The sequence below is a fragment of the Aerosakkonema sp. BLCC-F183 genome, assembly GCF_041929145.1.
In the GTDB taxonomy this organism is placed as follows: Bacteria; Cyanobacteriota; Cyanobacteriia; order Cyanobacteriales; family Aerosakkonemataceae; genus Aerosakkonema.
Genome location: NZ_JBHFNU010000005.1, coordinates 1 through 110,476, shown reverse-complemented (window position 1 = coordinate 110,476; position 110,476 = coordinate 1). Strand labels below are relative to the sequence as shown.

Below are 110,476 nucleotides of genomic sequence, written 5' to 3'. Positions count from 1 at the left end.
TTTTTTTTTGTTTTTTTTTTTTTTTTTTTTTTTTTTTTTTTTTTTTTTTTTATTTTTATTTAAATAAATAATTTAAAGGGTGTTGTGTCGGCTCAGATGGGCGCTACCCCACCGCGTTGTACCAAATCCGGGTCTGCTGGCGCTCTAGGCGTGCAAAACCCTAAGCACATTTTCCAGCAAGATATCGGGAACAGACTGGATTTCACCTTCGCACCAGCGTCCGTCGATGATTTCCAAAAAAGGTTGTTTTTGCCAAACTTCTTCTCGTTTTTGTCGGACGCTGTGAATCACCGTTAACGGCTGCAAAGTTGGATGACAAAGCTCGTGCCATTTGGGAATCTCATCTGATTCTTTACTAATAATTATATAGTGCGTACATTGTGCGACCAGAGGCGCTTTCTCTTGCTGCGGTTTACCACCCACATCAACCAAAACCAAATCGACAACTTCCCGCAAATTCTGTACCGCCGAGCTATGATATTTAAAGAATTTCGGTATTAACTTCGCCGTTTCGGGATTTTCGTGCAATCGAAACTCGTTTTCTACAATCAGCTTTTTAGCTAAATCCCGATTCGCTACTTCGTAAACCCAATTTCCCTCACCATCCCAAGAAGCGCGATGTACAAATACTCGTTTGAATGCTCCGGTTTTCATCAAATTAAAACGCAAAGCATTCGATAAAACGCTTTTGCCGCTGTCAGGCGAACCACCTATTAAAATTGCCGGACAAGGAATGTTGTTAAGCAATACAGGTATCGCATCGCCTATACTTATTGTTGATATCCGACTTTGAATTACAACAATTTGATTTTTTGGCGCTGTATAGCATCCTATCCAAGGCGCTTGCCAACAGCGTTCTACTAAATTGGCATACAACCAAGTAGGAGCTATACCGTATAAAATTACTTCTCTGCTCAAGTCTAGTTCGTCAGGAAGTTTCAATTGTGCGAGTACATCAGTTTTTATTAGTTCCTGGAACATCACTAAGCTAATCGCCAAAGTTTGATAACTTCCTTGTGCGGTTTTCAGTTCGGTGACTTGCAGTTCAACTTGTTTTTGTAAGGCGATCGTATTCATTTTTATTCCTTTTGTTGAGTTTTTTGGATTTAGCAGTAGGGTGGGTTAGGCACGGGCGATAATTTCTCTCAAAAAACTAATAATTAACTGTCCGTGCCGTAACCCACCATCACAATTGTCTGTTACAAAAGCGAAGCATAAACTTGAAAGAGCTAGATTTACAGACCTTCGTATGTTGTTGCGTTTTAACGCTTGGTTCTTTTGGGTTGATAGGGTACAATCTTCGGGTCTAGAGGGTTTATGGTGGAAAATGTTTGTCAATGTTACAGGTAGGTGGGATGGTGGGTTACGGCACGGGAACTTAATTATCGATCGAAAGTATTGAAATTATTGCGCGTGCCTAACCCACCCTACTATTAAAAAGTTTTTATTATCACTACGTACCTGTTGTTTTGCGAAATATGGCTGCGGGTAAGTTGAGTTTGAGAATATCTCCGAGTGCGACTTGGCGACTGTGTGTAGCAATTATAACTGCACCTTCTAAGCGGGGGTCGAAGCAAGCTACCCAAGCGGCGGGGTGACAAGCGTGAACTAAATAGGCGTACAACCAAATTGGCGCTTTACCTTCAATGACAACGCCTTGACTCCAGACCATTTCCTCCGGTAGAGATAAATTTTTCAGGTCGGCTGGTGCAATCAGTCCATCCGGTGTGTTGATTTGGATGTGCAGGTGTTGGTAGGCCAGACCTGACTGGATTTGCTCCCGAAACAGTTGTAATTGAATGGCTGACATTAAATAATAGGTTCATTGAGTTATTGCTACTGTATCAAACTGGTGGAAGCACCTGCTTCCAAGATGAGGCATACTTAGAAAGGAAGGCAAATCGCTGAAATCGGGAGAGTAGCTTGGAAACGGTCAACCCCTTTTGGAATGAACCTCCTCGTGTGGAACTGCTGCAATGGCTGGCGCGGGGAGATTTAAAACAAAGATTGCTACAGGCGGTGCGGTTGTGGGTGTGGTTGCACTTTCTGTATGGGGAAGCCGGCATTAAGTTGAATTTGCCGGAAAATTTTACTTATCCTGAATGGCGAGATGCTTTTTTTACTGCGACTCATACTAGAGAAGAAGAAATTCCGGCGTTGCACGACCCGAAATGCCGTTGTGCGAAAACTGTTGCTGCTTGGTTATTTGGTTCTGATTTCAATTTAACTCAGTCAAAGTGGAAAGGGGAATTAGGGAAGCCGGAAGTACAGGAAAAAGAGCGATCGTTTGAACAATCTTTGCGGGAACATCATTTGTTACCGGATAACCTTAAAGAATTGTTGCACGATACTCGTTTGTTTGGCTTGACAAGACGATCGCTTTATGGCGATTTGCAAGTTTTGATAGAAATCGGGTGGCTGAAACGCCAAGGAAATCGGTATTATCGGGTTAAGAAATATCCACGGACGCCGAGTTCGATCCAAAAATCAGATTCTCGTCTGATAGCTTACAATTTGGATTTTCTCACGCAACCGGATTTGGCTGCGATCGCAGATAATCTTTCCACGCGATTGAATGGTCAGCAGCGCTTTTTTATCCATCTGGAATATGTGATTCCGCAAGACTCGATCGATCGTGTCGAAGAATGGCAAGCACAACTGCGGGAACTTTGGCAACAGGAAGTTGTACCGCCGATTTTGTTAAGTTATGAAAGTGCGGTATGGCAAACAACTTTGTCGGTGGTAGTTTATCCCGTTTGCATTTATTATTATCAGAGAGGGCCGTATTTGTGTGCGTTTGGCGAAGTTCCGCAAGACGAATCGGGAAAATTAGATTTTCGCAATTATCGGCTCGATCGCATTCAGGATTCGATCCCTTTGAGTTGGGACGATCCGCAAGTTCCGGTGGCGCTGAAACGGCGATATCAAAAGAAGACTCTGCCTATTCCCGATGATATCCAATTAGCGATCGCAGAAGTTTGGGGTTTTGATTACTATCAACCCCCACAACTGCTACTATTGAGGTTCGATCGCGAGTGGGATAATCGCTACATCCGCAATACTATGCGCCATGCTACCTTTGCGCGAGTGGCATATCAAGAAGTAGAACGATTAATTCGGCAGAACTTAAAGGGAGAACAACAACAAAAGATGTTAAATATTTGGCGCAAATGTTCTCCCCAAGATGCTTATTACCAAGCGCAATATCGCCAAGGCGATCCTAACGTAATGCAGCGCTTGCGTGCGTGGCGACCGAATGTAGAAATTCTCCTCCCTGTGGAATTACGAGAACAGGCGAAGAGAGAAGTCGAAAAAGAATGGAAAATTTATGAAGAATGAACGGTGTTTGACAATTTTAACTTCGCGTTTTCAGGAAGCGTTGGTATATGCGGCGCAACTTCATGGCGACCAACAACGGAAAATTACAGGTACTCCTTATATTGCCCATTTGTTGAGCGTAGCGGCTTTGGTGTTGGAAGATGGAGGAGATGAAGATGAGGCAATTTCCGCTTTATTGCACGATGCGCTGGAAGACCGAGGGGGAGAAGTAACGAAGGCGGAAATTTTGCAGCGATTTGGCGATCGCGTTTTCCATATTATAGAAGGTTGCACCGAGCCAGAACCGAGTTTATATCCGACTTGGAAAGAACACAAACAGCAATATCTCCAACAGCTACGAGATGCTTGTCCGCCAGTGCAAAGGGTGATGCTGGCGGATAAGTTGCACAATGCGCGGACTATGTTGGTTAATTTTAGGCAATTTGGCGAAGAAATTTGGCATTATTTCCGAGGCGGTAAGGAAGGGGTGTTATGGCTTTATCAAGAACAATTGCAGATTTACCGCCAGTTGAGTAGCAGTTGGATGGTGGAGGAATTGGAATGGGTGGTGAGAGAGTTGCAGCAAGGTGCGATGGCGAGTTCGTAATCTTTCCGTCCCCATTTGGGGAATAAGCCGACACACCAGAACAAAGCTTTCATAAGCTACTGTCCTTTTTTCAGCAAGTGGTAGTAGGCGATCGCTGGTTTACCTAGCAATAAGCACTGTGTAGCAGTTTTGAGGTTTTAGTCCCCTTGCGGGGAAGTAGTTGAGAACTTAGTCAACTAATCAAATTTCAGTGAGAAATGCCTGTTTCAATCCCCTTACGGGGAGTTTTTAGGTTTTTGTCTAACCATTGAAAAACGGCATTTTCTATTATTCTGATATTTGACTTATAAAGTATACACAAATTTGATCCAGAAGTCAACCTAACCATCGGGTATCCAGCCATGACTTGCTTGGTATTAATATTTTGGAAAATAAATTACGGTTTTTGAACATATAGGAAAAGACAAGTTTTCCCTGTAGAGCTAGGTTATACTATAATCTATCCTTTCATTGTAGGTATAAGTATGCCTCAAGCAATACCAAAGTTGACAAAAAACGCTTCCTTAAGCGAGATAACTTTCCAAACTCAATTAACTACTCAAAGCCCAGCGAGAACAGCTTGTTTCCTCCAAACCTTACAAAATCAACAATCCAGCAATTTAACCTGTGGGTTGTTAGGTAATTTGAGCCTTTCGTACAATCCTGGCTCAATCTCAAAGGTTTTTTCTCCATCAACGATTTTAGTTTTTGGAGAGGGGAAGCAAGCTGTTCTCGCGGCTACACCCATTATAGGGCAGCCAACATGGGCGACTACAGATTTGGGCATCTTGCTCACTTCACAAGCAAAAGCGCCACTCCATCACCCGCAAAGCCTGGAATTCCATCCTACAAACCACCCTACCAACAAATCGGAGAAGCAGCCTGTTGAAATTATAAGTTCAGCAGTTGAAAATGTGGCTGTAAATGGATTATGTCCGACTCTGCGGGATATGGCAAAGATTCCGCACGCTGGTGTATGTTTGTTGCTTAAGATTCGCAACATCTTCCATTTGGAGTTAAACCTCTTTCTCAAACCTCAATAGAGAGTAAATCAAAAGTTTTGATGCACCTGGAAATTTTCTAATCCAGGTGTAGTCATCGCTTTTTTGGAGTTTCCAGGCTGAAGCGTGGAAACTCTGGAAGGCAAGTACTACTGTTCGATACCTCAAAAACGAGTTAAAACTTGGAAAAGGGGTTTTCCATACGGATGTCAGAATAGAGGCAAGAATTTGGCAATCGAATTGAGAAGATACTTGAGCGATCGCCAAACATCTAATTCGTTGGTTTAACATTTTGTTTCGCCAAAACTGGCGTTACCTGAATTCGTGCAAAAGTTAGAACAAACACCCTATATCAAAGATGAGTAACTTTCAACAAGACATAAAGACAGCATCAGGAAAGCTTTTCGTTGGAATCGCCTGGTGTCTGGCTTGGGGAGAACAGCGCCAACCGCAATTTGATATCAAGGAATTGCACCAGATGCGGGAAGCATTGCACGCTGGGACAGATATTCCAGAAAAAATGCGATCGCTCCTCGAACAAGTCAAGCAATTAGAAACTCTAAAGTTTCCCAAAACGTTAGATGAGTTAAAGTTATTGGCCGAACAGCATTCTATCCTTTGGAACTCTCGAATAGGCTTGGTTTACGGCGGTGCAACCAAGATTAAACAATACGTATTTGAAGCGGCAAAACTCCCAGATATTCGGGGTGCTTCTGCACTACTAGATCGAATCAATCTGAGCGATTTGCCTGCTTTTTTTAACAAAAACCCTGAATCAATTCTCTACAACTACACTATCCAGTGTCAAGAAGTAAGAACATGGCTTAACGACAACTTTCCTAATGAACCAAAATTTTCAGATGCGTTAATTCCTGAACTAATCATCTACTCAACTGGCGGTAATATTCTGGCGTTTTGCCCAGCGGCTTTTGCAGATGACTTAGCTAATGCTATTGAAAAGCGTTACACCGAGGAAACTTTAGCAGCTAATTCCTGTGCAGTCGCCGATACCTTTAGGTTAATGGAAACTCGATTTGGTCTGCTACAAGACCCCATTGAAAATAATTTCTGGTTAGAGCGGTATCGTCAAGAATATAATAAACCATTGGTTCGGGCTTACTTTGGCAACTTGGAGAAAAAGCCAAATGAGCCATGTATTAGCGATCCGGTATCTGTTGAAGAAGCTTTTGCTAACCGGAAAAGTTTTAATGAATTAACAACTAAATTGGCGATTCTGTTTAATCAACGCCGCAGTGGAAATGATTTTCCCGATCGCCCCAGTCGCCGCTACCCACCGATGTTTGAAACTCATCCTTATTTGAGAAGGGATGAAGGCGATCGCAGATCTGCTGTGGCGATCGTTCAGCCACCTTTATTGCCCAGCGAATCTCAATTTTCTGAAGTTTCTGCACGTAAAAGACGAGTAGGCGATCGCGCTAAAACGGGATTAGCTAAAACACCAGAATGGTACAAAAATACCGGGCTAGAATGGCAACCTGGAATAATAGAAGGTTGGGTTGACAAATTCGAGGAATTTTTACAGAAAAATTCCGAGCAATGTCAGCAATATTATCAAACCTGCCAACAGGATGATGTTAAAATTGCTAAATCATTAACGCATTTAGGCAATGTCAGCAATGGTTTTGTTGCCTATATTTATGCTGATGGCAACAACATGGGAGGATTTATTCAGAAAATATGCACTACGCCAGAAAAATACAAAGAGTTTAGCGAAGATGTGGCCAACGCAACTGAGTATGCTGTTTATCAAGCCTTAGCATATAATCTTCATCCCCGCCAGATTAGAGGAATTAAAGATCCAGATTCAAGATGGCAGGATGGTGATTTCATTCATCCCTTTGAAATTATTACGATTGGCGGAGATGATATTATTTTGATTGTGCCAGCTTCTCAGGCATTGGCGATCGCTAAAATGATTGGCGAGCAGTTTGAAAAAATCCTCCTCAAACAAGTATCTCTGGCAGGTGTAGAAATTCAAGGCAACTATCATACTAAGCAATCTGAAAAGCCAATTGACCTCAAAAAATGCCACCGCTACTCAAGCGAAAAAGCAGAACTTTCTCAGTGTCAACTAAGTATATCGAGCGGCGTGTTGATTACAGCTTACAACACTCCTATTTACTACGCAAAAAACCTTTATGAGCAGTTACTTAAATCTGCTAAAAGCAAGGCAAAGAAGTTGAGAAAATATGGCTATTGTGGCGGTACGGTTGATTTTTTAGTGCTGAAAGCTGTAACGATGATTTCATCCGATATCGACGAGTTCAGAAAGCAGGCATTAATTAAAAATCCAGAGGTGAAAATTAAGGACATACACACTCCTACTTTAAAGCTATATGCGGCCCCTTATACTTTGCATGAATTAGGAGGATTGATTGAGACAATCGACGCATTGAACAAGGCAAAATTTCCGCGATCGCAACTGTACCAAATTCGCGATCTACTGGAACGGGGCAAGCATACCGCTATTCTTAACTACCGTTATTTTCGAGTTCGACTCCAGCAAGGACAACAAGAATTAAAAGAAAAGTTTGAAGAAGCTTGGTGTCAACCAAAAGAGCAAAATAATAAGGGTAATCTAGCTCCTTGGATGTCCATTCTAGAACCAGGAGAGACAACCTACGAAACAATTTGGCGAGAACTGGTAGACCTCTATGACTTCATTGAGACATCTGAAGATTCTGGAACATCCCAGGAAAGACTTGTAACTCAGGAGGCTGACTGATGATATTTCTCAGAAATTTATCAAATTTAATTGAAGTAGAAACACACAAAATTACTGCTATAATTGATACGGCTTTGTGTGTAGGTGCTGGTGGTTCTTCTAGTTCCCTAGCAGATAAACCGATTGTTCGAGACTCCCAAACAAATCTGCTAATTCCTGGCTCTCAAGTCAAGGGTCGCCTGCGCCATGAATGCGAAAAATTTGCAAGGGCTTTGGGTTGGGCAATTTGTAAATCTCCTAGCCCTAAAAAAATGGTTTTACGGCGAGAAAGTTCACCGAGCGAATTTTGTCGTAGCGAGTATCAAGTTGCAGGGTATAATGAAACATATCACTGTTTAATTAGCCAAATATTTGGCGATCCGGTTTTACCATCACGAGTAATCTTTGATGATTTAGTTTGCACAGAAGACCCTGAAAATTTACCTGAAGTTATCCGTCCGGGTGTGACGATTAATCGCCGTCGCCGCACTGCGGAGGAGAAAAAACTTTACTTTTTGGAAACCTCTCCCGTAAATCTTAAACTCAGATTTGAGGGTAATATTCACATCCAACCAAGCCTAACACCCGTAACACCCGATCGACCTGATTATGCTAAAGCGCTGATTTGGGCTGGTTTGCGGCATATTCACGCACTGGGCGGCAGTAAATCTGCGGGTTTAGGTTGGTTACATTGGGATTTACCTGAAATTCAAGTGGATGAAACTGTTTGGCAATTCTTGGCAAAAGGAAGGGTGCAATGAAGCGCATTCTATTAGAAATTAAAGCTTTATCTCCTCTGGCAATAGCACGCCAGAAACCAGGCGGTTCAATTAGCGAAGTAGAAAGTTATATTCCCGGAAGCGTAATTCGGGGTGCAATTGCCGCTCAAATTTTGCAAAAATATCGTCAGCTACAACAAAGCGAACAACAGCAGGAATGGAGCCAAGATTTCTCAGAAAATGGCGGTGATTTTCAGGCTTTATTTCTTGATGATACTCCCGCAATTTTTCAAAATGCTTATCCTGCAACTATAGAAATAAAGGATAAAACTATATTACAACCAGAAGTTAGGGTGCTACCTACTACTGCGCTGAGTTCTAAAAATAGCTCTGGGTTTACGTCTAAAAAAGGAAGTAACGGCGTTTTCGATACTCTGATCGATCGCTTCTGTGCTGAAGGTTACGGTTATCCCTACGATCCCAATTGTCCAACAGACGGAGGGCGAGTCGATGCACATAGTTGTTTTTACAGCAAACTCAATGATAAATATCACGCTCATAGTGTTAATAAACGCCTATTAACACGAGTAGGTATTAATCGAAGACTGGCTACGGCTGAAGAGGAAATACTTTACAGCATAGAAGTTCTGAATGAATCTGAATCGAAAGGTAAAAAGCCCAAACCTGTTATTTACTGCGGCTCAATTTTGGTAGAAGATAGTTTGGCAGATTCTCTGACGCAATTTATTCTCGATCGCAGTGAAAATTTCCGCTTAGGTGGTTCTACTTCACGCGGGTTGGGAAAAGTCAAAATTCAAGCTAAAATTGTAGATATTAAACCCAATGTAGTTGCAAAAGTCGAGAATTTTAATGAAAAACTTGGACAACGTTGGAAGGAATGGAGAGTATTTGGTAGTCCTTTAAAAGAATTGGCGATCGATCGCACCTACTTTTCTTTGGATTTACACTCTGAGGCGATTTTGACCGATAACTGGCAGGGTACCACTGTAATTTCGGAAGAAATGCTAAAAAAGTTTACTGGCGTTAAAGATTCCACCTTAAAACTTGAAGCAGCGTATAGTAGCTATGACTATCGTTCTGGCTGGAATTCTGCTTGGGGATTGATGAAAGATGTGGAACTGATAACTAATAAAGGAGCGGTGTATTTATTTAGCACTGCACAACGAGATGCTTGGATGAAAGCATTAGAAAATTTAGAGATTGTAGGTGTCGGCGATCGCACCTGTGAAGGCTTCGGTCAAATTGAAGTTTGCAACGAATTTCATCTTGTATTTCAGGAGGAACCTGTATGAACGAACCATTCGATCCGCAAAAACAACTCAAGATTCAAAAAGGTATTCGCCAAGCTGAGGATAAGCTAGTGACTAAGATCCAAGATGCTTTAGATGATAAAAGCTCTTATGGTGATTTACAAGAATCCCAATTTCGTAATCTTCTAAGAGTTGCTGATACAACTGAAAGCACAGAAGTAATCAAAAACTTTTTGCGTTATCAGGTAGGGCGTGACAAAAAGTGGGGTAAAGGCGAACAATCTTTAGCAGCAAAAATTATTCGTAACATCGATAAAGACATTAAGGAGGCTGCTAAAGAAATAGCAAAAGCGGCTGAAGTTGATGAATATAACCAAATTTGGCTAGAGCTAACCCGTCGCTATCTTGGTTATGGCGCACGCTATCTGGTATACAAAAATAAAGGTGAAATTTAGGTTTTAACTATCGTTTACAAAGGAGTGTATCTCTATGCCTCGACTCGTAATTTCCACTGTCGGTACAAGTTTATTGACCAATCAAATTGACCGCGATATCGATCCAGATAGCTGGTCTAAGTGCCTACAGCAAACTGCAAATTATACTGTTGATGAAATAAAAAAATATCATGAGGATATTTCCCATATTATTGAAAAGTTGAAGAATAGGGCGGAAGAAAAGCTTTACAATGACGATACCGAGCTTGAAGAAATCCGAGAGTTGAGCGCGGAACTGAATGGCATCTATGGTTTGTACAATAATAAACTAGAACAGGGTACAGAAGATACTCATTTATTAGTTGCTACTGACACAGCACAAGCTAGAGTTACTGCAAACATTGTAGAGTCATTTTTGAAAAGTAACGGATTGAATAACACCAGTACTTGTATACAGCCTGGACTGTCCATCGCCAGTAGCGCTACCTTTATAGAGGGAATGGCAAAATTAATTCCCACACTGCAAGAAATAATTATTGCTTCTAAAAGTAGCAAATACCAGATTTATTTCAATTTAGTTGGTGGATTCAAAGCTTTGCAAGGCTACTTCAATACCATTGGAATGTTTTATGCTAATGAAATTGTCTATGTTTTTGAGGGATCGAATGAAGTAATCAAAATTCCACAACTTCCTGTAAAGGTAGATCGCTCCAAGGTTGAGCCATACAAAGTACAACTAGCAATGATGGATGTTGGAGAAATTCCTACATCTTGGGAAGAAGCAAAGAAAGTCCCGGAAGAATGGGTTTTGGTTGATGGCAAAGAAATGACTTTATCGACATGGGGAAAATTGATTTGGAATCAATGCAAAGACGAGTTACTTTCGGAAGATTTAGTCAAATTTCCTAAATTGGATTATGAACAAAGCTTTTGCAAAGATTACCAAAATACTTTAGACATTCAGGAAAGGATTCAGTTGCAAGAAAGGCTAGCTAGAGCAGCTTACCTATTATTCAAACATGGAGATGGGATCAGCGCTTTGAAAGACGATGATATTCTGAGGCTTCGTAGATATCAGAATACAAATATCGACCATATCAACATTACGGCTCAGACTCGACGAGTTAGCTGCAAAGTTGCAGATGGAGGAAGATTATCTCTGCGATACTACGGAACACATGAGTATATTTACAAAAGAGAAGGCATTAAAAAGTAAGTAAAAATAGGTGGATTGATATGTTTGATACTTTCAAAAGTCGTTTGGAAATCACCGGAACTCTCACAACTATCACCGCTTTGCGAATTGGCGCGGGACGTTCCACAGAACCAATTGGTTCGGATTTACCAGTAATTAAAGATGCGGTAGGACGACCTTTAATTCCGGGGTCGAGTTTTAAAGGTGCTTTGCGATCGCGTTTAGAAAGCTTCCTGCGCGGGATTGTGGGAAGCGATCGCAAATTAGTCGCCAATCCCGCCGTAGAGGATGAATGGTCGCTAAAAGCTGATGAAATCAAGCAACTTAAGGACGAAAACAAAGATGATTTTGACCTCACCACTGCAATTTTAAAAGAAACCGATTTAGTTTCTCGCTTATTCGGTTCTCCTTGGATCGCCAGTAAATTTCAAGTACGAGATTTAACGGTATTACTAGATAGTTGGTTTGGACAATATCAAGAACGAGATGGAGTTGCGATCGATCGCGATACCGAAACTGCTGCTGATGCGAAATTATACGATTTTCAAGTTGTACCGGCAGGAACGCAATTTGAGTTTAAAGCAGTAGTTGAAAACGCCGAAGCTTGGGAATTAGGTTTATTAACCATCGGATTGCACCAATTTGAAACTGAACAAATTCCGTTAGGCGGTGGACGTTCTCGCGGATTGGGTGTGGTGAAATTGGATATTAAAGAAATGCAATGGTTTGATGCAGAAGACGATCCAGAGTTATTACTAAATTACCTGCAAAATCTGGTTAACGGAGAAATGGATATTTACTCATGCTATCCAGAAAGAATTGCTTTCCTCAAACAGGAATGGACAAATGCTTTGATTACCCATTTAAGAACTTTTATGTCTGCTAATACCACTGCCGAGGAAAACAGCAATGTTTAAACGATTTGTCAATCAATGTACAATAGAATTAACTATCACACCTGCTGGCCCTATCTTAATTAAATCTGGCAAAGAAGGTGCTGACCCTACGAAACCGGATATGGAATTTGTGGAAACCTATCACGGCGGAGGACGGACAATTTATTTACCCGGAAGTTCTCTCAAAGGTGCTATTCGCGCCCATGCAGAACGAATTGTGCGGACGGTGGGAAGCGATCGCCGTCCTAATAATTCTACCACTGTCTGGGCAAGCGACCCTCTCAGCGACGACAAAGACGAACAAAAAAACATCAATCTTTACCTAGACAACTGGAAAAAGAAAAATAAAAATCATCCCCATCCCGGCGCGGAATTATACAAGCAATCTTGTTTTATTTCCCAAATGTTTGGCAATACTGCGATCGCCAGTCGCGTCAGAATAGAAGATGCTTATCCGGTTAATCCCAAATTGTTGAAAATTGAAGAACGCAATGGCGTAGCTATTGACAGAGTGTTTGGTTCGGTCGCTGTAGGGCCATTTAATTTTCAAGTTTGTACCGCCGGAGAATTTCATACCAAAATTCATCTCAGAAATTTTACCCTTGCACAATTAGGATTAATCGGTTTAGTATTGCGCGATTTAAATCAAGGTTGGTTTGGATTAGGTTTCGCTAAATCTCGCGGTTTGGGATTGGTGGAAGTTAAGTTAAATTCAGCCGTTGTCCAATATCCTGGCTGTATTATAAAAGATGAACAAATTAGCGCGATCGGCACAGAAACAAAATGGCCGCTTACTTCCTTATTGGGTGCGGGAATGTTTCTGGAAGATGAAGAAAGAAACCGCTATGGTTTTCCCCCTAACGATCTGAAAGAAACATCACCAAAAACAACACCAATTGAGTTTAATTTTGGCGTGCAACAGAGTTGGGAAGGGAGCGATAAAGTGCGTGAATTGTTCTCGCAAACTGTAGAAGCTTGGTGTGAAATATTGCAAGGGACAGCAGCATGAATCCTTTTGTAGGTATTAAACAAGTTGACTCATCTGAAGATCTCAGAAAATTGCTAGATAAATTTGCGAAAAAGCCTACTTATTACTTTCTTCGGTGGCAAGATCGCGTCAGTGGAATTGTAGAGGAATTAAAAGAATTTCCCAGTCCAGAAGGACAAATGTTTAATTGCGATCGCGAATTGCGTTGGAAACAACAAGGTCAAGGTTATTCAGTATTATTGCTGTCAATAACTGGTAAAGATTCTGCTTTCACTTCTATTGATGAGGAACGAGATAAAAAAAAGGAACAAGATAAAAAGATAGAGTGGAAAGTAGAACAACGACCTGCTTACATTTATCGTCCCGATGAAACTCGGTTTCCCCAAAAATTCATTGTACCTGACGCTCTCAATCCCATAATTAAGGATGAAAAGAATAATCCAAACAAAGTTAAAATAGCTCAACGTTATTTCATCGATCGCGAAACTTCCACGGTACATTTTATCGCTCTCACTGTTGAGATATCCCCATGACTAACAATCGACCAATTCGACGCCCTCAACCTAATCCTGCACCAGAAACTGCTAATCCAAAACCTTATCAACTCATTTCTCTACCCAGTCAGCCGCCACCGCGAGATAAACCAATTGGACAAGATCGGTTTAAAAGCGATCGCATTAGCGGTACAATCTTTCTGCGCTTAACGGTGAAAACCGCTACTTTTGTCGCTTCTGGCGTTGTCGCAATGGGTAGCGACTTATCGGGAAATGCCAAAAATATCCCCCTAATCAAAACTGCCGTTGGACGCGATCGACAGTCGATCGTTCCGGGAAGTTCCCTTAAAGGCGTTGTGCGTTCTACTTATGAAGCAATTACGCGCAGTTGTTTGTGCAAAACTAAGGCAGAACAGAGTCAAATTCCGAATGGTTATCGGGAATGTAAAGATAATACTAAACTTTGTCCGGCTTGTCAAGTTTTTGGGGCAATGGATTGGCAAGGTTTGATTCGCTTTTCTGATGCGATTCTCAACAATGCACAGTGGAGTGTGGGATTTATGCCCTCACTTTATGCACCCAGAAAACAACGTGCCGGCTACTATATAAATGGAAGAATAGCTGGACGCAAGTTTTATTACCATTTTGTTAAATCGATTGACAAAGGACAACAAGGTATTCCAGTTCAACAAGCGGGAAAAGAATTGATATTTACTACCCAAATTGGATTTAGGAATTTAAGTTTAGCCGAATTGGGAACGCTGTTGATTGTGTTAGGACAAGATAGTAAAAATCCCATTGCTTTAAAAGTGGGAGGCGGTAAACCAATTGGTATGGGAACGATGGTAGTTGAAGTAACAGAAATTCAGCGGATTGAAAAAGAGAAAGAATGGCGCGATCGCTATTGCAATTACAACACCTCACCCCCTTCTCTGACTGGTAATTCCCTCCAGGAATTCATCCAAAAAGCCGTGCGATCGGCATCCACCCAATTAGTACAATCTCAACAATTGAAAGAGTTACAACAAGTTCTGCAATGGCCGACAACTAGAGAACCTATAGACGGAGTTTATTAAATGTTTACTACCACCGATTTAACCGAAATTCAATGGCAAATTGCTCACGGAATTGCTCAAACATTGGTCAAAGAAGAGACTGATGTAAATGAATTGGGTAAAGTGATGGCATATCTTCGCGCTTATAGCGATCGCGAAAATGCCGGCACGAAATTTTTTAGTTATCTGCAAACACTTTCCCGCCAAGGTAATAGAATCGGATATAGCCAAAAAACATCTGGATATTATGATAGCATAGAAAGAACTTGCACCAAATATTTGCAACTTTATCAAAATGATGTAACAGCTATCCTGCAAATTTTAGGGTGGTCAATTCGCTTAATGCGCTACTACAAAGAAGCGGGACCGATCGGCGAAATTACCGCTCCTGTCATAGAATCTACTCGGCAAGCCGAAATTTTACAAGTGACGCAATCTCAAGATTTTGCGATCGATCAAATCTTAGATGCCCAAGTTATTGGCATTGCAGGTAATAAAGTGACATATCAAATATTAGGCGCGATTAAATTGACTGAAAAAGAACCGAAAAAAGCGAGTTCTCTCCAGCAAGGGCAGATCGTAAAAGTAAAAATAACAGCCTTAAAAAATGGCAGTATCAAAAGCGTCAAATGCGTTGATTAGCAATCTTCACAGCACTTTGCCGTGCGCGAACAAAAACGGCTCTTTCCCAGTTCTTATTTTCCCCTGAAGCCCCTCTCTCTTTCACCCCTCCCCCTACACCTGTTTCACCCCTCCCCCTACACCTGTTTCTCCCCTCCCCGTGGACGGGTCGGGGTTGGGGGTGGGGTTTCCGCCATCCCACACTAACCGCAGAAGCGCCGCCAAACATTTACCGTCCCCAGATAGCCAAACCGCCGCCTCTACCTCTAGCTGCGATCGCCTTATCGGTGATGAAAAAATAAGCAAAAAACGCTTGCTTGCTCACACTTTCATGGTAAAATTGTTTTGACTTCACCTCACCTGAACGAATATATCCAGAAAACAGCGTCACTCCCAACAACTGCACCGTCATGCGAGTAAAGTCAAACGCCAAAATGTTTTTCTTGTGCAAAAATTTGGCAGGCCCGCTCACCACTAATTTTAGCGCTCCGATCGTCACCCGATTCTCAATTTGACCGACTTCAAAATTCTGTTCTTCTATCTCTACAGATGCAGTCGAGTAAGACAATTCAATTTTGACAAATTGAGGAATGTAGCGTCCCGCACCCAGCACAATTCCCGCCTTAGCGCGAGTTTTTTTAGTCCCGGTAATAAAACATAAACGCCAATTGCCGATTAATCGATCGAACGAATCAGAAAAATTGTTCTTTCTGGCGTCTTTCTCCGCCTGAAGCAAAGCATCGACTACCTCAGTAGCAGACGGCTTAGAAGCAGAAGCAAGTACCACAGAATTAGCAGCTTGTTCGATCATCGACATATTATAACCAATTCCCTGCAAGAGTAAAAGCAGCCCAGTATCTAAGCGTAGGGTGGGTTAGGCACGGGCGATAATTTCAACACTTTCAACCGATAATTTAGTTCCCGTGCCGTAACCCACCATCACACTCAACTGTAACATTAACAAACATTTTTACCCATAAATCCGAAAGAGCTAAAGTGTTTATGTATGTTATAGATAAGTGTCGGTGGGTTACGGCACGGAGAGTTAATTATTGCTTGAAAGTGTGGAAGTTATTGCCCGTGCCTAACCCACCCTACGATGAGATAAGTGTCGGTGGGTTACTTTTGACTTTTGACTTTTGACTTTTGACTTTTGACTTTTGACTTTACCTCACAACAGCAACTTGTCCGCTGTAATCGGTAAATTGCGAATGCGTTTGCCAGTAGCGTGATAAACTGCATTAGCGATCGCAGCAGATACGCCGGTAATGGCAATTTCGCCGCAACCGCGCACACCCAAAGGATTAAAATTCAGATCCGGTTTACCGACGAAAGACACTTCAATACGCGGAATATCTGCATTAACGGGAATGTGATAAGTTGCCAAATCTTTAATAACAGGTAATCCCAGATTTAGATCGTGAAGGCATTCTTCCATCAAAGCTTCTCCAATTCCCATGATAACACCGCCGCGAATTTGACTGGCAGCTGCTTTGGCATTCATCGCTCGACCCACATCCATCACAGAAATCCAGCGCTTTACCTGCACTCGACCCAGCAATTCGTCTACTTCCACTTCACAAAAATGAGCGCCCCAAGATTGAAATGCCCACTGTTTCCCTTCTTCTCCCGGTTGACTGGATGCAGTCATTTCCAAAAAAGGACGCCCAGATTCACGCAGCGCAATTACAGCTTCTGTCGCATTTTTCGCATTTACTTCTTGCAGTAACAATTGACAAGCATTCACCACCGCAGGCGCGAGGGAAGCTGTCATCATCGAACCTCCCGCAAGTCCACCATTAGGAAAGCGAGAATCGCCAATTTCTACTTTAATTTTATAAACAGGAAGATCGAGAGTTTCTGCGGCTGCGATCGCTACAACAGTATAACTACCCGTCCCCATATCGTTTGCTGCCGTTAAAACCTGCGCCGTTCCATCTAAAAGCAAACGTACTGTGGCAGAAGCTCCCATCCGAATAGCGGGAAATGTTGCGGCTGCCATTCCCCAACCGACTAATTTATCATCGCGGCTAATTGCCTTAGTTTGCATGGGGCGATCGCACCATCGAAATTGTTCTGCACCCAGCTTCAAACATTCCGCAAAGTGTTTCGATGAAAAGGGAAGTTTTTTGCGTTGATGTTCTGTTGTGGCATTTTTTAAACGCAGTTCGATCGGATCGATTTGTAACGCCCAGGCGAGTTCATCCATCGCCGATTCTAACGCATACATTCCTGGGTTTTCTCCCGGTGCCCGCATAAAAGTCGGCATTCCTACATTCACAACCGCAATTTCTTGCTCGACGCACAAATTCGGTGCAGCGTACATGGTAGGGGTAACGCCGATACAATTTTCCACATATTTGGGATTAACGGGGGAAGTGTAGGATTTGGCAGCATGAGCGATCGCAATTAGCTGACCCGACTGACTTGCTCCCAATTCGATCGTTTGTTCTGTTGGCGAACGATGTCCGACAATCGCCGCCATTTGTTGCCGAGAGACAACAACTTTCAGCGGACGATTAATTTCCCGTGCTGCCGCTATACAAAGAATAGCATGAGGCCAAGGCCAAGCTTTAGCTCCAAATCCACCACCAATATAAGGACTAATTACCCGCACTTGCTCAACCGGAATGCCAAACAAAGTTGCATAAGTGCGCTGTTGCAAAAATAGCCACTGCGTTGGTTCGCAAACCGTCAACGAATTGCGATCGTGCCATTGTGCGATAATGGGGTGAGGCTCCATCATCGCGTGCAATTGTCTTGGCGTTGTGTAGGTTGCTGATATTTTGACGGGCGCTGTTACTAAAGCATCGGCGACATTTCCCTGTTCAAAAGAAGCATCCCGTGGCGATTTCTGAAATGATGCTTGTTGCCGATCGATCGTCGGTGTTTCGATTTCGTATTCCACCTTAACTAACGAAGCCGCGTGACAGGCACGTTCTAGAGTATCGGCAACAACTAACCCAATAATTTGCCCCCCATAATGAATGCGATCGTCTGCTAAAGGAAGCCTGGGTTCGCCAATATGGAAACTTGTCCCCTCATTAGCTTTTGGGAACGCTGGCATATTTTCATGGGTAAAAATTGCCAGTACACCGTCAGAATCTTGAGCTTCTTTAAGCTCCATCTTTTTGATGCGACCGTTGGCAATGGTAGCTACGATTAAATAACCGTAAACCAATTCGGAAATTTGATGTTCCGCACCGTAAGTTGCCGTGCCTGTAACTTTAGCGCGTCCCTCGTGGCGATTGACAGATGTGCCGATAACTTTGCTCATACGTTGCTTCCTTTCTGAACCGATGTAACTAGCGCTTTCTCGATCGCTCGTTTTGCCATTTCAACTTTAAAACTGTTATGTTGTAGCGGTTTGGCTTCTTGTAAAGAGATGTTTGCTGCTTGTTGGAATAAAGCAACATCCACAGGTTTTTCCCGCAAAAATTGTTCTGCTTCCAAAGCTCGCCAAGGTTTATGGGCAACTCCACCGAGCGCGATGCGAACATCCCGAATGCGATTATCTGCTACTTCGACAGCAGCCGCTACAGAAACTAAAGCAAAAGTATAGGAAGTACGATCGCGCAATTTCAGATATACACCCGATTTAGCAGCTGGTAAAGCCGGCAGAATGACTGCGGTAATCAGTTCCCCAACTTCTAAATTGGTATCGCGTTCGGGGGTATTTCCCGGCAAACGGTGGAAGTCATCAAAAGGAATTTGTCGCGTCCCCTGCCATCCTTCCACTTCCACAACAGCATCGAGAGCAGCCAGAGCAACGCACATATCGGAAGGATGCACGGCAACGCATCGATCGCTTGCACCCAAGATAGCATGAGTGCGGTTTATTCCCGCGATCGCAGCGCAACCGCTTCCGGGCTGTCGCTTATTGCAAGGGAAAGCCGGATCGTAAAAATAAGCACAGCGCGTGCGTTGGAGGAGATTGCCTCCCACTGTAGCGACGTTGCGGATTTGTTGGGAAGCACCGGAGAGAATGGCGCGAGATAATAGCGGGTAGTGGCGTCGCACGTAGGGATAATCGGCAACAGCGGTATTCGTTGCTAAGGCTCCAATCCGCAAACCCCCTGCCGGTAAGGGTTCGATCGGCTGCATCTGGAGGCGGGAAATATCGATTACTTGGGATGGATTTTCCAGATATCCCTTGATGCGATCGAGCAAGTTTGTACCGCCAGCAATGAATCTTGCTTCATTATCGTCGATCGCTCGCGTTACTGCCTCTTGCACTGAAGTGGCGCGAATGTAAGCAAAGTTTTTCATGATTTGGCTTTGTCTCGGAATAGAAAATAGAGCGTTTTATCTGTGCAATTAGTTTTGAAGAAAAGCAGAAAAATTAGGAAATTATATCGTGTCCGGTTGTATCGGTAGTACATGACTGATGCGAAAGATTATCTGTGGGAATTAAGGGTTAAATTTTTACCGCAGATGAAAGACAGATGAACGCAGATGAACGCAGATAAGAATTCCGATCGAACGCATTTTTTATGATACCGATGCTACCGGATATGATATTACTCCTCAACGAGAACAAGCGCTTCGGGGGGTGGGGGTGTTTGTCCGATCGCTTGTCCAACAGCTGCGACAATACCGTTATAGGCACCGCATCGGCACAAGTTACCGCTGAGACGTTCTTTGATTTCCGATTCTGAGAGTTCGGCGAGTTGGGGAGGATGGGTGAGATCCGGCGTTACTGCACTCGCACATCCCTGTTTTACTTCCTCGATCAGCGCTACAGAAGCGCAAATTTGACCGGGGGTGCAATAGCCGCACTGAAAGCCGTCTTGTTCGATAAACGCAGCTTGTACGGGATGGAGAGTATCGCCGTTGGCTAAACCTTCAATCGTAGTAATTTCTTTTCCGTCTTGCATCGCCGCAAGAGCCAAACACGAGTAAATCCGCTCTCCGTCGCACAAAACTGTACAAGCGCCACATTGTCCGCGATCGCATCCTTTTTTTGTTCCCGTTAGCCCTAAATATTCCCGCAGCGCATCTAATAACGTTACTCGCGCCTCTACACGCAAGGAGTAGGTTTTGCCATTGATGCGGAGGGTCAGCGGAATGCCTAAGTCTTCCACCGCCAATGCAATTTCAGGTTGCTCTTTTAATTTCATCTGGCTTTTCCCTGTATAGGTTGTGACTGCAATTCCTGTGTTCACCTGTTGTAAAATAAGTCGATCGGAGTTGATTCGATCGCTACAGTTGCAGGTGCGGCCATTGCGATCGCACCCTCTAACTGCTGAGTATTTATCCTTTTCTCGGCTTACTTTTTGGTTTTTTTCCTTTGCCCTTAAACTTTTTCCTATCCGATACAAAAATCCCGATCTTTTCGGAACTGACAATTTTCAAATCTTCCCCTTCCCGCTTGACTTTAAAAGACCAAAGTTGCTTGCAAGCTTTACAGCCGAGATTCCCCCATAGTTTCAATTTAAAAAAGAACGGTTTGCCATCTGGTTGTTTCGGAGCTTGGATAATTTTGACCAAAATCCACTGCTCTTCCTGATTTTGAAATATCACTTCTCCATGTACAGAAAAGTAATCCGGTTCGATGGGATAATCCGGCTTAAGTTCCATGCCTTGTTGGAATATTTCCGGCTCCCAAATCCCGCATATTTGTACGTGAAGTTTTGGCGATCGTTGATTTTGGGAATCCTCAGACGCTGGGGCAGAAATTTGATTAGCTTGATTAGCTTCATTAGCTTCATTAGCTTGATTGGCTTCATTAGTTGGTTGCTTTATTTCACCCTCAGTTTGCGGTTTTTCAACTGCTGATTCTGCATCGGATAAATCAGATTTTCCCGGCTCTTTATCGGTTTCTTCCTTTTTTGGCTGTTTGTTAACTTGAGGAGTTCTGGGATAGACAACAAACAGACGCTCTTTTTCTGGGTCGAGTTTGGGTGATTGAATCACTGCTTTTACTTTTCCCAACACTACCGCATCAACGCTCGTATTGTCCTCTGTCAACAGAATGCCTTTAAACCATTCTTTGCTATTTTTATGTGCTGTAGAAGGTATATATTTCGCAGAAATCAAACCAATCGCCCTGTGCTGGAATTGGTCATCTTGAGGAGTCCCGACAGGATGAGAGGGAGGAGCTTGTCTTTTTCCCCTTTCATAATACCGCATCTGGCGCAATCTCGCCCTCTCTATTTTGGGATAAATTATCTTCTCTTTTACCTGATTCGATTCCTTCAGTTTCGGCTTGGTTTTTAGCTTAAGCGAAAGGTCGAGTTTTTGCTCTTTCGGCTTTTCCAAAAGTTCGTTCAGAGGCTGATTTGTTTCTTGTAACTGCGGTAAGGGTGTAGGTGCTTCAGCATTTGGCGGCTGCGCTTTTTTTAATATATACAGGGGTTGCTGTGGTTTCTTTTCCATCGGTAGGTGCTGATAACTTAAATTAGTGTCTGGGCTGAGTGCGCCTGGTCAGGCAACGATTTGGTTGCCAGAGACTCAGTAAACAATTTCTACCATATTACTTGACGATCGCAATCCCGCACCAGACAGAAACAGGGGCATATAGCCCCCGCTCTTTCAATTAGCGACAGCTGCGATATTTGATGTGATAAACTAAACCACGGTGAGCGAGATCGAAAGAGTCAACGGTGGCCATTCCGGAACCGCTGGCGGTCATCGCCGCATTCACCCGCATATTTACACTATCGCCACAGCTCGACCAAACATTAGCCACAGTTGATAAACTATCTCGAACGTTATAGTTAGTTTCGCCCCTGAAAGTCCGAGAAAAAACTGGGCCGCGATTACCCGCAAAAAAGTATTCCGCTCGTAAGTTCGCAGTAGTTCCAGGCGCAACATAGCCGCGATAATCAGCATCGTAGAGGGAAATTTGATAGCCTTGAGGTAACTTGATCGGAATGCTCAAATTACAGCTTTTCCGTCTTTCTGCTGCCACATTCCCCAGAGCTGTAAACTTATCGAATAGAATAGTTAGCTCTTGACCGTCCGGGCTAACGCTCACGCTGGCGGATAGATTCGGACAACCGCTACCACCATAGCTTGCGCCTAAAATTTGAACTTTGGCATTAGCAAAAGCGGCGCTAGGAAAAGAACTAATTAATGTAGCCGCAGCCAGAAATAGGTTTAGAAACTTCATGAATGTTCTCCTTAAGGAATTAAGTTTGGTGTTAAACTAGCCCAGAAATAGATCGGCAAAATTTAGGCAATACGTTTCTAAATAAACGCTTGCACTCAACCCCTTTAAAGCTGAAAGCTCAGGAAAGTTAAGATGAGGAGCTAAATCGCAATACCTAGCTCAGGGCTTTTCGACTATTGGAATTGCTCGCAAAAAATTGATTTTTTGCCGATCCTGTTCTAAGATTCGCAGCCTTTAAATAAAGTTCCGGAAGGTTCGACCATAGTCAGAAACCGGGTTTCTTACAACTATCCTTGAAAGCCCAGATTTGACGTTGAGAAACCCGGTTTATTCAGCCTTGCCAAGCTCATCAAAAAACTCGGATCTGACAATTTCACTATATGGTTTTTGATTTCAGGAAAGACTTCTCTCGATCTGATGTAGTAATAATCACCATGCTGCCTGTATTTGCGCGATCGACTATCCAGTCGAATCTAGACTACCCGCGTTTTAGCCTAAACTCGGTTAGGATAGTTAGGGATTATATTAAATCCGGGTTGATTACCCCCTTTTTTAACGAACCGCCTTAGCGAAGCGATTCGCGATAGCGAATTAGACGCGAAGAGCGCTTATAGAAGAGGAAGAAGATAAAGGGGGTAGTGTTGGGTTTCCTGGCGTCAACCCAACCTACAATTCCTTAACTAAGATCCTACTATCAAACAAATGGACTCCCTTGCACAGTCGGAATTGAAGATAGATTACTCACTCGCTCTCGCTACTCTTAAAGAGTCCGATCCGATTTTGGCAAATCTAATCGATCGCGTGGGTGCTTGCGAACTCGATCGCGTACAGTTTCGTGGCGACCTACTGTTTTCCTTATCGCGATCGATCGTTTATCAGCAACTTTCCATCAAAGCAGCCGCAACCATTTTTCGTAGATTTGAACAGCTTTATCCGGATCGACCTTTCCCTAGTGCATTAGATGTGCTTAACACACCAGACGAAGTGTTGCGACAAATAGGTATTTCTCGTCCCAAAATCTCTTATTTGAAAGATTTAGCTCAAAAAATACAGGATGGATTGCCAACTTTAGCGCAATTGTCCGAATGCGATGACGAAACGATCGTTCAAACTTTAATGCCAATTAAAGGTATCGGACGTTGGACGGTGGAAATGTTGTTAATCTTCCGCCTGCATCGCTGGGATATTTTACCTGTTGATGATTTAGGTATTCGTGCCGGTATTCGCCGCATCTATAACTTAAGCGAACTTCCTGACAAAAAAACTGTCGATCGTGTGGGACAGCGGTGGAAGCCTTATCGCACGATCGCTTCCTGGTATCTATGGCGCAGCGCGGACTTGTTTAGGGGCTAGGGAAGAGCGGGAGAGCGGGCGTCAAACTTACCGCACGCAACATAACTTTGCAAAAGTTCTCGCGCTAGCTGCAAATCGTCGGTATACTGTCCAAAGGGGAAAGGAAAGCGATCGCGATCTGTTGGTTGCTTCGCCTTCAGTTCGCAGTTAACATAATTTTGGCAGACATCCGGCGGATCGCCTTCTACCCGACTGCCTACCGCATCACCCAGACATTGACCGATCGGACAAGCTAAACTGTTCTTTTCGTGGTGTTGTCATCAGATTTTTGAGTTTAATTTTGATAAGATTATTAATCCCTCTACATTTTTTATAAGTTAGGTTTTTAGATCGATGTCCACTACTGCTAAAGACAAGGTTTCTGTTCGTCCGTTTCTCAAATGGGCTGGTGGTAAAAGTAAGTTGATTACTCAATATGAGACATTTTTTCCCAAGGAATTTAAGACCTATTACGAACCTTTTTTGGGAGGCGGTGCAGTATTCTTTTACCTTAAACAAACTCGACCAGCATTCAAAGCTGTTTTAACAGATATTAATCCTGACTTAATTAATACATATATTTGTGTTAGAGATCGTGTTGATAAGTTGATTGCTCTTTTGGAAGAACATCAACAAAAACATAATTCAGATTACTATTACAATTTACGAAATTGCCATGATTTGAAGGGGTTAGAAGCAGCTGCGCGGTTTATTTATCTCAATAAAACTTGCTTCAACGGTCTTTATAGAGTTAACCCGAAAGGTGAATTTAACGTACCTGTAGGTAAATACAAAAATCCTAAAATTTCTAATCCAGATTTACTTTACACAGTATCAAAAACACTTCAAGGCGTTGAGATTGCAGAAAGAAGTTTTGAGGCTGTTTTAGATTATGCGAAAACTAGCGATGATTTTGTTTATTTCGATCCCCCGTACTATCCTCTCAGCAATACCAGCGAATTTACAGCTTATACTCGCAATGCGTTTAGGAAAGAAGACCAAATTAGGCTAAAAGAAGTGTTTGCCAAACTCGCCAGTCAAGACGTAAAAGTAATGCTGTCTAATTCCAATTGCGAATTTATTCGAGAATTGTACAAAGATTTTCATATTGAGGATATATTAGCAGCAAGGTATATTAACTCCAATGCGAAGAAAAGGGGCATGATTTCTGAAGTTTTAGTAAGAGTTAAAAATTTCTGTTTGCCCATACCATAAAACTATCCATCGAATTATAGACTGCCAAAAGGTTTGGATTATCTTTTACCCGGTTTTCAAACCACTTAATTGCTCCTTCCCTAGCCGATGTTCCAGCAATTATTACAATAGTTTTCTCTAGATAATGTTCTAGAATATTTAAATTTAAGTAGGGAAATTTTTCATCAACCGAGCCTTTAGTTTGTTGCCATTTGCATTCGATGATTAAGCGATGAGGAATAGTTGGTAAACCAACAACGTAAAAATCTACCTTAATATCAGTTTCATAAATTCCCTTACCGATGTAAACCTGCTTGCCATATCGTTTTGGTACGATAGCATAATGGAGTGTTTCTAAGCGTTGCTTTTCAGGTACTTGGTTGCATAAATTAATATATCCGTGTGTTTGCAATGTTGTTTCTACAAGACTTTCTAAACGTTTACCAAATTCATTTGCTTTGCCACCCTGATTCATTTTGTTAGCTCCTGAATAAGAGCCTTTTAAGGGAAAAATAGTTGGAAATCATCCAATGTCACCCTCCACAATAACCTTTATATTCCATTTATTTAAGATTGTTCAAAAGCGTTGAAAAGTTCTGTATATCTTCGCTTGTCAAACCTAATTCCAAAAATCATCTACATTCAGGCTATCCGCTTCTGACTGTATTTCTTGGAAATAATCGCTTTGGGTAATAGCAGCAACTTCCTGCTGACGTTTTTGTTGGTCGATTTCAATGCGGAGTTCTTGCAACTGGCGTTTGAGTTCTTCTTCTTGGCGCTTGCGCTGGGTGATGTCCTGGATTAAACCTTCATAATAAAGTACATTACCGCTGCTATCGCGGACAGCGCGGGTATCCTGCTCCACCCAAACGATACTGCCATCTTTGCGATAAGCTCGATATTCAAAGTCTGTAACTTTGCCATTCTCTTCCATCTCTTGAAAGAATTCATTTATCCTCTCTGGGTCAACATAAAGTTGAGTGCCAATGTCGGTAATGGCAGCCATCATTTCTTCGCCAGAGTCATAGCCATAGATGCGTGCCATTGCGGGATTTAAGCTGATGAAGGAGCCTTGAGCTGTAGCTTGGAAGATCCCTTCTAGTGCGTTTTCAAAGATACTGCGATAATTTTCTTCGGCAATTCGTAAAGCTTCTTCGGCTTCCATGCGATCGGTAACATCAATGCCTACCGATACAGTTGCTCCACCTTGCCGATATTTCTGCGCGGCAACTAAATAATAGCGCTTAACTCCATTGACTTCGACGTTAATTATAGAGGAGGCCGATGTTTCGTCTGAAGTGATAAAGTTACGCATAAATTCGGCTAACTGTGTACTGCCTTTGAGAAAGCCTACTTCTTTACCGATAATTGCATCTTGAGGAAGGTTCAAATCTTGAGCCATGTAGCGATTGACGCCCAGGTAGACACCAGCGGAATCAAGCCAAGAAATTGACCCTGGTACAGCATTCAAAATGGCTTCCAACTGATCCCTTGCTTGAGCCAATTCTTTCTCGCGGGCTTTGACAGTTTGCACCATATTGGTGAAAACTGTTGCCAGTTTGCCTAATTCATCTTTACGTTCGGCTACTTCACTTAAACTCTCAGGTTGAAACTTATCTTGTTCGACCGATACTGCGGCTGCGCTGACTTTATCGACTTGCTGAATATACAAAGCCTGACGCAAGTTTTCGGCTTTGAGCATTTCTTCAGCTTCTTGCCGTTTTAATAAGTTCATATAAGCTTTGGAGTGATATCGGACGCGAGCGATTAGCTCCACTCGATCGGGCAATTTCACCAAGTAGTCATTTGCCCCCAATTCAAATGCCTTAGCTTTAATCACCGGGTCCTCTTTACTGGAGAGTACGATCAGGGGAGTATTCACAGTTATGGCATCCCTAGAACGCAGGAAGCGTACCACTGTTAACCCGTCCATATCGGGCATCACCAAGTCTTGTAGAATGACAGTTGGGTTGCACTCCTTAGCTGCTCTAAAAGCTTGAGTTGGGTCGCCGCAGTAATGAAAGACAATATCTTTTTCTGGCGCTAACATTCGGCGAATAGCTTCACCGATGATTGCCTGGTCGTCGATAAGTAGAATTGTAATTTTATCGTCCATAAATAATTATTAGTTCTGAAGTCTAGCCTGAAAATAGGGAGCGGTAACTACAAAAACAGGAGGGATAACTAACGGCAATAAGTTAATCGGTCAATTAGGCTGGAAGCGATCGCCTCCGGAGGTAATATTTCTATGGCCGCGTTTAATTCGGCGGCTGCTTTCGGCATTCCGTAAACAACGCAGCTATCTTTATTTTGAGCGATCGTATGCCATCCTTTCGATCGCAACAAACATAAACCTTCTGCGCCATCCCTTCCCATCCCCGTCAGTAACACAGCAATTGCTTTACGCTGCCAATGTTCCGCCAAGCTCTCAAAAAAGACATCTACCGATGGACGGTAAGGATAATCCTGCGGCTCCTTAGTATAAGAGAGAGTTAAATTTGATGTTAAAATCATATGATCGTTTGTGCCGGCAACGATGACTTTGGCTGCTTCCAGGCGATCGCCTCTCGATGCCAGCATAACCGGTAATTGACTTTGCTGATTTAGCCATTCGACTAAACCGGAAGAAAACTGAACGTCTACGTGCTGGACTATTGCCACAGCTGCGTTGAGAGAAGCAGGTAAGCGAGAAAGGATGGTTGCCAGCACCTTTGGGCCTCCGGTAGAAGAACCGATCGCTACCAAGGGAGGAAAATTTGTTTTGATATTCAGAGAATTAGTTTTATTTCTGGAAATGGGAGTGGACTTGCCGATCAATTTTTTGATTGTAGCAATCTTGCTGAGCAAAGGCTGAGACCCTTCGGCAGTTCCGCTCATTCCCAACACAGGTGTTTTGACTGCATCTAAGGCTCCATGTCCCATCGCTTCAAAAACTTTCCCAGAATTTTTCCCCACACTAGCAGTTACTACTAAAATCGCGCAGGGAGAATTTTTCATAATCTGGCGAGTTGCTTCTACCCCATCCATGACTGGCATAATTAAATCCATCAAAACCAAGTCTGGGGTATCCTTGGCGCACTTAGCCACTGCTTCCGCACCATCGCGAGCTACCCACACTACCTCATATTCGGGAACTGCGAGCAAAACTCGTCGAATTGCCTCTACGGCCATTACCATATCATTAACAATTGCTATTTTCATCAGCGAGCGGTGATTATTTATTAAGCTTATGTTAAAGCCATTAGTGATAGTAAAGCAGAAAATATTTTGCGATAGCGGGAAATCGATCGATAACGCTACGCGATTTTTTCCCGCTATCCCACAATGGCAACCGTTTATTTGAGACCGTGGGTTGCTTTTTGTAAGGATATTGCAGCACCGTTCAAGCGCTCAATTACTCCCTTGAGTTCGCGCACAGAAGAAGTGGTTTCCCCAGATGCTTGGCTTAACTGGCTCATCGACTCACTAATTTGTCCAGCCGCTTCTGACTGAGCTTCCATACCTTCGCTCACCATTTGAAAACGGGGTGTCAAGCTCTGCACTTTCTCGATAATATCTACGATTTGGGTGCTGATATTGCGGACATCTTGGACGCCGCTAACCATTTCTTTGGTGAACTTATCCATTTCCATTACACCACTTGCAACCGCCGATTGCATTTCTTTAATCATCTGCTCGATATCCAGAGTAGCGACAGCAGATTGATCCGCCAGCCGCCGAATTTCTCTGGCTACCACAGAAAAACCCGCTCCATATTCTCCAGCTTTCTCGGCTTCAATAGAAGCGTTCAGGGAAAGCAAATTGGTTTGATCGGCTACTTTGGTAATAGTGACAACAATACCATTGATTTTATTCGCTTTTTCTGTAATTGTCTCCAATCTACCGGAAATAGAACTCGTCGCCGAAGCTAACTGACTCATGGTTGCTTCCATGTGAGTCAGAGATTTTTGACTGTCGGTTGCTGCATAAGTAGTAGCTACGGACTTAGCCGCAACATCCTCGATCGTTTTGACCAGTTCTCTAGAAGTGGCGGCAATCTCTTTAGCAGCGGCTACAACCTCATTTGTAGAGGCAAGCTGTTCTGTAAGCATCGCTTCCAATTGTTTGCTAGAGGCGGTAATTTCTGTAGCTGAAGTCGTTACTTTAATACCGGAGTCCTGCACTTGGTCAACCAATCCACCCGCACCAGATATTTGCTTTGTAATTAGTAAAGCGAACCAAATAATTACAGCCAATCCAAAAATGGGTATCACTATAGATGCAATTTCCAGTAACTCAAGGGTCTTGGTAGTACGTTCGACCTGGCTGGTGATAAATTCTTCCTGTGTTTGCTTAAATTGTTGATTCAATCGATCGATCTCATCAACAATTTGTTTAGACTCTCTGAGGAATATAACTACAGCTTCTTGCTGTTTGCCATCATCTACCATGCGAAAAGTTCGCGTTGACAAATCTTGAAATTGTTCTCCCAGTTGAGATATTTGTTTAATTTTTGCTTTCTGTCCCTGGTCTTTTATTAGCTGTTCTAGACGTGCAGTGCTGTTGATAAAACGCTGTCTTTCTTTTTCATACTTATCCAAAGCACCATCACTATTTTTAACAAGGAGATAGCCGCGAACTTGCCTACCCATCATCGAAATACTCACAACAGACTCATAGCTTTCTATCAAGACATTTTGGGCATAGTTCACATCTTTGAATATGCCCGTTGTTTTATATGAATTCACAAAAATTGTGGCGCTAAATATAGCAAATACTATTCCAGGAACTGAATAGCCTAAAAATATGCGATCTCTCAATTTCCACTTAGCAAACATCTGAATTACCCACTGTTGAATTTATTTTAATCTTGATTTTTGCAGGCTAAATAAATAGCCTCTTCTTCAAAAAATTGGACTAAATTTGTTGTCGATCGCACCAACTAACAAAATCCAAATTAAGGTTCGCCAATCAAATCTATGACGGCTTTGAAGAAGCTATCATCCTGGAAACTACTCTTGGTTAAATAATAATCTGCCCCAGCTTCCAGTCCTTGAATTCGATGTTCTTCTTTGTCTCTGTAAGAAACAATAATTACGGGAATTGAATTCAGCTTCGGATGATTTTTGATCTGGCTGACAAATTCAATTCCATTCATACGCGGCATATCAATGTCGCTCACAACCAAGTCATAGTGATTGGTGCGAACTGCATTCCAACCATCCATACCATCGACTGCAACTTCAACCATATAACCTTTGTTTTCCAAGAGCTTTCGTTCCATTTCCCGCACGGTAATCGAGTCATCAACTACTAGGATACGCTTCTTGGTTTCTAGTAATTTGCCATCCCCATCATCATCGCTTACCTGCTGCAATTCTTTGTCTTTAGTGTTGAGCAGGTTATCAATGGAGCGTACTAAATCTATCACATCCACAATTAAAATCGGAGAACCATCTCCCATCAGGGCAGCAGCACCGATATCTTGGACTTTGCCCAGGCGGGGATCTAAAGGTCGGACTACTAAGTCGCGTTCGCCCAAGAATTTATCTACCACCATACCAAAGCGGTTTGATTGATCGCCAATTACCACAACTGGTAGCGCATCTGACTTGAATGAAGATGGCGGCAATTCCAAAACTTGATAGGCAGCTATCAGTCCGATATTTTCACCATTGAGGGTGAAATATTGGCGATTTTCCGCCACGGCTATTTCTGATTTATCCAGCATGACCAACTGTTCGATCCGCGCTAGGGGAAAAGCGTAAGGTTCGCCGGATATTTCTACTAATAAAGTGCGAATAACGGACAGAGTGAGGGGCAATTGGAAGTGAAAACTCATCCCTTTTCCGGGTACCGAACTTGCCCGCACGGTGCCGCCGACTTCGTGGGCCATGCTCTTGGCGATATCCAAACCAACACCGCGTCCGGAAATTTCCGTGACTTGAGCGGCGGTGGAAAACCCTGGCAAAAAGATAAATTCTAATAACTCGCTTTCGGTAAACTTAGCTGCCATCTCTGGGCTAGCCAGCTTCTTTCTGACGATTTTTTCGCGTAATTGCTCTAGGTTCATTCCCTTGCCATCATCAGAAATGGTGACGGCTAACATCCCGCTGCGGTGGGTGGCTTCCAGTTTGATGGTTCCTTCTGTTGGTTTGCCAACTGCGATGCGATCGTCAGGCATTTCCAGACCGTGATCGAGGGCATTCCGTAAAATGTGGGTGAGGGGAGCTTCCAATTTTTTGAGAATATCTCGATCGACTGGTGTAGCTTTGCCCACGATCTCAAAGTTAACTTGTTTGCCCAGTTTTCTGGCGAGATCCCGCATCATCCGAGGAAAGCTTTGCACGCCGTCCGCGAAGGGACGCATATGGGAGGCAATTACTTCCCTGTAGAGGCGATCGCTCAAGTTAGCCGTGCGACCGGCATATAATTCTAGGGTGTGGATGCGCTCCAGCAGAATTTCCCGACATTCCCGCTCTTTATCGCGAGCCACTTTCAGAATATTTTCGGTTTGTCCATCGACGTGGCTTTTTCCGCAAGCTTCCTGTAAATTTTCGAGAACTTTAGATAATTCCTGTTGCCGTTTCTTAAGCATCATCAAAGAATCGGCATAAGGCTGTAACCAACTCGCCTCGATCAGAGTTTCACCCGCTAACCCCATGATACGATTGAGGTTTTCTGCGCTTACCATCACCACCCGATCTTTGTTTGTATCTTTGGTGGGTATTGGCGCTGCTTTTGACTCTTTGGCAGGCCCAATAGGTGTAGGGGGGTTCTTAACTATTTGTTTGGTGACGCTAGTTTCCTTTGCAGAGGCACTTTGAGGAACTAAGGCAGCTGATTGCGTTTGTTGCTCTGGCTGTGCGGAACTGTCTATCTGGGTTTCAGTTTTAGCATCGATGGAGGCGGTTTGCTCTTGTGCTTTTGGTTTGACCGCATCCGATTGTCCATTTGCCGGCTCTGCTTTTTTGCGCGGAACTGGTGCAGATCCAGGTGTCAGGATAGCGCTAATTTCTTGTCTTGTGGTTTCAATTTCTTGGCGATTTTCTTTTAGCCAAACGCCCAATTCTGCTGGCTCCAGTTGGCTAATATTTTGGATCAGATCGACGCCTCGCAACAGAATATCAATACTATCTGCTGCCAGGGTAATCGTTTGTTTCTGCGCCTCCACAAAGCAGTCTTCCATGACGTGAGCCAGGTTAACCGCCGCATCGATCGCCACAATGCGAGCAGCTCCTTTAATCGAATGGGCAGCTCGCATCAGCGCTTCCAATTCTCTCAAAGAATCCGGTTGGCTTTCTAGGGCTAGCAAACCATCATTTAATATCTTTGTCTGTGCGTCTACTTCCAAACGAAATAATTCCAGCATCGAGCTATTGCCAATACTGGGAACTTCTTCCATTTCGGGAGCAGCTGGTGCTTCGGGAGGCTCAGGGAGTGTGGGGGAGACAGGGGGCGGGGGAGTGGGGGAAGACGGAGAAGGAGTAGAGGAAGAAGGAGAGGGAGAAGGGGGAGGGGAGAGGGAAGAGGAAGAATTTTGACTTTTGACTTTTGACTTTTGACTTTCCCGTTCTCCCGTTCTCCCCTTGTTTTCGGCTCCCGGCGTCAAAATGGCAGCAATTTCTGCCCTTGTCGCTGCTATTTCCGATTCATTTTCCTCTAAGAAACCCTCTAAACCTCCGTTTTCTACGCGGCTAATATTTGCGAGCATATCGACGCCGCGCAGCAGTACGTCGATGTCATCCGGAGTCAACGTAATGCGTTGGCTTTGTGCGGCGACGAAGCAGTCTTCCATGATGTGAGCCAGGTTAACGGCGGCATCAATTTCGACAATGCGAGCTGCTCCTTTAATCGAATGAGCAGCCCGCATTAAGGCTTCCAGTTCTTTTGCAGAGGAAGGTTGGTTTTCTAGCGCCAACAAATTTTCGTTTAATATTGCTGCCTGGGCTTCCACTTCCATCCGGAACAAATCCAGCATGGAGTAACCGCTTATATCTGTCACGTTATCCTCCTGTTTATGTTGTAAAACAGCAATTCATCATCCAAATAACTAACTTTTTTGTTTTGCCAATTTATCACCGCTTTGGTATAAGATTCATTGGATTGGGTGATGACGGCTGGTGCGGGGCGAAATTGATGGGGATGGAAGCGTTGAATGCTGGAAACTTCATCGACGCTAAAAACCCAACGTTCTTCATTTTTTTCAACTACTACCATCCGTTCTTGGACAACGGTATTTGATTTAGAATTTTTGCTTTTTTCTGGGATTTCTAAACCCAAGAGGTTGCTGAGGGAAATGCACATAAGAATTTCGCCTCGAATGTTCACAATACCCAGTAATATTTTGTTGGTGCGGTGCGGTATGGTGTGGATGACGCTGGGAGGCGTAACTTCTTTAAATAAGTTAGCTGGCAGGGCTAGCCATTCTACGCCCAAGCGAAAGATGATAACCGCTTGAGTTTTAGTATTTTCGCTTTGAGATGACCTTTCTGGAAGCTGAGTTTGGGCAAATAAATCTGTCCATTCATCAATGTAGCCTTCTGGTGCATCTCGTTCCAGCAAGCCGCGCCCCGCAGCGGAATAAACGGGGCAGTTGCGGCAGTGAATATAGGTTTTGAGTTGTTTGCACGATCGATCGCCGCCTACACCGATTTTATTCCAGCAATCATTTAAAATTGCCTGCTCGAGCGTGACAGATATTTTCACTTTCTTCCTCTCAATTTTGGCTGATAAATCCTAATCTTTAAGCCACTTTACACTTTAAAGCGACGTATTTCGGCTTGCAATCCTTGCGCGGCATCGTCTAGCTGGGAGACGGCACTGTTAGTCTCGCGCAAAGCATCGGACGTTTGCTGGGAGGCTTGCGTTAATTGTTCCATTGCCTCGCTGATTTGTTGGGCTCCTTGGGATTGTTCTTCCATACTTTGGCTGACTTCTTCAAATCGCGGTGTCAGTCCCTGCACTTGCTGAATCACCAGAGCCAGTTGCTCGCCAATATTCACTACTTTTTCGACGCTATCGTTAACGGCTTTGTTGAATTTATCCATTTCCATCACGCCTGTGGAAACGGCAGATTGCATTTCTTTAACCATTTGTTCGATTTCCAAAGTGGCTACGGCTGTTTGGTCTGCCAGTCGGCGAATTTCTCTGGCTACTACGGCAAAACCGGCTCCGTATTCCCCTGCTTTTTCCGCTTCGATAGCGGCGTTGAGGGATAGCAAGTTGGTTTGGTCTGCTACTTTGGTAATCGTTGTGACTACGTTGTTAATGTTGTTAGCTTTTTCATTCATGATCCCCAGTTTGCTGGAGATGGAAGTGGTGGCTTCTGCCAACTGACGCATGACGTTTTCCATTGAGGAAAGGTCTTTTTGGCTGCTACCTGCGGAAACGGCGGTGGATTGAGCTAAAGTGGCTACTTGTTCCATTGTGCGAGACAGTTTCCGGCTGGTGGCGGAAATTTCTTGCGCTGTGGCTGCTACTTCTTTGGTCGAGGCGGCTTGCTCTGCTACAGTTGCTTCTAATTCTTTGCCAGAGGCGGCTATTTGTGTGGTTGATGTTGTGACTTGAATGCCCGATCTTTGCACTTGGCTGATGAAGGAACTGAGATTTTTGATCATATTTCGGAAGGCATTTTGCAGCCTGCCGATTTCATCGTTGCTTTCGGCGCTTGGTACGGAAGTGCTGAGATCCCCGGCGGCAATTCGTTCGGCAACAGTTACCACACCGGCTATCTTGGCTCCCATTGGTTTGGCGATCGTATTGCTGAAGTAAAAGCCGAATAGAACTGCGATCCCGGTACCGACGAGCATTGTCGTTATCGACCAAAATGTTGTACTGCCAACATCTTTTTGTGCTGTGCTTCTTGCCCGATCTGCCAAGTTTTCATTGTAATTTAAAAGCTTGAGCAGTTGGGCTGTTCCTTCGTTGAAGGCTGGTCGTTCGACATCGGTTATATACTGGTAAACTTTTTTTTGTGCGTCAGCTGCTGCTTGGGCTCGCGCATATTCTGGCGTGTCTCTTTTACCCGCCAGGAGCAAGTCAACCCGCTCTTGTCCGGGAAATTCGATATCATACTGTCTAAATTCGTTGTTGAGTTCGATCGCTTGGTCGATTGTGCTCTTCCACTTATCTAAAGAGGGCTTTGCAGATCTGTATAAATTATCTTCTTCTGGGTCGCGCTTAAGTTTGTCATAGTCTTCCAGCCCTTCCTTGTAGCGACTGAACGCATCTTCCAGATTTTTTAATTCTTCTTGTCTTTTCTGCGGAGAGATGGTAGGAACAAATTGCGCTAAAAGCGCTGCATCAGCCGCGCTCTGTGCCTCATTCACTTTCCACAGGCTAAAGACAGAAGGAAAAGCATTTTCGCCGATGGTGTTGATGTGTCCGCTGAGCCTGTTGGTACCCAACAGACCGATCAGCCCCACAATCAATACAATACCGCCAATAACGAGAAATCCAGAAATGAGTTTTCCTTCTATGCCTTTGTTTTTCGACAAAATCGCATCTTGAACAAACATGGTAATCCCCTTGTAATTTGAGATCGATTGGTTTGGAAAAAGTAAAATTACCCCATTAGGGACGATTGATAGTATATTACAGCGTTGGCATTTAGCCCAAATTTTGAGAATTTTCTAATCTTTTAATGCGTTGTTTTATCAGGGCTGCACCGCTGAAATCGCCGCGATTTTGTTTGAGCAAAGCCAGATGGGTAAGCGCTTCGTAGCAATCTGGTTGCAAGTAAAGCGCTTTTTGGAAGTGTTGCTCTGCTTGTCGATCGTCTCCTGTTGCCTGATAAACTTCCCCTAATAATAGGTAACCTTCGGCACTGGTAGGATTTTTACCTAGAAAGGTTTTACCAGCCTTAGCTGCTTCTTCTAATTTTCCCGCATCTGCTAACTTTCGGGCGGTTTGCAGATCGGGTATCGGGGATGGCGCTGGGGAGATAGGTGACTGGAGGCTACCGCTTTTGGATTTAATTAGTTCCGTTGACAAAGGGTTTGTCTTGGAATTGGCTGGCGATAGCAATCCTTCCCTTGTTTCTCCCACCCTTTGCGTTCGGGAGAAAGCTTGTTTGAGCGAGTCTAGCTGAGGCTGTTCGAGCTTACCGTCTCGTTGTACAACTTTGGTAGTAAAGGTAGGTTTTGTCAGGAAAGATAGGTTCTGTTTGGGAGCGACTGATGGCAAAGTCAGATTGTTACCGGACTGTTCGGTTTTTCGGTAGGCAAATGTAAACGGTTGACGAACAGAGACGAAACGATCGCCCGGTACTTTTCCAGTTTCGGCAGCACCCACAAATATTAAACCGTTCGGTATTAACAGGCAATCTAACGCTTGCATTAACTGAGTAGATGCCAACTCGGATAAATAAATCAACAAATTGCGACAAAATATTACATCATATTTGTTACCATTCAAAAAAACAGGTTCTAATAAATTTCCGTGCATAAAATTAACGCTTTGGCGAACCGTCGCACAGATTTGAAATCCTTCTCCGATTTGCTGAAAATATCGTTCTTTTTGGGGAAGATCTCCGCCGCGAAAAGAGTTTTTGCCATAAATACCTTCTGCTGCTTTGTGTAAGGCTTTTTTACTGATGTCAACGGCATCAATGCGAAATTTGTGAGGTAACAGTCCTGCATTCATTAATGCTATCGCTATTGAGTAAGGCTCTTCCCCAGTAGAACAGGGAGCGCTTAACAGCCGCAGGGTGCTGTTTTTGTTCTTTGGTAACCATTCTGAAATTACATAATTTACTAACAACTCAAAGGGTTTGCGATCCCGAAAAAACCAAGTTTCTGGAACAACTATATTTTCTATTAGTTCTTCCAGTTCTTGAGGTGTAGTTTGCAATTTTCTCAGATAGGATTGCGAGTCTGTTAAACCGCAATAAAGCCTGCGCGTTTCTACAGCTTTGGCAATTTTTTGCGAGCCAATTACGCTAGGCTCAAGACCGATTTTTTTGGCCAGTAAAGCCTCAATTTCTTGTATCATTGGTGGAATTATTCCCTGCCGTTAATAGGTATTTATGTTGGGAATCAGAAAACAACTTTTCTAATCGGATACACTGGATCATTCCCTTGTCATCCATGATCATTTCTCCTAAATAAGGAGCTTCGTTGACTTGAATTCCTGCGTCTACTAGGTCTGTATCTGGTTTATCCAAAGTTTCGGTCACTCTTTCTGCCATCAAACCTAAGTAACGGATTGTATTATTCTTTACCGGGTAATTCACCATGACAATCCGAGTACTCAAGTAGGAACGACTGGGAGTACCTTGAATTAAATGGCACAGATCGATGACGGGTACGATCGCACCTCGATAATTAAATAATCCTGCCACATAGTCAGGTACGTGATTTATCTTTCTGAGTGACACTCTGGGAATCACCTCTACTACCTGAGAACTTTCTACTGCATAAAGGTTATTCCCGGCGTAAAAAAGTAGCATTAACATTAGTTTATTCCTAAAAATCAACTTGTATTAATTTAAGTTTGCTTAACCTGCACTTACTAGGTATTGACGTAAGCGGAAATTTGTTTAATTTCCGTTGTACGTATAAATAAAATTTTCCAGTCATAAGCCCATCCTTACCAGAAAAAAAATTTATTGTCAATCAATACTGGGATATATTTTAGGGCAAAAAAGTTTAAATGTCCACCCTTAAGAGAATTTATTTAGGTAGGGAATGTAAGCTGTAAAGTTTGCTGACAGGATAAATATTTACACGAAACTATGCCGCCAAAAAGGTAGGAAAGGTAGGAATTTTATGGAAATCTAGCCTTAATCGAAATAAAATATCGGGCGCAGGTATAATACAGCTACTGTAAATCGATTTGGGGTGTAGAGTTTCGGATTTGGGGTCGCTCTTGTAAGCAAGCCAGCTCGACAAATCTAATTTTTGAATTATTAGTATATAAAATTTCTGCGATTAATTAAGTATCAATGAACAAATAAAAATGGTACTTAGCCAAGCATAAGCAGGCGCAAAAAAAAGGAGAAATCGAAAACTTTAGATTTTCGATTCTGTGGTATAATGTTAGATAAAAAATTGAGTAAAAAAATATAATTTCAAATGGAGATTTAAAATTATTAATAAATAAGTTAGCTCGAAAGCAATTGAATTACTCCCCGATCGAAAACTTGATTATCGGTGTCGATCGCACTTACGGCTATGCGATCGGCATACACATCAAAAGCCGCAAAGCTGAGGAAGCTGGCAGAATACTCAGTCCATTCAGATCGCCCGACAGGTCGAGTTCCCGCACCTCCGCCACAAATTAAATAAGTCGTACCGTCGATCGATCGGGTGCGCTCGTAATGGTGGTCGTGTCCGTTAATATAAAGTTGAACCCGGTACTTTTGAAACAGAGGCGTCAGCATCTTAATAAAAGGTTGATTTACCCCATAATGACCGGAAGAATAAATTTGATGATGACCGAACACAACCTTCCAAGGCGCATCGCTGCCACTCAATTCTTTTTCTAACCAAAGTAATTGCTTTGACCAGTCAGCATTGCCATTCGTATCTAAAGCAAAAAATTGCACGGCATCGCGACGAAAAGTATAGTAGCGTCCTTGCATATTAAAACCGGGATACTTAACTTGAGCGTCACCATTATCAGTAACAATATCGTGATTACCCAAACAAGCGTGAAATTTTACGCCTCGTTGCAACAAAGACTGATACGGTTGTTCAAAAACAGCGCCAATTTTGGCAATTTCACCAAAGTTGTAAATATTATCGCCAGCCAAAAGCACCAAATCATAGGGATTTTCGCGGAGATAGTTACTCATTGCCTCAGCCACGGCATACTGACTTCTAGTGCCGGTGCCGGTATCTGCTACGGAGACAAAACGCAGTAGCGGCTGTTGTGCGGGTATAATTACCGATTCGGAAGCTAGTGCGGGAGTAATACCAGCGCCATCATCCCCATGACGTTCGAGTGCGTTCCACAAAAAACTCAATCCAAATCCGCTCAGGCTGCCGAAAATGAGAAAATGACGACGTTTCAAATTCATAACTGATATGACTGGCTCAACGGTGCTTGAAAAGCAGAATAGCAAAAGTGGTAGATTAGGCTGTGATAACAGGATTACAATATAGCCTGCGGGAGATTCGATCGACCCAATCGAGCCTGGAAAGCCCTGCCATTAGAGAAAATTCGATGTCACAGGAACAGCCACAGCAACCAGAGCCAAAAAAACAGACACCTCCAACACCGACGCCGAAAGGTCAGTCTGGAGAGGCGTTGCAGAAGGTGACGCAAACGCTTCAGCAAACCTGGAGTAGAGTCCAACCCGTTCTCAAAACCCAAAGCGCCAATGCTTTGCGCGGCATAACAAACTTAGTGGGAGGAACGGGGAAGAAACAGGAGATAAAACCTCCTACTTCACCCCAAACACCACCCACGCCGGAAGGGACGGCTACGCCGACGAAGGGAACAAAAACTGCTGGTTTCCAATCAGCACCGCCAACTCAGAGTTTCACGGCGAAATTGGCAGTATTTTTAACCAATCTTCCGGTGTGGTGGAAAGCTACTTTGGGGAAAATTCGCAGCCGACTGCCGGCGTCTGTGAATGAGAAACTGCCTAACGATACGATTTTAAGTGGTGCGATCGCCGCTCTCTTCATTTTGCTATTTTGGGCAACTTCTGTGCTTTCACCGCCAAACCCGCCCCAAATTGCGGAAGTTCCATCCCCAAGTGCAATAGCGCCAACGGAAGTGACCGCACCACCACCTATAGAAGCGCCAGCAGAACTGTCAGCACCTTCGGAGGCGCAACCGGTGGCGATTATTCCACCACCACCCCCAGTTTTAACACCAGAGCAGAATTTGATCGCAGCTATTCAAAATCAAGTTGTGGAGATCACCAGCCAATATGCTGATGGATTGATTGAGTCGATTCAAGCTAACTTCATAGCCAGCATATTAACTGTTAAAGTCAGCAATGATTGGTACAGTTTCGATTCAGCCAAACAAGATAGCTTAGCTGCTGATATGTGGAATCGAGCGAAGCAATTAGACTTTAGCAAGCTAGAAATCGCTGATTTTGAAGGTGTACTCCTAGCTCGCAGTCCGGTGGTCGGTTCTCATATGGTGATTTTAAAGAGAGGTTTGCCGATCGCAAATCAATCTTAAATTTTCATGAAACTTGTGTACAACCAAAGGGGCAAGAATTTAAAAGGGGTAACAAAACAAAATTTGGTATCGGAATTTGTCAGAAAATACTTGGAGGTTGGGTTTCGTTCTGCTCAACCCAACCTCCAAATTCATCAATTAAATCGATCGCCCTAAATACCGGATCGGCTTAGTTCTCACCCAAGTAAGCAGCTAACGCATCCGAACCGCCGATTAATTTGCCATCTATAAATACTTGGGGTACCGTTAATGCGCCCGTGACGGCTCTTAAAGACTTGGTGGTGATTTCTTTACCCAAGACAATTTCTTCGTATTCTAACCCGCGTTGGCTCAGCAATGCTTTGGCACGGGCACAGAAGGGACAACCCACTTTTGTAAATAGGGAAATCAGTTTCGGTTTGACTGCGTTGGGGTTGATATAGTTGAGCATTGTGTTGGCGTCAGACACTTTGAAGGGATCGCCCGGTTCTTCTGGTTCGATAAACATTTTTTGGACTACGCCATCTTTGACTAGCATAGAATAGCGCCACGATCGCTTCCCAAATCCCAGGTCTGACTTATCTACGAGCATTCCCATCTGTTCGGTAAACTGTCCGTTACCATCAGGAATGAACCTGATATTGTCTGCCTTTTGATCTTTTGCCCATTCTTCCATCACAAAGGCATCGTTGACGGAAATACAGATGATGTCATCTACGCCGTTTTCTTTGAAGACTTTCGCCAATTCGTTGTAACCTGGAACGTGGGTGGAGGAACAGGTGGGGGTGAAGGCACCCGGTAAGGAGAATACAGCTACTGTCTTACCGACAAACAGTTCATCTGTGGTTACATCTATCCACTGGCCTTTCTGACGGGTACGAAAGGTGACGTGGGGAACTTTTTGTCCTTCTTTGTTGGAAAACATGAATTTGGCTCCTGTGCGGTCAAATGGCTTTTTCGATCGATTTCTATTTAAGCGTACTCATTATGAGTATGAGTTGTCAAGGGAAAACGGCGCGATAAGCTAAAACCTTGTAATCGATACCGGTGATATCAGTGCCGACCACAACTGCATAGGCTCCCAGTTGTAGGGCTTGTTGAGCCATCTGGGGTGAGGAAATGCCGCCTTCGCAAATGGCTGGTACGTTCAAATTTTTTACCATTTGGGCCAGGAGTTCCAAGCCGGGGGGAGAGAGGTGCTTTGTGTCGTTGGTGTAGCCGTAGAGCGTTGTACCCACAATATCGGCACCGGCTTTTTCGGCGGCGATCGCTGCCTCAATGGTATCTACATCTGCCATCACCGGCTTGCCCAATTCCTTGTGAATGCGTGCAATTAGGGTATGCAAGCTTTCATTACCCGGTCGATTTCTGGGGGTAGCGTCAATGGCGATGATATCTGCACCGGCAGATGCGATCGCCTCCGCGTGTTGGTACTCAGGAGTAATGTATACATCGTATCCACGTATCTGCTGTTTCCAAAGCCCGATAATCGGTGCTTCTACTTTCTGGCGCACGGCGCTGACATGACTTGGTGTATCAATCCTTACTGCGGCTGCGCCTCCGAGTACAGCAGCTTGCGCCATTGCAGCGATCGCGAGAGGATCGTGTAGGGGCGAGTCAGCGGGAGCCTGACAGGAAACAATCAAGCTATGGCGCAGTTGTGTTATTTTTTGTTGATTAACAGTCATTTGTCAGTTGTTAGTTGTCAGTTGTCAGTTGTCAGTTGTCAGTTGTCAGTTGTCAGTTGTCAGTTGTCAGTTGTCAGTTGTTAGTTGTCAGTTGTCAGTTGTCAGTTGTTAGTTGTCAGTTGTTGGAAAAGTTTATGGCGCGTGATAAATGATAAAGCATGAAGCATCAACAATAGACATCTCCAAAAACTGCCAAAGCCTTTATAATATTGGTTTTTGACTGCCTGCCCCCCAAAGGGCAGGCAGTCAAAAACCAACGGTTACATAAGGCTTTGGCAGTGTTGCGGTCAAAATAGAAGGGATTTTTGAGGTAAGATTGTTTCATATTTAGTCAGAAATTTTAGGCTTTTTAGCTATGCGCGAACTATTGCACCTATCCGCCATCTGATTAATCCACATACAGTCAGAATTACTGGTTCATAAGTTGTGGATTTTAACCGGAATCTTTCTGCCGCTATCCGAAAAGTCTTCACCAGTCTAATTAAGTGCTCTACCACCACTCTAGTGCGGGCTTTTTTTTGATTATCTTGTTTTTGTTCAAGCGTTATACCTTTACTTCTAGTTTTCTTATGAGGGGTGTCAATCGCTGGTTCTCCTACGTAAGCTTTGTCTCCTTGAAATTTCTGGCCACTACTGAATTCTCTCCGTTGTTCTCGCCATATTTTTATATCACTGGTTGCGCCTGGTTTCCCTACTACTACATCCACTATCTCTTGACCAGAAGGCATTACTATTAATTGGTTTTTAAATGTATGCTTTTTCTTCTTTCCTGAGTAATACTTTTTTTGCTCTTGGTACTCTGCTGGCCTTTCACGCGGTTGCTCGTAGCTATCCACTATTAACTCAAAGTCGCTTAATATTTCTTCAATCCATGACCATTCTGAGGCTTTTTTTTTACTTGTTCTACTAAAGAGGCTGGTAGCAGTTCCCTTAATATTCCTAGCCAGTAGTGAAATATATAATTAGCTGCTGATTCACTTACTCCGAACTGAACTCCTAGCATCTGGAATGTTGGTAGGTGATGCAGATATACTAAGGTTAGTAGAACTTGGTCACTCAAGTTTAACTTTGGCTGTCTTCCCCCTCCAGCCTTGATTATTCTCGTTTTTCTCTGTTCTGCTGCAAGTTGTTTCTGCTTGTGTAATCTTTCTGCAAGACCGCTCAACTCTATTAACTGCTCATAATCGACACCCACTAACCTTTGGGTTTCGGATGGGTGCTTTTCTATATATTCTCTCAGTTGGCTCATTTCGGTAAGGTAAAACTCCATTTTATCCTACTCGCTCGCAGTTTAGTTTATATGTTGGAGATGTCTAATGAACAACCAACAATTAATTATTAGTCATTAGCAATTGAACTTTGTGCAATAACTCTTGTGGCTGCACGGGTTTATTCAGATAATCATCTGGCTCTGCCCCCAAACCGTATAATTGATTTGCGGGTATTTCCGTAGCAGTTATAGCCAAAATTTTTAGGTTTGATATTGCAGATGAATTACGCAATTGACGGATCACTTCATAACCATTTAGACCGGAAAGATTAATTTCCACGAGTGCGGCGAAAGGTTGCAAAATTTCAATTTGTTTTATAGCGGTTGTGCCTTCAATAATCCAGACAATTTGATAGCCGGCGGCAGTGAGAATATCGCAGATGAGGTTAGCTGTTTCTTCATCATTTTCAATCAACACAATGCGCCCTTGGGGGAGGTCGGTCATTATCGGTATGCGCGGATCGTTGGGAGAAGGAGGTGATGGCGGTAGAGGCAACCAAACTGTAAAAATCGATCCCTCTCCCACCCTAGAATCGACTTCGATCCGACCCCTATGCAATTCTACCAGTTGTTTTGTTAAAGCCAAACCCAAACCAGTGCCTTCGTATTGGCGGTGATAAGAGGTATCCAACTGTTGAAATTTCTGAAAAATTAGAGGTAGCTGCTCTTGAGAAATGCCGATCCCGGTATCTTCTACCTGAAACACAGCCTGAGTGCCCTCCAACCAAACTCGCAGAGTCACTCGTCCGCCAGAGGGAGTAAATTTAATGCCATTAGTTAGGAGATTAAAAAGAATTTGTTTAACTCGTTTACCGTCAGCTAAAAATCGGTCTTGACTGGGAGATATACGTAAATTGATTGCCAGTTCAACGCCGCGTTGGAGGGCTTTTTCTCTGACAATTTGTAAGCTATATTGTGCGACTAGAGATAAGGAAATATCGCTGATATTTAAAACGGTTTTACCCGCTTCCATTTGAGAAAGTTCGAGGATATCGTTGATTAACTCTAATAAGTGTTCTCCGTTATCGTGGATAGTTTGCAGGTATTGCCGCTGTTTCTGACTGAGTTGACCGAATGACCAGCGCAAGAGAGTCGCAGAGAGCCCGATGACGCAGGTGAGAGGTGTTCGCAATTCGTGGCTCATGGTGGCGAGAAACTCACCTTTGGTGCGACTGGCTGATTGTGCGGCTAGCATGGCATCGTGGAGTTCTTGGGTGCGCTCGATCACCCGTTGTTCTAAAGTTTGTTTTTGCTGTTGGAGTTGGGCATAAAGTTGAGCTTGGTAAATGGCGATCGCTAAGTGTTCTGCAATTTGCCGGAGAAAGTTTTTTTCATTTTCCTGCCATTGGCGGGGTTGGAAGCATTGATGGACAATGAGCAGTCCCCAGAGTTGTTCTTGGATGACGATCGGTACAGCTAACTTGGCTCGCACCCGCACATTTCGCATTAAGTCCAACAAGCAGGGAGAAAAAATGTAGGCAGTTTCGATATCTTCGACGGCTAAGGCAAAACCTTTGCGATATTTCTCGCGACATTTAGGCACTTTGATGAAGCAGTATCCCTCCTCTGCCAAATAGAGTACTGAGGGTATGCTATCGTTTGCCTTAGCTTCGTAGGTAATGCGACCGTAACAGGAGGAAGAATCCAAAGATGCCAGAGGATAGAGGGGGTCTGGAAAGTTTGAGTCGGCATTCTGGTTGACTGCAAAGCCGTGGTAGTCGCCTGAAGAAGAAGCTATTTTAGAGTTATGCCGCTCCTCTACTGTGTCGCAGTGAAATTCATATACGATCAGGCGATCGGCTTGCAAAAAATTTCTTACCTGCTCAACAGCAGTATTGAGAATGACCGGTAATTCGAGACTTTGGCGGATTTGCGTTGTCACCTGATTCAGGAGTCGCTCTTGTTCGATCTGTTGGCTGAGCGTATTATGAACGGGTTGACACACAGAAACATAAGGATAGACCTTTTCTGCTGCATTGTTTTCCTCTCGATCCTGGGAAAAGATTTCTAGCAACGAGAGAGTAAATTCACTTTGAAGCGTCGGGTCGTTAGACTGGGGGATTTTGCTTGCTGCTTGCAGAGTTTGACGGGCAAAGAGATTGTTTTCTACTAAATTACTGAGTTGGGTGAGAAAGGCGACGATCGCTGTTGGCTCGAAAGTTAACCCCACGCTAAGGAATTGGGCATTGGGGATTGACACTTGGCAATTGGTCGTCGGCAGATTATCCTTTCCGTTCGGGCTTTCCGTCTCGCTTTTCTCCCATGCCCTGTCTCCGAACAACCAGGCGCTAAAGCGCTTTGAAATTAACAGCGCGAACCTTTCTGGCAGCGTTCCTTGGGGTACTTCTACAGAGGATACTACATCTTCCGTCAGAAATAAGGTAAAATCTTGTTCTTGTCTTTTCCGCAAAGCGGAAAAATTGACGCCGGTATCTGCCTGAAACCTTTGAGCCATCTGCCCCAATAACTCTCGCACCCGCTCAAAAGTAGTCAGGGGCAAACATCGATTTAAAATTGAATTTTGATAACTGACCATTTTAGATATTTATTTATCAGATTTGCCTTTTACCGCGATTATACCGTTAGTTTGGTTGGGAGCGAAGGTGTTAAAAATATGGTACATCGAGTACCATATTTTTACAAACATTGCTACAATACCTGAATAATTGTTTTACATAAATGCTAGTTTATGAAGCTAAGTTACAAGAAACTCTCAGCCAGTATCGCATCATTGATGATATGTTGCCGACTGGCCTTTTTTTCGTAATAAATCTTTGCGTTACAGGATGGACGATCCAGGAATAAACGGTATGGATATCAATAAAATACGACCGGGTTTAGCTGAAAACCCTGAGTTCGCTTGGGTAAAAAACTTAACTCAATGTCACGTTAACCAATGGCTGAAAGAAAACTGGTAGGCATATACAAATTCTTTGATAATTGGAAAAATCAAGTCCCAGGCCAAAAGGTATCCAAAATTCAAGCGGCTGCAAAGAAGGACATCTGTTAAATATAAAACCTGCGGATGGGTGCGATCGCAAGCAAGAAGAAATATCACATTTACCGACCAGTTTGGTGGAGGCATTTTCAAGCTTTAGGGAAATAGAGATTTGCACTTCTCTGAGATCCGTCAAATCCAGCGAGTTAGAATAGTTAGCCGTTCTGATGGATATTAAGCACAGTTTTGCATTGATGGCGAAAGTAAGGCAAATCATGATTTAACTGGTAAGATATTAGGCTTAGATATGGGTTAGAACCATTTCTCTACTGATGCAGATGGGAAAAAAATTGAAAACCCTCGCATTTTGAGGCAAGATGAAAAAGCGCTGAAGAGAGCGCAACGTCGAGTAAGCAGACAGAAAAAGGGATACCATCTTGCATCGTTTAGCTGCTACCCCCGGAGGGTGGAATTTTCAGGAAGAAGGAGTCATTTTTGTGGAGCAAACGCCTGCTCCCATCGTTTTTCTAACTGCTGCGGATACGGATATCCAAACCTTTGCCGCCGCAGTCGGCTTCCTACCGGAGGGATTCCCAGCGCTGCGGGTGGTGAATCTGTTGCAGTTGCAACAACAGTTAAGTATTGATACTTATGCAGAACAAGTGCTTGCACAAGCAGAGGTAATTATCGTCAGGCTGCTAGGAGGACGTTCCTACTGGTCTTATGGATTGGAAGTAGTGCGGGAAACGGTGGAAAAATCCCAGAAAACGCTGATTGTGATGCCGGGAGACGATCGCCCAGATCCCCATTTATTCGATCGCTCCACCGTCTCCCTCACAGTAGTTAACCAGCTGTGGCGCTATTTCACCGAAGGCGGCGTGCAAAATTTTGTGAACGCGCTTAAATTTGTTGCCGATGTGTGCTTAGCTCAAACCTACAATCCGCCGCCACCAGCAGAAGTTCCCCGTGTGGGACTTTATCGCTGGGAAATGGGAAATGGGAAACAAGCAGAATTGTCAATAGCTAAAGTTGGAATATTATTTTACCGCGCTCATTATTTAGCTGGAAATACAACTGTAATCGATGCGCTTTGTCAAGCTTTATCCGCTCGGAAATTACAACCAGTGCCAATATTTGTCTCTTCTTTGCGAGAACCTGATGTGCAAGCAGAACTGTTGCAATATTGCCAGCCCAAAGATGCAGAACAAATAGATATTTTACTAAATACAACTAGCTTTTCCATTTCAGATTTGGGATTGACAATGCCATCCCCTATTGAAAATTTAGATGTGCCTGTATTGCAAGTAATTTTTAGCAGCGGTACTGTCGAACAGTGGGAATCTGGATACAAAGGACTTTCGCCGCGAGACATGGCGATGAATGTGGCGCTACCGGAAGTAGATGGGCGAATTATCAGTCGAGCAGTTTCATTTAAAGCAGTGCAATCTCGCCATCCTCAATTGGAAACTGATGTGGTGGGATACGAACCGCAATTAGATCGGATTGGTTTTGTAGCGGATTTAGCTTTAAACTGGGTGCGTCTGCGTAAAACTCCCGTTTCCGAGCGCAAAATTGCTCTAATTTTAGCTAATTATCCCAATCGCGATGGGCGTCTCGCTAATGGGGTGGGATTGGATACTCCAGCTAGTTGTGTAGAGATTCTGAAGGCGTTGCAATCGGCTGGTTATTATTTGGAAAATTTACCTGAAACGGGCGATGAGTTGATTGCACGCTTGACTGCTGGGGTGACTAACGATCCGGAAGGGCGCGAATTACGACAGATTTGGCAGCAATTATCGCTAGAAGAATATAACGAGTATTTTGTAAGTTTACCAAAAGATGTACAGCAAGGGATATGCGATCGCTGGGGAATTCGGAACCCCCCCTCAATCCCCCCCGTCAACGGGGGGGACGAAAGGGGTAATTTCCTATTTCCAATTTCGGGAATTCAGTTAGGTAATGTTTTTGTGGGGATTCAACCGAGTCGAGGTTACGATATCGATCCCAGTTTGAATTATCATGCCCCGGATTTAGAACCCACTCATGCTTATTTAGCTTTTTATTATTGGGTGCGACAACATTTTCAAGCAGATGCGATCGTTCATGTAGGGAAGCACGGCAATTTGGAATGGCTACCCGGTAAAAGTGTCGCTTTATCGAGTAATTGTTACCCGGAAGTGGCATTAGGTGCGATGCCACATTTTTATCCGTTTATTGTCAACGATCCGGGTGAAGGTTCTCAAGCTAAACGTCGCGCTCAAGCTGTGATTATCGACCACTTGACGCCACCGATGACGCGGGCGGAACTTTATGGCCCTTTGCAACAATTAGAAAGTTCGATCGATGAATATTATGAGGCGCAAAGTTTAGACCCAAAGCGTTTACCGATGATAGCCGATCGCATCGCACAGTTGGTATCGCAAGAAAATTTACAGCAAGATTTAGAAGTAAGTCAAAATTTAAAAGTAAAAAATCAAAACAAAGAATTTTTTCCTGAAAATTTCGACAGTTCGCTTCTGTCTTTAATTGATGGTTATCTTTGCGAATTGAAAGAAGCACAAATTCGGGACGGACTACATATTTTCGGGCAATGTCCGCAGGGGCGACAGCTAAGGGATTTGATTGTAGCTATAGCCCGTCATCCCGGTACTAATCGCCTTGGTTTAACTCGTGCGATCGCTAAAGATTGGGGTTGGGATTTTGACCCTTTAACAGCAGATCCATCCCTACCTCTTGTGGGACAGGCGTCTCGCCTGTCATTAAATTCCCCATCATTAATTGAAGGCGGGCAAGATGCCCACCCCACAAGATATCAAGAGCCTACAAGATATCAAGAGCCTACAAAATATCAAGAGCCTACAAAATATCAAGAGCCCACAAGATATCAAGAGCCCACAAAATATCAAGAGCCCACAAAATATCAAGACCCTACAAAATATCAAGACCCTACAAAATATCAAGACCCTACAAAATATCAAGAGCCCACAAAATATCAAGAGCCCACAAAATATCAAGAGCCCACAAAATATCAAGACACCACAAAATATCAAGACACCACAAAATATCAAACTGCTGGGGATGCGATCGAGTTATTGGAAGAATACGCAGCTAATTTAGTAGAACAGCTAATAGCAACCGATAAAGAACAACTGATAATTGAAAGCGGAAAATTAATCAAGCGCGAGTTAGATTGGATAAGCACTTACCTCCTACCCGCACTGCAACAAACTCAACAAGAAATCACCCAATTGTTGCGCGGTTTGGACGGTCGATTTGTACCCAGCGGCCCATCTGGTGCACCTACGCGGGGACGCCCGGAAGTACTGCCTACTGGTCGCAATTTTTACTCGGTTGATATTCGCAGCCTGCCGACGGAAACAGCCTGGAATATTGGCAGAAAAGCGGCTGAAACTTTGATTGAGCAATATACTCAGTCAAATGGCGAGTATCCTAAAACACTGGGATTATCCGTATGGGGAACTGCAACGATGCGGACTGGCGGCGATGATGTGGCGCAGGCGTTGGCATTGCTGGGGGTGCGACCTGTGTGGGATGGCCCATCGCGGCGGGTAGTAGATTTTGAGATATTGCCAGTTGCGGTTTTGGGGCGTCCGCGTGTGGATGTAACGCTGCGAATTTCGGGTTTTTTCCGCGATGCTTTTCCGAATTTAATCGATTTATTCGATCGCGCAATAGCGGCGGTAGCCGCGTTGAACGAACCGCCGGAAGACAATCCTTTGGCGGCGCAAGTGAAGCAAGAAAGGCAATTCTGGCTGGCTGCGGGGTTAAATGAAGAACAGGCAGAAATGCGATCGCACTATCGCATTTTTGGTTCTAAACCCGGTGCCTACGGTGCCGGTCTGCAAGGTTTAATTGAAGCGCAAAACTGGAAAGATGAGCAAGATTTAGCGCGTGCTTATATTAATTGGAGTAGCTATGCTTACACATCCAGTCATAGGGAAACAAAGGCACAGGAAAATCCCAAAACCCAAATCCAAAATCCCAAATTCGGTATTGCAGCACCAGAAGCATTTGAACAGCGTCTGCGGCAGATGCAAATAGTTCTGCACAATCAAGACAACCGCGAACACGATTTGCTAGATTCGGATGATTACTATCAATTTCAGGGTGGGTTAACAGCAGCAGTTCGCGCCTTAACTGGAAAAAATCCCCAAACTTATTTTGGCGATAATTCTCTGCCTGAAAATCCCAAAGTCAGACAGTTGCGATCGGAAATTGCGCGAGTATATCGTTCTCGCGTAGTCAATCCCAAGTGGATAGCGGGAGTGATGCGCCACGGTTACAAAGGTGCGTTTGAAATGTCGGCGACGGTGGATTATTTATTTGCCTACGATGCTACAGCTAACTGTGTGGAAGATTTTATGTATAGAGGAGTGGCAGAGGCGTATTTATTTGAGCCATCCGTGCAGGCATTTATCCAAGAAAAAAATCCTTGGGTGTTGCGAGATATGGCAGAAAGATTGTTAGAAGCGCATCAGCGCGGGTTGTGGCAAGATGTTGAGTCAGAGATGGTAGATAAATTGCGATCGATCGTTCATCAAGCTGAAGGTGTAATTGAATCTACCTCCTTTATGCAATTTTAAAACTAGAATAACAGCTTGAATTACTTACACCGCAACGCGACTTTAGAAACGACGGATAACTATAGTTGTATAGTAGCGCGGCGAAGTTAAAATAAATGCAAGTAGGCTAAAAACTGATTTGGAGAATTTATGATGACTGAACCATCGATGACTGAATGGCTAAAAGTTTTGGTGCAGAATAGAGAGGGAGTGGAGAAAGTGCGATCGCGTTTTCCCCCTAGCTTAATTAATTTCCATATATTCGGATAAATGCTAGCTTCCCGATATTGGTCTTTTCATCACACAAGCTACTCTTCCATAAGCTGGATAAGATCCCTCTAGCCCTTCTAAGGTGTGAATGATGTCTTCCAAATCACCACATTTACTTGTCCATTCACCAGAAGGAAGTTGCCTTGCAATATGTGTTGGGATTTCATCTTCATCTATATAAATTGCTACTTTCTCAAAACCGATTTCGCGATCGCTACTGTCGCAAACTTGATATCCTAAACTTTGAAAAACACTAATGAAAGCGGCTAAGGATTCAACTCTTGGTTCTTCTGGCCAATAATAAGGCGGTAAATCGATCGGCCACCAAGGGCGATCGTCTACACCAGCAGCCCAAGCAATACAATTATATCGGGGTGTTTTTTGGCTTTCTATCCTATATCCGGTGTTTCTTAAATTCGGAAAATAAAGTTCTAATTGAATTGACTCCATCTAAATTAATCCGCGATTTTTTCCCCATTCCAACCAAGTTTCAACAGCGCGATCGAAGTTGGATTCTGAACTTACAGGGTTTTCTCCGCTGATAGCAACTAGCGCCCAAAACCAATGATCTGGCTGGCGCTTCAGTTCGCGTAGAATTAGGGGTAAAACTGGTGTTCCCATGCTGATAATTTCTTGGTAAGCAGGATGTTTTGATTTTTTGGTAATTGAGGACATCATCTGCGTTTCCTTGCGCCATCTTTCAGTTAGTTCTGAAAATGTGGTTTCTAATGATTTTTGGTTCGATAAGTCAGAGATAGCAATGTTTTCCATTATTTTTTTATTTTTTTCGGTATTGATTATGATTAAATAGTAGCATTATTTGAGTAAATGGAGGTGCGATTGGATTTTGATTAAATTTTTTGTACAATATGGAGAGGGAATCTTTGGAGAATTTCTGATGACAGAAGGATCTATGAGTGAAGCGCAACAGGCAAAATTAGCTTCGATGCTTGAACTTGCCAAAATTACTGAACAGAAAGCTAGAGAACTTAATGAACTTGCGATCGCATTTGAGGCAAAGTGGAAAGGTCGCTCGGAAGATAGACTTACAGCGAAACAGAAAGCTGCAACAAAAGAAAGTGAAATCGGAAGTTAAATAGGTGAGTTGTACTGCGAGGAAGCGATCACACTTATTTTGGGTAAGGTGCGATCGCTCTTGACTGAAAGTTTTGGTGCAGAATGGAGAGGGAGTAATGTTCGGAGACTACCAGCTTCCTAATTACTAAACTTTAACCGCTGTTTTACCAACAAGCTTTTCAGCTTCTTTAGTATGCTTTTTGGCAAAACGAGAGCGCTTGGTTGCTAATAACATAGTTAGAAGTGCTGCTAGTCCGCCAATTTGAGATGGTTCTGGAACTGAGGTAGAAATGCTGTCATCAGAGATAGTGCTAAAATCATCCTCATAAACATTGGAAAATCCGTCATCAGAGATAGTGCTAAAATTATCCTCAGAAATACTGGCCAATTCCTCATCCGAGACGGGAATAAAATCATCGTCAGAAACGCTAGCAGCACTAGCAAAGCTTGCTAGTGAACTTCGACGTTTACCTAGATCAGTTATAGTAGCTATACTCGTGAAACTGATAGTAGAACTAGCTTTTAGTTTGCCTAAACCATTAACTTCAGCAAATCCCAAATATGCGCCTCCTAGAGCAAATTTTTGTGTTCCACTAAAGTTTTTGCTGAAAGTATAGGAATTCAACCATCTGGCATCTGAAGCGCTACCCACAAATGCACGGTACAAATTGAGTCCGGTTGAATGTGAAGAATTATAAAGATTACTCACCCAGCTTTTGGCATAAGCATCCCCACTACCAAGAGTGCTGACACTTGCAATTGTTAAGCCAGAGAAAGTAAGATCGAGACGATAATTGCGTTTTGAATCTCCCCAAAATTTTTCCGATTGGTATATGTTTAGCCAGTTTCGTGAGCCAGCCGAAGCAATATTAAAATTAGTACTGACATCAAACTTTAATGTACAGTCAGTACGTAACGTGAGGACAGTGGAAGTATTTTTGAGTGTAGAATTACTACAGTTAACTTCAGTACCTGTGTTTGCTGACAACTGATCAGCAATGGATACAATATCATTCACCGCACTGAGTAGTGAGCCAAGGCTGGCGGCTGATGCGCTGCTTGAAATAACTGGAATCAAAATAACGGAAGCAGTTAAGCCAACAATGCTTTTAGATAAACTTTTAGAAAAATTAAGCATTATATCCCCCTGATAATACTCATATAGAAACAGGTGTTTAACCTTTAAACGCTGGGTTTGCTGCCAAGTATGCGGTAGAATAGGCTACCTGTCCAGTCGGGAAAAGTAGGATTTCGTAGGAACTTTTCCAACACAAAAAAGCCGGAAAAAGTCGGAAAAAGTTGCCCAAGTCGGATAAAGTAGGAAAAAGTCGGATTATAATAGTGAAAATACCGACATCTACCTAACCAATGGACATTAAAGAAATGTTAAAAATAGCCGATCGCCTAATTTTCACCAAAACAGGGAAACATCTAGACGATCTGCAAGAAGCTGTCCTACGGGGAACGGTGCAAAATCAGAAATACTCGAAAATAGCAGAACAGTTTAATTGCACAGAAGGTCACGTTAAAGATATCGCTTCTGAACTTTGGAAGGTACTCTCAGATGTATTAGGAGAAGATGTCAATAAATCAAATTTTCGCTCTACAATGGAAAGGTGTCGGTTCTCTAAAGTTTCATCAGTTTCATCAAATTTCGCACAAGACTTTGTAGGTATTGGTAACATTAACTTTTGTCCAAAACCTTTGCCACCTCCACAAGTTCCACAAGATCGATCGCACCAAGTTAAAAACCCGGTTTCTTCAAGAAACCGGGTTTTTGTAGATGATGCACCGGATCTCGGCAATTTCTACGATCGCACAAAAGAACTGGCTATCCTAGAAAAATGGATAGTGCAAGAACGCTGTCGCCTAGTGGCAATTTTGGGGATAAGCGGGATCGGGAAAAGTGCGATCGCAGTTCAGCTACTAAAGCAAATTCAGGATAAATTTGATTGTGTAATTTGGCGAAGTCTCTGCGATAAACCACCGCTAGAACTAATTCAAAAAGAACTAATCGAATTTTTATCTAACCAGCAAGAAAGTGAATTATCAGATAGTGGAGAAAATAAGCGATCGCAATTAATAGAATATCTGCGAAAGCAACGCTGTCTGATCGTATTCGATGATGTACATCATATTTTCAGTAACGGACAACTAGCTGGTTGCTATGAAACTGGATATGAAGATTATGGATTACTCTTTAAAAGATTAGGAGAATTATATCATAATAGTTGCTTGTTGCTGCTTAGTTGGGATAAACCGAAAGAAATTGTAACATTGGAAGGGGGAGATAAATTAGTGCGATCGCTACAATTAGATGGTTTAGGTATCGCAGCAAGGGAAATACTCAAAGAGAAAGGTTTAGTTGATGAAAATCAATGGGAAGACTTGATTAACCTTTACCAAGGCAATCCATTATGGTTAAAAATAGTAGCAACGCTGATTAAAGATTTGTGTAGTGGGAGAGTCGCTGAATTTCTGAAATATGATGCCCTATTTGTGAGTGAAGATTTAAAAGATATATTCGATCGGCAATTAAGTAGGTTATCAGATTTAGAGAAACAGGTAATGTCTAGGTTAGCGACTGAAAATGAACCTGTTTCTATATCTCAATTGTTAAATGATATGCAGATATCGCCCTCAGAGTTATTCAAGGTAATGCAATCTTTGGGAAGACGTTGTTTGCTGGAAAAGAAAGAAAATGGAGAGACGGTTTTTAAGTTGCAAGCTGTGGTGAAGCAATATGTGAAAATAGAATATAGTTGACAATAAACCTGGTTTTTGCGATGATTTATGTCGGCTAAAAGAGATTTGATTAAGAAACCCGGTTTCTGATGCGATCGCGCTTTGCTATCTTGCTGCTGCAAATACTTGCTCGGCGGTAAGTTCCAAGTTTGGAAAAGTGGGGGAAATAATAAGATCGCTGCCACGAAACTGTTGTCCTTGATACTCTCCTTCAACTAACTGATGGATAGTAATTGTAGGAGGTTTAGCTACACCGATAAACTGCCGTCCGCCAACTCCTAAATAGTCTACAACCCAGTATTCGGGGATACCGAGTGCTGCGTAATCTTCCACTTTACGAGCATAATCATTTTGCCAATTGCTAATAACGACTTCCGCCACCAACTTGATAGAACTTGGCAACGTAATGATTGGTTCCTGTTGCCAAAGTGGTTCGTTTGCAATAGCCTCTTTATCTAAAATCAGCACATCTGGACGGAAGGCGGTGCTTTGTCCGAGTGGTTTGATCAGACAGCGTGTGGGTGTAAACCAACGCACATTTAGTCGATCGATTTCTACATTGAATTTGCGAAGGAGAAAAGCTGCTACTTCTTCATGTGGCCCGGTTGGTGACCTATCAATTAATTCTCCATCAATCAACTCGTAGCGATCGTTATCGCCATAGTCAGCAATGAACTGTTCTAAAGTAAGGGATTTCGATATAGCTTGAATCATGCGATCGCACCTTCCTACTTAGATTTAGCCCTTTAGCGCTCTTATTACAACAGAGATAAGGGCGCTAAAGCGCAACAACATACAAAGAAAGCAACTAACTAGCAACTTGAGTTAATATAATAACATAAGCAGCCAAGGAGAAAAGCAATGGTAACTACCGCCGAACCATTAAATATATCGAAAATCTTTACATTAGAAGATTATATGGTCAATCCGCCCGATAATACAGAATGGGTGGATGGGCAATTAGTGGAGAAAAATGGTATGACAGCAAAACATAGCCGAACTCAAGCTAAACTCGCTCGTTATTGGGGAAATTATCTAAGTTCAAGTCAGCAGGGTGGCGAAGTTTACGTTGAAGTATCTTGTCGAACAGTGGGAAGAGGGCGTTGTCCTGATATAGCTTATTTAACCCCAGAATTACTCGCACAATATGGAGATAATTTTACTGTATTACCGCAAAGTTTTCCCCTAATTGCTGAAATTATTTCTCCCACCGATGTAGCAGAAGAAGTATTTACTAAAGTCCGAGAGTATTTAGAATCTGGTTGTCAGGAAATATGGCTAGTTTTTCCCGAAAGTCAGTGGATATTGGTTATTACAAATCAGCAGCAAAAATTGTTTAATTTGGGTGAAGTAGTTAGCACTCAAATCGTGCTACCAGGTTTTAGTGTAGCAGTTAATGAATTGTTGGCTTAAGCAGTGTGAAAGTGCTAAGAGTGATATGCCTACGGCAGGCTACGCCAACGCACTTTAAATTGCGATAATTCTATGTAACGAAGTTCATACAAAATTGTAGTTCTATTACAAGTTAACTATTGCTAAAATGTCGCGGTTAGAATTGAGCGGTATTTGCACGAATACCATTATTTCTGCTTTCCTAAAAATAGAGAGCAGCAAGGGAAAATAATTGCGTCTACCCAAACAAAATACTCTGAAAACATCAATATGAATCCGATCGATCGCACAACAGAAAGTAAAACAGAATTACCAGGAATCTCTAGTGGCGTAATTCGCCTGAAACCCCAGCAATTCATTCACGTTTTAGATAACAATACTGGCGTTACCAGATTGGAAGTTGGGCCGCAAACTATTACCCTGCGCGATCACGAACGGTTAATATTAAAGCCGGAACCGATGATCGTCGTACCGCCTCGATATTATTGCATAATCGAAAATCCCGTTCTTCGCGATGAGAATGGGAATCCGATCGCAGACGAACACGGACAAATAAAACTGCGTTATGGCGATGCAGAAATTCGCTTCGCGCAAGAACCTTTTCCTCTTTATCCAGGTGAAGAACTTGATGGAGAAATCGAACTACTACAAGTTGTAGAAAGAAATCAAGCGTTACGTTTAAGAGCTACTCGCGATTTGAGCGATTTAATTAGAGTAGAAGTTGATGGAGAATTTGAAAACCAAACTATTAACCGTTTAGCAGGCGATGAATGGTTGTTTGAAGGCCCAGGAACTTACATACCCCGCGTGGAAGTTGAAGTTATAGAGATAGTTACCGCCAGCGTAATTAAACCAAACCAAGCTTTACGACTGCTGGCAAGGCAAAATTGTACAGACCGTCAAAGTAACAGAAGGAGAGCGGGTGAAGAATGGTTAGTGAGGGAAGAAGGAGCCTATTTACCTGGGGTAGATGAAGAAGTAGTTGGCATTATTAATGCTTACGTTTTGACAGAAAAGAAAGCATTACATCTGAGAGCAAAACGCACTTTCACCGATATTTTCGGTCGCCAACGTAAAGCAGGCGATGAATGGTTAGTCACAATTGAAGATGCCGAAATTCACATTCCCGATGTTTATGAAGAGGTAGTGGGAGAAGTTGAAATAACCACTTTGGGAGATAGAGAATGGTGTATTGTGGTCAACCCGATCGATACAGATGGTAAACCTCAGTTGGGAATGCGAGAAGTCAGACAAGGGAGAATATCATTTTTCTTGCATCCTGGTGAATCTCTGGAAAATGGCATCCAAAAAATTTATGTTTTGGGGGAACAAGAAGCACTTTTACTAAGAGCAAAAGAAGCTTTCAGCGAAGGTGAGGATGCAGATTTAATTCAACATCAACCTGGAGATTTGTGGATGATTTCCGGGCCGAGAGATTATATTCCTCGCGTCGAAGTGGAAGTATTGGAGAGACGAAAAGCAATCCCTCTTGATAAGAATGAAGGGATTTACGTGCGGGATATTCAGACAGGCGAACTCAAGCTTGTTAGCGGGCCACAAGCATATATGTTAAGCCCTTATGAAGAACTTTGGCAAAAGGAACTGCCGCCAGTTGTAGAAGAATTGCTGATGCAAAAAAGCGATCCGGTTGCCGATCGCAGTCAGCATCATAAAACTGGTGAAGAAGCAGGCCAAAGATTAATTACTAATAGCATATCCAAACGGGATAAAACTAGGGCGGTTGTTTTTCATGTTCCCCAAAATGCAGCCGTGCAGATCCACGATTATAAAGATAGAACTGCCAGGACTGTATTTGGCCCGGATTTGGTGATGTTGGGGCCAGATGAAGCGTTCACTGTTTTAAGTTTGTCGGGTAGCAAACCAAAACGTCCGAATGCGATCAAATCTTTAGCATTATTATTAGGCCCGGATTTTATGACTGATATCTTTACTGTGGAGACATCAGATCATGCCAGATTGCAAATTCAGTTGTCATATAACTGGTATTTCGATATCGATCGCCATGACGAAGCAGCAGCAGCTAAACTATTTCAAGTGCCTGATTTTGTAGGAGATGCTTGTAAGGCGATCGCATCTCGCGTGCGCGGTGCTGTAGCTGGTGAAAAATTCGATGAATTTCATCGCAATTCTGCCCGCATTATCAGAACTGCGGTGTTTGGAACAGACAGTGAAGGTCGCGTGCGAGAGGAATTCCGCTTTAGAACCAATAACTTGGTAATCACAAACATCGACATTCAATCAGTCGAACCTGTCGATGAACGCACCTTAGAAAGTTTGCAAAAATCGGTACAAATTGCCATTCAAATTACTACCGATGCTCAAGAAGCAGCCGCCCGACAAGATGCAGAACGCATTGCCCAAGAAGCGAAAGCGAGATTAGAAAGACAGGCAATTGTTGATAAAAGTGCGGCAGAAGCAGAACGGCGAAATCTACTGGAATTGCAAGCAGAAAACGCCGCCATTCAATCTACAGGTCAAGCAACGGCAGAAGCAAGAGCCAAAGCAGAGGCGGCGCGAATTCAAGGTCAATTGGCCGTTAATTTAGCTCAGCAAGAAGCAGAGGCGGCGCGAATTCGCTATGAAGCTGAATTAGCTCAAATAAGAGGGAGACAGGAAGCTGAATTAGCTCATCAGCAAGCGCTAATCGCTTTGGAAATCCAAAAAGCAGAGCGAATGGCAGAAATTACCAGTACAGAATTTAGACAAAAAGTAGAAGCGATCGGCCCAAAAACACTCACCGCAATGGCGCAAGCTGGCCCGGAAATGCAGGCGAGACTTTTGCAATCTCTGGGTCTACAAAGCGTACTAATTACTGATGGGAAAAATCCCATAAATTTATTTAGTACGGCACAGGGTTTAATTAGTCCTGTAGCTTCCCAAACACAGCAATTACCCAAGGCAGAAAGTTGATTATTTATAACCTTTTTCTGGCATAATTTGGATTGTTGTCTACCTTACAAGCAATGGACAGTCAGGCAGGATTCATTTTCAAAGTGCTGATCTTCTCAACTGCACTGTCGGTATTAATTAAGTATGGAGGCCCGGTATTAAATGTTACTGCGAATCAGAGCCTTGCGCTGACGATCGTCCTTCTGCCAAGTGCGATCGTCGGGCTTTTACTTTGGGGGCGGTTATGGCAGCAGGGAAAATAAGCCCAGATAAATTGCGATAGCAGTGGCACTCATGTATGCTGGGGAAATTGCGATCGGCTAATTTAGCTGTATTCGGTTACGAATGTACTTGACAAAGGGCATTACACTCAAGGTAGCCCGAACAACTGGGAGTCAGCATTGTGAAATTGGGTCAAGCGATCGGCCTGTTACTCGTTGCCATCTCTTTATACATATTGTGGCAAATTCGGCAAGTAATCTTACTGGTCTTTGCCGCTGTCGTGTTAGCGACTGCTTTGAACAGGCTAGCACGGCGATTGCAGCAGTCCAGATTGCCGCGATTGTGGGCGGTAATGCTGTCAATTGCCATTATGGTCATCGTTCTGATTGGCTTTTTCTTGCTGATTGTGCCGCCCTTTGTCGCGGAAGTTCAACAATTAGTAGAGTTGTTCCCCAAAGGCGTCAATCGCATCAACCAATGGCTGAATCTGCTCAGAAATAATTTTCCAACCCAATTCAACCAGTATCTGCCGGATATTAACAGCCTCAGCCAACAACTGCAACCCGTACTGAATCGCCTTTTGGGGGGATCGGTCGCTTTTTTCTCCAATACGCTGGGGGGTGTCCTTAGCTTTTTGCTGGTGCTGGTTTTGACATTAATGATGTTAGCCCAGCCCCAATCTTACCGTAAAACCTTCGTGCGCTTGTTTCCCTCCTTCTACCGACGGCGTGTAGATGGGATTTTGGATCAATGCGAAGTAGCGCTGGGTAGATGGATTATCGGCGCTTTGATCAGCATGAGCGTAGTTGCCCTATTGAGCGTGGTTGGCTTGTCGATTTTGGGTGTAAGGCTGGCACTAGCTCAGGGTGTGTTAGCGGGATTGCTCAACTTTATTCCCAATATTGGCCCCACATTGAGTGTAGTCTTACCGATGACGATCGCACTTTTAGATGCGCCCTGGAAATCCGTCGCCGTCTTAATTGTGTACTTCTTCATTCAGCAGTTTGAGAGTAATTTTCTCACTCCCTACGTGATGGCGCAACAGGTAGCGCTACTACCGGCGATCACATTAATGTCCCAAGTATTTTTCGCTACATTCTTTGGATTCTTGGGGCTGATTTTAGCCTTGCCTCTGACAGTTGTAGGGCAGGTCTGGGTAAGAGAAGTGCTGATTAAAGATATCCTGGATGTATGGCACAGCGATCGCCAACTGGCCTTCGAGAGCGCCGGTATTGCCGAATCAGAGTCAGCAGCAGAAGCCGATCGACAAGCTCCCGTCTTGCCCGAAGATAGTCCAAAAACTCAACAAAAATCGAGTCCAGAAGATGACACTACCAATTAAACTTAGCTCACTCTTAATCCCGCACAACTTCCAACAATTGTTTTAATTTTTAGTTGGAAATTTTTAATTTTATATGCGAACAATTGCCGAAATAAACGATAAAATTACCAAAAAATCTGCGGTAGTTTGTACCGTCGAAGAATTAAAAGCGCGAGTGGCAGAAGCTGGCATCAGCAAAACTGCAAAAGAAGTCGATGTCATCACCACTGGCACCTTTGAGCCGATGGAATCTTCCGGAGCAATAATTAACTTAGGACACACCGATCCACCGATTAAAATTCGCTCCTGCTGGCTAGATGGAGTCTTAGCTTATTCTGGATTTGGCGCAGTAGATTTGTATTTGGGAGCCACCCAAAGCGTAGACTATCCTAGCACGTTGGAAGCAGGCGACGATCCAGAATCCAAAGAACGGGGTGGCGGTCATGTAATCGAAGATTTAATTGCTGGCAAACCCATCCAATTGCGAGCGGTCGGACAGGTAACTGATTGCTATCCTCGCCCATCATTTGAAACCACCATCACCCGCGACACAATTAACCAATTTTATCTCTACAATCCCCGCAATTTATATCAAAACTTTATCGTGGGAGTGAATGGAGGCGATCGGCCTCTGTATACTTACCTCGGCCCTTTGCAACCTCGACTTGCCAACGCCGTCTACTCCAATCCAGGTGCTATTTCCCCCCTCCTCAACGACCCAGATTTGCAACTAATTGGCATTGGCACTCGCATTTTCTTAGGCGGAGGAATCGGTTACGTAGCTTGGGAAGGCACTCAGCATTTCCCATTACAAAAACGATTGTCAAATCAGACACCAATTGGTCCAGCCGCCACCCTCGCCTTAGTTGGAGATGCCAAACAAATGAATCGTCGTTGGGTGCGCGGTTGTTACTTCAAAAATTACGGCCCTTCCCTCATGTTAGGCGTAGGTGTACCGTTACCTGTTTTGCATGAGGAAGTAGTAGAAAAATGCGCCGTACAAGACAAAGATTTAGTAGCGCCGATAGTAGATTTTTCCATTCCCCGCCGCGTGCGTCCTACCTTTGGTTTGGTAAGTTACGCACAATTAAAATCCGGTCGCATTCCGATTGAGGGAAAACAGGTGAGATCTGCCCCTCTTGCCAGCATATATCTGTCGCGGCAAGTAGCTTTAGAGTTGAAACAGTGGATTGAAGAAGGAAAATTCACTCTCAGCGAACGAGTTGCTGCCATTCCAATGGAGCGGTCTTTTTTACCCCAAGACCGATGGGGCGCAACTATTGCTTTGGAGTAAACTACCCGTGGGGGAGTGGGGGAGTGGGGGAGCAGGAGAGCAGGGGGGCAGGGGAGCAGGGGGGCAGGGGAGCAGAAGAATTAATATTTCCCTCTTCCCTCTTCCCTCTTCCCTCTTCCCTCTTCCCTCTTCCCCTAGCCCCGACGCCCTAACCCCTATTCCCTTTTTTGACTTTTGACTTTTTTAGGTACTCGGTTGCTGACGTTTCGTCGGTCGAGGAATTGGCTTTTCGGTGGGAGGTTTAGCGCCTGCGGGTACTGGACGATTGCTGCCAGCCCCTGGCCCTGGATATTTACCAAACTTTTTACCACCCGGTTTTTTACCTTTAAAAGGTTTCCTGGGCTTACTCGGACGCAAGGATGCGATATCTTTGGCCTCCTGAATTAGGAGGTCGTTAGCCAGTCGCTGGATATGGAATTCCCAGAAGTATCCCACAGCCTTTCTTTCCAAAACACCTTTGAGTGTGAGCTTAAAAAATTTGGGCTTTTCATCTTCCTTGCGCGGTGCTTGCTTAATCTTGACGATGATTTTTTGTTCGTCGTGAGATTGATAAACTACCTCACCGCGAATCGAAAAATAACCATCTTCAACGGGGGAACTCTCAGCTTCTAAATTGCTCGATCTCGATGCTTCGGTTACATCGCTTGCCGATGTCTCGTCAGTGGAAGACAAACTTTTGTCAAGGTTTTCTGGTTCCCAAACTCCCACAATTTGAAGGTGTAAAGCATCATCATTTTGTCGCGTTCGCGGATAAACTACCCACAGGTGTTCGGTTTCTAAATCTAGGTGATTCTTCACCAGACTCATTACGCGACCTAACAGCACAGAATCGATCTCCTGCCCATCAGAGGCTAGTAACAGACCGCGCGTAAATTGCTCTGCACTGGGGCTATATTTGCCCCGTACTAAGCCAATGGCCCGATATTGCATCGGTTCGCTGGGAGCCGGAATGGGCTCTTGCCGCCGCCCACCATCCTTATCGGTTTCAGTCGCCATGACCTCACCAGAAATGTTGGCATCGCTTTTCTCGATCGCAGGGGTAGGAGCCTGGGTCGTGGAGGCAGCCGCCGGTGGTGTAGGTGCTGTAGCCGGGGGAGTAGGAGGGGTAGCCGCTTGGGTGACAGGGGGCTTGGGTGGATTGGGCTTACGAACGACCGGTAATTCGGCCTTAGCTTGTTCGGAACCGCTAGAAGACTGGGGGAACTGATTCGGAGAGGGACTCATAAGAACTCCTTGCAGCGGAGACACACTTCCTCTGGCTCCTAGTGAGAGATAAGCACAAACTGGACTTGGGTAGGAAATCCGGTCGATAACCGAGAACCTTTGCAAATCCCTTGTACTAGCCAGAAGTCAAAACCTAGTATCTACTACTCTATTCGCTCTCGCGTTCCTCCGGAGTTCACAGGGCGGGAACTTCGCCGACAAGGACTGTCGCCGCAGGTGTACTGCCGTTGGCGCTCGCGGACCGATGATGAGATCGGCGTGCCTATTCTACTGAATGCAATTAATTTTCGCTGCAATCCGCAAAGTTTCTTTGAGACTACGGCATTTTGGCTTTGTGGTAGTTTATGGTGCGGTTGATTGCAGTTAACAATAAACTGCCAACCATGACCAGAGCGAAATATCTCAATCTCAGACCGCGCTAACTATACCTTTTTCTCTATGGTTGATAATGTGATTAGAGTTCAAAAGAGTTGTGTGTCAGATAAACTCCGTCGCTGGTTGATTTTGGGAATGATGATCTTTGGAATCATCCCTTTTGTAGGGGCGTCGATCGTTCCCCTTATACAGGCTTTTCAGCAGGGCTCGCCTGGGGTATCGGCGACATCCGCTCAGGTGCAAGCGACGGCGATAAAGGAGGAACTGCAAGCTAGAGCGAACGGTTTCGAGCTGGTTTTGCAGCGAGAACCAGATAATCAAGTGGCGCTGAGACAATTGATCGCTACTCGTCAACAAATGGCTGGATTGGGATTGGGCGATATCAAAGATGCGATCGCACCGATGGAAAAACTGGCTTCGCTCAATCCTAAAGACGTTGGGGTGCAGATAGACTTGGCAAGCTTTTACACTCAGCAGAAACGTTACGACGAGGCGATCGCGCTCCTGGATAAGGCGATCGACAGCAACAAAAAAGATTTTCGACCGGTGTTTGCTAAGGCGATTGTGCTGCAACAACAAGGCAAAACGGAACAAGCACAGCCTCTGTTTGCTAGTGCTGCGGATTTGGCACCACCTGAGTTAAAAGAGCGAGTTAAGGCCCAAATCGCACAGATCCAAACTCAAACCTCAGCCCCCAAGCCTGACTCGACTACTTCTCCATCTACTTCTCCATCTACAGATAGCTCTGTTAAACCAGCAGCAACCCCATCTCCAGAATCAACTCCTGCAAAAAATTAGCTTTGCTGGCAATCCTTTCCCAGCCTTGATAATGTCTTTAGTTAGAGTTCAAAGCACTCATGTGTCCCAAAAGCGCGATCGCGTAGCCCAAAGCAAAAATAACAATCGCTGGTTAATAGGTGCGGGGTTACTTCTGATATTGATTACCGTAGGTGGATTTTTGCTTGGCAGGTCTTCCTTTTTGAGTCAAGCTTTTGTGCAAGAGCAATCGTCTGACCCAACGGCGGCGACACCTGCGGTGGAGTCAACCCAAGCAAAGCAAGCAGAACTGGAAATCCAGGTTAGGGGTTACGAACAGGTTTTGCAGCGCAAACCAGACGATCGAACTGCACTCAAAGGACTGATCGACACGAAGCTGGAACTGGTTCGCTTAGGAGTGGGTAGTATAAAGGATACGATCGAACCCCTGGAAAAACTCGCTAAACTCAGTCCGGAGCAAACTGAATACACGGTGCTGCTAGCTCAAACTAAGCAGCAAGTTGGCGATATTGAAGGAGCAGCGACGATTTATCGCACGATTTTGGAGTCTAAACCAGGAGATCTCAAGGCTTTGGATGGACTGGTAAACTTGTTGCTCGATCAACAACGTCCGCAAGCGGCGATCGGATTGTTGCAAGATACGCTGGATAATGCACCCAAGCTGAATCAAATTAAGCCGGAAACTGTGGATGAAGTTTCGGTGCGGTTGATGCTGGGAAGAGTTTACGCGGAACAGGAAAGCTACCCAGAAGCGATCGCAGCTTTCGATCGAGCTATCAAAGCTGATAAGGAAGATTTTCGTCCGGTGTTAGCTAAGGCGATCGTACTCCAAAAACAAGGCAAAAATGAGGAAGCTCAACCTCTGTTTTCCTCTGCGGCGTCTTTAGCTCCAGCTCAATATAAAGACCAAATCAATCAGCTCGCATCTGCATCTCCACCGCCGGAAGTCCAAGAGTCACCCGATAGCAACTCCGACACCGATAGCCCTGAAACGGAAGAGTCACCAGATGGTAACTCGAATACAGATAACACCGAACAAGGTAATTGAAGAAAGTGGGGAGTGGGGGAGTGGGGGAGTGGGGGAGTGGGGGAGTGGGGGAGCGGGGGAGTGGGGGAGCGGAAGAATTAATATTTCCCCTCTTCCCTCTTCCCCTAGCCCCGACGCCCTAGCCCCGACGCCCTAGCCCTAGCCCCTAAACAGCTTCTATCCAAGCTACGGCGGCGAAGATCAAAAATAACAAACCTCCCACAGCAGTCATAGTGCGTTCGGAAATTCGCTGGGCGATGAAGCGTCCGCCCATGACTGCGATCGCCGCACAAATGGCATGACCTAAAATAGCACCTGTGGTTACTCCGACCGCATTGTAGGAGGCGGCTAGGGTGATGGTGGCAAATTGAGTGCGATCGCCCCATTCCGCCACAAAAGTCATTGTAAAAGCTTTGACTAAAACCGCTAATTTGCTTTGGCGGCGAGGCATTTTCGCTTCTGCTTCTTTAACTGCCGCTAATGCTTCTTCTGCTTCGTCGCATTCGGCTTTGCCTGACATTTTACTGGCTTCGTACAATAACTTTAGCCCAAAACCGACAAACAAAGCTATTTCCGCGAATTGAACGTACTGTTTCGGTAAAAGAGACACAGTTTGTCCGACTAAAACAGACAATATCGTCATTGCTGCTAAAGCTGCGATCGCGCCCGCAAATACCAGCCGTCGCGAATGACGCATTGCCAATATTGCAGCGATAAAAAACGTTTTATCCCCTAATTCCGAAACTGTAATCAGCAATAAACCGGCGGTAAAAGCTGTCAGCATTTTCTCAAACTCCTCTGGTGTGTTTCTCTTCTTCCTGAGTGAGCTTGATGAATGCCAAAACACTTCACCAAGCTCACATCTTTTTGATTGAAGAGATCGTAAAAACTCTTCAAATGTGAACTTAGTGAAGGTCTCGCTTGCAAGTGTTGAAATGCTTTAGCCCAACCTCTACAGCGGTCAGAGCTTCACAAACTTGTCATCTGAACCAGGCTCATCGCCAGTATGTTGATTCAGATGGGCTAGCTTAATGGTTGGCTAGCAGCTACTCCCCTTCTTTACATAAATAATTGTACATCTATCTTCTGGGAGAGGACAAGGGGGTATTTTATCATTATCTATTCATTTTTAGAGAAATTTGGGAAGCGATCGCACTCCCTACCCTTTTCTCTGACTGCTGCGGAATGAGTGCGATCGCCTGACGCGGTTGTGAAAAAATGCCAAGAAGCTATGCAGTGATGGAGCGGATCGGGGGATAATGGGCGAGCGGTAATCAATGCGATCGATCTGGCTATGGCGAATAGTTTATCAATTCCAGAAGATTATAATGATTTTCTGCGGGAACTGAAAGAGCGCATCCGCAATGCACAAGTACGGGCAGCACTTTCTATTAACCGTGAATTAGTGTTACTTTATTGGCAAATTGGACAAGATATTTTAAATCGACAGCAGCAACAAGGATGGGGCGCTAAAGTTATCGATCGTTTGGCGAATGACTTGCAAAAAGCTTTTCCTGAAATGAAAGGTTTCTCATCTCGCAATCTCAAGTATATGAGGAGTTTTGCCGAAACTTACCGAGATTTTGAATTTGTGCAACAGGTTGTTGCACAAATTCCTTGGGGGCATAATGTCCGCATTTTGGATACTGTGAAAGATTCCGTTGAGAGAGAGTGGTATATTCGTCAAACGATCGAACAAGGATGGAGTCGAAATGTATTAGTCCATCAAATAGAAAGTGGGCTATATCGGCGACAAGGAAAAGCTGATACTAACTTTTCTCGTACTCTCCCGAATCCCCAATCCGAACTGGCTCAACAGTTATTGAAAGACCCTTATAACTTTGATTTTATCAGTTTAGGGAAAGCAGCGCAAGAACGAGAATTAGAGAAGGCTTTAATCGAACGCATCCGCGATTTTTTGCTGGAATTGGGCGTGGGGTTTGCTTTTGTGGGCAGTCAGTATCATCTGGAGGTTGAAGGGGAGGATTTTTATATCGATTTATTGTTTTATCACTTACGTTTGCGTTGTTTCGTGGTAATAGATTTGAAGATAGAAGCGTTTAAACCAGAGTTTTCAGGGAAGATGAGTTTTTACGTTTCGGCAGTGGATGATTTACTGAAACATCGGGATGATATGCCGACTATCGGGATAATCTTATGTAAGAATAAAAAGCAAAAAATAGTCGAATATGCTTTGCGGGATATGAATAAGCCGATCGGGGTTTCTACTTATCAATTAAGAGAGGCTTTACCGGAGCGGTTACAAGGGAGTTTGCCGACTGTGGAACAGTTGGAAGCTGAGTTAGAAGCGGCGGATATGGAAATTGAGGATGAGTTATGAGGCAGATATCGCAGTTGCTATAATGTTAAATATCCCAAGTTATTAGGATAATTACTCATCAGTAGTGAATGCGATCGGACCGATCGGATTTACTGATTCCGTATTTACCTCAAGAGAAACGTTAAGTAAATGCAAACACTAATTAGACTCAAGGTTGAAAAGTTCATTGAAGATGGGCAAGCATATTTTGTCGCTACCAGCGATGATTTACAGGGTTTGGTTGCGGAAGGAAAAACAGTACAGGAAGCTATAGAAATTGCTGAGGATGTCGCCAAAGTTATCTTAGATTTAGAAAAAGAAAATAATCATAACTTTCAGTGACAAGATTTGCCTTCTCAGTTTTCTTGATGTTTAATTATAGGGTGAGCAATGCCCACCCCAAATAATACTGAAAACTGACAAACTTCAATATTTCCGTTCTTTTGGCTCAAACATGGTAATTGTGACAGGTTTATATTGAAGGTCGATGCCAGCAGGGGAATAGTATGCTAGTGTGTGCTTGAGGAAATTCTCGTCATCGCGCTCGGCATAATCTTCCCGGTAATGAGCGCCGCGACTTTCTTGTCGATTGAGGGCAGATGTGAGAATTAATTGAGCGACGATCGTCAAACTACGCAGTTCCCAAGCTTCCACAATCTCAGTGTTCCAAAGTTTACCTTTGTCATCCAAGTAGATATTCTGATATTGCTGCTGTAACTTCTCTAACTCTGCCAATCCTTCGCGCATAACTGACTCCGTGCGAAAGACGCCGCAGTATTGAGTCATACAATCTTGCAAAGATTGACGCAGCTTGTCAATTCGTATTTCTCCCTTTTGGTCGAGGAGCGATCGAATTTGTTTCTGTGCTTCTGTAATGTAGCGTTGCTCATTGATGTCCGGTAGCTTGCGTTTTTGCACGTATTGTGCTAAAGCTGCACCAGTCCTTCTGCCATAGACCACACATTCCAGCAGCGAGTTGCTACCCAGTCGATTTGCGCCGTGAACGGAAACGCAAGCAGCTTCTCCCGCCGCGAAAAATCCTTCCACTAAACCATCTGCGCCACTGCGAACTTGTCCGTCTGTATTGACTGGGATACCGCCCATCGAATAGTGAACTGTCGGTCTGACTCGCATTGGTGCTTCCACGGCGTCGATACCCAGGAGGCGATGACATTCTTCCCAAGCGAAGGGAACGCGACTCATAATTTTTTCGCGACCCATGTGGCGCAAGTCGAGGTAGACAAAGGGGCCACCCGCAGAACCATCAGGATGAATGCCTCGTCCCGCTTGGATTTCCCGTGCGATCGCTCTTGATGTAATATCGCGGGGTGCCAGTTCCATCCGGCTGGGGGCGTAATTAGCCATAAAGCGATCGCCCTCACTATTAATAAGATAAGCACCCTCACCGCGCACCGCTTCCGAAATCAGCACCCCCACCGGATACAGTCCTGTGGGATGAAACTGCACAAATTCCATATCTTCCAACGGCACACCCGCGAGGGCAGACATTGCCAAACCGTCACCCGTAGAGGCATAGTCATTGGAAGTAGTATTGAAAACGCGACCGTAACCCCCAGTAGCAAACATCACCGCCTTAGCGCGAACTACCTCCAGATGCCCGTCGCGGATGCGATACATCAGCACACCTTTTGCCTGGGCATCTTCTAAAATCAGTTGCATTACGTACCACTCATCGTAAATATGAACACCGTAACGCCTGAGATTGTTAACCAACTCGTGCAGAATCGCGTGACCGGTCTTATCGGCGGCGTAGCAAGTGCGGCGATGGGAATGTCCGCCGAAAGCGCGTTGGGCGATGCGTCCGTCTGGCAAACGGGAGAACAGCACACCCATATGTTCCAAGTCGATGATGACATCTGGTGCTTCGCGGGTAAGAATTGCCACCGCATCTTGGTCTGCGAGATAGTCGGAACCTTTGACCGTATCGAAAGCGTGGGCTTCCCAGGTATCGTCTGGATCGACATTATTTAGGGTAGCAGCCATACCACCTTGGGCGGCGACAGAGTGCGATCGAATCGGGTGAGTTTTAGCGACTACAGCTACACTGAGTTTGGGATCGATGCGAGCAATCTCTACAGCAGCGCGACACCCAGCCAATCCACCGCCAACTATAATTACATCGTGTTCTAACATATTTTGTTTGATATCTGTCATCCTAATCTATGGTCACTCAAATAAAAACTTCCCCAACAAAAAGCGGGAAAGTTCTTTACAAATCTGGCCAATGTCAGATGCCAGTTGTTAGTTGTAAGTGATATTTTCTACTGACCGCTGACTGTTGACTGTCGATCGTTTACTCATGACCGCTTATGTGGTTACTCGTAAGGTTTCCTGATTAGGTGCCGCTACTGGGCTTGTTCGAGTTGTTTCCTCTTGCCCTAAAGGGACAAATTCAATATGGTTCAGCAGTGTGCTCACGAAGGCAAATAGCAAGAAGGGCAGAGACAATACGAGAATAAGTCCAACTGTGGCTAGGGCATAAATGTGGCGGCTGCTACTCCATAGGGCAAGCGCGGAGGCTAAACTCAAGAAAATGACGATTAACCAAATAACGATTTGACCGTATATGTCGCCAAAGGTAAGAGTGCAGACCATGCGATATCTTTGTAATTTATCCATGACATTTTCCTCGTAACATTGCTATAAGTTTCTACGTTAAAGTTTAGATTCGGTTTTGGCTACGTTTGCAATATTTTTTTTAAGATATCGTAATAAAAGTTCACAATTTATGTAACAAATAACTGTCTCAGAGAAAGAGTAACTTTTTTGAGGGCTGTTTGTTGTTCATTGTTGATAGTTTATTGCCATGAAACGCGACCTATCAATAATGAACATACGATTTACTTTGCTGCAATCCAACTTCAACTTCCCTCAGTTGCACAAACTACCAAACTCAAGCTAAAAATTCATCTATTGCTACACTAAAACCCGTCAAAAAAACTTGCGTACTGACTAGATCGCCAAATTTTATCGCCCTTCGCGCAGTACTTTTGTATGAAGCGTAGACCAGAAACCCGGTTTCTTCAAGAAACCGGGTTTCTCTGCGTTTCTTCAAGAAACCGGCTTTCTCTACACGCCACACTCTATGATGTGACGCGGAACTTCCGCAAATCTAGTTAAAGGCAGCGTTACAATAAAAGTTGTGCCAGCGCCTACATCGCTTTGCAGTTGAATTTGTCCCCGGTGTAAATCTACACATTTTTTGACAATTGCCAGTCCCAATCCCGTGCCTTGAATTCGATTCACATTGCTGCCGCGATAGAAAGTTTCAAACAAATGTTGTCGATCTTTTAAAGGAATGCCGATGCCTTCATCTTGAATCTGAAAAATCGCCGTACCGTTTTGACAAATTAAATTAAACCGAACGTTGCCGCCTTGGGGAGAATACTTAATAGCGTTGGAGATTAAATTGTTAAAAATGTGTCCCATTAAAAATTCGTCCATTTCAACTTGGCTGCATTCTCCTGCACAGGTAAAGGTAATGTTGTGCTGTTCTGTGGCGGTGAATTGCAAATTTTCCATGAGTTCGCGACAAAAATCTTTTAAATCTAAAGTGGCGGGTTGATATTGCAGCCTGTTGGCGTCAGTTTTACCGAGAAGCAAGACTTCTTCTAGTAGTTGAGTGGTATTGTTGACAGCATTCTTAATCTGGTCAAAATATTTGATTTTTTGTTCTTCAGTCAAGCGATCGCCATAGCTTTGGAGAATTTGAGCAGCTGTGCGAATTGCGGTCATGGGGTTGCGGAATTCGTGGGAAACCATTGAGATAAAACTGGATTTAAGCTGATTGAGTTCTCGTTCTTTTTCCAATGATTTGAGTACTTCTGCTTCAGCGCGTTTGCGATCGCTAATATCCCTGCCTTCCGCAATCAGCAGTACAGTTTTGCCCCTTTCATCTTTTAATGGCTTGAGCGATAAGTCAATCCAGACGATCGCACTTTCTGCGCCGCACATCTGGAGTTCGTTACGGACGAAATTACCTTCAGCGGCGTTGGCGAGCGCACTTTTCAACCACTCCTGAGTTACCTGAGAATCATACAAACAGTCGATCTCCCATAGCGGCGAACCGACAAAATCATTTTGTTTGCCGCCACAAAAAGCAAGAGATGTTTTGTTAATTTCTAGAATAATTCCTTCTGGGCTTAACAATAGCATCAGTTGGAATGTTTGGTCAAAAATTCCCCGAAAACGCCGTTCGCTATCATGGAGTTGCTTGAGGATTTGTCCGCGTTCGATCGCATAGCGGATCGCCCTAACTAGCAATTGAACTGTGATTTGGTCTTTGACAATATAATCTTGCGCTCCTTTTGCCACCGCTTGCAAGCCCATCTCCTCATCGTCAGCTCCCGTCAGCACTACAATGGGGATATCTGGTGCAGATGCGTTAAATTCTGCTACCGTCTCCAATCCATCAGAATCTGGTAGAGAAAGGTCTAACAAAGCTACATCAAACAGGAAATCGCTGCAAGACTCGATCGCATCACTCAGTCGTTCAACCCATATCAGTTCCCACTCCCCGCTGTTTAGACGCGAAAAGAGTTGGCGCAGCAAGATTGCATCGCTAGGGCTATCTTCGACCAAAAGTATATGAATGGGTTTGTTATTCATACAGCATCGCCAGGAGTGTAAGGTTATTTTTACGATCGGATCGGAAGTTCTGCCTAACCTTAAATTTCGATCTAGTTTAGAATTACTCTGGAGGTAGTTTCACTGCGGCTAGCCAGAAATCTTCGATCGCGCCGATCACATCAAAAAACTGTTGGATGTCAACCGGCTTAGTAATGTAGCAGTTAGCGTTTAAATTGTAAGCTATCAACACATCGCGTTCATCTGCTGAAGTGGTGAGAATTACCACAGGTATACGTTTTAACTGCGGGTCTGATTTGATCTCGCCGAGTACTTCCCGTCCATCCATAGCTGGCAGGTTAAGGTCGAGTAGAATCAGGTCAGGACGGGGAACATCAGCATATTCATCTTGATGTCGGAGAAATTTCATTGCTGTTTCCCCATCTTCAACCCAACGTAAGTTATTGATTACCTTGGCTGTCTTTAACCTTTTTATAGTTAGGTTGGCGTCGCTGGGAGAGTCTTCAATCAGCAAAATTTCAATCGGTCTCAGCAGTTCGCTGCTAATCATGTAAATTAATCTCTGTTGGGAGGGATGACTCAGAAGGGATGGTAAAGTAAAATGTCGTTCCTACTCCTAGCTGAGATTCAGCCCAGATGTTACCGCCGTGGCGTTCGACAATCTTTTTGCAGATAGCCAAACCAATACCGGTACCGGGAAATTCTCTGCGAGTATGGAGACGTTTGAAGATCTCGAAAATGCGATCGAGATACTGGTCTTTGATGCCAATTCCATTATCCCGCACAGAGAAGAGCCATTTGTTATCTGTTAATTCTGCCGAAATCCGAACTTGGGGTGGCATTTCCCGGTGGAATTTGATCGCGTTACCGATCAAATTTTGAAATAACTGCACCAATTGAGTTTTGTCTGCCATAACGGTTGGCAGGGAGTCATAGGTAATGGTAGCGTTATTTTCGGCGATCGCTACTTGCAAACGATCGAGCGCTTCACGCAAGAGCGCATTGCAGTCAGCGGGAACAAACTCTTTACCGCGAGTACCCACACGGGAATATGCTAGCAAGTCTTGAATTAACTGCCGCATCCTTGTCGAACCATCAATGATGTAGCCCATGTATTCGCGTGCGGACTCATCAAAAAGGTGCTGGTAGTCATGCAATAGCAGTTCGGTGTAACCGGTCACCGCTCTCAACGGTTCTTGCAAATCGTGGGAAGCTACATAAGCAAATTGCTCTAATTCCTGATTGGAACGTTGCAATTCCGCAGTTAGTTGTTCTAGTTTTCGTTCTGCTTCTTTTCGCTCGGCAATTTCAGCTTCTAAAGCACCATTAATCTCCGTCAGTTCATTATTCAGTTCCCGCAGTGCATCCTCTGCTTGCTTCCTCTGGGTGATGTCGCGGGTAATAATAAGCACAGATTCTACGGAAGTATCAAGGGCGAATTCTGGCACAAGACGAGCTTGGTAGAATTTTAATCCATTGGGGCTGGCAGAATTGAATTCTACTACATTCATTTCACCTGTAGCAAAAACTTTCTGACAGGGTGCTTCCAATTGCTCTACGAGTGCTTGTGGAAAACCCAATTCCCAAAGAGTTTTACCGATGAATGCTTCAGCTGGAATTCCTGTTTCCTTTGTAATGGCAGGATTAATATAAAGGTATCGTATTTGTCGATCCAATCGAGAAATTACATCCGGGGTATTTTCTAGCACCGTTTTCAGTTCTTGTTCGCGTTGGGATAAAGCTATTTCTGCTGTTTTGCGATCCGTGATGTCCGTATCTGTCCCCGTCATGCGAAAAGCGCGATCGTTGGCATCCTGAAAAGCTATACCACGGGAAAGAAACCACCGAATGCTGCCGTCTTTGTGGAGTCGGCGATGTTCCATTTCATACTGCGGCGTCAATCCTTGCAGGTGTTCTCTAATGGCTGCGATCGCCTTTTCTCTGTCGTCGGGATGTAGCAAACCATACCAAGTTTCCAAAGTGTTCGGAATATCTAAATCCGTATATCCTAGAGCTTCTTTGATATTGGAATCGATATAAAATTGGTTAGTCTGAATATTCCAGTCCCAAACTCCTACTTGTCCGGAACTAACGGCGAGGGCATATCTTTCTTGGCCGATCCGAAGAACGTCTTCTACCCGTTTGCGATCGGTAATATCGTAGTTAATTTCCAGAAATGCTACCGCCTTACCCTGTTTGTCTCGCTCTGATGTCCAGCGACTCTCTACTATAATTTGCGTGCCATCTCGTTGCGTGTGTCTGAGTTCTCCCTGCCAATAAACATCGCGCAAGCACTCATTTTTGATTGACTCTAAAGGTTTGGGAAATACTGTTTGTAAAAGTTCATGGATTTCTTTTCCAACAGCTTCTTCTTTTGACCACCCATATAAGCGTGCTGCCCCTTGATTCCAATACTGAATGCGATCTTCTAGATCGAAAATAATAATCGTATCATTAGCAAAGTCTAGCATTTGCGTGCGTTTTAGCAGTTCTGCTTCTGCCAATTGGCTAACTCGAATTTGCTTTTTAAGCTGAAAATAAACGAGAAATAGCAGGCTGAAACTCAAAAAATAGCCAATAGCCACAAGGATGCTAGTATAGCGAACGCTGTCATTTATCGCTGCCGATCGCTGCTGCAATAAAAGTCGTTCTTCTTGTTCCATTTCAGACAGTTTTTCTCGAACTTTTTGTTGGATAGCGTTGCCGCGATCGGTGAGGATAATTTGATTTTTCTGGTTCGATTTTTTCTGCTTAACTAAATCGATCGATACCTGAAGCACAGCCAGTCTTTGTGCGAGCATCGGTTCTAATTCATCGAGTCGGCGCTGTTGGTGAGGATTATCATCAGTTAACTCCCGGACAACTTTGAGAGAGCGCTTAGCTGTTTCAAGATCGGCGTTATAACTTTTTAGATAAATATCGTTTCCTGTGATGATGTAGGCACGTCTTGATGTTTCAGCCTCTTTGATACCGTCAAGAGTTTTATCGATTTCTTCCAATACTTGACGAGTATGTTCGAGCAATTGCTTATTTGCAATCAACTTTTGTACGCTCAGATACGAAACTGCACCCACGCCGCTTAAGAGGAGTAAAGCCAAGCCAAACCCACCAGCAATAATTTTTTTGTACGCTCTTGTCATAGCAATTTATTTCGCTGCAAAAATGATTAGTAAGGCTGCCATTACCATTTTGCAGCGAGATTGTCCATAAGCAAGTAGGGTGGGCAATACCCACCCTAGCTCCTACAGCAATTCTCAAATGAATCCAACACAAATAAGTGGCTTCTCCGGTACTTGTGGTGGAAAAGCCAATTTTTTGCCAATTGGATATGGGGCAGAGGACAGAATTAATATTTTTCCCTCTTCCCTCTCCCTCTTCCCTAATCCCTAACCTCTAGCCCCTAGTCCCTTTTTTTGACTTTTAACTTTTAAGTTTTTCTAGCCCCTAACTTAGTTGTGGCGACTGCCATCAGGCATAGTCGCTCCTGTCAGAATTGCCTGCGGCCAGTGTGCTTCTGTGCCTTCGATGTACGCTCCGCGCAAGCTAGCTCCAGTCAAATCCGCGCCGCGCATTGCTGCCACATTAAAGTTAGCTCCCCAGAGGTAAGCTTGTCGCAAACAGGCATTGCTCAAGTCGGCATCGCTGAGATCGGCCATATTTAGATTAGCGCCTGTTAAATCTGCCTTGCTCATATCGGCGGATGAGAGGTCTGCCTTACTTAAATTTGCTTCGCATAAGTCGGCTTTGGTAAGGTTTGCACCGCTGAGGTTGGATGCGTGAAGGTTTGTCCTGGCCAATATCGATACGCGCAGCTGGGCATTGCTGAAGTTAGTTGCAGAAAGGTTGGCTCCGCTGAGGTTAGCTCCGCTCAGTTTCGATTCGCTGAGATTGACTCCATCCAAGTCTACGCTATTGAGGTCTACACCATTGAGGAAAGCTTTACTGAGTTTGATGCCGTTGAGTAATGCTCCCCGCAACTGGGCTCCGCTCAATCTGGCTCCCGTGAGGTTAGCCCAATTTAAGTTAGCATCTACTAGATTGGCAGAACGAAAATTAATGCCCCGCAAATCTGCGCCACACAGATTAACGCCCTGTAAATTTGCCAAACGCAAGTTTACTGCTGTCATTATCGCGCCACTCAGTTTGGCTCCCGTCAGCACGGATTTAACTATGAAGGCTCCTTGAAGATTAGCTTTTGTTAAGTCTGCGTTTGTTAATATTGCTTCGTTTAGCTTCGCAAATCTTAGATCGGCGCGGTGCAAAAATGCTCCGGAAAGATTTGCCCCCGTTAGATGTGCGCGGCTGAGGTTGGTTGCTGCTAGATATGCACCGGAAAAGTTAGCTCCCACGAGTTGGGCGCTTTCTAGGTTAGCTCCAATTAAATTAGCTCCACTAAAATCTCTTTCTCCTGCTGCATAACGTCTGAGTAGTTCGTTAGCGTCCATATTATTTTGCTCCGGCTAGGGCTGAATTACCCGTCTATTTCTAGATTGCCCACATAAATGCCAAAAAAAACATTAATTTTGTTGTTGTTTGATGCAGAGACTTAATAATTAGATGAAGAATTTTTACATTAGTCGTTAGCCATTAATCATTGGTAATTAGTTATTTGTTAACCACTTTCAACTATGCTACTTTGGGTGGCTAGCGCAGTACAGCAGAAGTAACCGACCAGATCGGAAGTAGTTGAATGCCTGACGCTTATAGGATTTTTGAATGTATGACTTTTGACTTTTGACTCCTGGGTGTGTTATGGAATTCCAAGATTTTCTGGCTCTTATTCATCCGGCGATCGCAGTCGTGCTAGTCTTTCCCCTGATTGGCACAGTGGTAAACTTTGCATGGCAGACCCGCGTGCGTCGCTTGCAAACTGCTGCCAAAGACAAAAGTAAAATTCCCTCCTATGTTGGCCCAGAACACATCAAAATGGGTCGCTGGCTGACTGGTTGGGTTGTGGGGTTGACTTTGGTGGGGTTAGCTTACCATATTGTCGAACATATTTTGAGCGATCGCACCTGGACTAAAGCTCCTTTGCAAGTTGCCTTTATCCTGCTGATGTTTTTGGATACGATCGCCGCCCTCGTATTGCTCTACCTCGCAAAGCAGAAAATCTGGCGCGGAGTTTTTGCGACTTTAACCGGGATGGGTATAGTCCTTCTCGGTTGTCAGGACGGAGTTTTTCGTCGCACGAATGAATGGTACTGGTCTCATTACTACATCGGCATTACTGCCACATTACTGATGATTTTTTCTTTAGCCATTGTGCAAGATATCTATAAAGATAAATCGAATCGCTGGCGAACTTTTCATATAATTTTGAACAGTTTTGCTCTCTTACTTTTTATCGGACAGGGACTAACAGGTACGCGGGATTTGCTGGAGATACCTTTAAACTGGCAGAAAACCTATATTTTCAGTTGCGATGTCAATCACAAAACTTGTCCGCAAGCAGTACCACCTTCGGAAGATACCCGTTGATATTTTTTCGGCGGCTCTGGGTCGGGGTAGCGGAGGGCTTCGCCGCCCGCTCGTCGCCCCGCCACAAATAGCGCCTGTATTCTCTGATTGTGTTTCGATCCCGTCAGAAACAAAAATAGTATTTCATCTACCCAAAGGTTGACTTTTGGATATTTTGGAATTACTATGCTACTTGGTACGATTTAATCTCAAATTTAGTAGTATTTTTACCTATCCATAAAAATTGAAAATCATCTTAAAAAATGTTAAAAAATCTTAAACTAGAAACACTCTTCACTTTGTTAACACTCGTAGTTGTCATAGGAGCATTAGTGCTGAGCGGAGTAGTTATCAATAACGGCATACGAGATAGAGCCAGAAATGAAATAACTACCAAAGCTGGCATAATGATGAAGACCATGATAGCCGTTCACAGGTACACCAACGAACAGGTGAAGCCCAAGTTTGGTACTAGATTAGCTCAAGAATTTATCCCTGAATCCGTTTCTTTTTTCGCAGCCAGAGAAGTATTTGAAAGATTGCGCCAAAATCCAGAATATCAAGATTTTTTCTACAAAGAGGCGACACTTAACCCGACAAATATTAAGGATAAGGCGGATGATTTTGAAACGCAGCTGATCGAGCGGTTTCGCAAAGAAAAAGCGCTCGAACAAGTAGAAGGTTATAGAGACGATCGGGGCAAAAAATTATTTTATGTAGCGCGACCTGCAAAAGTTACTCAAGCTAGTTGTTTGGAATGTCACGATACGCCAGAAAAAGCTCCCCCAAGTATGGTTGCACAGTACGGCAAAGAAAATGGGTTTGGCTGGAAGCTGAATGAAATAGTCGGCGCTCAAATGATTGCTGTACCAGTCGGTACAGTTTTCGGTAGTGCCCAGCTGTTAGTTTTTAAGTTTTTGGGTACTATATTGTTGGCGTTAGCGCTCTTAATAGCAGGAATAAAATTATTGTTAAATCGCTTTATTGTCGAACCTATTGACGAGATGACAAGAGTGACGAAGGCGATTGTTAGCGGGGAAAGAGAACTTGAATTTGAGGTTGATTCTAAAAATGAAATAGGAAATTTAAAAACACATTTGAACCGCATGAAGCGGGATTACGAAATAGAAATAGAAAAATATAAAGAATCGTTAATATCAGATACGGAAGAGGAAATCGAAAATGAAGATGAAGAGAGTGAAAACTCAGATAATTAGTCAAAAGCTCATAGATTTGAATGCTCAGATAGAAGAGGAGCCAGCAGCAGAAGGTACAACGGAGATCGCAACAGAGGATGATACTGTACAAGTGAATCCTCAGCTACGCAAAGTCCAAAAATTAATATTTGACTGCTCGACAATACTTTGCGGTATCAGTTTATTTTTGGCATCTTACGGCTTTTATTCTTACTCGGAAGAGAGAAATCAGGTAATCCAAAAAGCTGAAATAAATGCCAGACAGGAAACTGTTTATGCCAGTCGTAAGATAGAGCAAGAACTTCGCAAACTCCAAGGCGCAGCTAATGGGATTGCCTACGATTTGACTGCGGGGAAGTTAAAGGATGAGCAGCTGACAAACAGGCTGCGAGAGGAAATTGAAAGAAATCCAGATTTTGTGGCAATTGGTGCTGCTTATCAACCTTTCGTGTATTCTCGGCGGCGTCTGTATGCGCCTTTCTATGGTAGAAAAGATGGCACAATTAAACTGAACCAAATTGAGGATAACAACGACTATGCTAAACCAGCGCCAGAAAATGAGTGGTATTTCAATGCTTTACGGAATGATTTTGTTTGGGCTGAACCTTATATTGACAAATATTCTGAGGCTCTCATAGTAGATTATAACGTCAGGTTTTCTCGGACTAACCCAAAAACTAAAAAGGAAGAGCCTGCGGGCGTCATCTATGCCAACTATTCAATAGATAAGCTCAAAAGGCTAATGGCGACACTCAATCTGGGTAAGTCTGGCTACGGGTTTTTGCTGTCCAAGAAAGGTGTGTTTATCGCTCATCCGATTGACGAGTACGTCAAAAATCAAAAAACGATTTTTGACTTAGCGACGGAAACTGACAAGAAAGAAATTAGAGAATTAGGTGAAAAAGCCCTCAAAGGGGAAAGCACCGTTGTAGAGTATCAAAATGAGATAACGGGTCAATCTTCCTGGATGATTGTCGAACCGCTACCTCTGAATGGATGGTCGCTGGGAGTAGTTGTCATCAAGGATGAAAGTTCTAGCGACAACACGACGTTACGGCGAAAAACGATCGTACTTTGGTTAGAGTTGATATTATTTGTCTTTTTTCTGTCAATTCTAATCTTTCGCGCTCATAGGGGCAGCGTCAAAAGTCTTTGGGCAGTGGCGTGTACCTATAGTATTTTATGTGTGGCAGCGATTGGTATTATCTGGAATATTGCTTTATCGGAGCGAGCTTATAAAAACAGCAGGAATATTCTGCTCAACAAGGCAACTGTAGATAATTTATTGGCTCCCCAAAATGCCATAGCAGAGGAATTGAAGCAAGATCCACCCCTGTACATTCCCACCGGAGTTTATATTCAGTCTCTCAAATTTACCGGAACTAATGATGTATTCGTCACCGGTTACGTGTGGCAGAAGTATAACAAAAATATCCCGGAAAGCGTGAATCGAGGTTTTATCCTGCCAGAAGCGTCTGATATCCAAATTGGCGATCCTGAGAAGTTCACAACTAACAATACCGATCTGCTCCGTTGGTACTTTGAAGGCACAATCAGGCAAAATTTTAATTTTTCCAAATATCCCTTCGACTATAATGATGTCTGGCTCAGGTTGTGGCCGAAAGATATCAATCGACTCGATTTAAACAGAACTGTAATTCTAGTGCCGGATTTAACTTCATACGATTTGATAAACCCTGTTTCCAGACCGGGTTTGGAGGAAGATTTTGTCACGGAAAATTGGAATATTGAGAGTAGTTTTTTCGAGTACAAATTAAAGAAATACAATTCCAATTTTGGGGGCAGCGGTTTTGGCAAGAAAAACTATCCAGAGCTTTATTTTACTGTGATCTTCAAAAGAGCTTTTATCGGGATTTTCATTGCCAGAATTGTACCCCTAAGTGTAGTAGCTATCTTGCTATTTTCGATCATGCTGATGTCGAACGATCGCGGCATGGAAGTAGTGGGAGCTTGTGCGGGTTTTATCTTCATTGTGATTCTGGATCAAATCACGGTAAGACAACAAGTGACTGCGACAGGAATTATTTACTTGGAGTACTTCTACTTCGCGATCTATTTTTTCATTTTGCTAGTGGCGCTTGATGCGATCGTGTTAACTTTGAACTCAAAAATTCGTCTCATTGAATATAAAGATAACCTGATACCAAAGCTGCTTTATTGGCCGGGTCTTCTCACTACATTGCTGATTGTAACTATCTTGGTATTTTATTAATCGATCGGTCATTGGTCATCGGTCAGTTTTTTGGCGAATTTGATTTTGCAAGCAAATTCAAATTCATCTTTCCATCTGCCATCTAAAATCCAAAATCCTAAACCCAAAATCAATCGTGTAGCGTTCCATCCGGCATTGTTGCACCAGAGAGGATTGCTTCTTGCCAGTTTGCACCATCAATGTATGCACCGCGTAAGCTGGCTCCGCTTAAGTCTGCCCCGCACAGCGCTGCGATATTGAGGTTAGCTCCCCACAAGTAGGCGTTCCGCAGACAAGCGTTAGTTAGATTGGCGTAAGATAATCTTGAGATATTCAGTGTGGCTCCGGTCAAGTCAGCTTCGCTCAAATCGGCGTATGACAGGTTTGCTTTATTAAGATTTGCTTCGCATAAGTCGGCTTTGCTCAGGGTTGCCCCATTCAGGTTGGCGGCGTGAAGGTTTGACCTCGCCAGCAGCGACACGCGCAGTTGAGCGTTGCTCAGATTGGCGGCGGAAAGGTTGGCTCCGGCGAGATTGGCTCCACTCAGTTTTGAATTGCTGAGGTTGACGCCATCCAAGTCGATGTTATTGAGGTCTACGCCATTCAACAAAGCGCCGCTCAGATTAACGCCGTTGAGCAATGCTCCCCGCACTAAAGCACCGCTCAATCTGGCTCCACTGAGATTGGCCCAATTTAGGTTGGCATTGACGAGATTGGCAGAACGCAAATTAATTCCCCGCAAATCTGCACCGCACAAGTTAACGCCCTGCAAGTTCGCTAAATGCAGGTTTACTGATGTGAGGATGGCTCCGCTGAGCTTTGTACCGGTGAGTACGGACTTGACAAGGTTCGCTCCTTTAAGGTTGGCTTTTGTTAAGTCAGCGTTTGTTAATATTGCTTCGTTGATCTTCGCAAAACTTAAATCGACGCGATGCAGAAATGCGCCACTGAGATTTGCTCCTGTTAGCTGTGCGCGACTGAGGTTAGCGGTTGCTAGATATGCTCCGGAAAAGTTGGCTCCTACTAAGTAGGCTCTTTCCAGGTTTGCTGCGATTAAATTGGCTCCGCTAAAATCTCTTTCTCCTGCTGCATAGCGTCTGAGTAGTTCTTGACCATCCATAGGATTCGCCCTCGGTCTGCTGATTTAAGCCAGTCTATTTATAGATTGCCCGAATTGAATGTTTTTTAATAACAATGGCAATAATTCTTTGAGTAAACTTGTCGATCGAGCAACTATGATTTGCGTATTTATACTCTCTCGTGGGATAACGTGACAAAACCGCAGAATTGCTGCAAGTAATTTGTAGGGTGGGCAATGCCCACCGGACGTTTACTTTACCATGTATATCATAAGTTAATCGAGTTCTATTTCGCCGTTGCGAGCGAAGATTTCGATCGCTTCGCTGCGAGTGATCTGATTTTTTTCGGCAATCGCCGCGAGTTGTTCCCACGCTGTATCGGTGAGGCGAATCGATCGCAAACGTTTTGGTTCGCTTTGGTAGTCGGGTTCAAACTTCCCGTCAGCAGAACGCTTGCGACGCCATGATTTGTGGCGCGTACCGGCATACTTATCCGCCAGCTTATCCTTTTGGTTAACAGTTAACAGGTAAATCAAAGTGTCGATCAGGCGATCGCTCTCCATCGGCATGATATTATGCGCTTGCAGCATATGCTGAACAATTACGTAATGCACTAAAGTGCCGATAAACACCCGCGCTGCCGCTTCTGGATCGGGCAATTGCAATTCCTGACAAGATTTCAGATATTCAACGAGATGATGAAAAAGCTTTTGATCGACATTACGAACAAAAATTTGCGCCAATACCGGAAAACGTCCTGATTCGCCAATAATCAGCCGCACTAAATCGCGAAATTCGTGTTTGCACTCGACTTTTTTGAGCAGATTTACGGCTAACTTGCGGAGAACTTCGGCGGGTTCTCCTTCCCAGAATCTCGGATCTTGGGGATTAAAGTCCTGATAATTCTTTTGCGTCAATTGCTCGACTAAAGCAGCGAATAAGCTTTCCTTATCCTGAAAGTAGCTGTAAACCGTCGCTTTCGATACACCTGCTGCTGCTGTCACCCTGTCCATAGTGGTAGCAGCATAGCCATGAGTGAGAAACTCTTGTATTGCACCTTTAAGAATGGCTTCGACTTTATCTGCTGACTGCGGACGTTCTGAGTTGTCAGCATCTGATTTCTTTATCTTTCTGGCTTTCATATAGGGGTTAGGGGTTAGGGGTTAGGGGTTAGAAAAAGTCAAAAGTCATGCATTCAAAAGTCAAAAAGAAGAGGGAGAGTGGGGAAGCGGGGTCGTGGGGTCGCGGGGTCGCGGGGGAATTAATATTTTGACTTTTGACTTTTGACTTCCCCGATGGGTTGGTTTCTCAAGCATACCCCTTGACAAACTAAACTACACGGTTTAGTTTAAGTATAGTAAACTAAATCGTTTAGTTTACCTACCTCATAGAGGAAGAAGGTTATGCTCCACCACACAATCGTTAAAGATTCCCCATTTCTCAAGCCTATCCCTCGTCCGGTTGTAATACTTGGAATGGTAGCAAGTCTTGGCATCTTGGGGATAACAACTTCGCGAGTGTTGAACTTACAGCTACCTCAATCCGAACCTGCAAGCCAAGTATCGGAGGTGGAGATACCGCAGGTGAAGACAGTGACGGCGTTAGGTAGACTCGAACCGGCGGGAGAAGTGATAAAACTTTCCGCACCTGCATCCAGCCAAGGGAGTCGGGTGGAACGGTTGCTGGTGAATGAGGGAGATAAAGTAAAAGTAGGGCAGGTAATTGCGATTTTGGATAATCGCGATCGCTTGCAAGCAGCTTACGAGAAAAGCAAAGAAGCCGTGGAAGTCGCCCAAGCTAATCTGGCGAAAGTGCAAGCCGGTGCGAAAGAAGGCGAGATAGAAGCGCAAAAAGCCGAGATTGCGCGGATACAAGCGCAGTCGCTGGGTGAAGAAAGGGCGCAACGGGAAACGCTGGCAAGGTTAGAGGCGCAGTGGCAAGGCGATAAGACAGCGCAACAGGCGGCGTTGGCGAGGTTAGAGGCGCAGTGGGAAGGAGATAAGCGGGCGCAACAGGCAACTATTAAGCGATTGGAAGCGGAACTGAATAATGCTAAATCGGAATTTCACCGCTACGAGCAATTATATAAAGAAGGTGCGATCGCGCAATCTGTATTTGACAGCAAACGTCTTGCCGTAGACACCCTCACAGAACAAATCGTTGAAGCCAAAGCAATTCTGGCGCGAACTGACGCTACGGGAAGCAAACAAATTAACGAAGCTAAAGCCAACTTAGAACGAATTACTGCCACGGGAAGCAAGCAAATTAACGAAGCTAAAGCGGTTTTGGCACGCATTCAAGCTACTGGTAGCCAACAAGTCAGTTCCGCACAAGCAACTTTAAATAAAATTGCCGAAGTCCGTCCAGTGGATGTAGCAGCAGCACAAGCGGAAATCAGACAAGCTATTGCTGCGGAGAAAGAAGCGAAGGCGAATTTAGACCAAGCTTACGTGAAATCTCCTCAAGATGGCGTCATATTCAAAATTCATACTCGTGATGGCGAAACTGTCTCCAATGAAGGCATTGCGGAAATCGGACAAGTTAGCCAAATGATGGTAGTTGCGGAAGTTTATCAAAGCGATGTCAGGAAAATCGAACTGGGGCAAAAGGTGCGGATAGAAAGCAGTTCTTTGCCAGGAGAATTATACGGAAAAGTCGATCGCATCGGTTGGCAAATCGAACGCCAAAACGTCATCAACAGCGACCCCAGCGAAAACATTGACTCCAGAGTTGTGGAAGTTCACGTCCGCCTAAATGAAGAATCGAGTCAGAAAGCTGCCAAATTCACCAATTTACAAGTCAAAGCGACGATCGAATTATGATTGCACTTATTCAAGAACTGCGGCGACGTACACCTCTGGGATGGTTGCAACTCAGCCGTCACAGAAGCCGCCTCTTGGTGGCTTTATCGGGAATTGCCTTTGCCGATGTCCTGATGTTTATGCAATTGGGATTTCAAAATGCGCTGTACGACAGTAACACGCGCCTCAACCGCGCTATACAGGCAGATATTATTCTGATGAGTCCCCAAGCGCGGAACTCTCAGAGTTTATCTACCTTGTCGCGGCGGCGACTCTACCAAGCTTCCGATGTTCCGGGAGTGAAATCTGCCGAAGCCATGTATATCAACACCGTGTCTTGGAAGAATCCTCAGACGCGCAAAAAGACGACTGTACAAGTGATTGGTTTTAATCCCGAACAGCCTGCTTTAAACATTCCCGAAATTAACGCCCAACTCGATAAAATTCGGCTACCGGATACTTTCCTGTTTGACAGAGGTGCAAGAGGCGATTACAAAGAGGTTTTTGCCCAACTGGAAGCGGGTAGGGAAGTTACCACGGAAGTAGATAGGAGAACTATTACGATCGGTGGCTTATTCAAATTGGGGGCTTCTTTTGGTGCTGATGGCACTCTGGTTTCTAGCGATGAGAATTTTTTAAGATTATTCCCGAAAAGACAAGCTGGTAGTATCAGTCTGGGTTTAATTTATCTCGAACCTGGTGCAGATTCAACTCAGGTGGTGGCGGCATTAAAAGCTTACCTACCCGAAGATGTGAAAGTGCTAACCATCGAAGAATTCATCAAATTTGAAGAAAATTATTGGAAAACCGGAAGTCCGATCGGCTTTATTTTCGGTATGGGTGTAGCGATGGGTTTTATCGTCGGTGTAATTATCGTTTATCAAGTTCTTTCCACTGATGTAAATGCCCATATCAAGGAATACGCTACTTTCAAGGCAATGGGTTACCACAATTCCTACTTGCTAGGCGTGATTTTTGAAGAAGCTATCATTTTGGCAGTTCTGGGTTTCATACCGGGACTGATCGTACCTTTGGGACTTTATAATTTAGCTCGCAATGCCACAAATTTACCGATTTACATGACTTTGTTTCGCGCAATTATGGTTTTGTCTTTAACTATTATTATGTGTGCGATTTCCGGTGCGATCGCTACAAGCAAATTACAATCAGCCGATCCTGCCGATATGTTCTAGAGAGAAATTATCGGCAGCTGTGTCTGGAATATTTTTAACCACAGATGACCGCAGATAAACACAGATAAACACAGATAAGTATGAAAGCTACAGAGTTAATAGGGGCTATGCAAAGTAATTCGAGTTCGGACGCCGTTATTTCTGTCGTCAACCTCAATCATTACTTCGGTAAAGGTCAACTCCGGAAGCAAGCATTATTTGATATTAACTTGCAGATAAATATAGGTGAAATCATCATTATGACTGGGCCATCCGGTTCCGGAAAAACTACCCTCCTAACTTTAGTCGGTGGATTGCGTTCTGCACAAGAGGGCAGTTTGAAGGTGTTAGGAAAAGAACTTTGCGGTGCTAAAGAAAAACAATTAACAGAAGCGCGACGCCATAACGGTTATATTTTCCAAGCTCACAATTTGCACGGGAGTTTAACGGCGCTACAAAATGTGCGAATGGGATTGGAAGTGCAGCGGGGAATTCCACCAGCAGAAATGAACGATCGCGCTAAAGAAATGCTGTCAGCAGTCGGATTGGGAAATCGCATCAATTACTATCCAGATGACTTATCGGGAGGACAAAAACAACGGGTAGCAATTGCTCGCGCTTTGGTAGGTAAACCGAAAATTGTACTAGCAGATGAACCTACTGCCGCTCTCGATAAAAAATCGGGACGAGATGTGGTAGAATTGATGCAAAAATTAGCGAAAGAGCAAGGTTGTACAATTTTATTAGTTACTCACGATAACCGCATTTTGGATATTGCCGATCGCATTGTCTATATGGAAGATGGGCGTCTCATCAGCGATGGCAGTTTAGATGCTTTAACAATAGCTAGTGCGTCGGGCTAGGATAAAAATTTTGCCAAAGCTGCGATTGTATCCGGAAATTTTTTGAGTGTATCTGGGATGCGATCGAAATCAAATTCATCTATTTGCTTAACTAAAGTTTCCGCATAATTGAGTAGCAGAGAACAATTGTATTGTGTTCCCCATTCTTTCAGGCGTTGGGCAAATTTTTTCAAGTCGCGCCGAATCATAGAGTTACAGAGATTTGGCAAAACAGTTTCTGCTTCTATTTGCAGCTTTTCTAAGAGTTCTGGCAATTTTTCCAGAGCGTCTGGAGACATTGTTGATATATCGCTAACCGGAACAATAGCAGCTTTTTCTGAGTTCGATTCTAAATAAGTTTCATCTAAACTTAGGAATCTTCTTAACTCGGAGATTAACTGCTGGAGACTGACAGGTTTGAGGATAAAGCCATGACAGAGCGATCGCAATACTTCTTGCTCTTCTTTTAAGACAGAAGCAGTAACCATGATAATAGGAATGTGTTTAGTGCGATCGTCTTTTTGCAAAACTTTACTGGTTTCGCCACCATCCATATTGGGCATTCGCCAATCTAACAAAATCAAGTCAATATCGTGAGTTAGGGCAACATTAATTGCCTCCAATCCATCTTTAGCCAACAGCAGGTTGTGTTTTGTCCCCGCGAAATAACCTTGGAGCAAATGGAGGTTAGATGGTACGTCATCAACAGCGAGAATGGTAGCAGCTTTAAAGATATCTAAGTTATTATCCAAATCTGATTTAACTGTGCTTTCTGTGGCAGAGTTTGTCACAGAAACTTCTGGGAAAGTGAAGGTAAAAGTACTACCATGACCCAGTTGAGTTTGGAGCGTTACTTTGCCACCTAAAAGTTGAGTTAGTCTTTTAACAATTGCCAATCCTAAGCCAGTCCCACCATATTTGCGAGTGCTTTGCCCTTCCACTTGCAAAAAAGCATCAAAAATACTGTTTTGCTGATCGGTAGGAATACCAATTCCCGTATCTGCTACGGCAATTTCCAGACACACAGTATTTTCTGAAATTCTCGTCTGAGAGCGAGCGGATATTTTGATACTACCGGATTCGGTAAATTTGAGAGCGTTGCCAACTACATTGAAAAGAATTTGGCGCAGACGTACTTCGTCGAACAGAATAGCTGTGGGTAAATTTTCATCTATTTCACTCAGCAAATAAAGTTGTTTTTCTTGAGCTTTTTGGGAAAAAATTAGGCAAATCTCCTGAATTAATACCCGTAAATTGAGCGGATCGTAGTGAAGTTGCAGCTTTCCGGCTTCAATTTTAGATAAGTCGAGGATATCGTTGATTAAAGCTAAGAGTGTTTTACCGCTAGCAGCAATAGATTGTAGGTAAAAACGCGGCTGGGATTCAGTGATGCAGTTTTGCAGTAAGTCACAAAAACCCAAAATGGCATTCATAGGAGTGCGAATTTCATGGCTCATATTCGCGAGGAATTCGCTTTTGGCGCGGTTGGCGGCTTCGGCGGCTTCTTTAGCTTTTTGCAGTTCGGCTTCTGCTTGTTTGCGAGCGGTGATGTCACGCACTATCAGCAAAACTTCATCCGTCTGAATTGGCACGATGCGTGTCTCTTCGTAATGCAATTTATCCTCGATCTGAAGTTCCTGTTCGTAGGTTTGAACTTCTCCCGTTTTAATAGCTCGCTGGATATAATTAAAGCGTTTTTGGGCTCGCTCGGCAGGTAGGACATCAAAAATAGTGATTTTCTTTCGCTCCTGCTGAGAGTAGAGGATATTAAAATCTTCTTCCGCATAGAAATCATCTAGATAAGTGCCGTCTCGGTGCATATGAACGAGCAAGTCGGGAATAGCTGCGATCAAAGCTCTGTTAGTAGCTTCGCTCTTTTGTAGGGCTTGTTCGGCTAATTTTCGCTCTGTAATATCCTGTACGGTGCCAAACAGTTTGACTACCTGTCCCGCTTCATCAAAAACAGCTTGTCCCTTGCCCAAAGTGTAACGCATTGAGCCATCCGGTCGAAAAATGCGAATTTCATGTTCGTAGTTTTTGCCTTCGGCGATCGCATATTTGACATTACCATCTATTAGTTTTATATCATCGGGGTGAGTGAATTCTAAAAGTTTTTGGTAACTAGGTTCGAGTTGGCTGGGGTCAACTCCGTAGATGCGGAAAGTTTCCTCTGACCAGACGATCTTTTGGGTGATGATATCGAAAGACCAATTGCCTAAATGAGAAATTTTCTGAGCTTCAGCTAGGGCGCTTTCACTTTGGCGCAATGCTGATTCTGCTTGTTTGCGAGCGGTGATGTCCCGCACTATCACCAAAACTTCATCCCCTTCAATTGGTACAATGCGGGTTTCTTCATGCTGAAGTTTACCTTCGACGACGATTTGCTGTTCGTAGGTCTGAATTTCATCGGTTTCTAGGGCTTGCTGGATATAATTAAGGCGTTCTTGGGCTCGATCGGCAGGTAGGATATCAAAAAGATTGACTCCTTCTCGTTTCTGGTGAGGGTTAATGATCTGGAAATTGCTACCGGCATAAAAATCTAAATAAGTGCCGTTTCTACTCATACGAATGAGCAAATCGGGTATAGCTGCGATCAAAGCTTTGTTAGTCGCTTCGCTTTTTTGCAAAGCTTGTTCGGCTAGTTTTCGCTCTGTAATATCCACCACGACTGTCCCCACCCAAGTAGCATTGTTCTCTGGGTTGGGAATGGGGAAATAAGAAGCCAGCCAGTAGCGGATAGCACCCGGTTGCAGAGGAACTTCTCCACTCACTTCTAAATTCAAAATCGGCTGACCTGTGGTAAGAACTTGTTGGTAAATCGGTTCGACAATAGGAGCTAGTCGAGGTAAAATATCGCCTATTGTTTTACCGATATGCTCTGATATGGGTACACCATTAATTTCTGCCATAGATTCGTTCACTTTGACAAACCGCAATCGGTCATCAATAATATTTATGCCGAGCGGTGCAGAATTAAATAATACATTCAGTTGGGCTTCTCGGAAGGCAAGTTCTCGTTCTAAGGTTTTGCGATCGCTAATATCAATGGTGAACTGATTGACAAACCAGCAATTGCCTTCTCGATCGTATCTAGAGGTCAATCTGGCTCCTAACCAGCGCAAGCTCCCGTCTTTGCGGTTGAATCTATACTCGAAACTGACAGTTTTTTCGGCAAAAACGTCATTAAATAAAGGAAGAATTATAGTTTCCAGATCTTCTGGCACTATTCTCGACATCCAGATGGATTTATCGTCTAAAAATTCTTGCGGGTTATAACCAAATACAGTTTCGCAGCCACGGGAAAGATACTCAATATTCCAATCTCCATTGGCGAAGATTCGCAGCTGGATAATTGATGCGATCGGGCTGTTAATAATATCGCTCAATTTTGCTTCTGATTCGCGCAAATTTGTTTGGATGCGATCGAAACCTGACTGCAATTGCTGCGTCATCTGGTTAAAAGAACGCGCCATACGATCGAGTTCCCGCACTGGCAAATGTTCGGGAATTTGTACATTTAGATTGCCTTGTGCAATTGCTGCTGAAGTTTTGCTGAGGGTGAGAATGGGACGGGCAATCCGGTTGGCAATTAGGATACCCAGGAGGATCGTTATTATCGCTGCCAATACCGTCAGCCGAATAGTATATTGAGTATTAATATCGATCTTGGCCATGAAGTCAGACTTCGGTACAACTGTCACGATCGTCCAATTCAAGCCATACTTATCTTTGTATGGTTGTACTTGGGAGAAATAGGTTTTCCCGTTCTCGGTAAATTCCCTCTGCTGAAGGCGATCGATCTCGTTCAAATTAAACTGTGATGTGAGATGACGACTGGCTGCTTGAATTAGGGGATTCTGACTTTGAGTTGCCAAAATTCGCTTAAATTTACCATCGCTGGTTTTAATAAAAGGTAATTCATCTGTCGAACTGGTAATGAGAGAGCCATTGTTTTCCATCAGGAAAACAACACCTGTATTCCGCAGTTGCAATTGGTTAATAAAATCATTTAACCCGCTCAAATTTAAATTTAATTCAAAGACTCCTATGAATTTTTTATTGACATCATAAACTGGTAAACTGGCGTTAATATTCAGGTCTGTGCCATCACCTAATGTGTAGACTGAATTCCAGATTTTTCTCTTTTTTTGTTTGGCTAATTTATACCAGTGCTGCTGTCGAATATCCCAAGTTTGTGGATATTGTCCCATTTTAATAAATTTAGATGGCTGACCGTTTGAGTTAATGGCGTACTGTTCAAATTTTCTAACATCGGGGCTGTTTGTTATCTGAAGTGTCCGTTTACCTTTGATGGATTTAACGATTCTCAAATCTCCCTGTTCGTTGGCGTATACAATACTTTGAATGTGATCGAAATTGGAGATTTGCCAAATCAGATAGCGTTCTATAGCATTGATGTTCTGGGGGTCGAGTTGGCCGAAACGTACCGCGTTAGTGTTGCTGCGATCGATCTGGTCAGGTTGTTCTAGGTAGTGATCTAGGTATAGATGGACGCGATCGGCAACTTCCATCATCAACTGGTGTGCCAGTTGCTGCACTTGTAAGCGGCTATTCTGAAGTGAAAAATAGTTGGTCAGTCCTACGGAGATCGCCACCAGCAGCACGAAGGGGACGACAAGGATGAGTCGCAGGGGGATTTTCAGTCGGTGGAGTGGGAGGAGCGATCGCATAATTTACGTAGCTTGAGTAAAAACTGACTATTTTCCATTAAACATCTCCAAAAATTCTTGTGGGGTAGCCATCCTGCCTGCCCTTTGAGATTCTTTTGGAGGAGATGTCTATTCTTCTAGTGTTTAAAGTAGCTTAAATTTTGAAACACATTCTCAGAGATATACCGCGAGTATCCCTAATTGCTTTAAAATATTAGGCAAATCCCCCAGTTGAGGCCATCTTAAAATATTATAAATTAGGGGCGATAGCTGGCAATGTAGGTGCGGCCTTACCCCAGGCGAACCCAACTTGTTAGTTTCAGTAGTTCGTTTTCGCTTCCCTGATGCTCAAAGCATTTGAGACTTTTGACTTTTTAACGAATGCTCGTGCGGCGGTAATATTTTTAACTCAACCCACAAGTCGGTGACTTTTGAATGATTGACTTTTGTAGCTCATGTCTTCTCTTGATACAGTAGATCTCTCCTCTATCCAATTCCTTCAACGCCAAGCGGCGTCGTTGTTGCTGTACCGATCGGTTTTAAGCGACCCACCGGGTATAGCTTTCCTGGAACTACTCGATGCTTTGAAACGCTGGGATGCGGAAGGGCTGATTTACTTGCAAGCTTATGGCAAGTGGTTCCAAGCGATAGCCGCCACAAATAAAAGTTGGCAGGATTATTTAATTTGGCAAATTCTCAGAAACGATAACCCGTTTACGCAGCAAGCGCAACGGCAAGATTTCGCAAGTTTACCATCGGCTTTAGTAGCAGCAGTTCAGCAAGATTTACAAGCATTGCAAAGTCTTTACGAATGCAACGGTGGGGAACTTAGTTGCTGGGTACAAGAAGCATCGAAACTGCCGCTGGCACCTGTGGTTTGGTATCGAGAACAAGATGAAATCAGCTATCTATCCGATGCAGAAAAAAAAGCGATCGCTTCTCTGCAAGAACTGGATAATTGGGCAGATGCTGTCGAAGATTTGGCCGCTTATTACCGGGAGTGCGGTACGGGTATTTTGTCTGAATATCAAGCATTGCGCTGGCAGTCCGGTCAGTTGCTCGGCATTGCACACCCCGATCCCATCAAAATCAAGGAACTGGCGGGGTATGAGTCTCAGCGAGATGCTTTGATGAAAAATACCGAGTTTTTATTGTTAGGTTATCCAGCGCTTCATGTGTTGCTTTACGGCAGTCGCGGTTCGGGAAAATCTTCTTTGGTGAAGGGGTTATTGAATGAGTATGCCAATCGCAATCTCCGCCTCATCGAAGTGTCAAAATCTGACTTGAAAGATTTATCAAAAATTGTCGAACTGTTGCGGAACGTACCGCAGAAGTTTATCATTTTTGTAGATGATCTATCGTTTGAAGAAGATGACGATGCTTTCAAGGCTCTTAAAGTTGTCCTGGAAGGGAATATAACTGCTCGACCTCAAAATGTGGTAGTTTATGCTACTTCCAATCGGCGTCATTTGATTCGCGAATTTTTTAAAGATCGACCTACTCCCAGCGATGAGGAAGTTCATGCTTGGGATACAGTGCAGGAGAAGCTTTCGTTTAGCGATCGCTTTGGTCTTACTCTCACTTTTGAACCTGCGGATCAAAAAACTTATTTAACAATTGTGCGCCATTTGGCAGAGCAAGCTGGAATTACTCTTCCTATAGAAAATTTGGAGTACCGCGCTCTCCAGTGGGCAACTCGTCACAACGGACGATCCGGTAGAACGGCTCGACAATTTGTTGACTATCTGAAGGGAGAATTGGCAACTTTGGATAGATAATTTTAGATTAAATTAATTTTTTTTGATAACGTGATAGAGATAAATGTGCTACTAATAGTGAGATCGTAGTACCAGAAAGAGGAAAATACAATGGGCTTGTTCGATAAAATAGCGGGCGGTCGCAAGCAAACCCAAACAACGCTAGGGCCAGCGGAAGCATTTGCGGCGATCGCATTGATTGCAGTAGCGGCAGACGGCTACGTTACCGATTCGGAAGCGCAAGCCATTAGCACTATTTTATCTCGGATGCAACTGTTTAGGAGCTATCCGGGTGACGTAATGAGAAAAATGATCGATCGACTCCTGGGTATTTTGCAAAGGGAAGGCCCAGAAACCCTGTTTAATGCAGCAATGTCTACGCTTCCGGATGAACTGAAAGACACAGCTTTTGCTGTAGCAACTGATATCGTTTTGGCAGATGGCGAAGTCACCGAAGAAGAAGAAAAACTTTTGAACGATCTCTATCGCGCTTTAGAAATAACTGAAGAGACTGCTGTCAAAATTATAGATGTCATGCTGATAAAAAACAAAGGTTAGAAGTTTATTCAGCAAACTGCACGGTCATCCAGGCTGGCAATTTTTGATTAAACTAATGTAGGGTGTGTATTAGCACCCTACAGTTATGAGTTAATGCCATGAAAATGAGTTGCGATCGCTCCCACCCAGCGAGGATCTAATATGATGTTTGGTAGCATCGGTTGCATAAAAAAATAGCGTTCTTATCTGCGTTTATCTGCGTTAATCTGCCTACATCTGCGGTAAAATTTTCACCCCCAATTCCCACAGAGAACGTTTCGCTTCGCTCATATACTACCGATGCAACCGGACACGATATAAAAACCCACTCTCAAAAATGCTTATTATCTAGGTTAGCTATCATCATTACTTATTTTTTTGAGCTTGTACCTGGTAATATTCCCGCCATTGTACCTGCAATAGCTATTACAGACGAACCCAGAGCAGAAGCACAAAGTAAAATAGAAACTGTTTCTACGTTATCTTTCAAAAATTCTTCGTTCGTGTTGGCCTCTATTAAAAACACAGACGCCTCATAAAATCCAAACATGAAGCTAAGAAACCACACAAACCCGCAAATAATTTTCTTCATTCAGCTTTCAAATTAGCAATCTGTTGAGAAAACCACACAGCGGCGGTAATATTAGTTCCTTCGCTCAGACGTTCCAAAGTTTGCTCTAGCAAAGAAATAGGCAAACCAGCAAGTACGACAGACTCGCTACACTGTTGATATTTACCATTTTCCTCTAGCCGAAATGCGATAACCTGTCTACCTCGAATATTAACCACCCAGTATTCTGGAATTCCCAAATCCGCATAAAGTTTTTTCTTTTCATCCAAGTCAGTCGCTATAGTTGTGTCAGCTATTTCACCCACCAAATCTGGTACTCGCCACCTATTTAAATCTATTCGACGCAGTTCGCCTTGTTGCCATTGCGGAACTCCCTCACCGATGTACAATACTAAATCTGGCGCTGCTGCTTGTGTGTTCGGCTTCTCCAGCAAACAACGTCCAAAAGAAGCCGCTATTTGTTGTGTAAAGCGAGCGAACCAGAAGCCAAACAGCATGATGAACAGGTCGCTAACACTGGCGTGATTGATTCCTTCTGAACCCATATCAATTAAAAGTCTATCCCGATTAAAAAACAACCTGACTCTCTCTGGGGTTTCTGCATCGCGACAAGCTAAGTAGTCTGACCAAGTAGCTGGTTTCCACTGGGGTAAAGCTGTGGCGAGGACTGTTTGGATATCTGTAGGAGTGGCGGTAGTCATAGCGATGACACCAATTATGGTTGTATAACAATTATAGCTGTAATTTTGTGAGAGATTAGCGAACAAATGCCTTTTTCTTATACTCGGACAATTCGCTTTCAAGATACCGATGCAGCAGGCGTCGTTTATTTCGCCAATGTTTTGCCAATGTGTCACGAAGCCTACGAAGAATCCCTGGTAGCATCTGGGATTAATATTCGATCGTTTTTCAGTACTAACTCAGGAGTTGCCATTCCCATCATCCATGCTAGCGTTGATTTCCTCCGCCCGATGTTCTGTGGCGACAAGATAATTATTTACTTGTTTCCGAAAAGTTTAACTAGCAATAAGTTTGAAATTGAGTATCAAATTTTTGATACTAAGCAGCAGCAGCTAGCAAAGGCAATGACCAGACACGCCTGCATCGATCCTACGAGTAGAAGTAGAAAAGAATTACCCACAGACATTATTGACTGGCTGCAAGATTGGAGCGATCTGGATGCCACGAAATAGCTATTTGTTGTATTTGTTCGCGATTAATTTTACCCTGCGCGTTACGCGGCAAACTTTCTACAGGTATCCAATATTTGGGGCGCTTGAAGTTACTTAATTTATCTAAAAGTGCGGTTTGCAGCGTCTCGGTGTCAACTTCTGGATGGCTGGGAACGTACACAGCCGTCACCGCTTGACCCCAATGGGAATCGGGTATGCCAATGACGCAGATATCGCTAACTAGATTAGTCGATCGAATCGCCGCTTCCACTTCCGATGGAAAAACATTTTCGCCGCCAGTGATGATTTTATTGCTGTTACGTCCGACAATGTTTAAGTAACCTTGTTCGTCAAAAAATCCCAAATCATCCGCTTGTAAAATTACCTGCTTTTCTCTAACAAATGAAGTATCAGGATAATAACCTAGCGCTAATGAATCTGCATTGATGGTGATAATTCCCGTTTGATTCGCACCTAACATCTTCCCATTTGGATTGCAAATTTTTACCTTTGCATGAGGTAAAACTTGTCCGCAGCTATTATTCCCCTTGAGAAAATCTTCTGGTTTGAGGGTGACAATTTGCGAGGCAGTTTCTGTCATCCCGTAAGTGAGTGCTAACCGAATTTCATGCTGTCTCGCTTGTTCTAGAAGTTCGTGCCAAGCTGTAGCACCTCCTAACAGAATTGTTTGAAACTGAGACAACCATTGTGGAGTACGATCTAACAGACGTTGCAGTTGAGTTGGCACTAAAGATATGAAAAAATCTGCTGGTTCGACTTCGCATTTTTCACCAGCTTCTAGTGCTTTAAAAGGTAGAATTGCCAGTTTTCCACCAGTGAGGAATGAGCGCACAAATTGCATCAAACCGCTGACATGATAAAGCGGCAAGACGCAAAAGGAATTGACTGTCTTTATATCGAAATATTCGATAAAACCTTGCACCGATGCTGTCAATGTTTCCCAAGTGTGGATGGCAAAGCGAATTTCACCCGACGAACCACCCGTGGGAATCATAATCTGTCTGTAATCAGCTTTTTTTTCCTCTTTCTTTGCAGCGAACAACTGGCAACTGACGACTGACAAATTTCCCCAAATTATGTCTGGTTGAACTAATTCAAAAACTTGTTGCCATTCAGCTTTTACCCAATCGGGATTGCAGAGAAATACGGGGCAACCGGCGGCTGTTGCAGCGATGAAACCGGCTAAAAAGCGCACTGGATTTCGTTCGGCTAAGATAATTTTTGGTGAGTTTTGCTGTTTGGATATTTGGATTAATTCTAAATATAGTTGTTCGACAAGCTGAGTAAATTGATGGGTGTTGTAACCAATTAACCAATTATTGGGCAGGTGAGACACCAGCCCCACAAGATCTAATGGGGGTTGTTCCATAAATTTTCAAGCCACGTTTCCTCATCTTCATTAAACCAGTGATTGACGCCAAAACCAACTGCTCGATTATGATGAGAAAGTTCAGCTGCGAGGTTAAGTGCAGCTTGTCTGCCAATGGCTGTTTCAAAAACCGATGAAAAGACGACATCGATGTCATGTTGCTGACAAAATTGACGCAGAAGTCTGGGGGAACCAACGATGCCGGGTTTGATGACAAAAATACTTCGCCAACCTTCTTCGTAACAGGTTTGCAGTTGGTTAAGGGTGGCAACGGATTCATCTAATGCTATTGGGGTAGAATAGCGGTTAGCTAAATCTAGCATGGCATGAAATTGCTCGACGGGTAGGGGTTGTTCGAGGAATTCGATCGCAGAGTAATTCTCGCACATTTTCAGCCATTCATTTGCTTCTGACCAATTCAGTCCAGCATTAGCATCTAATCGCAGTTTTGCCGACCTCGGTAGTGCCTGAATTAGCTTGGCAAAAATTTTGATTTCATCTTCAATGGGAGTAACATTAATTTTCCATTTGAAAGTACGATATCCTTGCTGCCAAAGTGTTTGCCATTGATGTAAAGCGGCTTCGCCTGCTGGTAATAAGCAACTGTAAGAATACTTTCTTGTGGGATAGGCATCTTGCCTGTCCGGTCTTAGTGGCAGCGTCGATGCCTGCCTCACAAGAGATGTTTCCCAAGCAGATTCAAAACCAAATTGACATGATGGTAATTCAGATGGAATAGAGAAAATTGTTTCTGTTGTTATTTCATCTCCCAATTGACTACAAAAATTTATAGCTGATGGCAATGTTTCGGAACCAAACCAGGGAATAGGGGCAATTTCTCCCCAAGCAATTACACCTTTATCGTCGGTGAGGCGCAGGATAATGCCCTCTCGAATATCCCAGTTGCCGTGACTGGTGGAGAGGGCGCGTTTAAACTGTCGCTGATAAGGACGAAATTCAAACTGATAAAACATCAAATGTTGGCAAGTACGAATCCCAATCCTAACAGTAAGCCACTCCAAAAATGCAGGGCTACGGCGATAAATTTACAATTGCTGACTTTTTCCGGTCGATCGTGATTTTCGCCAACGTGTCGGAATAACTTGAGGGCGAGGGGTAAACTGACAAAGATTAGCAATGTCCAAACTGGAAAAATGTGCAATGCGACGAACAGCACAGTCAAAGGGTAAATGCTGCCGCCAAACCAAGGTAATAGCTGGGATGCTTTGGCAGTGCCGAGTCGGACAATGGGCGATTTCTTCCCTGCCGCTAGGTCGTCTTCAAGTTGATGAAAATGGGAGCAAAACAAAATCAAGCTGGTGACGATGCCGACGATCGCAGAAGCTGCTATATTGGCGATCGACCAGCTTTGGGTTTGGCTGTAGTACGCCGCCGATCCGCCCAATGGCCCAAAGGTAAAAAAGCAAATAATTTCCCCCAAACCCTGATATCCCAACCGAAAGGGCGGCCCTTGGTAAGTGTAGCCCATAGCACAGCAGAGCAGTATCAGACCGATTACAGTGAGGTCTTGTTGCCACCATGCGATCGCCACTACTCCCAGAATACCCACAGCTAAAAACAAATTCGCCAACCAGAAAATTAAGGGTTTATTTCCTGTTAAATTAACGAGCGAATGCGCTTTGTTTTTATCAATTCCAGTTTCCGAATCGAACACATCGTTGCTGAGATTCAGCCACGCAACAATCAAAATCGCTGAAATTAAAAATGTCGAAAAGATTGCGCCATTAAAAGTGTTATTTTCCGCGCAAGCAACAGCAGTTCCCACCCAAATTGGAATCACGGCAACGCTGTACATCGGTGGTTTAAGTGCTGCCAACCACAACTTACTGTTTGAATGAGCAATAGATTGTGTAGTCATCGGACGGTATCGATTGAATTTTCCGAATCTCATAATTTTATGATGCTGAGGTCGCAATGGTAAACTCAATCTGGATAACGCAGGCCACAATCTTTGCTGGGGACGTTGCCAGTGTCGCTACCACCAAGCAGGGATTTCAAACCTTTTGACCCGTTGTGGCCCCGCTTCGAGTCGCGCCATTCCCCACAACGGGGCTGTTTCGCCCGCAGAATCGGCAGTTTGAGAAACCCGGTTTTTCTAAAACACCGGGTTTCTGGCCGACGACAACCCATTAAAATCAATTTGGTGGACTACTAGCCTGGTACAACGGAACGCCAGAAGTGGTTAGATGGAGTGGGAGTGTGCTAACTCTAGCCCTACCATGCTCATAATTGAAAATTTGGCAAGCAAACGTTAAAAAAATTTGCTATGTTCGCTTCCGTGCCAGTGACACATCATCCTAATCTGTTTGAAGATCGCAAGGAACTGCATCAGTTTCTTTTAGCTTGCAAACAAACGTTAATTGAAAAAGGGCTGCAAAAAGTTGTCAGTATTTCCCTGCCAAGTAAACCGCTCGATCCGCTAGCTGTACTCGATCGCATTGCCGAGCCGGAAAAACTGCATTTTTATTGGGAAAAAGCCAATCAAGGGGAAGCGATCGCGGCGATCGATACAGCCGCTAAATTTAAGTTAGAAGGAGTCGATCGCTTTTCGCAAGCACAAAAATTTATCGATTCATGCCTTGCTAACACAATTGCCACAGGCGCGTTAGACCTGCCTTTTTCTGGGCCTCACTTTTTCTGTACTTTCACATTTTTTGATGAGAATATCAATGGTGATTCTCCTTTCCCCGCCGCCACAGTTTTTTTACCTCGCTGGCAGGTTTCCTGTCAAAAAGATTACTGTGTTATAGTGGCTAATACTGTAATCGACAGCAATGCAAACATCGAAGTTATAGCAGAGAATATATGGCAGAAACTCCACCAAATTAGATTCGCGAACTACAGAAATTTTCATTTGAGCGATTATAAACAGAAATTTCAACCGCAAGATGTAACCGATCGCAGAAATTTTCAAGCCTCAGTCGTATCGGCATTGCAATCGATTCGGTCTAAACATTTTAGCAAAATTGTCTTAGCTCACGCAATTGAGGTTAATTCGCCGCGCCCTTTTCGTCGGGTTGATTCCTTAAATAATTTGCGAAGAATGTATCCCGATTGCTATGTTTTTTCTACCAGTAACGGCAAAGGTAAAGATTTTATCGGTGCCAGTCCAGAGCGCTTAATTAGGATACAAGAGCGAGAATTAGAAACCGATGCTTTGGCGGGGTCAGCACCGCGAGGCAAAACAGCAGCCGAAGATGCCTATTTTGCTGAACGTTTGCTCAGGAGCGAAAAGGAAAGGCGGGAACATCGAGTTGTAATTGATTTCATTGTCGAGCGCTTATCCAACCTCGGTTTGTCACACCAGCGACTTCCTATTCCCGGTCTTTTACAGCTATCAAATATACAACATTTATGGACACCAATTCGAGGTAAAATCGCTGGCGGTGTGCAGCCATTACAAATTTTGGCAGAACTCCATCCCACCCCTGCTGTTGCAGGCGATCCTAGAGATATCGCGCTGAGCCAAATTCGCCGCTATGAAGCATTCGATCGCTCTGTTTATGCGGCACCATTAGGTTGGATAGATCATCGCGGTAACAGCGAGTTTGTCGTAGGCATTCGTTCAGCACTGATAGATAGCGATCGCGCTAGACTGTACGCAGGTGCCGGTATCGTTGCTGGCTCAGATCCAGACAAAGAACTTGCAGAAATTCAACTGAAACTTCAAGCACTTCTCAAAGCTTTAGTGTGAATGACCCAATCCCCAATGCCCATAGATTTTCGCAACACTAATTCTGTCTGGGCTTCCATACTTACGGAAACCTTAAAACGACTCGGACTAACTACAGCAGTTATCTGTCCGGGGTCGCGTTCTACTGCTTTGGCAGTTGCTTTTGCCCAACAAGATAAAATAGAAGCAATTCCCGTTTTGGACGAGCGATCGGCTGCTTTTTTTGCTTTGGGAATTGCCAAAAAATCAGGTTTGCCAGTAGCATTAGTTTGCACTTCCGGAACTGCGGGCGCAAACTTTTATCCTGCTATTATTGAAGCCAGAGAAAGTCGCGTACCGCTGTTAGTTTTCACAGCCGATCGCCCCCCAGAATTGCGAGATTGTCATTCCGGACAAACTATCGACCAAATCAAATTATATGGCACTTATCCGAACTGGCAAGCCGAGTTAGCAGTGCCATCATTAGAAATAGGAATGCTGAATTATCTGCGGCAAACAATTATTCATGGGTGGGAGCGATCGCTCTTTCCCGTTCCCGGCCCAATCCATCTTAACATCCCCTTTCGCGACCCTCTCGCCCCCATACCCCAAGCGGCTACCGAGGAGTTGCGATCGCAATTTCAGCCAGAACATTTCTTTGCTAGTTGTCAGTCGTCAGTTGTCAGTTGTCAGTTGTCAATAGCCAACAATAATTCTTTACTCAATACGTTACAAAACTGGTCGCAATGCGAGCATGGAATCATCATCGCCGGCACGTCACAACCTCACTTTCCCAAACAATATTGTCAGGCAATTGCCCAACTTTCCCAAACCTTAAAATGGCCTGTATTAGCAGAGGGATTATCGCCATTGCGAAATTATGCCGAACTAAATCCTTACTTAATTTCCACCTACGATTCGATATTAAGAAACCAACAAATAGCACAACAACTTAAACCGGAAATCGCCATCCAGATAGGAGACTTACCCACCAGTAAAGAACTGCGAACTTGGTTAGAATCAACCCAACCGCTCACATGGGTAATTGACACCAGCCATCACAATTTAGATCCGCTACACGGCAACACAACTCATCTGCGATTATCCGTAGAACAGCTAGCGCAAATATGTGCGATCGAACCAAATAATCTCAGTAAATATCTGCAAATTTGGTGCGATGCCGAAGCCACTGTCAGGCAACGCATTGACCGCACAATGGCAACAACAGAAACCTTATTTGAATGTAAAGTTGCTTGGTTACTTTCCCAGTCTTTACCACCAGCAACGCCTATATTTATTGCCAACAGTATGCCCGTGCGAGATGTGGAATTTTTCTGGACACCGAACAATTCTGGAATTCAACCCTTTTTCAACCGGGGCGCTAATGGCATCGACGGCACTTTATCCACCGCTTTAGGCATTGCCCATCGCCATCAAAGCAGCGTCATGCTGACTGGAGATTTAGCTTTGTTGCACGATACCAACGGCTTTTTATTGAGAAATAAATTTCTCGGACATCTCACTATTATCTTGATTAATAACAATGGTGGTGGTATATTTGAAATGTTGCCAATTGCCAAATTTGAGCCGCCATTTGAAGAATTTTTTGCCACACCCCAGGATATAGATTTCGCTCAGCTTTGTGCTACCTACAATGTCGAATATGAAGCGATCGCTTCTTGGCAGCAACTGAAACAAAGATTGAATCCTCTGCCAGAACAAGGAATTCGGGTATTAGAATTGAGAACAAATCGGAAGGCAGATGCTAAGTGGAGACAGGAAAATCTCGGAAAGTTTGCAGAGGATATCTTGTGAAGTTTTGGGAGGTGGCGATCGCTTTTTATGCTTGTCGGCGACTTTAGCCTCTTTAACCCTAAATTTTAATCGCTGGGACGATCGCCATTATTCTCATCTTGCATTTCTTCTCGATCTTGACTGAAGTCTCCGCCGAGACTAAGCTCATTAAACTCAGTCACGATCCGTCGAATTTTCTCTGCGGCAATATCGGATTGCTCAGATTTTGAATAAATACTGATCAAAATGATGCTTGTGCGGTTTTGAATATAGTATATCAGTCTATAGCCACCGCTTTTACCCTTTTTGATATCGCTGTTTCTGACTCGCGCCTTAAATACCTCATAACCTATCCCAGGTATCCGATCCCCAAGTAATTCCCCAGTTTGTAGTCGTTCAATAACTGGCTGAATATCAGATTTAATATGGCGGTACTTTTTGGATAGGGCGCGTAAGTCACTCTTAAACTCAAGCGTTGGTTTAACTTCTATTGAAGGAAGATTATTCGGCATCAATCCCTTCCCATAATTCCGAAAGAGGTATTGTTTGCCCTGTCATGGCTTCATACCATCCCTGCCGAAAACTTTCTTCTGCGGACTTCAACTCTTCTTCAGCAAGAACAATAACGCGAACGCGACGTCCGGTCAGTTTTTCTGATTGGGCAACAATTTCTTCCCAGGTTCCCTCTAACTCTAATGGTTGTGATGTCATAGTAGTTCTACCATTAATTGTGTTTTCTTTCTTAAAAATCAGCTATTAGCCAAGGAATTAACTCCCTGGCGGTTTCCTTTGCGACTATTTACCCAACAGAACGACCAAACCAGTTCCAAATAAGTACAAACCCAGCACCGCGCCTGCTAAAATAGTTTGCGTCACCGGGTCAGTGGAAGGCGTCAGCACCGCTCCCAAAATTGCCGATCCCATTAAAACGTATCGCCAAGCCGCAAGCATTTGTTTGGAAGAGATAATTCCCAAAAAGCCGATGATAATTTGAATAATGGGAATTTGAAAAACTAAGCCAGTACAGAATAAAAGCAGCAAAACAAATTCAAAATAGCGATCGATCGAAAACAATTGCTCGACCACATCCGCACCATAACTGATGAGGAAATTGAGCGCAGCCGGAATCAAGGCTATATAGGCAAAAGCCAATCCACCAAAAAATAGAAAACTCGACCCAATCACCACTGGCCCCAGCAAGCGGCGTTCCCGACGGGTCAATCCCGGCAAAACAAACATAATAATTTGGTAGAGGATAAACGGACTGGCTAACAGTAAGCCGCTATATCCCGCCACTTTTAGGGACACAAAAAAGAACTCCCCCGGAGCGAGCTGAACAAACTTTACTCCCCGTGCAGGTTTTTCCAAAAGTTGTACGATCGGCTTGACAAAAAAGAAGCAACCTGATATTGATAGCACGACAACAATTAACGAGTAAAAAATGCGCTGGCGCAACTCCTCCAAGTGGTCGAACAAGGACATCTCGACCTCTCCGGGGAGTTCGTCGAGAAATTCGTCTTTTGTATTGTCGTTCTCGTTTTCAGCGTCTGCAAAAGATGGCTCGGTGCTGGTATCTAGTTCCGAAGGAGGCGTCATGGGTCAACTTCAGTCAGTTTGTTAATTATTGTATCTGACTTTAGGGCGTCGGGCGTCGGGCGTCGGGCGTCGGGCGTCCGGGAAAAGGGAAGAGGGAGAGGGAGGAAATTTGAATGTTTGACTTTTGACTTTTGACTTTTGACTTTTGACTCCTCCACTGTTAATTTTTCGTGCGTTTGTAATGGGATAATATTTCAGACATTTGGGGATTGTACAGCCGCAGATAGTTCCAATAATTTTCAAACACGTGTTTGATATAACCTTGAGTTTCTGGAAAGGGAACGGCTTCCACAAATTCATCCGGATCGGTCAAACCAAACTGCGATATCCATTTTGACACATTCCCTGGCCCAGCATTATAACTGGCGACAGCAAACAGAGAATTATTGTTGTATGTCTCATGGGTATGATCCAGATACCAAGTGCCAAATTTGATGTTATCGTTGGGATTATCTAAAGCATAACTTTTAATGTTTGTTGCTTGAGCGATCCAGGCACCTGTACTGGGCATTACCTGCATCAAACCAACAGCACCGGCAATGGAACGGATGGTAGGTTCAAAGCGAGATTCTTGGCGGATGAGGGCTGTTACGAGTAACGGATTGAGCTTGCGTTCTTGCGACCAAGTTTCGATATATTCCATAAATGGAAATGGATAGAGGGCGTGCCAATATGCCATATCTTGCTTGAGAGCAGATATTTCAGCTTTCTCCGCAGGCGTATCCCGCCACCAGCTCACACCCTCCACCTGCGTAATTCCCTTGATATTTTCTCCGATTCCCAAGCGCAGAACCCCATCGGTGAATTGTTCTTTTACCGTTGGCTGGATGCGGTTATGAAATTCTGTTTGCCACATCGCCCAAGCATCGCGCTTTTGCCCGAGTTGGTATAGTTCTTTCATAACTTCAGAACCAGCTGGCAACAAGGGTTTTTCCGAGGCTTTCACAACTTGGGGCATCATATCGCGCACGGTGTTGAAAGTGCCCACATTCAAACCGAGTATGCCAGCCGATCGCCAAGCATAGTAAGATTCTGGATAGTTTTTCAACACATATTCAAAAGAAGCTTTGGCATCCTGTTGACGCCCCAATCTAGTCGCCCATTTCCCCACCCAAAAAGCCGCTTTGGGTGCAAATTCGCTATCGGGATTGTGCTTAGTAATCGGTTGAGCCCATTGCCAAGCCCCCATTAAATCTCCCACATTGGCTCTACCTTTGGCTACGTTCCAACGATATTCAGCCACTGCTTCCGAATCTGCATATTTGCTCAGCGCCAACTGACGAGCTTGCGATGCTGACTTGGCGCTTCCCGTACCGTCGAGAATTTTGGCTTTGAGTAAAAGCGCTTCACCGGCTTTTTCTGGAAATCGGTTAATTGCCATGTCCAGATACGGTAAAGCAGCTGGTGACAAAAGTAACTGCCCTAAGCGTACCGCCGCCAAACCAGTTTCCTTCGCTTCGGGGAACTCCTTGAGCAACTGCTGATAAGCTAATACAGCTTCTGTTCTTTTACCGCGCAGTTGGCGTCCCCGACCGGCGCGGTAGAGATTGAGGGGCGTGCGGGTAGCTTTGGCATAAGCTTGTCCGGCTTTATCGAAATCAAACCTATCCCAGTATATGTAGGCTATTGCTTCCCAATCTTCCGGCTTTAACTGAGCGGCATACTTGTTTTGCAGGGCTTCTAAAACGGTGTTGATTTGCTTGCTGTCGGGGTCGTGCTTCACTAACAGCCGTAGTAAGGGTAGTCGATCGGGATTTTGCTTGAGGCGAGTCCAGGCGATTTCAGCGGTGCGGGGGTGATCGGGAAAAGATGCGATCGCCTTATCCCAGTATTGCGGATCGGTGCGTCCCAAAGCAAACAGCGCCTCTGCCGCTACCGCACTTTGCGGATACTTTTGCAGCACTTCTTGCCAAGTTGCGTTTGCTTTGGCTTTATCGCCGCTCACTTCATAAGCTTGGGCGCGTTTTGCGATTATATGTGGCGCTAATAGGGGATAATCTTGTTCCAATCCCTCCAACCAGGCGATCGCCTTTTGCCCGCGATTCTGTTGAATTAGGTCGCTAGCCAGCACATACCGGGCGCGATGGCGATCGAGCGATTTTCCTCCGGAGGCGATCTTTTCCAGATCGCTTGCCCGTTGAGTCGGTGAAAGTGTTACCAGTGGCAATGTTGCGGACTTCGGCTTTTCTTTTGACTGAGAACTTAGCTCACCCTGCACTTCAGTAGCTTCGGGCGCAGCCTGTTCCCCATCGCTCCATCTCATTAATAACAACGTACTTCCAATCAACAAAACCGATAGCCCCGCACCAACAGCTAAGGGAATTGGATTTTTCATTACTTTTTGCATCACTTCTCACCGCCCAACGATTACAGAAGCTCGATTTGACAAGAACAGACACATAGCTAGTTGTGCCTGCTGTGAGTAACTTATTCTTCAATACTGTGTTGGTAGCGTTTGATTTACTTCATGGACTGCACCGCAACCTCCCTTGTCAAGGAAGGCTAGGGGCGAGCGAGTCTTAACCTAACAGTATTGACACATCATTAAGTTTGCCTTTTGTCTGGGGAAGCTACAACTTTTTACCGAGTTTGGGTTTGTAGGAATCCAGTCAACTGCATCCCAGATTGACCCAATATATATCTCCTTCGGAAGATGACAATAAGTGATTGGGCTTGGTTAAAAGTTTTAACCGCAGCTGTTAAAAAACATAAGATGGGAGCTAGTTTAACGTATCTCGGATGCTTGGGGTAGGGCAGTTCGCCAATATTGATCGATACTGGTACAAGTACTTAAATTGGTGAATTGGTGAAACGGGGAATGGAATTTCGCGCAATAAATACCCCGCGCTTAGATTGGTCGGGGGATGGATTGGCAATTGGCTTTTTTGAAGATGCCGTCGAGTTAACTGGCGATTTAGCGCAGTTAAACGAGAAGTTCGGCGGTACTTTGCAAGATTTGATTGCAGAAACCGAATTTAAGGGCAAAGAAGGCAGCAGCGCTTCGACTCGCGTTGGCGGTAGCGGCAGTCCAGTCCGTAAAATTATACTGGTGGGACTGGGCAAGGCCGAAACGCAGAAGTTAAATTCTTTGCGCCGATCGGCAGCAGCAGCAGCTCGGTTAGCTAAAAAGGAAAAATGCAAAACCTTGGGCCTGAGCTTACCAGTGTGGAATAATGATGCCCCAACTACAACTGGGGCGATCGTTGAAGGTATAGAACTGGCCCTGCACCAAGATAACCGCTTTAAGTCAGAATCGGAAGACAAAGGGCCGCAACTCGAACAAATCGATTTACTCGGTTTCGAGGGTCAAGAAGACGCAATTAACCGCGCCAAGCAAATCTGCGCCGGTGTTATCCTAGCGCGGGAACTGGTGGCCGCACCAGCCAACGAGGTAACTCCAGTGACAATGGCCCAAACAGCGGAAGCGCTAGCACAAGAATTCGGCTTGGCGGCAGAAATCTTGGAACAAGAAGATTGCGAAAAGCTGGGGATGGGTGCGTTTTTGGGTGTTGCCAAAGCTTCCGACTTACCGCCTAAGTTTATTCACTTAACTTACAAACCGGAGGGAACACCGCGCCGCAAATTGGCAATTATCGGTAAAGGTTTGACCTTCGACTCTGGCGGTTTGAATATCAAAGTTGCCGGTAGCGGTATCGAGATGATGAAAATAGACATGGGTGGTGCAGCTGCAACTTTGGGTGCGGCAAAAGCGATCGCCCAACTCAAACCCGATGTGGAAGTTCATTTTATCACCGCAGCTACCGAGAATATGATCGGCGGTCGCGCCATGCACCCAGGCGATGTTCTGAAAGCTTCTAACGGCAAGACGATCGAAGTCAACAACACCGATGCGGAAGGACGCCTGACTCTGGCAGATGCTTTGGTGTTTGCCGAAAAACTCGGCGTTGATGCCATGATCGACTTAGCCACACTCACCGGTGCGTGCGTCATCGCTTTAGGCGATGATATTGCCGGTTTGTGGAGTCCGAACGATACCGTCGCCAACGAGATTATTGAATCTGCCGAACTTGCTGGCGAAAAGCTATGGCGGATGCCTCTGGAAGAGAAATACTTTGATGGTTTAAAATCCCAAATTGCCGATATGAAAAATACCGGCCCCCGTCCCGGCGGTTCCATCACCGCTGCCTTGTTCCTCAAGCAATTTGTCAAAGAAACCCCTTGGGTACACTTGGACATTGCCGGCCCAGTTTGGACAGACAAGGAAAACGGCTACAACAACGTTGGTGCTACCGGTTACGGTGTTCGCACTCTCGTGAATTGGGTTTTGAAATAGGGGTTAGGGGTTAGGGGTTAGGGAAGAGGGGTTAGGGAAGAGGGGTTAGGGAAGAGGGGTTAGGGAGAGGGAAAAGGAAGAGGGAAAAGGGAAAATATTAATTCTTCCGCTCCCCCACTCCCCCGCTCTCCCGCTCCCCCACTCTGCCAATCTATTCTTGTTCAGCTGGGACGACTGTGCTTATATTGGCAATCGCCTCACCCGGAAAGCTTCATCCTTAACAGAAATAATTGCTCCTGCTGCCAAATCCTCCTCAAATCTATTCAGCACCTGTGCCAAACGTTCATTAATTATTTCATAACTCTCATTACCCAGCCGAAACAGAATTACACTCGGCAATTGTTCCCCACTGACCGCTAACAGATAACCAAAATCTAAATCTACCGTTAGGAGTATCCGTCCTTCAGCACGAGCCTTTGTCAGAATTTCATCATCGGGTAATTCTGCCAAACCTTCGTCAACTAAATGTAGTGCATCGTAGCCAACAGATCTTAGCCAATTGACTGTGCGCGGTGATATACCCATATCCGCTAAAAATTTCATCCTACTTTCTCATAGACTGTGGGAAAAACCTGCTCGCGGGCTAACCATGCCGCATACATCAATGATTGCTGAATATCTTCCGGTTCCAAGTATGGATAATCTTCTATAATCTCTGCTACAGTTTTTCCATTCGCCACCAAATTCAAAATCAATGAAACCGGAACTCGCATTCCTCGAATACAAGCTTGCCCTGCCATGATGCGCGGATTGAATGTAATTCGATCGAAACCTAACATAAATTATTCCTGCAATTTTTACTCCCCTAGCGGGGATTAATTTAAATGAAACTCGATCGCGCTTTGCTTGAAGTCGGGGGTGCAGGTGTTTGGGTCTCCTTTACGAACTCTAAAAATATTGATTTTTCAAGGTTACGGAGTTTTTGGCCAAACACCCGGAGATTTCACCCCCACTCAGATGCTCTAAAAACTTGCTCAAACAAACCAAGATTGGGTTACAGTCTTCTTTGGCAACCCCGGAGCGCGGAAAGGAAACTCAAGATAGATGGCAAATATAGAGCATCTTACCCTACTTAAAGAAGGAGCGGTGAAATGGCTTAAGTGGAGAACTTCCAATCAGGATACAGAACCAGACCTCAGCGAAGCAAACCTTCAAGGCGCTAATCTCAGAGGCGCGAACTTGGAAAAAGTAAACCTGAGAAAAGCAGATCTCGGCCAAGCTTTACTGATTACCGCCAACCTCAGCAATGCTAACATCAGTCTTGCCAACCTTCAGGAAGCACTCCTCAACGAAGCTAACCTGACCGCAGCGAACTTGACCGGCACTAATTTATGGAAAGCTGACCTGACGGAAGCAGATTTCGCTTATGCTAACTTGATCGGTGCTGACCTGGGAGAAGCTAACCTGGAAAGAGCCGATCTGGGTGATGCTAACTTGGTGGGAACTAACCTCGCCGCAGCTAACCTCAGAGGTGCTAACCTCAGTAATGCTAAACTCAGCAATGCTAAGTTGCACCAAGCTTACCTAATTGGAGCTTACCTTTACAAAGCTGACCTTTTTAAAGCTAGTCTCAGAGAAGCTCATCTCAATGGAGTCTACCTGTTTAAGGCTAACCTGAGCGAAGCTGACTTGGAAGGAGCGGATCTGAGATGGACTAACCTCAGCAAAGTTAATCTCGCAGGTGCTAATCTCAGTTATGCGAATCTCAGAGGTGCTAACCTCAATAAAGCTAATCTCAAAGACGCTATCTTCCAGAAAACTATTATGCCGGATGGCACAATTTCTAGTTGAAAAGCCGAGGGAGGGAATTGCACCCCCCAACTCACTGACAAGGTGAGTACCCCTATAGTTGACATCCGACCCGACCTAAAAGGTACGGGGATTCCAAAGATCGCTCTTTGGGCTTCCTCTTTCTGCGAGTTGATTTACTTAGTTGAGTTTCCTCAACTAAGCAGAGGTCAGTCTCTCCAGAGGCGTTACTTTCGGTCTGCCCGACCGTAGTTGATAGTTGTTTTAAAGCGAGTTTTAAAATGTTCTTTGCTGCATTCTCATCTCGGTCAGCAACATATTTGCAATGAGGACATTGATGAGTTCTGTTGCTTAAAGTTTTCACCACTTTTGACCCACAGTTAGAACAATTTTGGCTAGTTAGTTTCGGTTCTACAGCAATTACTGTC

General features: G+C 44.1%; 94 protein-coding genes. 42 read left to right on the top strand and 52 right to left on the bottom strand.

The annotated features are described in order from the left end of the window. Positions 1–144: 144 nt before the first annotated feature. A complete protein-coding gene (locus tag ACE1CD_RS00795) occupies positions 145–1,077 on the bottom strand; it encodes a CRISPR-associated protein Csx3 (RefSeq protein ID WP_374792195.1) in 933 nt (310 codons plus the stop codon). A 376-nt stretch (positions 1,078–1,453) separates the two neighbouring features. Then, entirely contained in the window at positions 1,454–1,810 is a 357-nt protein-coding gene (gene crn3, locus ACE1CD_RS00790) for a CRISPR-associated ring nuclease Crn3/Csx3 (RefSeq protein WP_374820808.1), read from the bottom strand. Positions 1,811–1,923: 113 nt separating this feature from the next. On the opposite strand from crn3, the gene ACE1CD_RS00785 reads away from it, so the two are divergent. From ACE1CD_RS00785 to ACE1CD_RS00725, 13 genes are all read left to right on the top strand, one after another. Next, positions 1,924–3,339, top strand: a complete 1,416-nt coding sequence (locus ACE1CD_RS00785; RefSeq protein WP_374820805.1) for a TIGR03985 family CRISPR-associated protein — start codon at positions 1,924–1,926, stop codon at positions 3,337–3,339. Continuing rightward, entirely contained in the window at positions 3,329–3,925 is a 597-nt protein-coding gene (locus ACE1CD_RS00780; protein WP_374820802.1) for an HD domain-containing protein, read from the top strand. The genes ACE1CD_RS00785 and ACE1CD_RS00780 overlap by 11 nt, the downstream gene beginning before the upstream one ends. 464 nt (positions 3,926–4,389) lie before the next feature. Then, positions 4,390–4,947: a hypothetical protein gene (locus ACE1CD_RS00775; RefSeq protein ID WP_374820799.1), complete on the top strand. Its 558-nt coding sequence runs from the start codon at positions 4,390–4,392 to the stop codon at positions 4,945–4,947. A gap of 316 nt (positions 4,948–5,263) precedes the next feature. After that, positions 5,264–7,651, top strand: a complete 2,388-nt coding sequence (gene cas10 / locus ACE1CD_RS00770; protein WP_374820795.1) for a type III-B CRISPR-associated protein Cas10/Cmr2 — start codon at positions 5,264–5,266, stop codon at positions 7,649–7,651. Continuing rightward, a complete protein-coding gene (locus tag ACE1CD_RS00765; RefSeq protein ID WP_374820792.1) occupies positions 7,651–8,391 on the top strand; it encodes an RAMP superfamily CRISPR-associated protein in 741 nt (246 codons plus the stop codon). The genes cas10 and ACE1CD_RS00765 overlap by 1 nt, the downstream gene beginning before the upstream one ends. Then, entirely contained in the window at positions 8,388–9,662 is a 1,275-nt protein-coding gene (gene csx10 / locus ACE1CD_RS00760) for a CRISPR-associated RAMP protein Csx10 (RefSeq protein WP_374820789.1), read from the top strand. Before ACE1CD_RS00765 ends, csx10 begins: the two co-directional genes overlap by 4 nt. Then, positions 9,659–10,075 carry a hypothetical protein gene (locus tag ACE1CD_RS00755; RefSeq protein ID WP_374820786.1) on the top strand — a complete coding sequence of 139 codons (417 nt, stop codon included), beginning with the start codon at positions 9,659–9,661 and terminating at the stop codon, positions 10,073–10,075. The genes csx10 and ACE1CD_RS00755 overlap by 4 nt, the downstream gene beginning before the upstream one ends. Before the next feature lie 34 nt (positions 10,076–10,109). Beyond that, positions 10,110–11,270 (top strand): putative CRISPR-associated protein, encoded by a 1,161-nt coding sequence (locus ACE1CD_RS00750; protein ID WP_374820783.1) that lies wholly within the window; start codon positions 10,110–10,112, stop codon positions 11,268–11,270. Positions 11,271–11,290: 20 nt separating this feature from the next. Beyond that, positions 11,291–12,166, top strand: coding sequence for a CRISPR-associated RAMP protein Csx7 (csx7, locus tag ACE1CD_RS00745; protein ID WP_374820780.1), 876 nt, complete (start codon positions 11,291–11,293; stop codon positions 12,164–12,166). Next, positions 12,159–13,154, top strand: a complete 996-nt coding sequence (locus ACE1CD_RS00740) for an RAMP superfamily CRISPR-associated protein (protein ID WP_374820777.1) — start codon at positions 12,159–12,161, stop codon at positions 13,152–13,154. Before csx7 ends, ACE1CD_RS00740 begins: the two co-directional genes overlap by 8 nt. Further along, entirely contained in the window at positions 13,151–13,666 is a 516-nt protein-coding gene (locus tag ACE1CD_RS00735; RefSeq protein WP_374792172.1) for a hypothetical protein, read from the top strand. The genes ACE1CD_RS00740 and ACE1CD_RS00735 overlap by 4 nt, the downstream gene beginning before the upstream one ends. After that, positions 13,663–14,703: an RAMP superfamily CRISPR-associated protein gene (locus ACE1CD_RS00730; RefSeq protein ID WP_374820774.1), complete on the top strand. Its 1,041-nt coding sequence runs from the start codon at positions 13,663–13,665 to the stop codon at positions 14,701–14,703. The genes ACE1CD_RS00735 and ACE1CD_RS00730 overlap by 4 nt, the downstream gene beginning before the upstream one ends. Next, the gene (locus ACE1CD_RS00725) at positions 14,704–15,324 is read left to right on the top strand and encodes a hypothetical protein (RefSeq protein ID WP_374792168.1); all 621 of its coding nucleotides are present in this window, start codon (positions 14,704–14,706) and stop codon (positions 15,322–15,324) included. It abuts the gene before it with no gap. A 208-nt stretch (positions 15,325–15,532) separates the two neighbouring features. Here the strand turns inward: ACE1CD_RS00725 and ACE1CD_RS00720 are convergent, their stop codons facing one another. From ACE1CD_RS00720 to ACE1CD_RS00695, 6 genes are all read right to left on the bottom strand, one after another. Beyond that, positions 15,533–16,120 (bottom strand): hypothetical protein, encoded by a 588-nt coding sequence (locus ACE1CD_RS00720; RefSeq protein WP_374792166.1) that lies wholly within the window; start codon positions 16,118–16,120, stop codon positions 15,533–15,535. A 354-nt stretch (positions 16,121–16,474) separates the two neighbouring features. After that, positions 16,475–18,580 (bottom strand): xanthine dehydrogenase family protein molybdopterin-binding subunit, encoded by a 2,106-nt coding sequence (locus ACE1CD_RS00715; protein ID WP_374820771.1) that lies wholly within the window; start codon positions 18,578–18,580, stop codon positions 16,475–16,477. Next, the gene (locus tag ACE1CD_RS00710) at positions 18,577–19,572 is read right to left on the bottom strand and encodes an FAD binding domain-containing protein (RefSeq protein ID WP_374792162.1); all 996 of its coding nucleotides are present in this window, start codon (positions 19,570–19,572) and stop codon (positions 18,577–18,579) included. The genes ACE1CD_RS00715 and ACE1CD_RS00710 overlap by 4 nt, the downstream gene beginning before the upstream one ends. Before the next feature lie 251 nt (positions 19,573–19,823). Then, entirely contained in the window at positions 19,824–20,423 is a 600-nt protein-coding gene (locus ACE1CD_RS00705) for a 2Fe-2S iron-sulfur cluster-binding protein (protein ID WP_374792160.1), read from the bottom strand. A gap of 133 nt (positions 20,424–20,556) precedes the next feature. Further along, positions 20,557–21,681: a hypothetical protein gene (locus ACE1CD_RS00700; RefSeq protein ID WP_374792158.1), complete on the bottom strand. Its 1,125-nt coding sequence runs from the start codon at positions 21,679–21,681 to the stop codon at positions 20,557–20,559. A 160-nt stretch (positions 21,682–21,841) separates the two neighbouring features. Beyond that, positions 21,842–22,417, bottom strand: a complete 576-nt coding sequence (locus ACE1CD_RS00695) for a DUF4360 domain-containing protein (protein ID WP_374792156.1) — start codon at positions 22,415–22,417, stop codon at positions 21,842–21,844. A 702-nt stretch (positions 22,418–23,119) separates the two neighbouring features. Between ACE1CD_RS00695 and ACE1CD_RS00690 the strand changes: the two genes are divergently transcribed. Further along, the gene (locus tag ACE1CD_RS00690) at positions 23,120–23,770 is read left to right on the top strand and encodes a DNA-3-methyladenine glycosylase family protein (RefSeq protein ID WP_374820768.1); all 651 of its coding nucleotides are present in this window, start codon (positions 23,120–23,122) and stop codon (positions 23,768–23,770) included. Here the strand turns inward: ACE1CD_RS00690 and ACE1CD_RS00685 are convergent. Further along, positions 23,767–23,982, bottom strand: coding sequence for an ADP-ribosylglycohydrolase family protein (locus ACE1CD_RS00685; RefSeq protein ID WP_374792201.1), 216 nt, complete (start codon positions 23,980–23,982; stop codon positions 23,767–23,769). The two genes, ACE1CD_RS00690 and ACE1CD_RS00685, sit on opposite strands and share 4 nt — an antisense overlap. Positions 23,983–24,103: 121 nt before the next feature. On the opposite strand from ACE1CD_RS00685, the gene ACE1CD_RS00680 reads away from it, so the two are divergent. Next, entirely contained in the window at positions 24,104–24,964 is an 861-nt protein-coding gene (locus tag ACE1CD_RS00680) for a DNA adenine methylase (RefSeq protein WP_374792152.1), read from the top strand. Here the strand turns inward: ACE1CD_RS00680 and ACE1CD_RS00675 are convergent. The 10 genes from ACE1CD_RS00675 to ACE1CD_RS00630 all read right to left on the bottom strand — a co-directional run bounded on the left by ACE1CD_RS00675 (position 24,936) and on the right by ACE1CD_RS00630 (position 38,945). Continuing rightward, positions 24,936–25,418: a PD-(D/E)XK nuclease superfamily protein gene (locus ACE1CD_RS00675; RefSeq protein ID WP_374792150.1), complete on the bottom strand. Its 483-nt coding sequence runs from the start codon at positions 25,416–25,418 to the stop codon at positions 24,936–24,938. The genes ACE1CD_RS00680 and ACE1CD_RS00675 overlap by 29 nt on opposite strands. 144 nt (positions 25,419–25,562) lie before the next feature. Further along, entirely contained in the window at positions 25,563–27,059 is a 1,497-nt protein-coding gene (locus ACE1CD_RS00670) for a PAS domain S-box protein (RefSeq protein ID WP_374792148.1), read from the bottom strand. 68 nt (positions 27,060–27,127) lie between these two features. After that, the gene (locus ACE1CD_RS00665; protein WP_374792146.1) at positions 27,128–28,144 is read right to left on the bottom strand and encodes a chemotaxis response regulator protein-glutamate methylesterase; all 1,017 of its coding nucleotides are present in this window, start codon (positions 28,142–28,144) and stop codon (positions 27,128–27,130) included. Positions 28,145–28,278: 134 nt separating this feature from the next. After that, a complete protein-coding gene (locus ACE1CD_RS00660; RefSeq protein ID WP_374820766.1) occupies positions 28,279–29,760 on the bottom strand; it encodes a methyl-accepting chemotaxis protein in 1,482 nt (493 codons plus the stop codon). 119 nt (positions 29,761–29,879) lie between these two features. After that, complete coding sequence (locus ACE1CD_RS00655; RefSeq protein ID WP_374820764.1) at positions 29,880–32,927, bottom strand: response regulator; 3,048 nt, start codon at positions 32,925–32,927, stop codon at positions 29,880–29,882. After that, positions 32,924–33,631 carry a chemotaxis protein CheW gene (locus ACE1CD_RS00650; protein ID WP_374820761.1) on the bottom strand — a complete coding sequence of 236 codons (708 nt, stop codon included), beginning with the start codon at positions 33,629–33,631 and terminating at the stop codon, positions 32,924–32,926. The genes ACE1CD_RS00655 and ACE1CD_RS00650 overlap by 4 nt, the downstream gene beginning before the upstream one ends. Before the next feature lie 47 nt (positions 33,632–33,678). Continuing rightward, positions 33,679–35,442 (bottom strand): methyl-accepting chemotaxis protein, encoded by a 1,764-nt coding sequence (locus ACE1CD_RS00645; protein WP_374820759.1) that lies wholly within the window; start codon positions 35,440–35,442, stop codon positions 33,679–33,681. 91 nt (positions 35,443–35,533) lie between these two features. After that, entirely contained in the window at positions 35,534–36,916 is a 1,383-nt protein-coding gene (locus tag ACE1CD_RS00640; protein ID WP_374820756.1) for a CheR family methyltransferase, read from the bottom strand. Further along, positions 36,900–37,379, bottom strand: coding sequence for a chemotaxis protein CheW (locus ACE1CD_RS00635; RefSeq protein ID WP_190465226.1), 480 nt, complete (start codon positions 37,377–37,379; stop codon positions 36,900–36,902). Before ACE1CD_RS00635 ends, ACE1CD_RS00640 begins: the two co-directional genes overlap by 17 nt. A 648-nt stretch (positions 37,380–38,027) precedes the next feature. Then, positions 38,028–38,945 carry a metallophosphoesterase gene (locus ACE1CD_RS00630; RefSeq protein ID WP_374792133.1) on the bottom strand — a complete coding sequence of 306 codons (918 nt, stop codon included), beginning with the start codon at positions 38,943–38,945 and terminating at the stop codon, positions 38,028–38,030. Positions 38,946–39,091: 146 nt separating this feature from the next. On the opposite strand from ACE1CD_RS00630, the gene ACE1CD_RS00625 reads away from it, so the two are divergent. Next, on the top strand, positions 39,092–40,066 hold the full coding sequence (locus ACE1CD_RS00625) for a hypothetical protein (protein ID WP_374820753.1): 975 nt from the start codon (positions 39,092–39,094) through the stop codon (positions 40,064–40,066). A gap of 169 nt (positions 40,067–40,235) precedes the next feature. On the opposite strand, the gene ACE1CD_RS00620 is transcribed toward ACE1CD_RS00625, so the two are convergent. From ACE1CD_RS00620 to ACE1CD_RS00600, 5 genes are all read right to left on the bottom strand, one after another. Then, complete coding sequence (locus ACE1CD_RS00620) at positions 40,236–40,970, bottom strand: glutathione peroxidase (protein ID WP_374820750.1); 735 nt, start codon at positions 40,968–40,970, stop codon at positions 40,236–40,238. Positions 40,971–41,046: 76 nt separating this feature from the next. Beyond that, positions 41,047–41,733 (bottom strand): N-acetylmannosamine-6-phosphate 2-epimerase, encoded by a 687-nt coding sequence (locus ACE1CD_RS00615; protein ID WP_374792127.1) that lies wholly within the window; start codon positions 41,731–41,733, stop codon positions 41,047–41,049. 353 nt (positions 41,734–42,086) lie between these two features. Next, a complete protein-coding gene (locus tag ACE1CD_RS00610; protein WP_374820747.1) occupies positions 42,087–42,569 on the bottom strand; it encodes a transposase family protein in 483 nt (160 codons plus the stop codon). Positions 42,570–42,586: 17 nt separating this feature from the next. Next, positions 42,587–43,003 (bottom strand): transposase family protein, encoded by a 417-nt coding sequence (locus ACE1CD_RS00605; protein WP_374820744.1) that lies wholly within the window; start codon positions 43,001–43,003, stop codon positions 42,587–42,589. Positions 43,004–43,064: 61 nt separating this feature from the next. After that, entirely contained in the window at positions 43,065–45,539 is a 2,475-nt protein-coding gene (locus ACE1CD_RS00600; protein WP_374820741.1) for an ATP-binding protein, read from the bottom strand. 143 nt (positions 45,540–45,682) lie between these two features. Between ACE1CD_RS00600 and ACE1CD_RS00595 the strand changes: the two genes are divergently transcribed. Both ACE1CD_RS00595 and cobN read left to right on the top strand, forming a co-directional pair. Beyond that, positions 45,683–45,808 carry a hypothetical protein gene (locus ACE1CD_RS00595; RefSeq protein ID WP_374820738.1) on the top strand — a complete coding sequence of 42 codons (126 nt, stop codon included), beginning with the start codon at positions 45,683–45,685 and terminating at the stop codon, positions 45,806–45,808. Positions 45,809–46,378: 570 nt separating this feature from the next. Beyond that, entirely contained in the window at positions 46,379–50,545 is a 4,167-nt protein-coding gene (gene cobN / locus ACE1CD_RS00590; RefSeq protein ID WP_374820735.1) for a cobaltochelatase subunit CobN, read from the top strand. 252 nt (positions 50,546–50,797) lie between these two features. Here cobN and ACE1CD_RS00585 read toward each other — a convergent pair whose 3' ends face one another. Then, positions 50,798–51,244, bottom strand: coding sequence for a hypothetical protein (locus ACE1CD_RS00585; protein ID WP_374820732.1), 447 nt, complete (start codon positions 51,242–51,244; stop codon positions 50,798–50,800). Then, complete coding sequence (locus tag ACE1CD_RS00580) at positions 51,245–51,565, bottom strand: hypothetical protein (protein WP_374820729.1); 321 nt, start codon at positions 51,563–51,565, stop codon at positions 51,245–51,247. A gap of 127 nt (positions 51,566–51,692) precedes the next feature. Here ACE1CD_RS00580 and ACE1CD_RS00575 point away from each other — a divergent pair, with 127 nt between their 5' ends. Next, the gene (locus ACE1CD_RS00575) at positions 51,693–51,890 is read left to right on the top strand and encodes a hypothetical protein (protein WP_374820726.1); all 198 of its coding nucleotides are present in this window, start codon (positions 51,693–51,695) and stop codon (positions 51,888–51,890) included. A 126-nt stretch (positions 51,891–52,016) separates the two neighbouring features. On the opposite strand, the gene ACE1CD_RS00570 is transcribed toward ACE1CD_RS00575, so the two are convergent. Continuing rightward, entirely contained in the window at positions 52,017–53,009 is a 993-nt protein-coding gene (locus tag ACE1CD_RS00570) for a PEP-CTERM sorting domain-containing protein (RefSeq protein ID WP_374820723.1), read from the bottom strand. 230 nt (positions 53,010–53,239) lie between these two features. On the opposite strand from ACE1CD_RS00570, the gene ACE1CD_RS00565 reads away from it, so the two are divergent. Next, entirely contained in the window at positions 53,240–54,637 is a 1,398-nt protein-coding gene (locus ACE1CD_RS00565; protein WP_374820720.1) for an NB-ARC domain-containing protein, read from the top strand. An 84-nt stretch (positions 54,638–54,721) separates the two neighbouring features. Here ACE1CD_RS00565 and ACE1CD_RS00560 read toward each other — a convergent pair whose 3' ends face one another. Further along, the gene (locus ACE1CD_RS00560) at positions 54,722–55,330 is read right to left on the bottom strand and encodes a Uma2 family endonuclease (RefSeq protein ID WP_374820717.1); all 609 of its coding nucleotides are present in this window, start codon (positions 55,328–55,330) and stop codon (positions 54,722–54,724) included. A 147-nt stretch (positions 55,331–55,477) separates the two neighbouring features. On the opposite strand from ACE1CD_RS00560, the gene ACE1CD_RS00555 reads away from it, so the two are divergent. The 5 genes from ACE1CD_RS00555 to ACE1CD_RS00535 all read left to right on the top strand — a co-directional run bounded on the left by ACE1CD_RS00555 (position 55,478) and on the right by ACE1CD_RS00535 (position 61,755). Further along, positions 55,478–56,029, top strand: coding sequence for a Uma2 family endonuclease (locus ACE1CD_RS00555; protein WP_374792097.1), 552 nt, complete (start codon positions 55,478–55,480; stop codon positions 56,027–56,029). 249 nt (positions 56,030–56,278) lie between these two features. After that, a complete protein-coding gene (locus ACE1CD_RS00550) occupies positions 56,279–58,939 on the top strand; it encodes a colicin uptake protein (RefSeq protein WP_374820714.1) in 2,661 nt (886 codons plus the stop codon). 53 nt (positions 58,940–58,992) lie between these two features. Then, complete coding sequence (locus ACE1CD_RS00545; protein ID WP_374792093.1) at positions 58,993–59,181, top strand: hypothetical protein; 189 nt, start codon at positions 58,993–58,995, stop codon at positions 59,179–59,181. A 140-nt stretch (positions 59,182–59,321) separates the two neighbouring features. Then, positions 59,322–60,482 carry an AI-2E family transporter gene (locus ACE1CD_RS00540; RefSeq protein ID WP_374820710.1) on the top strand — a complete coding sequence of 387 codons (1,161 nt, stop codon included), beginning with the start codon at positions 59,322–59,324 and terminating at the stop codon, positions 60,480–60,482. 73 nt (positions 60,483–60,555) lie between these two features. Beyond that, positions 60,556–61,755 (top strand): homocysteine biosynthesis protein, encoded by a 1,200-nt coding sequence (locus ACE1CD_RS00535; protein WP_374792089.1) that lies wholly within the window; start codon positions 60,556–60,558, stop codon positions 61,753–61,755. A 183-nt stretch (positions 61,756–61,938) separates the two neighbouring features. Here the strand turns inward: ACE1CD_RS00535 and ACE1CD_RS00530 are convergent, their stop codons facing one another. Continuing rightward, positions 61,939–62,979 carry a hypothetical protein gene (locus ACE1CD_RS00530; RefSeq protein WP_374792087.1) on the bottom strand — a complete coding sequence of 347 codons (1,041 nt, stop codon included), beginning with the start codon at positions 62,977–62,979 and terminating at the stop codon, positions 61,939–61,941. Between the two features lie 474 nt (positions 62,980–63,453). On the opposite strand from ACE1CD_RS00530, the gene ACE1CD_RS00525 reads away from it, so the two are divergent. Beyond that, complete coding sequence (locus tag ACE1CD_RS00525; protein ID WP_374792086.1) at positions 63,454–64,152, top strand: tetratricopeptide repeat protein; 699 nt, start codon at positions 63,454–63,456, stop codon at positions 64,150–64,152. Between the two features lie 31 nt (positions 64,153–64,183). After that, positions 64,184–65,179 (top strand): tetratricopeptide repeat protein, encoded by a 996-nt coding sequence (locus ACE1CD_RS00520; protein WP_374792085.1) that lies wholly within the window; start codon positions 64,184–64,186, stop codon positions 65,177–65,179. 145 nt (positions 65,180–65,324) lie between these two features. Here ACE1CD_RS00520 and ACE1CD_RS00515 read toward each other — a convergent pair whose 3' ends face one another. Continuing rightward, positions 65,325–65,942 carry a TMEM165/GDT1 family protein gene (locus ACE1CD_RS00515; RefSeq protein WP_374820707.1) on the bottom strand — a complete coding sequence of 206 codons (618 nt, stop codon included), beginning with the start codon at positions 65,940–65,942 and terminating at the stop codon, positions 65,325–65,327. A 335-nt stretch (positions 65,943–66,277) separates the two neighbouring features. Continuing rightward, positions 66,278–66,436 (bottom strand): hypothetical protein, encoded by a 159-nt coding sequence (locus ACE1CD_RS00510; RefSeq protein WP_374820703.1) that lies wholly within the window; start codon positions 66,434–66,436, stop codon positions 66,278–66,280. 16 nt (positions 66,437–66,452) lie between these two features. Here ACE1CD_RS00510 and ACE1CD_RS00505 point away from each other — a divergent pair, with 16 nt between their 5' ends. Further along, positions 66,453–67,499 carry a YhcG family protein gene (locus tag ACE1CD_RS00505; protein WP_374820700.1) on the top strand — a complete coding sequence of 349 codons (1,047 nt, stop codon included), beginning with the start codon at positions 66,453–66,455 and terminating at the stop codon, positions 67,497–67,499. Between the two features lie 129 nt (positions 67,500–67,628). Beyond that, positions 67,629–67,820, top strand: coding sequence for a type II toxin-antitoxin system HicB family antitoxin (locus ACE1CD_RS00500; protein WP_374792082.1), 192 nt, complete (start codon positions 67,629–67,631; stop codon positions 67,818–67,820). A gap of 84 nt (positions 67,821–67,904) precedes the next feature. Here ACE1CD_RS00500 and ACE1CD_RS00495 read toward each other — a convergent pair whose 3' ends face one another. The 6 genes from ACE1CD_RS00495 to ACE1CD_RS00470 all read right to left on the bottom strand — a co-directional run bounded on the left by ACE1CD_RS00495 (position 67,905) and on the right by ACE1CD_RS00470 (position 76,531). Continuing rightward, positions 67,905–69,632, bottom strand: coding sequence for a succinate dehydrogenase/fumarate reductase flavoprotein subunit (locus ACE1CD_RS00495; protein WP_374820811.1), 1,728 nt, complete (start codon positions 69,630–69,632; stop codon positions 67,905–67,907). Positions 69,633–69,806: 174 nt separating this feature from the next. Further along, complete coding sequence (locus ACE1CD_RS00490) at positions 69,807–70,118, bottom strand: hypothetical protein (RefSeq protein WP_374792080.1); 312 nt, start codon at positions 70,116–70,118, stop codon at positions 69,807–69,809. Positions 70,119–70,568: 450 nt separating this feature from the next. Further along, on the bottom strand, positions 70,569–72,107 hold the full coding sequence (locus ACE1CD_RS00485; protein WP_374820697.1) for an ATP-binding protein: 1,539 nt from the start codon (positions 72,105–72,107) through the stop codon (positions 70,569–70,571). A gap of 82 nt (positions 72,108–72,189) precedes the next feature. Further along, the gene (locus tag ACE1CD_RS00480) at positions 72,190–72,636 is read right to left on the bottom strand and encodes a response regulator (RefSeq protein ID WP_374820693.1); all 447 of its coding nucleotides are present in this window, start codon (positions 72,634–72,636) and stop codon (positions 72,190–72,192) included. Further along, entirely contained in the window at positions 72,629–75,226 is a 2,598-nt protein-coding gene (locus ACE1CD_RS00475) for a PAS domain S-box protein (protein WP_374820690.1), read from the bottom strand. Before ACE1CD_RS00475 ends, ACE1CD_RS00480 begins: the two co-directional genes overlap by 8 nt. A gap of 309 nt (positions 75,227–75,535) precedes the next feature. After that, the gene (locus ACE1CD_RS00470; RefSeq protein WP_374820688.1) at positions 75,536–76,531 is read right to left on the bottom strand and encodes a pentapeptide repeat-containing protein; all 996 of its coding nucleotides are present in this window, start codon (positions 76,529–76,531) and stop codon (positions 75,536–75,538) included. Positions 76,532–76,838: 307 nt separating this feature from the next. Here ACE1CD_RS00470 and ACE1CD_RS00465 point away from each other — a divergent pair, with 307 nt between their 5' ends. The 3 genes from ACE1CD_RS00465 (at position 76,839) to ACE1CD_RS00455 (ending at position 80,972) form a co-directional block, all read left to right on the top strand. Further along, the gene (locus ACE1CD_RS00465) at positions 76,839–77,564 is read left to right on the top strand and encodes a DUF4079 domain-containing protein (RefSeq protein WP_374792070.1); all 726 of its coding nucleotides are present in this window, start codon (positions 76,839–76,841) and stop codon (positions 77,562–77,564) included. Between the two features lie 242 nt (positions 77,565–77,806). Further along, positions 77,807–78,760, top strand: coding sequence for a DUF3365 domain-containing protein (locus tag ACE1CD_RS00460; protein ID WP_374820685.1), 954 nt, complete (start codon positions 77,807–77,809; stop codon positions 78,758–78,760). Then, on the top strand, positions 78,726–80,972 hold the full coding sequence (locus tag ACE1CD_RS00455; protein ID WP_374792066.1) for a cache domain-containing protein: 2,247 nt from the start codon (positions 78,726–78,728) through the stop codon (positions 80,970–80,972). The genes ACE1CD_RS00460 and ACE1CD_RS00455 overlap by 35 nt, the downstream gene beginning before the upstream one ends. A 109-nt stretch (positions 80,973–81,081) precedes the next feature. Here ACE1CD_RS00455 and ACE1CD_RS00450 read toward each other — a convergent pair whose 3' ends face one another. Then, positions 81,082–82,071, bottom strand: coding sequence for a pentapeptide repeat-containing protein (locus ACE1CD_RS00450; RefSeq protein ID WP_374820681.1), 990 nt, complete (start codon positions 82,069–82,071; stop codon positions 81,082–81,084). A gap of 234 nt (positions 82,072–82,305) precedes the next feature. Next, positions 82,306–83,172: a TetR/AcrR family transcriptional regulator gene (locus ACE1CD_RS00445; RefSeq protein WP_374820677.1), complete on the bottom strand. Its 867-nt coding sequence runs from the start codon at positions 83,170–83,172 to the stop codon at positions 82,306–82,308. A gap of 261 nt (positions 83,173–83,433) precedes the next feature. Between ACE1CD_RS00445 and ACE1CD_RS00440 the strand changes: the two genes are divergently transcribed. The 3 genes from ACE1CD_RS00440 (at position 83,434) to ACE1CD_RS00430 (ending at position 86,866) form a co-directional block, all read left to right on the top strand. Continuing rightward, on the top strand, positions 83,434–84,852 hold the full coding sequence (locus tag ACE1CD_RS00440) for an efflux RND transporter periplasmic adaptor subunit (protein ID WP_374820674.1): 1,419 nt from the start codon (positions 83,434–83,436) through the stop codon (positions 84,850–84,852). Continuing rightward, a complete protein-coding gene (gene devC, locus ACE1CD_RS00435; protein WP_374792059.1) occupies positions 84,849–86,024 on the top strand; it encodes an ABC transporter permease DevC in 1,176 nt (391 codons plus the stop codon). Before ACE1CD_RS00440 ends, devC begins: the two co-directional genes overlap by 4 nt. A 107-nt stretch (positions 86,025–86,131) precedes the next feature. Further along, entirely contained in the window at positions 86,132–86,866 is a 735-nt protein-coding gene (locus ACE1CD_RS00430; RefSeq protein ID WP_374792057.1) for a DevA family ABC transporter ATP-binding protein, read from the top strand. Here ACE1CD_RS00430 and ACE1CD_RS00425 read toward each other — a convergent pair. Then, positions 86,863–91,536: a PAS domain S-box protein gene (locus ACE1CD_RS00425; RefSeq protein WP_374792055.1), complete on the bottom strand. Its 4,674-nt coding sequence runs from the start codon at positions 91,534–91,536 to the stop codon at positions 86,863–86,865. The genes ACE1CD_RS00430 and ACE1CD_RS00425 overlap by 4 nt on opposite strands. Positions 91,537–91,970: 434 nt before the next feature. Here ACE1CD_RS00425 and ACE1CD_RS00420 point away from each other — a divergent pair, with 434 nt between their 5' ends. Both ACE1CD_RS00420 and ACE1CD_RS00415 read left to right on the top strand, forming a co-directional pair. Then, entirely contained in the window at positions 91,971–93,293 is a 1,323-nt protein-coding gene (locus ACE1CD_RS00420; RefSeq protein ID WP_374820671.1) for an ATP-binding protein, read from the top strand. Between the two features lie 90 nt (positions 93,294–93,383). After that, positions 93,384–93,830, top strand: a complete 447-nt coding sequence (locus tag ACE1CD_RS00415; protein ID WP_190462298.1) for a tellurite resistance TerB family protein — start codon at positions 93,384–93,386, stop codon at positions 93,828–93,830. A gap of 349 nt (positions 93,831–94,179) precedes the next feature. Here ACE1CD_RS00415 and ACE1CD_RS00410 read toward each other — a convergent pair whose 3' ends face one another. Together ACE1CD_RS00410 and ACE1CD_RS00405 are read right to left on the bottom strand one after the other, a co-directional pair. Continuing rightward, positions 94,180–94,401, bottom strand: a complete 222-nt coding sequence (locus ACE1CD_RS00410; protein WP_374792050.1) for a hypothetical protein — start codon at positions 94,399–94,401, stop codon at positions 94,180–94,182. Then, positions 94,398–95,081, bottom strand: coding sequence for a Uma2 family endonuclease (locus ACE1CD_RS00405; RefSeq protein ID WP_374792048.1), 684 nt, complete (start codon positions 95,079–95,081; stop codon positions 94,398–94,400). Before ACE1CD_RS00405 ends, ACE1CD_RS00410 begins: the two co-directional genes overlap by 4 nt. Before the next feature lie 66 nt (positions 95,082–95,147). Between ACE1CD_RS00405 and ACE1CD_RS00400 the strand changes: the two genes are divergently transcribed. After that, positions 95,148–95,573: an acyl-CoA thioesterase gene (locus ACE1CD_RS00400; protein WP_374792046.1), complete on the top strand. Its 426-nt coding sequence runs from the start codon at positions 95,148–95,150 to the stop codon at positions 95,571–95,573. Here the strand turns inward: ACE1CD_RS00400 and ACE1CD_RS00395 are convergent. From ACE1CD_RS00395 to menA, 3 genes are read right to left on the bottom strand one after another with little or no spacing between them, the layout of a single operon-like run. Beyond that, positions 95,527–96,942, bottom strand: coding sequence for a 2-succinylbenzoate--CoA ligase (locus tag ACE1CD_RS00395; RefSeq protein ID WP_374820668.1), 1,416 nt, complete (start codon positions 96,940–96,942; stop codon positions 95,527–95,529). The genes ACE1CD_RS00400 and ACE1CD_RS00395 overlap by 47 nt on opposite strands. Beyond that, entirely contained in the window at positions 96,924–97,916 is a 993-nt protein-coding gene (locus ACE1CD_RS00390; protein ID WP_374820665.1) for an o-succinylbenzoate synthase, read from the bottom strand. Before ACE1CD_RS00390 ends, ACE1CD_RS00395 begins: the two co-directional genes overlap by 19 nt. Further along, entirely contained in the window at positions 97,916–98,821 is a 906-nt protein-coding gene (gene menA / locus ACE1CD_RS00385; RefSeq protein ID WP_374792041.1) for a 2-carboxy-1,4-naphthoquinone phytyltransferase, read from the bottom strand. The genes ACE1CD_RS00390 and menA overlap by 1 nt, the downstream gene beginning before the upstream one ends. 408 nt (positions 98,822–99,229) lie before the next feature. Here menA and ACE1CD_RS00380 point away from each other — a divergent pair, with 408 nt between their 5' ends. Beyond that, positions 99,230–100,657, top strand: a complete 1,428-nt coding sequence (locus tag ACE1CD_RS00380) for an isochorismate synthase MenF (protein ID WP_374820662.1) — start codon at positions 99,230–99,232, stop codon at positions 100,655–100,657. A 15-nt stretch (positions 100,658–100,672) separates the two neighbouring features. Then, positions 100,673–102,430 carry a 2-succinyl-5-enolpyruvyl-6-hydroxy-3-cyclohexene-1-carboxylic-acid synthase gene (gene menD, locus ACE1CD_RS00375; protein ID WP_374792197.1) on the top strand — a complete coding sequence of 586 codons (1,758 nt, stop codon included), beginning with the start codon at positions 100,673–100,675 and terminating at the stop codon, positions 102,428–102,430. Between the two features lie 65 nt (positions 102,431–102,495). Here the strand turns inward: menD and ACE1CD_RS00370 are convergent, their stop codons facing one another. From ACE1CD_RS00370 to ACE1CD_RS00355, 4 genes are all read right to left on the bottom strand, one after another. Next, positions 102,496–102,921, bottom strand: coding sequence for a type II toxin-antitoxin system RelE/ParE family toxin (locus ACE1CD_RS00370; protein ID WP_374820660.1), 426 nt, complete (start codon positions 102,919–102,921; stop codon positions 102,496–102,498). Continuing rightward, on the bottom strand, positions 102,911–103,120 hold the full coding sequence (locus ACE1CD_RS00365; protein ID WP_374820657.1) for a hypothetical protein: 210 nt from the start codon (positions 103,118–103,120) through the stop codon (positions 102,911–102,913). The genes ACE1CD_RS00370 and ACE1CD_RS00365 overlap by 11 nt, the downstream gene beginning before the upstream one ends. Positions 103,121–103,204: 84 nt before the next feature. Next, positions 103,205–104,005 (bottom strand): twin-arginine translocase subunit TatC, encoded by an 801-nt coding sequence (gene tatC, locus ACE1CD_RS00360; RefSeq protein WP_374792033.1) that lies wholly within the window; start codon positions 104,003–104,005, stop codon positions 103,205–103,207. A 160-nt stretch (positions 104,006–104,165) separates the two neighbouring features. Next, the gene (locus ACE1CD_RS00355) at positions 104,166–106,340 is read right to left on the bottom strand and encodes a transglycosylase SLT domain-containing protein (RefSeq protein WP_374820654.1); all 2,175 of its coding nucleotides are present in this window, start codon (positions 106,338–106,340) and stop codon (positions 104,166–104,168) included. A 483-nt stretch (positions 106,341–106,823) separates the two neighbouring features. On the opposite strand from ACE1CD_RS00355, the gene ACE1CD_RS00350 reads away from it, so the two are divergent. Next, positions 106,824–108,299 carry a leucyl aminopeptidase gene (locus tag ACE1CD_RS00350; RefSeq protein WP_374792029.1) on the top strand — a complete coding sequence of 492 codons (1,476 nt, stop codon included), beginning with the start codon at positions 106,824–106,826 and terminating at the stop codon, positions 108,297–108,299. Positions 108,300–108,479: 180 nt separating this feature from the next. Here the strand turns inward: ACE1CD_RS00350 and ACE1CD_RS00345 are convergent, their stop codons facing one another. Together ACE1CD_RS00345 and ACE1CD_RS00340 are read right to left on the bottom strand one after the other, a co-directional pair. Further along, positions 108,480–108,842 carry a DUF5615 family PIN-like protein gene (locus ACE1CD_RS00345; RefSeq protein ID WP_374792027.1) on the bottom strand — a complete coding sequence of 121 codons (363 nt, stop codon included), beginning with the start codon at positions 108,840–108,842 and terminating at the stop codon, positions 108,480–108,482. Next, positions 108,839–109,078, bottom strand: a complete 240-nt coding sequence (locus ACE1CD_RS00340) for a DUF433 domain-containing protein (protein WP_374792025.1) — start codon at positions 109,076–109,078, stop codon at positions 108,839–108,841. The genes ACE1CD_RS00345 and ACE1CD_RS00340 overlap by 4 nt, the downstream gene beginning before the upstream one ends. Positions 109,079–109,343: 265 nt before the next feature. Here ACE1CD_RS00340 and ACE1CD_RS00335 point away from each other — a divergent pair, with 265 nt between their 5' ends. Next, complete coding sequence (locus tag ACE1CD_RS00335; protein WP_374792023.1) at positions 109,344–110,090, top strand: pentapeptide repeat-containing protein; 747 nt, start codon at positions 109,344–109,346, stop codon at positions 110,088–110,090. Between the two features lie 52 nt (positions 110,091–110,142). Here ACE1CD_RS00335 and ACE1CD_RS00330 read toward each other — a convergent pair. Beyond that, positions 110,143–110,476, bottom strand: a 334-nt coding sequence (locus tag ACE1CD_RS00330; protein ID WP_374820651.1) for a zinc ribbon domain-containing protein, incomplete at its 5' end; no start/stop codon positions are given.

What these genes read in the sequence shown, in the direction of transcription:
- ACE1CD_RS00605 (WP_374820744.1), bottom strand. Translation starts at nt 43,003, where the DNA reads ATGGAGTTTTACCTTACCGAAATGAGCCAACTGAGAGAATATATAGAA.
- ACE1CD_RS00505 (WP_374820700.1), top strand. Translation starts at nt 66,453, where the DNA reads ATGGCGAATAGTTTATCAATTCCAGAAGATTATAATGATTTTCTGCGG.
- ACE1CD_RS00625 (WP_374820753.1), top strand. Translation starts at nt 39,092, where the DNA reads ATGTCACAGGAACAGCCACAGCAACCAGAGCCAAAAAAACAGACACCT.
- ACE1CD_RS00635 (WP_190465226.1), bottom strand. Translation starts at nt 37,379, where the DNA reads ATGTTAATGCTACTTTTTTACGCCGGGAATAACCTTTATGCAGTAGAA.
- ACE1CD_RS00660 (WP_374820766.1), bottom strand. Translation starts at nt 29,760, where the DNA reads ATGTTTGCTAAGTGGAAATTGAGAGATCGCATATTTTTAGGCTATTCA.
- ACE1CD_RS00500 (WP_374792082.1), top strand. Translation starts at nt 67,629, where the DNA reads ATGCAAACACTAATTAGACTCAAGGTTGAAAAGTTCATTGAAGATGGG.
- ACE1CD_RS00530 (WP_374792087.1), bottom strand. Translation starts at nt 62,979, where the DNA reads ATGAGTCCCTCTCCGAATCAGTTCCCCCAGTCTTCTAGCGGTTCCGAA.
- ACE1CD_RS00450 (WP_374820681.1), bottom strand. Translation starts at nt 82,071, where the DNA reads ATGGATGGTCAAGAACTACTCAGACGCTATGCAGCAGGAGAAAGAGAT.
- ACE1CD_RS00480 (WP_374820693.1), bottom strand. Translation starts at nt 72,636, where the DNA reads ATGATTAGCAGCGAACTGCTGAGACCGATTGAAATTTTGCTGATTGAA.
- ACE1CD_RS00645 (WP_374820759.1), bottom strand. Translation starts at nt 35,442, where the DNA reads ATGTTTGTTCAAGATGCGATTTTGTCGAAAAACAAAGGCATAGAAGGA.
- ACE1CD_RS00775 (WP_374820799.1), top strand. Translation starts at nt 4,390, where the DNA reads ATGCCTCAAGCAATACCAAAGTTGACAAAAAACGCTTCCTTAAGCGAG.
- crn3 (WP_374820808.1), bottom strand. Translation starts at nt 1,810, where the DNA reads ATGTCAGCCATTCAATTACAACTGTTTCGGGAGCAAATCCAGTCAGGT.
- ACE1CD_RS00675 (WP_374792150.1), bottom strand. Translation starts at nt 25,418, where the DNA reads ATGAATCAGGGTGGCAAAGCAAATGAATTTGGTAAACGTTTAGAAAGT.
- ACE1CD_RS00700 (WP_374792158.1), bottom strand. Translation starts at nt 21,681, where the DNA reads ATGGAAAAGAAACCACAGCAACCCCTGTATATATTAAAAAAAGCGCAG.
- ACE1CD_RS00390 (WP_374820665.1), bottom strand. Translation starts at nt 97,916, where the DNA reads ATGTTTTATCAGTTTGAATTTCGTCCTTATCAGCGACAGTTTAAACGC.
- ACE1CD_RS00410 (WP_374792050.1), bottom strand. Translation starts at nt 94,401, where the DNA reads ATGAAGAAAATTATTTGCGGGTTTGTGTGGTTTCTTAGCTTCATGTTT.
- ACE1CD_RS00420 (WP_374820671.1), top strand. Translation starts at nt 91,971, where the DNA reads ATGTCTTCTCTTGATACAGTAGATCTCTCCTCTATCCAATTCCTTCAA.
- ACE1CD_RS00380 (WP_374820662.1), top strand. Translation starts at nt 99,230, where the DNA reads ATGTTCGCTTCCGTGCCAGTGACACATCATCCTAATCTGTTTGAAGAT.
- ACE1CD_RS00670 (WP_374792148.1), bottom strand. Translation starts at nt 27,059, where the DNA reads ATGGACGATAAAATTACAATTCTACTTATCGACGACCAGGCAATCATC.
- ACE1CD_RS00400 (WP_374792046.1), top strand. Translation starts at nt 95,148, where the DNA reads ATGCCTTTTTCTTATACTCGGACAATTCGCTTTCAAGATACCGATGCA.
- ACE1CD_RS00340 (WP_374792025.1), bottom strand. Translation starts at nt 109,078, where the DNA reads ATGTTAGGTTTCGATCGAATTACATTCAATCCGCGCATCATGGCAGGG.
- ACE1CD_RS00550 (WP_374820714.1), top strand. Translation starts at nt 56,279, where the DNA reads ATGAATCCGATCGATCGCACAACAGAAAGTAAAACAGAATTACCAGGA.
- ACE1CD_RS00515 (WP_374820707.1), bottom strand. Translation starts at nt 65,942, where the DNA reads ATGCTGACAGCTTTTACCGCCGGTTTATTGCTGATTACAGTTTCGGAA.
- ACE1CD_RS00490 (WP_374792080.1), bottom strand. Translation starts at nt 70,118, where the DNA reads ATGGATAAATTACAAAGATATCGCATGGTCTGCACTCTTACCTTTGGC.
- ACE1CD_RS00455 (WP_374792066.1), top strand. Translation starts at nt 78,726, where the DNA reads ATGAAGATGAAGAGAGTGAAAACTCAGATAATTAGTCAAAAGCTCATA.
- menD (WP_374792197.1), top strand. Translation starts at nt 100,673, where the DNA reads ATGCCCATAGATTTTCGCAACACTAATTCTGTCTGGGCTTCCATACTT.
- ACE1CD_RS00780 (WP_374820802.1), top strand. Translation starts at nt 3,329, where the DNA reads ATGAAGAATGAACGGTGTTTGACAATTTTAACTTCGCGTTTTCAGGAA.
- ACE1CD_RS00680 (WP_374792152.1), top strand. Translation starts at nt 24,104, where the DNA reads ATGTCCACTACTGCTAAAGACAAGGTTTCTGTTCGTCCGTTTCTCAAA.
- ACE1CD_RS00600 (WP_374820741.1), bottom strand. Translation starts at nt 45,539, where the DNA reads ATGGTCAGTTATCAAAATTCAATTTTAAATCGATGTTTGCCCCTGACT.
- ACE1CD_RS00640 (WP_374820756.1), bottom strand. Translation starts at nt 36,916, where the DNA reads ATGATACAAGAAATTGAGGCTTTACTGGCCAAAAAAATCGGTCTTGAG.
- ACE1CD_RS00735 (WP_374792172.1), top strand. Translation starts at nt 13,151, where the DNA reads ATGAATCCTTTTGTAGGTATTAAACAAGTTGACTCATCTGAAGATCTC.
- ACE1CD_RS00630 (WP_374792133.1), bottom strand. Translation starts at nt 38,945, where the DNA reads ATGAATTTGAAACGTCGTCATTTTCTCATTTTCGGCAGCCTGAGCGGA.
- ACE1CD_RS00445 (WP_374820677.1), bottom strand. Translation starts at nt 83,172, where the DNA reads ATGAAAGCCAGAAAGATAAAGAAATCAGATGCTGACAACTCAGAACGT.
- devC (WP_374792059.1), top strand. Translation starts at nt 84,849, where the DNA reads ATGATTGCACTTATTCAAGAACTGCGGCGACGTACACCTCTGGGATGG.
- ACE1CD_RS00755 (WP_374820786.1), top strand. Translation starts at nt 9,659, where the DNA reads ATGAACGAACCATTCGATCCGCAAAAACAACTCAAGATTCAAAAAGGT.
- ACE1CD_RS00345 (WP_374792027.1), bottom strand. Translation starts at nt 108,842, where the DNA reads ATGAAATTTTTAGCGGATATGGGTATATCACCGCGCACAGTCAATTGG.
- ACE1CD_RS00690 (WP_374820768.1), top strand. Translation starts at nt 23,120, where the DNA reads ATGGACTCCCTTGCACAGTCGGAATTGAAGATAGATTACTCACTCGCT.
- ACE1CD_RS00705 (WP_374792160.1), bottom strand. Translation starts at nt 20,423, where the DNA reads ATGAAATTAAAAGAGCAACCTGAAATTGCATTGGCGGTGGAAGACTTA.
- ACE1CD_RS00335 (WP_374792023.1), top strand. Translation starts at nt 109,344, where the DNA reads ATGGCAAATATAGAGCATCTTACCCTACTTAAAGAAGGAGCGGTGAAA.
- ACE1CD_RS00720 (WP_374792166.1), bottom strand. Translation starts at nt 16,120, where the DNA reads ATGTCGATGATCGAACAAGCTGCTAATTCTGTGGTACTTGCTTCTGCT.
- ACE1CD_RS00665 (WP_374792146.1), bottom strand. Translation starts at nt 28,144, where the DNA reads ATGAAAATAGCAATTGTTAATGATATGGTAATGGCCGTAGAGGCAATT.
- ACE1CD_RS00595 (WP_374820738.1), top strand. Translation starts at nt 45,683, where the DNA reads ATGCTAGTTTATGAAGCTAAGTTACAAGAAACTCTCAGCCAGTATCGC.
- cas10 (WP_374820795.1), top strand. Translation starts at nt 5,264, where the DNA reads ATGAGTAACTTTCAACAAGACATAAAGACAGCATCAGGAAAGCTTTTC.
- ACE1CD_RS00750 (WP_374820783.1), top strand. Translation starts at nt 10,110, where the DNA reads ATGCCTCGACTCGTAATTTCCACTGTCGGTACAAGTTTATTGACCAAT.
- ACE1CD_RS00730 (WP_374820774.1), top strand. Translation starts at nt 13,663, where the DNA reads ATGACTAACAATCGACCAATTCGACGCCCTCAACCTAATCCTGCACCA.
- ACE1CD_RS00570 (WP_374820723.1), bottom strand. Translation starts at nt 53,009, where the DNA reads ATGCTTAATTTTTCTAAAAGTTTATCTAAAAGCATTGTTGGCTTAACT.
- ACE1CD_RS00520 (WP_374792085.1), top strand. Translation starts at nt 64,184, where the DNA reads ATGTCTTTAGTTAGAGTTCAAAGCACTCATGTGTCCCAAAAGCGCGAT.
- ACE1CD_RS00545 (WP_374792093.1), top strand. Translation starts at nt 58,993, where the DNA reads ATGGACAGTCAGGCAGGATTCATTTTCAAAGTGCTGATCTTCTCAACT.
- ACE1CD_RS00580 (WP_374820729.1), bottom strand. Translation starts at nt 51,565, where the DNA reads ATGGAAAACATTGCTATCTCTGACTTATCGAACCAAAAATCATTAGAA.
- ACE1CD_RS00430 (WP_374792057.1), top strand. Translation starts at nt 86,132, where the DNA reads ATGCAAAGTAATTCGAGTTCGGACGCCGTTATTTCTGTCGTCAACCTC.
- ACE1CD_RS00560 (WP_374820717.1), bottom strand. Translation starts at nt 55,330, where the DNA reads ATGATTCAAGCTATATCGAAATCCCTTACTTTAGAACAGTTCATTGCT.
- ACE1CD_RS00460 (WP_374820685.1), top strand. Translation starts at nt 77,807, where the DNA reads ATGTTAAAAAATCTTAAACTAGAAACACTCTTCACTTTGTTAACACTC.
- ACE1CD_RS00405 (WP_374792048.1), bottom strand. Translation starts at nt 95,081, where the DNA reads ATGACTACCGCCACTCCTACAGATATCCAAACAGTCCTCGCCACAGCT.
- ACE1CD_RS00710 (WP_374792162.1), bottom strand. Translation starts at nt 19,572, where the DNA reads ATGAAAAACTTTGCTTACATTCGCGCCACTTCAGTGCAAGAGGCAGTA.
- ACE1CD_RS00425 (WP_374792055.1), bottom strand. Translation starts at nt 91,536, where the DNA reads ATGCGATCGCTCCTCCCACTCCACCGACTGAAAATCCCCCTGCGACTC.
- csx7 (WP_374820780.1), top strand. Translation starts at nt 11,291, where the DNA reads ATGTTTGATACTTTCAAAAGTCGTTTGGAAATCACCGGAACTCTCACA.
- menA (WP_374792041.1), bottom strand. Translation starts at nt 98,821, where the DNA reads ATGACTACACAATCTATTGCTCATTCAAACAGTAAGTTGTGGTTGGCA.
- ACE1CD_RS00465 (WP_374792070.1), top strand. Translation starts at nt 76,839, where the DNA reads ATGGAATTCCAAGATTTTCTGGCTCTTATTCATCCGGCGATCGCAGTC.
- ACE1CD_RS00585 (WP_374820732.1), bottom strand. Translation starts at nt 51,244, where the DNA reads ATGGAGTCAATTCAATTAGAACTTTATTTTCCGAATTTAAGAAACACC.
- ACE1CD_RS00440 (WP_374820674.1), top strand. Translation starts at nt 83,434, where the DNA reads ATGCTCCACCACACAATCGTTAAAGATTCCCCATTTCTCAAGCCTATC.
- ACE1CD_RS00350 (WP_374792029.1), top strand. Translation starts at nt 106,824, where the DNA reads ATGGAATTTCGCGCAATAAATACCCCGCGCTTAGATTGGTCGGGGGAT.
- ACE1CD_RS00485 (WP_374820697.1), bottom strand. Translation starts at nt 72,107, where the DNA reads ATGAATAACAAACCCATTCATATACTTTTGGTCGAAGATAGCCCTAGC.
- ACE1CD_RS00565 (WP_374820720.1), top strand. Translation starts at nt 53,240, where the DNA reads ATGGACATTAAAGAAATGTTAAAAATAGCCGATCGCCTAATTTTCACC.
- ACE1CD_RS00795 (WP_374792195.1), bottom strand. Translation starts at nt 1,077, where the DNA reads ATGAATACGATCGCCTTACAAAAACAAGTTGAACTGCAAGTCACCGAA.
- ACE1CD_RS00470 (WP_374820688.1), bottom strand. Translation starts at nt 76,531, where the DNA reads ATGGACGCTAACGAACTACTCAGACGTTATGCAGCAGGAGAAAGAGAT.
- ACE1CD_RS00365 (WP_374820657.1), bottom strand. Translation starts at nt 103,120, where the DNA reads ATGACATCACAACCATTAGAGTTAGAGGGAACCTGGGAAGAAATTGTT.
- ACE1CD_RS00740 (WP_374820777.1), top strand. Translation starts at nt 12,159, where the DNA reads ATGTTTAAACGATTTGTCAATCAATGTACAATAGAATTAACTATCACA.
- ACE1CD_RS00555 (WP_374792097.1), top strand. Translation starts at nt 55,478, where the DNA reads ATGGTAACTACCGCCGAACCATTAAATATATCGAAAATCTTTACATTA.
- ACE1CD_RS00475 (WP_374820690.1), bottom strand. Translation starts at nt 75,226, where the DNA reads ATGACAAGAGCGTACAAAAAAATTATTGCTGGTGGGTTTGGCTTGGCT.
- tatC (WP_374792033.1), bottom strand. Translation starts at nt 104,005, where the DNA reads ATGACGCCTCCTTCGGAACTAGATACCAGCACCGAGCCATCTTTTGCA.
- ACE1CD_RS00415 (WP_190462298.1), top strand. Translation starts at nt 93,384, where the DNA reads ATGGGCTTGTTCGATAAAATAGCGGGCGGTCGCAAGCAAACCCAAACA.
- ACE1CD_RS00575 (WP_374820726.1), top strand. Translation starts at nt 51,693, where the DNA reads ATGACAGAAGGATCTATGAGTGAAGCGCAACAGGCAAAATTAGCTTCG.
- ACE1CD_RS00370 (WP_374820660.1), bottom strand. Translation starts at nt 102,921, where the DNA reads ATGCCGAATAATCTTCCTTCAATAGAAGTTAAACCAACGCTTGAGTTT.
- ACE1CD_RS00715 (WP_374820771.1), bottom strand. Translation starts at nt 18,580, where the DNA reads ATGAGCAAAGTTATCGGCACATCTGTCAATCGCCACGAGGGACGCGCT.
- ACE1CD_RS00615 (WP_374792127.1), bottom strand. Translation starts at nt 41,733, where the DNA reads ATGACTGTTAATCAACAAAAAATAACACAACTGCGCCATAGCTTGATT.
- ACE1CD_RS00725 (WP_374792168.1), top strand. Translation starts at nt 14,704, where the DNA reads ATGTTTACTACCACCGATTTAACCGAAATTCAATGGCAAATTGCTCAC.
- ACE1CD_RS00395 (WP_374820668.1), bottom strand. Translation starts at nt 96,942, where the DNA reads ATGGAACAACCCCCATTAGATCTTGTGGGGCTGGTGTCTCACCTGCCC.
- ACE1CD_RS00765 (WP_374820792.1), top strand. Translation starts at nt 7,651, where the DNA reads ATGATATTTCTCAGAAATTTATCAAATTTAATTGAAGTAGAAACACAC.
- ACE1CD_RS00620 (WP_374820750.1), bottom strand. Translation starts at nt 40,970, where the DNA reads ATGTTTTCCAACAAAGAAGGACAAAAAGTTCCCCACGTCACCTTTCGT.
- ACE1CD_RS00495 (WP_374820811.1), bottom strand. Translation starts at nt 69,632, where the DNA reads ATGTTAGAACACGATGTAATTATAGTTGGCGGTGGATTGGCTGGGTGT.
- ACE1CD_RS00355 (WP_374820654.1), bottom strand. Translation starts at nt 106,340, where the DNA reads ATGAAAAATCCAATTCCCTTAGCTGTTGGTGCGGGGCTATCGGTTTTG.
- ACE1CD_RS00535 (WP_374792089.1), top strand. Translation starts at nt 60,556, where the DNA reads ATGCGAACAATTGCCGAAATAAACGATAAAATTACCAAAAAATCTGCG.
- ACE1CD_RS00695 (WP_374792156.1), bottom strand. Translation starts at nt 22,417, where the DNA reads ATGAAGTTTCTAAACCTATTTCTGGCTGCGGCTACATTAATTAGTTCT.
- csx10 (WP_374820789.1), top strand. Translation starts at nt 8,388, where the DNA reads ATGAAGCGCATTCTATTAGAAATTAAAGCTTTATCTCCTCTGGCAATA.